The 115,343-nt window shown below is 35.6% G+C and carries 108 protein-coding genes and 2 tRNA genes (2 of these 110 running past the window's edge); 42 read left to right on the forward strand and 68 right to left on the reverse strand.

Annotated elements, in window-relative coordinates:
• A protein-coding gene (locus BLQ00_RS06810; RefSeq protein WP_093142320.1) for a SulP family inorganic anion transporter crosses the window boundary here: on the reverse strand, positions 1-892 show its 5' portion. Its footprint begins 758 nt before the window's first position; only the first 892 of its 1,650 coding nucleotides appear in the window; its start codon is at positions 890-892; the stop codon falls past the left edge of the window.
• Positions 893-926: 34 nt separating this feature from the next.
• On the reverse strand, positions 927-1,301 hold the full coding sequence (locus BLQ00_RS06815; RefSeq protein ID WP_093142322.1) for a DUF983 domain-containing protein: 375 nt from the start codon (positions 1,299-1,301) through the stop codon (positions 927-929).
• Between the two features lie 104 nt (positions 1,302-1,405).
• On the opposite strand from BLQ00_RS06815, the gene BLQ00_RS06820 reads away from it, so the two are divergent.
• Positions 1,406-2,098: a Crp/Fnr family transcriptional regulator gene (locus BLQ00_RS06820; RefSeq protein WP_093143901.1), complete on the forward strand. Its 693-nt coding sequence runs from the start codon at positions 1,406-1,408 to the stop codon at positions 2,096-2,098.
• A gap of 74 nt (positions 2,099-2,172) precedes the next feature.
• Here BLQ00_RS06820 and BLQ00_RS06825 read toward each other — a convergent pair.
• Positions 2,173-2,247 (reverse strand) — tRNA-Pro (locus BLQ00_RS06825).
• Positions 2,248-2,385: 138 nt separating this feature from the next.
• Between BLQ00_RS06825 and BLQ00_RS06830 the strand changes: the two genes are divergently transcribed.
• The 10 genes from BLQ00_RS06830 (at position 2,386) to BLQ00_RS06875 (ending at position 10,697) form a co-directional block, all read left to right on the forward strand.
• Positions 2,386-2,871 (forward strand): biotin/lipoyl-containing protein, encoded by a 486-nt coding sequence (locus tag BLQ00_RS06830; protein WP_093143903.1) that lies wholly within the window; start codon positions 2,386-2,388, stop codon positions 2,869-2,871.
• 4 nt (positions 2,872-2,875) lie between these two features.
• Positions 2,876-4,318 (forward strand): acetyl-CoA carboxylase biotin carboxylase subunit, encoded by a 1,443-nt coding sequence (accC, locus tag BLQ00_RS06835; protein WP_093143906.1) that lies wholly within the window; start codon positions 2,876-2,878, stop codon positions 4,316-4,318.
• Between the two features lie 15 nt (positions 4,319-4,333).
• Complete coding sequence (locus BLQ00_RS06840) at positions 4,334-5,875, forward strand: acyl-CoA carboxylase subunit beta (protein ID WP_093142325.1); 1,542 nt, start codon at positions 4,334-4,336, stop codon at positions 5,873-5,875.
• Positions 5,876-5,917: 42 nt separating this feature from the next.
• Positions 5,918-5,991: transfer RNA gene (locus tag BLQ00_RS06845), tRNA-Pro, on the forward strand.
• Positions 5,992-6,178: 187 nt separating this feature from the next.
• Positions 6,179-6,544 carry an arsenate reductase family protein gene (locus tag BLQ00_RS06850; RefSeq protein ID WP_093142327.1) on the forward strand — a complete coding sequence of 122 codons (366 nt, stop codon included), beginning with the start codon at positions 6,179-6,181 and terminating at the stop codon, positions 6,542-6,544.
• Positions 6,545-6,679: 135 nt separating this feature from the next.
• Positions 6,680-7,066, forward strand: coding sequence for a hypothetical protein (locus BLQ00_RS06855; protein WP_093142330.1), 387 nt, complete (start codon positions 6,680-6,682; stop codon positions 7,064-7,066).
• Positions 7,067-7,151: 85 nt separating this feature from the next.
• Positions 7,152-7,727 (forward strand): HdeD family acid-resistance protein, encoded by a 576-nt coding sequence (locus tag BLQ00_RS06860; RefSeq protein WP_093142332.1) that lies wholly within the window; start codon positions 7,152-7,154, stop codon positions 7,725-7,727.
• A 42-nt stretch (positions 7,728-7,769) separates the two neighbouring features.
• Positions 7,770-8,372, forward strand: coding sequence for a DUF2238 domain-containing protein (locus BLQ00_RS06865; RefSeq protein ID WP_093142335.1), 603 nt, complete (start codon positions 7,770-7,772; stop codon positions 8,370-8,372).
• The gene (locus tag BLQ00_RS06870) at positions 8,372-9,664 is read left to right on the forward strand and encodes an MgtC/SapB family protein (protein ID WP_093142337.1); all 1,293 of its coding nucleotides are present in this window, start codon (positions 8,372-8,374) and stop codon (positions 9,662-9,664) included. Before BLQ00_RS06865 ends, BLQ00_RS06870 begins: the two co-directional genes overlap by 1 nt.
• 136 nt (positions 9,665-9,800) lie before the next feature.
• The gene (locus BLQ00_RS06875) at positions 9,801-10,697 is read left to right on the forward strand and encodes a 3-hydroxyacyl-CoA dehydrogenase (protein ID WP_093142340.1); all 897 of its coding nucleotides are present in this window, start codon (positions 9,801-9,803) and stop codon (positions 10,695-10,697) included.
• A gap of 69 nt (positions 10,698-10,766) precedes the next feature.
• On the opposite strand, the gene BLQ00_RS06880 is transcribed toward BLQ00_RS06875, so the two are convergent.
• Entirely contained in the window at positions 10,767-11,126 is a 360-nt protein-coding gene (locus BLQ00_RS06880) for a SpoIIAA family protein (protein WP_093142342.1), read from the reverse strand.
• A 328-nt stretch (positions 11,127-11,454) separates the two neighbouring features.
• Between BLQ00_RS06880 and BLQ00_RS06885 the strand changes: the two genes are divergently transcribed.
• A complete protein-coding gene (locus BLQ00_RS06885) occupies positions 11,455-12,219 on the forward strand; it encodes an exodeoxyribonuclease III (RefSeq protein WP_093142344.1) in 765 nt (254 codons plus the stop codon).
• Between the two features lie 9 nt (positions 12,220-12,228).
• Here the strand turns inward: BLQ00_RS06885 and BLQ00_RS06890 are convergent, their stop codons facing one another.
• From BLQ00_RS06890 to BLQ00_RS06925, 8 genes are all read right to left on the reverse strand, one after another.
• The gene (locus BLQ00_RS06890; RefSeq protein ID WP_093142347.1) at positions 12,229-12,588 is read right to left on the reverse strand and encodes a hypothetical protein; all 360 of its coding nucleotides are present in this window, start codon (positions 12,586-12,588) and stop codon (positions 12,229-12,231) included.
• 78 nt (positions 12,589-12,666) lie between these two features.
• The gene (locus BLQ00_RS06895) at positions 12,667-13,590 is read right to left on the reverse strand and encodes a DnaJ C-terminal domain-containing protein (protein ID WP_093142349.1); all 924 of its coding nucleotides are present in this window, start codon (positions 13,588-13,590) and stop codon (positions 12,667-12,669) included.
• Positions 13,591-13,632: 42 nt separating this feature from the next.
• Complete coding sequence (locus BLQ00_RS06900) at positions 13,633-14,403, reverse strand: RNA polymerase sigma factor (RefSeq protein WP_093142352.1); 771 nt, start codon at positions 14,401-14,403, stop codon at positions 13,633-13,635.
• Positions 14,404-14,492: 89 nt separating this feature from the next.
• Positions 14,493-14,984, reverse strand: a complete 492-nt coding sequence (locus BLQ00_RS06905) for a hypothetical protein (protein WP_093142354.1) — start codon at positions 14,982-14,984, stop codon at positions 14,493-14,495.
• 121 nt (positions 14,985-15,105) lie between these two features.
• Positions 15,106-16,176 carry a response regulator gene (locus tag BLQ00_RS06910; RefSeq protein ID WP_093142357.1) on the reverse strand — a complete coding sequence of 357 codons (1,071 nt, stop codon included), beginning with the start codon at positions 16,174-16,176 and terminating at the stop codon, positions 15,106-15,108.
• Entirely contained in the window at positions 16,154-19,423 is a 3,270-nt protein-coding gene (locus BLQ00_RS06915) for a PAS domain S-box protein (RefSeq protein WP_093142358.1), read from the reverse strand. Before BLQ00_RS06915 ends, BLQ00_RS06910 begins: the two co-directional genes overlap by 23 nt.
• Before the next feature lie 106 nt (positions 19,424-19,529).
• A complete protein-coding gene (locus BLQ00_RS06920) occupies positions 19,530-20,309 on the reverse strand; it encodes a patatin-like phospholipase family protein (protein WP_093142361.1) in 780 nt (259 codons plus the stop codon).
• A gap of 146 nt (positions 20,310-20,455) precedes the next feature.
• The gene (locus tag BLQ00_RS06925; RefSeq protein WP_093142363.1) at positions 20,456-21,046 is read right to left on the reverse strand and encodes a DUF6134 family protein; all 591 of its coding nucleotides are present in this window, start codon (positions 21,044-21,046) and stop codon (positions 20,456-20,458) included.
• A gap of 137 nt (positions 21,047-21,183) precedes the next feature.
• Between BLQ00_RS06925 and BLQ00_RS06930 the strand changes: the two genes are divergently transcribed.
• Entirely contained in the window at positions 21,184-21,903 is a 720-nt protein-coding gene (locus BLQ00_RS06930) for a peroxiredoxin (protein ID WP_093142366.1), read from the forward strand.
• A 5-nt stretch (positions 21,904-21,908) separates the two neighbouring features.
• Positions 21,909-22,556 carry a YceI family protein gene (locus BLQ00_RS06935; RefSeq protein WP_093142369.1) on the forward strand — a complete coding sequence of 216 codons (648 nt, stop codon included), beginning with the start codon at positions 21,909-21,911 and terminating at the stop codon, positions 22,554-22,556.
• Between the two features lie 59 nt (positions 22,557-22,615).
• Here BLQ00_RS06935 and BLQ00_RS06940 read toward each other — a convergent pair whose 3' ends face one another.
• The 9 genes from BLQ00_RS06940 to BLQ00_RS06980 all read right to left on the reverse strand — a co-directional run bounded on the left by BLQ00_RS06940 (position 22,616) and on the right by BLQ00_RS06980 (position 33,603).
• Complete coding sequence (locus tag BLQ00_RS06940) at positions 22,616-23,050, reverse strand: Hsp20/alpha crystallin family protein (protein ID WP_093142371.1); 435 nt, start codon at positions 23,048-23,050, stop codon at positions 22,616-22,618.
• A 195-nt stretch (positions 23,051-23,245) separates the two neighbouring features.
• Complete coding sequence (locus BLQ00_RS06945) at positions 23,246-23,980, reverse strand: flavodoxin family protein (protein WP_093142374.1); 735 nt, start codon at positions 23,978-23,980, stop codon at positions 23,246-23,248.
• Positions 23,981-24,218: 238 nt separating this feature from the next.
• Positions 24,219-29,540, reverse strand: a complete 5,322-nt coding sequence (locus tag BLQ00_RS06950) for a CHAT domain-containing protein (RefSeq protein WP_139149367.1) — start codon at positions 29,538-29,540, stop codon at positions 24,219-24,221.
• Positions 29,541-30,006: 466 nt separating this feature from the next.
• On the reverse strand, positions 30,007-30,531 hold the full coding sequence (locus tag BLQ00_RS06955) for a peptide-methionine (S)-S-oxide reductase (RefSeq protein ID WP_093142379.1): 525 nt from the start codon (positions 30,529-30,531) through the stop codon (positions 30,007-30,009).
• A 34-nt stretch (positions 30,532-30,565) separates the two neighbouring features.
• Positions 30,566-30,847: a DUF427 domain-containing protein gene (locus BLQ00_RS06960; protein ID WP_093142382.1), complete on the reverse strand. Its 282-nt coding sequence runs from the start codon at positions 30,845-30,847 to the stop codon at positions 30,566-30,568.
• Between the two features lie 349 nt (positions 30,848-31,196).
• A complete protein-coding gene (locus BLQ00_RS06965; RefSeq protein ID WP_229792611.1) occupies positions 31,197-31,490 on the reverse strand; it encodes a CREC-EF hand family protein in 294 nt (97 codons plus the stop codon).
• Positions 31,491-31,587: 97 nt separating this feature from the next.
• Positions 31,588-32,280 (reverse strand): SCO family protein, encoded by a 693-nt coding sequence (locus BLQ00_RS06970; RefSeq protein WP_093142387.1) that lies wholly within the window; start codon positions 32,278-32,280, stop codon positions 31,588-31,590.
• On the reverse strand, positions 32,249-32,863 hold the full coding sequence (locus tag BLQ00_RS06975) for a toxin-antitoxin system YwqK family antitoxin (protein WP_093142389.1): 615 nt from the start codon (positions 32,861-32,863) through the stop codon (positions 32,249-32,251). Before BLQ00_RS06975 ends, BLQ00_RS06970 begins: the two co-directional genes overlap by 32 nt.
• 8 nt (positions 32,864-32,871) lie before the next feature.
• Positions 32,872-33,603: a YHYH protein gene (locus BLQ00_RS06980; protein ID WP_093142392.1), complete on the reverse strand. Its 732-nt coding sequence runs from the start codon at positions 33,601-33,603 to the stop codon at positions 32,872-32,874.
• 387 nt (positions 33,604-33,990) lie between these two features.
• On the opposite strand from BLQ00_RS06980, the gene BLQ00_RS06985 reads away from it, so the two are divergent.
• From BLQ00_RS06985 to BLQ00_RS06995, 3 genes are read left to right on the forward strand one after another with little or no spacing between them, the layout of a single operon-like run.
• On the forward strand, positions 33,991-34,689 hold the full coding sequence (locus tag BLQ00_RS06985) for an MbnP family protein (protein WP_139149368.1): 699 nt from the start codon (positions 33,991-33,993) through the stop codon (positions 34,687-34,689).
• Positions 34,682-35,713 (forward strand): cytochrome-c peroxidase, encoded by a 1,032-nt coding sequence (locus tag BLQ00_RS06990; protein WP_093142397.1) that lies wholly within the window; start codon positions 34,682-34,684, stop codon positions 35,711-35,713. The genes BLQ00_RS06985 and BLQ00_RS06990 overlap by 8 nt, the downstream gene beginning before the upstream one ends.
• A gap of 16 nt (positions 35,714-35,729) precedes the next feature.
• Positions 35,730-37,073, forward strand: a complete 1,344-nt coding sequence (locus BLQ00_RS06995; RefSeq protein WP_093143908.1) for a YHYH protein — start codon at positions 35,730-35,732, stop codon at positions 37,071-37,073.
• Positions 37,074-37,180: 107 nt separating this feature from the next.
• Here the strand turns inward: BLQ00_RS06995 and acs are convergent, their stop codons facing one another.
• The 8 genes from acs to BLQ00_RS07040 all read right to left on the reverse strand — a co-directional run bounded on the left by acs (position 37,181) and on the right by BLQ00_RS07040 (position 48,444).
• A complete protein-coding gene (gene acs, locus BLQ00_RS17760) occupies positions 37,181-39,088 on the reverse strand; it encodes an acetate--CoA ligase (protein ID WP_189342863.1) in 1,908 nt (635 codons plus the stop codon).
• Between the two features lie 12 nt (positions 39,089-39,100).
• Positions 39,101-40,999, reverse strand: coding sequence for an acetate--CoA ligase (locus BLQ00_RS17765; RefSeq protein WP_189342862.1), 1,899 nt, complete (start codon positions 40,997-40,999; stop codon positions 39,101-39,103).
• 271 nt (positions 41,000-41,270) lie between these two features.
• Positions 41,271-41,636, reverse strand: coding sequence for a response regulator (locus tag BLQ00_RS07010; RefSeq protein ID WP_093142402.1), 366 nt, complete (start codon positions 41,634-41,636; stop codon positions 41,271-41,273).
• A 16-nt stretch (positions 41,637-41,652) separates the two neighbouring features.
• Positions 41,653-44,343 carry an ATP-binding protein gene (locus tag BLQ00_RS07015; RefSeq protein WP_093142404.1) on the reverse strand — a complete coding sequence of 897 codons (2,691 nt, stop codon included), beginning with the start codon at positions 44,341-44,343 and terminating at the stop codon, positions 41,653-41,655.
• A gap of 271 nt (positions 44,344-44,614) precedes the next feature.
• Entirely contained in the window at positions 44,615-46,390 is a 1,776-nt protein-coding gene (locus BLQ00_RS07025; RefSeq protein WP_093142409.1) for a sodium:solute symporter family protein, read from the reverse strand.
• 30 nt (positions 46,391-46,420) lie between these two features.
• Entirely contained in the window at positions 46,421-46,678 is a 258-nt protein-coding gene (locus BLQ00_RS07030; protein ID WP_175445421.1) for a DUF4212 domain-containing protein, read from the reverse strand.
• Positions 46,679-46,690: 12 nt separating this feature from the next.
• A complete protein-coding gene (locus BLQ00_RS07035; protein WP_093142414.1) occupies positions 46,691-47,914 on the reverse strand; it encodes a hypothetical protein in 1,224 nt (407 codons plus the stop codon).
• A 110-nt stretch (positions 47,915-48,024) separates the two neighbouring features.
• Positions 48,025-48,444, reverse strand: a complete 420-nt coding sequence (locus BLQ00_RS07040; RefSeq protein ID WP_175445422.1) for an IS1/IS1595 family N-terminal zinc-binding domain-containing protein — start codon at positions 48,442-48,444, stop codon at positions 48,025-48,027.
• 311 nt (positions 48,445-48,755) lie between these two features.
• Here BLQ00_RS07040 and trxB point away from each other — a divergent pair, with 311 nt between their 5' ends.
• From trxB to BLQ00_RS07060, 4 genes are all read left to right on the forward strand, one after another.
• The gene (gene trxB, locus BLQ00_RS07045) at positions 48,756-49,718 is read left to right on the forward strand and encodes a thioredoxin-disulfide reductase (protein ID WP_093142420.1); all 963 of its coding nucleotides are present in this window, start codon (positions 48,756-48,758) and stop codon (positions 49,716-49,718) included.
• A gap of 130 nt (positions 49,719-49,848) precedes the next feature.
• Positions 49,849-51,396 carry a tetratricopeptide repeat protein gene (locus tag BLQ00_RS07050; RefSeq protein ID WP_217629425.1) on the forward strand — a complete coding sequence of 516 codons (1,548 nt, stop codon included), beginning with the start codon at positions 49,849-49,851 and terminating at the stop codon, positions 51,394-51,396.
• A 32-nt stretch (positions 51,397-51,428) separates the two neighbouring features.
• A complete protein-coding gene (locus BLQ00_RS07055; protein WP_139149369.1) occupies positions 51,429-52,586 on the forward strand; it encodes a hypothetical protein in 1,158 nt (385 codons plus the stop codon).
• 152 nt (positions 52,587-52,738) lie between these two features.
• The gene (locus BLQ00_RS07060) at positions 52,739-56,638 is read left to right on the forward strand and encodes a fibronectin type III domain-containing protein (RefSeq protein ID WP_093142426.1); all 3,900 of its coding nucleotides are present in this window, start codon (positions 52,739-52,741) and stop codon (positions 56,636-56,638) included.
• 56 nt (positions 56,639-56,694) lie between these two features.
• On the opposite strand, the gene BLQ00_RS07065 is transcribed toward BLQ00_RS07060, so the two are convergent.
• From BLQ00_RS07065 to BLQ00_RS07090, 7 genes are all read right to left on the reverse strand, one after another.
• Positions 56,695-57,147, reverse strand: coding sequence for a hypothetical protein (locus BLQ00_RS07065; protein WP_093142428.1), 453 nt, complete (start codon positions 57,145-57,147; stop codon positions 56,695-56,697).
• A 67-nt stretch (positions 57,148-57,214) separates the two neighbouring features.
• Positions 57,215-57,727, reverse strand: coding sequence for a nuclear transport factor 2 family protein (locus BLQ00_RS07070; RefSeq protein ID WP_093142430.1), 513 nt, complete (start codon positions 57,725-57,727; stop codon positions 57,215-57,217).
• 93 nt (positions 57,728-57,820) lie between these two features.
• Positions 57,821-58,543 carry a head GIN domain-containing protein gene (locus tag BLQ00_RS07075; protein ID WP_093142432.1) on the reverse strand — a complete coding sequence of 241 codons (723 nt, stop codon included), beginning with the start codon at positions 58,541-58,543 and terminating at the stop codon, positions 57,821-57,823.
• 172 nt (positions 58,544-58,715) lie between these two features.
• Complete coding sequence (locus BLQ00_RS07080; protein WP_093142434.1) at positions 58,716-60,500, reverse strand: PspC domain-containing protein; 1,785 nt, start codon at positions 60,498-60,500, stop codon at positions 58,716-58,718.
• Between the two features lie 3 nt (positions 60,501-60,503).
• The gene (locus BLQ00_RS07085) at positions 60,504-60,836 is read right to left on the reverse strand and encodes a PadR family transcriptional regulator (RefSeq protein ID WP_093142436.1); all 333 of its coding nucleotides are present in this window, start codon (positions 60,834-60,836) and stop codon (positions 60,504-60,506) included.
• A gap of 110 nt (positions 60,837-60,946) precedes the next feature.
• Positions 60,947-61,117 carry a hypothetical protein gene (locus tag BLQ00_RS17555; RefSeq protein ID WP_175445424.1) on the reverse strand — a complete coding sequence of 57 codons (171 nt, stop codon included), beginning with the start codon at positions 61,115-61,117 and terminating at the stop codon, positions 60,947-60,949.
• A gap of 12 nt (positions 61,118-61,129) precedes the next feature.
• Entirely contained in the window at positions 61,130-61,615 is a 486-nt protein-coding gene (locus BLQ00_RS07090; protein WP_093142438.1) for a DUF4870 domain-containing protein, read from the reverse strand.
• Positions 61,616-61,747: 132 nt separating this feature from the next.
• Here BLQ00_RS07090 and BLQ00_RS07095 point away from each other — a divergent pair, with 132 nt between their 5' ends.
• Positions 61,748-62,215, forward strand: a complete 468-nt coding sequence (locus tag BLQ00_RS07095) for a DUF4442 domain-containing protein (protein WP_093142440.1) — start codon at positions 61,748-61,750, stop codon at positions 62,213-62,215.
• Between the two features lie 222 nt (positions 62,216-62,437).
• Positions 62,438-62,635: a hypothetical protein gene (locus tag BLQ00_RS07100; RefSeq protein ID WP_093142442.1), complete on the forward strand. Its 198-nt coding sequence runs from the start codon at positions 62,438-62,440 to the stop codon at positions 62,633-62,635.
• Positions 62,636-62,693: 58 nt separating this feature from the next.
• Here BLQ00_RS07100 and BLQ00_RS07105 read toward each other — a convergent pair whose 3' ends face one another.
• From BLQ00_RS07105 to BLQ00_RS07140, 8 genes are all read right to left on the reverse strand, one after another.
• The gene (locus BLQ00_RS07105) at positions 62,694-63,629 is read right to left on the reverse strand and encodes a LysR family transcriptional regulator (RefSeq protein WP_093142444.1); all 936 of its coding nucleotides are present in this window, start codon (positions 63,627-63,629) and stop codon (positions 62,694-62,696) included.
• 297 nt (positions 63,630-63,926) lie between these two features.
• Positions 63,927-64,355: a DUF2141 domain-containing protein gene (locus tag BLQ00_RS07110; RefSeq protein WP_093142447.1), complete on the reverse strand. Its 429-nt coding sequence runs from the start codon at positions 64,353-64,355 to the stop codon at positions 63,927-63,929.
• A gap of 170 nt (positions 64,356-64,525) precedes the next feature.
• On the reverse strand, positions 64,526-65,860 hold the full coding sequence (locus BLQ00_RS07115; RefSeq protein WP_093142449.1) for a DUF58 domain-containing protein: 1,335 nt from the start codon (positions 65,858-65,860) through the stop codon (positions 64,526-64,528).
• The gene (locus BLQ00_RS07120; protein ID WP_093142452.1) at positions 65,860-66,852 is read right to left on the reverse strand and encodes an AAA family ATPase; all 993 of its coding nucleotides are present in this window, start codon (positions 66,850-66,852) and stop codon (positions 65,860-65,862) included. Before BLQ00_RS07120 ends, BLQ00_RS07115 begins: the two co-directional genes overlap by 1 nt.
• 3 nt (positions 66,853-66,855) lie before the next feature.
• Positions 66,856-68,043, reverse strand: coding sequence for a DUF4350 domain-containing protein (locus BLQ00_RS07125; protein WP_093142454.1), 1,188 nt, complete (start codon positions 68,041-68,043; stop codon positions 66,856-66,858).
• Positions 68,033-68,761 (reverse strand): hypothetical protein, encoded by a 729-nt coding sequence (locus BLQ00_RS07130; RefSeq protein ID WP_093142457.1) that lies wholly within the window; start codon positions 68,759-68,761, stop codon positions 68,033-68,035. Before BLQ00_RS07130 ends, BLQ00_RS07125 begins: the two co-directional genes overlap by 11 nt.
• Positions 68,754-69,677, reverse strand: a complete 924-nt coding sequence (locus BLQ00_RS07135; RefSeq protein WP_093142460.1) for a hypothetical protein — start codon at positions 69,675-69,677, stop codon at positions 68,754-68,756. The genes BLQ00_RS07130 and BLQ00_RS07135 overlap by 8 nt, the downstream gene beginning before the upstream one ends.
• Positions 69,658-70,626, reverse strand: a complete 969-nt coding sequence (locus tag BLQ00_RS07140; protein ID WP_093142463.1) for a stage II sporulation protein M — start codon at positions 70,624-70,626, stop codon at positions 69,658-69,660. The genes BLQ00_RS07135 and BLQ00_RS07140 overlap by 20 nt, the downstream gene beginning before the upstream one ends.
• Positions 70,627-70,663: 37 nt before the next feature.
• On the opposite strand from BLQ00_RS07140, the gene BLQ00_RS07145 reads away from it, so the two are divergent.
• Positions 70,664-71,389, forward strand: coding sequence for an RDD family protein (locus tag BLQ00_RS07145; protein ID WP_093142465.1), 726 nt, complete (start codon positions 70,664-70,666; stop codon positions 71,387-71,389).
• Positions 71,386-72,012: a trimeric intracellular cation channel family protein gene (locus tag BLQ00_RS07150; protein WP_093142469.1), complete on the forward strand. Its 627-nt coding sequence runs from the start codon at positions 71,386-71,388 to the stop codon at positions 72,010-72,012. Before BLQ00_RS07145 ends, BLQ00_RS07150 begins: the two co-directional genes overlap by 4 nt.
• Positions 72,013-72,015: 3 nt before the next feature.
• Here BLQ00_RS07150 and BLQ00_RS07155 read toward each other — a convergent pair whose 3' ends face one another.
• Entirely contained in the window at positions 72,016-72,756 is a 741-nt protein-coding gene (locus tag BLQ00_RS07155; protein WP_093142472.1) for a peptidylprolyl isomerase, read from the reverse strand.
• On the opposite strand from BLQ00_RS07155, the gene BLQ00_RS07160 reads away from it, so the two are divergent.
• Positions 72,750-73,391: an NUDIX hydrolase gene (locus BLQ00_RS07160; protein ID WP_093143911.1), complete on the forward strand. Its 642-nt coding sequence runs from the start codon at positions 72,750-72,752 to the stop codon at positions 73,389-73,391. The genes BLQ00_RS07155 and BLQ00_RS07160 overlap by 7 nt on opposite strands.
• 105 nt (positions 73,392-73,496) lie before the next feature.
• Positions 73,497-74,300 (forward strand): lysophospholipid acyltransferase family protein, encoded by an 804-nt coding sequence (locus BLQ00_RS07165; RefSeq protein ID WP_093142475.1) that lies wholly within the window; start codon positions 73,497-73,499, stop codon positions 74,298-74,300.
• A gap of 95 nt (positions 74,301-74,395) precedes the next feature.
• On the opposite strand, the gene BLQ00_RS07170 is transcribed toward BLQ00_RS07165, so the two are convergent.
• Together BLQ00_RS07170 and BLQ00_RS07175 are read right to left on the reverse strand one after the other, a co-directional pair.
• Complete coding sequence (locus tag BLQ00_RS07170; RefSeq protein WP_093142477.1) at positions 74,396-75,043, reverse strand: hypothetical protein; 648 nt, start codon at positions 75,041-75,043, stop codon at positions 74,396-74,398.
• A 6-nt stretch (positions 75,044-75,049) separates the two neighbouring features.
• Positions 75,050-75,544: an RNA polymerase sigma factor gene (locus tag BLQ00_RS07175; RefSeq protein ID WP_093142480.1), complete on the reverse strand. Its 495-nt coding sequence runs from the start codon at positions 75,542-75,544 to the stop codon at positions 75,050-75,052.
• Positions 75,545-75,733: 189 nt separating this feature from the next.
• On the opposite strand from BLQ00_RS07175, the gene BLQ00_RS07180 reads away from it, so the two are divergent.
• Positions 75,734-77,005 (forward strand): NAD(P)/FAD-dependent oxidoreductase, encoded by a 1,272-nt coding sequence (locus BLQ00_RS07180; protein WP_093142482.1) that lies wholly within the window; start codon positions 75,734-75,736, stop codon positions 77,003-77,005.
• Between the two features lie 26 nt (positions 77,006-77,031).
• Here BLQ00_RS07180 and BLQ00_RS07185 read toward each other — a convergent pair whose 3' ends face one another.
• The 3 genes from BLQ00_RS07185 to BLQ00_RS07195 all read right to left on the reverse strand — a co-directional run bounded on the left by BLQ00_RS07185 (position 77,032) and on the right by BLQ00_RS07195 (position 79,188).
• Positions 77,032-77,397: a hypothetical protein gene (locus BLQ00_RS07185; protein WP_093142485.1), complete on the reverse strand. Its 366-nt coding sequence runs from the start codon at positions 77,395-77,397 to the stop codon at positions 77,032-77,034.
• A gap of 78 nt (positions 77,398-77,475) precedes the next feature.
• On the reverse strand, positions 77,476-78,588 hold the full coding sequence (locus BLQ00_RS07190) for an adenylate/guanylate cyclase domain-containing protein (RefSeq protein ID WP_139149370.1): 1,113 nt from the start codon (positions 78,586-78,588) through the stop codon (positions 77,476-77,478).
• 3 nt (positions 78,589-78,591) lie between these two features.
• Positions 78,592-79,188 (reverse strand): YdeI/OmpD-associated family protein, encoded by a 597-nt coding sequence (locus BLQ00_RS07195; protein ID WP_093142490.1) that lies wholly within the window; start codon positions 79,186-79,188, stop codon positions 78,592-78,594.
• Between the two features lie 164 nt (positions 79,189-79,352).
• On the opposite strand from BLQ00_RS07195, the gene BLQ00_RS07200 reads away from it, so the two are divergent.
• The 6 genes from BLQ00_RS07200 to BLQ00_RS07225 all read left to right on the forward strand — a co-directional run bounded on the left by BLQ00_RS07200 (position 79,353) and on the right by BLQ00_RS07225 (position 85,171).
• The gene (locus BLQ00_RS07200; RefSeq protein ID WP_093142492.1) at positions 79,353-81,518 is read left to right on the forward strand and encodes a TonB-dependent receptor; all 2,166 of its coding nucleotides are present in this window, start codon (positions 79,353-79,355) and stop codon (positions 81,516-81,518) included.
• 176 nt (positions 81,519-81,694) lie between these two features.
• Positions 81,695-82,342: a hypothetical protein gene (locus BLQ00_RS07205; RefSeq protein WP_093142495.1), complete on the forward strand. Its 648-nt coding sequence runs from the start codon at positions 81,695-81,697 to the stop codon at positions 82,340-82,342.
• Positions 82,342-83,676 (forward strand): 2TM domain-containing protein, encoded by a 1,335-nt coding sequence (locus BLQ00_RS07210; protein ID WP_093142497.1) that lies wholly within the window; start codon positions 82,342-82,344, stop codon positions 83,674-83,676. The genes BLQ00_RS07205 and BLQ00_RS07210 overlap by 1 nt, the downstream gene beginning before the upstream one ends.
• Positions 83,677-83,769: 93 nt before the next feature.
• Entirely contained in the window at positions 83,770-84,078 is a 309-nt protein-coding gene (locus BLQ00_RS07215) for a 2TM domain-containing protein (protein WP_093142500.1), read from the forward strand.
• A gap of 4 nt (positions 84,079-84,082) precedes the next feature.
• A complete protein-coding gene (locus BLQ00_RS07220; protein WP_093142502.1) occupies positions 84,083-84,388 on the forward strand; it encodes a 2TM domain-containing protein in 306 nt (101 codons plus the stop codon).
• A 27-nt stretch (positions 84,389-84,415) separates the two neighbouring features.
• Complete coding sequence (locus BLQ00_RS07225) at positions 84,416-85,171, forward strand: LytR/AlgR family response regulator transcription factor (protein ID WP_093142505.1); 756 nt, start codon at positions 84,416-84,418, stop codon at positions 85,169-85,171.
• Between the two features lie 2 nt (positions 85,172-85,173).
• On the opposite strand, the gene BLQ00_RS07230 is transcribed toward BLQ00_RS07225, so the two are convergent.
• Positions 85,174-86,385: an LETM1-related biofilm-associated protein gene (locus BLQ00_RS07230; protein WP_093142507.1), complete on the reverse strand. Its 1,212-nt coding sequence runs from the start codon at positions 86,383-86,385 to the stop codon at positions 85,174-85,176.
• Between the two features lie 147 nt (positions 86,386-86,532).
• Here BLQ00_RS07230 and BLQ00_RS07235 point away from each other — a divergent pair, with 147 nt between their 5' ends.
• From BLQ00_RS07235 to BLQ00_RS07245, 3 genes are all read left to right on the forward strand, one after another.
• Positions 86,533-87,228, forward strand: a complete 696-nt coding sequence (locus BLQ00_RS07235) for a DUF4331 family protein (RefSeq protein WP_093142510.1) — start codon at positions 86,533-86,535, stop codon at positions 87,226-87,228.
• A 30-nt stretch (positions 87,229-87,258) separates the two neighbouring features.
• Entirely contained in the window at positions 87,259-87,894 is a 636-nt protein-coding gene (locus tag BLQ00_RS07240; protein ID WP_093142513.1) for a DUF4331 family protein, read from the forward strand.
• A 166-nt stretch (positions 87,895-88,060) separates the two neighbouring features.
• Positions 88,061-89,341: a tetratricopeptide repeat protein gene (locus BLQ00_RS07245; RefSeq protein WP_093142515.1), complete on the forward strand. Its 1,281-nt coding sequence runs from the start codon at positions 88,061-88,063 to the stop codon at positions 89,339-89,341.
• A gap of 273 nt (positions 89,342-89,614) precedes the next feature.
• Here BLQ00_RS07245 and BLQ00_RS07250 read toward each other — a convergent pair whose 3' ends face one another.
• Positions 89,615-90,415 (reverse strand): anti-sigma factor, encoded by an 801-nt coding sequence (locus BLQ00_RS07250; RefSeq protein WP_093142518.1) that lies wholly within the window; start codon positions 90,413-90,415, stop codon positions 89,615-89,617.
• Positions 90,416-90,425: 10 nt separating this feature from the next.
• Positions 90,426-90,959, reverse strand: coding sequence for an RNA polymerase sigma factor (locus tag BLQ00_RS07255; RefSeq protein WP_093142520.1), 534 nt, complete (start codon positions 90,957-90,959; stop codon positions 90,426-90,428).
• Positions 90,960-91,239: 280 nt separating this feature from the next.
• On the opposite strand from BLQ00_RS07255, the gene BLQ00_RS07260 reads away from it, so the two are divergent.
• From BLQ00_RS07260 to BLQ00_RS07270, 3 genes are all read left to right on the forward strand, one after another.
• Complete coding sequence (locus tag BLQ00_RS07260; protein WP_093142523.1) at positions 91,240-94,491, forward strand: M36 family metallopeptidase; 3,252 nt, start codon at positions 91,240-91,242, stop codon at positions 94,489-94,491.
• Between the two features lie 311 nt (positions 94,492-94,802).
• Positions 94,803-95,327: a TlpA family protein disulfide reductase gene (locus BLQ00_RS07265; protein ID WP_093142525.1), complete on the forward strand. Its 525-nt coding sequence runs from the start codon at positions 94,803-94,805 to the stop codon at positions 95,325-95,327.
• Positions 95,328-95,329: 2 nt separating this feature from the next.
• Positions 95,330-96,028 carry a thioredoxin family protein gene (locus BLQ00_RS07270; RefSeq protein ID WP_093142527.1) on the forward strand — a complete coding sequence of 233 codons (699 nt, stop codon included), beginning with the start codon at positions 95,330-95,332 and terminating at the stop codon, positions 96,026-96,028.
• A 101-nt stretch (positions 96,029-96,129) separates the two neighbouring features.
• On the opposite strand, the gene BLQ00_RS07275 is transcribed toward BLQ00_RS07270, so the two are convergent.
• From BLQ00_RS07275 to BLQ00_RS07290, 4 genes are all read right to left on the reverse strand, one after another.
• Positions 96,130-96,723: a superoxide dismutase family protein gene (locus tag BLQ00_RS07275; RefSeq protein WP_093142529.1), complete on the reverse strand. Its 594-nt coding sequence runs from the start codon at positions 96,721-96,723 to the stop codon at positions 96,130-96,132.
• Between the two features lie 76 nt (positions 96,724-96,799).
• Complete coding sequence (locus tag BLQ00_RS07280; RefSeq protein ID WP_093142532.1) at positions 96,800-97,543, reverse strand: LVIVD repeat-containing protein; 744 nt, start codon at positions 97,541-97,543, stop codon at positions 96,800-96,802.
• Entirely contained in the window at positions 97,543-98,070 is a 528-nt protein-coding gene (locus BLQ00_RS07285) for a hypothetical protein (RefSeq protein ID WP_139149371.1), read from the reverse strand. Before BLQ00_RS07285 ends, BLQ00_RS07280 begins: the two co-directional genes overlap by 1 nt.
• A 95-nt stretch (positions 98,071-98,165) precedes the next feature.
• Positions 98,166-101,369 (reverse strand): WD40/YVTN/BNR-like repeat-containing protein, encoded by a 3,204-nt coding sequence (locus BLQ00_RS07290; RefSeq protein WP_093142536.1) that lies wholly within the window; start codon positions 101,367-101,369, stop codon positions 98,166-98,168.
• Positions 101,370-101,497: 128 nt separating this feature from the next.
• Here BLQ00_RS07290 and BLQ00_RS07295 point away from each other — a divergent pair, with 128 nt between their 5' ends.
• On the forward strand, positions 101,498-102,637 hold the full coding sequence (locus tag BLQ00_RS07295) for a vWA domain-containing protein (protein WP_093142538.1): 1,140 nt from the start codon (positions 101,498-101,500) through the stop codon (positions 102,635-102,637).
• An 88-nt stretch (positions 102,638-102,725) separates the two neighbouring features.
• Positions 102,726-104,189 (forward strand): MoxR family ATPase, encoded by a 1,464-nt coding sequence (locus BLQ00_RS07300; RefSeq protein WP_093142541.1) that lies wholly within the window; start codon positions 102,726-102,728, stop codon positions 104,187-104,189.
• A gap of 58 nt (positions 104,190-104,247) precedes the next feature.
• Here BLQ00_RS07300 and BLQ00_RS07305 read toward each other — a convergent pair whose 3' ends face one another.
• From BLQ00_RS07305 to BLQ00_RS07355, 11 genes are all read right to left on the reverse strand, one after another.
• On the reverse strand, positions 104,248-104,625 hold the full coding sequence (locus BLQ00_RS07305; protein ID WP_093142544.1) for a LysM peptidoglycan-binding domain-containing protein: 378 nt from the start codon (positions 104,623-104,625) through the stop codon (positions 104,248-104,250).
• A gap of 143 nt (positions 104,626-104,768) precedes the next feature.
• Positions 104,769-105,440 (reverse strand): ATP-binding cassette domain-containing protein, encoded by a 672-nt coding sequence (locus tag BLQ00_RS07310; protein WP_093142546.1) that lies wholly within the window; start codon positions 105,438-105,440, stop codon positions 104,769-104,771.
• The gene (locus tag BLQ00_RS17560; RefSeq protein WP_093142549.1) at positions 105,418-105,738 is read right to left on the reverse strand and encodes a hypothetical protein; all 321 of its coding nucleotides are present in this window, start codon (positions 105,736-105,738) and stop codon (positions 105,418-105,420) included. The genes BLQ00_RS07310 and BLQ00_RS17560 overlap by 23 nt, the downstream gene beginning before the upstream one ends.
• Positions 105,731-109,027 (reverse strand): amidohydrolase family protein, encoded by a 3,297-nt coding sequence (locus BLQ00_RS07320; RefSeq protein WP_093142551.1) that lies wholly within the window; start codon positions 109,025-109,027, stop codon positions 105,731-105,733. Before BLQ00_RS07320 ends, BLQ00_RS17560 begins: the two co-directional genes overlap by 8 nt.
• A gap of 139 nt (positions 109,028-109,166) precedes the next feature.
• The gene (locus BLQ00_RS07325; RefSeq protein WP_093142553.1) at positions 109,167-109,385 is read right to left on the reverse strand and encodes a helix-turn-helix transcriptional regulator; all 219 of its coding nucleotides are present in this window, start codon (positions 109,383-109,385) and stop codon (positions 109,167-109,169) included.
• Complete coding sequence (locus BLQ00_RS07330; protein WP_093142556.1) at positions 109,382-109,828, reverse strand: hypothetical protein; 447 nt, start codon at positions 109,826-109,828, stop codon at positions 109,382-109,384. Before BLQ00_RS07330 ends, BLQ00_RS07325 begins: the two co-directional genes overlap by 4 nt.
• A 113-nt stretch (positions 109,829-109,941) precedes the next feature.
• Positions 109,942-110,520, reverse strand: coding sequence for a YdeI/OmpD-associated family protein (locus tag BLQ00_RS07335; protein ID WP_093142558.1), 579 nt, complete (start codon positions 110,518-110,520; stop codon positions 109,942-109,944).
• A gap of 26 nt (positions 110,521-110,546) precedes the next feature.
• Entirely contained in the window at positions 110,547-112,175 is a 1,629-nt protein-coding gene (locus tag BLQ00_RS07340; protein WP_093142561.1) for a M1 family metallopeptidase, read from the reverse strand.
• Between the two features lie 22 nt (positions 112,176-112,197).
• Complete coding sequence (locus BLQ00_RS07345) at positions 112,198-113,529, reverse strand: M28 family peptidase (RefSeq protein WP_093142563.1); 1,332 nt, start codon at positions 113,527-113,529, stop codon at positions 112,198-112,200.
• Between the two features lie 82 nt (positions 113,530-113,611).
• Positions 113,612-114,484, reverse strand: a complete 873-nt coding sequence (locus BLQ00_RS07350; RefSeq protein ID WP_093142567.1) for a hypothetical protein — start codon at positions 114,482-114,484, stop codon at positions 113,612-113,614.
• A 96-nt stretch (positions 114,485-114,580) separates the two neighbouring features.
• Positions 114,581-115,343: the final stretch of a bifunctional alpha,alpha-trehalose-phosphate synthase (UDP-forming)/trehalose-phosphatase gene (locus BLQ00_RS07355; RefSeq protein ID WP_093142570.1), read on the reverse strand. The gene runs 1,445 nt beyond the window's last position; the window shows 763 of its 2,208 coding nt (coding positions 1,446-2,208); its start codon lies beyond the right edge, outside the window — the gene reads right to left on this strand; the stop codon is at positions 114,581-114,583.

Genomic DNA, 115,343 nt, shown 5'->3' on the forward strand with positions numbered 1-115,343 from the left:
GCGATGACATGATGTTTGCGGCTCCTTGTGCCACTAGTTCCATATTGGAGCGGTGTTTTCCTCCTATCATAGAATCTGACACCACAGCAGATAGAAGAGATTCTATACCTCCTAAAATAGCTATGGCAAATGCAGGTTGAATAAGTGCTTGGATGGTGTCAAAATTTACATTGGGAATGTGAGGAAGTCCTAATTTATTAGGGATTGCCCCAAAATTACTTTCAATGGTATCTACCGGAATGTCAAAAAGCACAACAAGAATAGTGGAAGCAACTATGGCAACGATAGATCCAGGTATTTTTTTTACTAGTTTTTGAAAATAAAGAGTTATGAATATAGTGGCAACGGCTATTCCAACGGCATACCAATTTATGGTGTGAAAATTGGCTGCGTAGACCACCCACTTATCAATAAAATTTGCAGGAACCTTACTAATATGAAGTCCGAAAAAGTCATTAATTTGAGAAGAGAAAATAATGAGAGCGATACCGCTTGTAAAACCTACAATAAGCGAATATGGGATGTATTTTAATAGGTTTCCAAGACGCGCCAAGCCAAAGCCAATCATGATAAAACCAGCCATAAAAGTGGCGATGATTAATCCGTCGGGTCCAAATTCTTGAATGATACCGTAAACAATCACAATAAAAGCACCTGTAGGGCCGCCAATTTGAACGCGACTTCCTCCAAATGTTGAAATAATAATTCCCGCTATTATTGCTGTTATAATTCCTTTTTCAGGCGATACTCCAGAGGCAATTGCAAATGCAATAGCCAAGGGCAATGCTACAATACCTACAATTAATCCTGAAAGTACATCTTTTGTAAAAGTTTCTTTTGAAATTCCCTCTTTCAGAAGAGAGAACAATTTTGGGGTAAACTCTTTTCGCATGCCTACTGTTTTTTTGTTACAATTGAATTGATATTTATTTAGCTTGATAGTCTATATTCATATTCAATAGAATTGCCCTCGCAATACGCATTAATGGAACTTGTAACATAAAACTAAAGAGTATTATAAAAGGGTACATGAACTTGAAAAAATAATGCATACTATCTAATGAAAAGCCTAAGAGTAATAATGGAATAAAAATTAGGAGTACAATAGGGTAGCTAATCCATAATGCCGCCGTGTAAAAACCAGGTTCTAATTTAAAATCTTGCTCGCAATGCGGACACTTATCGGGCATTTTCAAGATATCTTTATACACAAATAATCCTGGACTACAGAATAAATCTCCAATTTGGCAGCGAGGACATTTTAATTTTAATATACTGTACAGTTTATTTCCTCTTTTCATGGATGATTACCCCCTTTTTAATGAAAAGCAAATGTACGATAAATGTTATTTTTAAACATAACAAATGTTATGTTTTTACTTTTGTTTTATTCTATATTTGTGCTATGAAAAGTTTTTATTCACGATTTGATTTTCAAAGCAACTTGTTATTTGAAGCGTTAACCACTGCTGAAAAAAAGACAGTGTACAATGCAATGGAGTCTTTAAGTATCAAGAAAGGAAGTCTTTTGTTTTATGAAGAAGGAATCCCTACAGGAATCTTTCAAATTAAAAAAGGGAAAGCTAAAAAGATCAAAAAGGGGTTTTCTGGATCAGAACAAATATTTTACATCTATACAACGGGCGATGTTTTAGGTTATCATGCTTTATTTGGTGAAGAACGGTATCAAGATTCTTGTGAAGCATTGGAAGACTTAGAAGTAAATTTTATAGCAAAGGATGTTTTTTTTCAACTATTAAAAAGCATTCCTAGGTTGCAACAAACATTTATAAAAAATATTGGTCACGAGTTTGGAGTATTAGCCAATATTATAGCTGTACTTGCCCAAAAAAATCTAAACGCACGATTGGCTATTAACTTACTCATTTTAAACAATCGATTTCAAAAGCAATACAAAGCGGGGAGTGGTATCGACCTAACACGAGAGGATTTAGCAAATGTGATAGGTACTTCGCCCGAAAGTTTAGGAAGATGTCTAAAATACTTTAAAGATCAAGGGAGTATCGAAGTGGATAAAAGAGTGATTTACATAAAAAATGAAGAATCCCTATTCCAACTATTGAATAGTTCTAGTTAAAAAACACTACATAATTTCTGTTTAAAACAAAAAACCTTGCAAATCATTTGATTTACAAGGTTTTGGTTTTTTCGTCGGGGTGGCAGGATTCGAACCTGCGACCTCCTGCTCCCAAAGCAGGCGCGATGACCGGGCTACGCTACACCCCGAAAAAACGTGAGTGCAAAAGTAACCAAATTTTATTGTTCTGCAAGTACAATTCATTTTATTTCAAAACTATTTTAAATCTTAAAATTCCTTCTTGTGCTATTGTGGGACAACCCTTATATTTATACAAATATTTTTTTATGGAAGCAAGGTATACTTTAGTGGTAAACGATACACATAATTTCAGTGTCACTAAAAAAGAAACAGAACAATTCGATACAGTAACTTCAGACAAATTAGTCCATACCATTTCCGACAATCATTCTTTAACAGCAACTCTTGAAAAATCAGATTTTTTAAAGCGAACTTATACCGTTAAGGTGAATGGAAATCGGTACACAGTTCGTATCGAAGACGAGTTAGATGCACTGATTGCTGATATGGGGTTATCTTTAGGAGAAGATTTAGTTGCGAACGACATTACAGCACCCATGCCAGGATTAATTATAGAAGTAGCTGTTACAGAAGGACAAGAAGTGAAGAAAGGCGACTTTTTATGCGTTTTGGAAGCCATGAAGATGGAAAATGCATTGACATCTCCTCGCGATGGGGTGATTAAATCGGTTACCATCAGTACTGGTCAAACTGTAGATAAAGGAGATATATTAATTGAATTTGAAGCCTAATATGATACAGAAAATATTAATAGCCAATAGAGGAGAAATAGCAGTACGTGTCATGAAAACAGCACGTAGTATGGGAATAAAAACGGTTGCTGTTTATTCTGAAGCCGATCGTAATGCACCGCATGTAAAGTTTGCAGATGAAGCAGTTCTTATTGGACCACCCCCTTCAAACGAATCGTATTTACGAGGCGATCATATTATTGAAGTCGCCAAGGGATTAGGAGTGGATGCCATACATCCAGGGTACGGATTCTTGAGTGAAAATGCTGATTTTGCTGAAAAAGTGGAGGAGAGCGGAATGATTTTTATAGGACCGAAATCGCACGCCATTCGGATCATGGGAAGTAAGCTTGCCGCAAAAGAAGCTGTAAAAGCATACGATATTCCGATGGTTCCTGGTATTGATGAAGCAGTGATAGATGTAGATAAAGCTTCAAAAATTGCTTCGGAAATAGGGTTTCCTATTCTTATTAAAGCCTCAGCAGGAGGTGGAGGTAAAGGGATGCGAGTGGTTGAAAACCCTTCAGAAATTAAAGAACAAATGAAGCGTGCCATTAGTGAAGCTGAAAATGCTTTTGGAGATGGTTCCGTTTTTATTGAAAAATATGTAAGCTCACCAAGACACATCGAGATTCAAGTATTGGCAGATACTCATGGTAATACAGTTCATTTATTTGAACGCGAATGCAGTGTGCAACGTCGTCACCAAAAAGTGGTAGAAGAAGCACCATCGGCAGTTTTAACGCCTGCTTTACGTCAGAAAATGGGAGAAGCTGCTGTTAAAGTGGCAAAAGCCTGCGATTATGTAGGTGCTGGAACGGTTGAATTTTTATTAGACGAGCATCTAAATTTTTATTTTTTAGAAATGAACACACGCTTGCAAGTAGAACATCCTGTTACTGAGTTTATCACAGGAATCGACCTTGTAGAGCAGCAAATAAAAGTGGCGAATGGTGAAATGCTTTCTTTTAAACAAAAAGAAATTGAGTTAAAAGGACATGCTGTAGAGTTGCGAGTGTATGCGGAAGATTCGCTACATAATTTTATGCCGAGTGTCGGGAAATTAGAAGTCTATAAAACTCCCAAAGGAGAGAATATTCGTGTAGATGATGGATTTGAAGAAGGAATGCAAGTGCCGATTCAGTACGATCCTATGTTGTCTAAATTAATTACCTACGGAAAAACAAGAGCTGCTGCCATTCAGTTAATGATTGAAGCTATTTCGAACTATGAAGTTGAAGGTATTAGCACGACCTTACCTTTCGGAAAGTTTGTGTTTGAACATGAAGCCTTCCGAAGTGGAAATTTTGACACACATTTCGTGAAGAAGTATTATTCCGAAGAAAAAATGAAATCAACGTTGGAGGCTGAAGCAGCAATCGCAGCCAAAATCGCTTTACAACAGTATTTGAAAGACGCAGAAAAATTACGTATTCCTAGTCATTAATTTTGAAATTTTAGCATGAGCAACAATATAAAAAGTTTACAAGATAAAATTGCTGAAGCCCACAAAGGTGGTGGTGATAAACGGATTGAAAAACAACACGCAAAAAAGAAATTAACGGCAAGAGAGCGAGTTCAATATCTTTTGGACGAAGGATCTTTTGAAGAAATGGGAATTCTAGTAACCCATCGTACCACCGATTTTGAGATGGATAAAGAAATCTATTACGGAGATGGTGTAGTTACAGGGTACGGAACTATTAACGGCCGATTGATATATGTTTTTGCACAAGATTTTACGGTTTTTGGTGGTGCCCTTTCTGAAACACACGCTGAAAAAATATGTAAAATAATGGATCACGCCATTCGTGTAGGAGCGCCCGTAATTGGATTAAATGATTCGGGAGGAGCTCGTATTCAGGAAGGAGTACGTTCTTTAGGTGGTTATGCAGATATTTTTTATAGAAATGTGCAAGCTTCAGGTGTAGTGCCACAAATTTCTGCGATTATGGGACCCTGTGCCGGTGGCGCTGTGTATTCGCCTGCAATGACCGACTTTACACTAATGGTTCAAGATAGTAGTTATATGTTTGTAACGGGACCAAACGTAGTAAAAACTGTTACCAATGAAACAGTTACTTCGGAAGAGTTGGGAGGTGCAAAAACACATGCTACAAAAAGTGGTGTGACGCATTTTACAGCGGCTAGCGATATTGTCTGTCTTAATCAGATTAAGCAGTTGCTAAGTTACCTTCCGCAGAATAATAAAACAGCTCCTGAAAAATTGCCGTATGAATTAGGCGATGAAATTCGTGAAGAGTTAGAAACCATTGTGCCCGATTCGGCAAACAAACCTTACGACATGCACGCAGTAATACAAGGTATTATTGATGAAAAGTCATTTTTTGAAGTACATAAAGACTATGCAGATAATATTATTGTAGGTTTTGCCCGTTTGGGAGGAAGAAGCATTGGTATTGTCGCCAATCAGCCAATGAGTTTGGCAGGAGTGCTCGATGTGGAAAGTTCTAAAAAAGCAGCTCGATTTACGCGTTTCTGCGACTGTTTTAATATTCCGTTATTAGTTTTAGTTGATGTCCCAGGATTTTTACCAGGAACCGACCAAGAGTGGAATGGGATTATTTTAAACGGTGCAAAATTGTTGTACGCATTAAGTGAAGCAACCGTACCAAGAGTGACTGTAATTACACGTAAAGCCTATGGTGGCGCTTACGATGTGATGAATAGCAAGCACATTGGTGCCGATATGAATTTTGCTTGGCCTACGGCCGAAATTGCTGTAATGGGAGCAAAGGGAGCTAGTGAAATTATCTTTAGGAGAGAAATTGCCGCTGCCGAAAATCCTGAGTTGAAGCTTTCTGAAAAAGAAGCAGAATATGCCGAGAAATTTGCGAATCCGTTTAAAGCCGCGCAACGTGGTTTTATTGATGAGGTCATTCTTCCGAAGGAAACAAGACGTAAATTACTGAAAGCTTTTGCCATGTTAGAAACCAAAGACGTGGAACGACCAAAACGAAAGCACGGAAATATTCCGTTGTAAGTTGTTCTAAAATAGATATTTATCATCATATTTTAATAGAATCGGGATGTAGCGCAGTCCGGTAGCGTACTTGGCTGGGGGTCAAGTGGTCGCAGGTTCAAATCCTGTCATCCCGACTTATAGAGCTATCTAAAGGATAGTAAGTTTAAAAAAATGATAATGATGATTTAAATCATTTATTATAGTTAGTATCTCTACTATTTTTAGGCTTTTAATAGCATACTTTGAACAATGCTTCGGAAAGCTTGAATACCTGTTATTGAGTAACTATTAAAAAAAAAACATTGAATTAAAAGAAAAACTATGGGAGAAATAACCACTTCAGACAGACAAATTACCTTGTTTTACAGTTCTAACTCTGAAAGAGCGAAACAAGCCTTAGTATATGCTAAGGCGGAGGGCTTGGCTATTCATGAAATTGATATATTAAAAACAAAACTAACGGGTACTCAAATAGTGGAGCTAGCCGATCGATTAAAAATTAATGTCGAAGATTTAGTAAATCAGGAGCATCCTTCTTATGCATCAAATTTTGAACCTCATTCCTTTTCTACAGACGATTGGATAAAAATGATTCAAAAGCATCCTGAAATAATGAAGCAACCTATTGCATTACGAGGAGATAAAACCATTTTGGTAGAAACCCCTACAGATATTGTTAAGATTTAAAAAGCAGACTGCAGTTTTATCTAAGCAATTAGATTCCCTTTCATAATCACACAATAATAGAGAGCTGACCTAGGTCATTTTACAGCTTTAGGATTTGAAATACATTTGAATTCTCATTATTAAATAAACAAGATTATGAAAAAAGAAGTTATTTACAATTCAGATTTACATTTTGAACACAACCAATGGCGTAGTGAACTTAGCTTTTGGGAAGACGAATTAAAATCGTTTAAAAATCGTTTAGAGGAATTAGTTACTCGCTGGACAGATAAAGATATGTTGGCGCAACTTGAACATTTTCAAAATTCGTTTATACGCCATGGTGAGGTTATTGATACATTACAACACGATATTAATGTGCATGAAACTAGTATGAGTGCTCACGACTCAAAAGGGGAAAATGTGCTTAATAAGACATTAGTTAAAAGCCATATCGAGTTTAGAGATAAAATGGAGACTCAAAGAAAGATTTATGCGGATCTTAAACAAGAGTTCTTTCGCTTTTTGTCTAAATATATGTAAGTTTTAAAACGGCAGGTTTATTTTTTAAAATTAACAACAAAGATTGTTCGTTTAGAAAAGGCTTACCATAACTAATATCGAAATTATGGAAACAACAATTTTAACTTCAGCTAAATCGGCTGTGAAAAACTGGTGGATATCTGTTTTATTAGGAATCATGTATATATTTGTAGGAGTCTGGGTAATTCGCACACCTCTTGCAAGTTATGTGTCATTAAGTTTCATTTTTAGTATTTTTATTTTTACCTCAGGAATACTTCAAATTATATTTTCAATTTCAAGTAGGAGTAAAATAGAAGGATGGGGATGGTATCTTGCAGGCGGTATTATAGATCTAATCATTGGTTTTCTATTGATGAGTCATCCCGTAATGACCATGGCAATTTTACCTTTTTATGTCGGATTTTGGTTACTATTTCAAAGTATGATGGCAATTGGATTTTCTTTTCAATTTAAGGCAATTAATATGCCTTATTGGGGATGGTTGCTATTTTTTGGTATCTTAACACTACTATTTTCAACATTATTAATAGCGAATCCTATTTTTGCAGGACTAAGCATTGTATACATGACTGGAATGGCGTGTATTACTGCAGGAGTTTTTAGAATATTTCTAGGGATTGATTTAAAAAGAATGAATACTATAATTAAAGACTTCTAGTACTTAAAGTTTTTAATTGTTATCTTAAGTAGTGTAATAACAATGAAGGGACATAAGCCAATTTGGTATATTTTATTATTTTCTGCCGTATGGATTAATTCATTAATAGGAACAACAGATGTAATAAATTGGCTTATAGAAAATACCTTGACTGTTATTGCATTACTTTTTTTATTTTATACGTATAAGAAATTTAAATTTAGTGGTCTTAGCTATTTTTTGATTTGTATTTTTTTATGCCTACATGTATATGGCTCAAAAAACACTTATGCTGAAAACTTATTTGGCTATTGGTTGCAAGATGTATTTCACTCCTCACGAAATCATTATGATAGAATAGTCCATTTTAGCTATGGATTTTTACTCTTTTATCCATTGCAAGAGTATTTTAATAAATGGCTTCATTACCCCAAAAAGATTGCATGGTTTGTGTCAATCTTAATCATTATTGCGACAAGTGGTCTCTATGAAATAATAGAATGGTTAGTCGCAGCTGTATTTTTTGTTGAAGAAGGGATTTCTTATTTGGGAACGCAAGGGGATGTATGGGATGCTCAAAAAGATATGTTCTTAGCTTCTTTAGGAGTGCTGTTAGCATTTGGAATTTTTTATATCTCTAAACAAACCTCAAACTTGAAAGAATAATGGAGGAGGTTTTTATTATTAATACGGACAGTTTTCAACTTACGCAGTCTGAATTTCTCATACGGATGCTCATTTCAGTTGGAATTGGGTTGGTAATCGGGTTGGAGCGAGAGTTTTCAAATTCAAGTCAGAAAGAACTATTTGCAGGTCTTCGAACACTTTCCATTGTAGCAGTTATAGGGTTTACATTTGCATTGCTCAACTTTTTAATTCACCCGTGGCTTTTTAATCTTGGATTGCTAAGTGTGTTTGTCATTGTAGCTATTTCGTATTGGATTACAGCTAGTCAAGGCGAGATAGGTAGTACCACTGAATTTGCCACTATTTTCACGTATTTACTTGGAGGATTGACACTATTAGGACATATCGAGCTTAGTTTAGCATTGACTGTGATTCTGGTCGTGATATTATCACTGAAGATGAAATTTAAAAGCATCGTAGGGCAAATTAGTCAAGAGGAACTTTCTGCTTTTATCCGCTTTGTTGTAATTGCACTATTAATTTTACCTTTTTTACCGGATAAAAACCTCGGACCATATGCCGTTGTTAATCCAAGGGATATTGGGTGGATTATTGTATTAACTTCTGGAATCGGTTTTGTAGGCTATATTTTAATGAAGTTTTTAGGAGCGAATAGAGGCATCTTATTAACAGGAATTTTTGGAGGTTTGGTGTCAAGTACTGTGGTAACCTGGACGTTTTCAAAAAAAAGTAAGGAAACCCCAGAGCTTTCAGCTAATTATGCTGTTGCCATTTTTGCTGCTGCCACAATCATGGTTTTACGAGTCGGAGTTTGGGTTTATATTTTTAATAAGCCAATGTTAAATGATCTAATACTTTCTTTATTACTCATTTTCAGCGCAGCCTTAGGGACCACTATTTATTTTTATAAAAAACAAAATGGTGAAAAACATTTTAAAGATACGTTGCCATTAGGGGCTCCTTTAAATCTGAAAGACGCTGTTTTTTTTGGATTTTTATACACAGGAATATTAATACTCGTTAGTTATGCCAGTACTGAATACGGTGCTAAAGGGATTTACCTCTCCAGCGCAATTAGTGCCTTAACAGATATAGATGCAATTGCTATTTCAGTATCAAAGTTAGGAGGGGAGACAATCAATTTTTTAACGGCTCAAAATGCTATTTTATTAGCAACCTTGGCAAATACAATTGTTAAGATTGGTATTGCTCTTTATTCTGGTAGTAATCGTATGAAAACCTACATTCTTCTGGGGTACGGTGTTATTTTTATAGCAGGTATTCTAGGGTTCCTTCTTCTAAATTTTTAATTTTTATTCACTGATTTAGATCAGTATTTATCCTATTGGGATGTACTATTATTGTAGTATGTAATGGTTGCACTAAGTTTAAAAAAGAACCTTACTGATTTAACTGAAATCTATATAATTAATTAAAACGATACTTATGAACTATAAGAATATAACCATAGCTGGGAGTGGTGTTTTAGGATACCAAATTGCGTTTCAAACAGCGTTTCATGGTTTTAATGTAACCGTTTATGATATAAATGATGCTGTATTAGAAAAATCAAAAACAAAGTTTAATACTTTAAGTGAAGCTTATAAATTAGATCTAAACGCAACACAGGAACAGCTTGATAAAACATATAAAAATTTACAGTACACTTCAAACTTAGCTGAAGCTGTTAAAGATGCAGATTTATTAATTGAAGCTGTACCAGAAAACCCAAAGATTAAAATAGAGTTTTACGAAAAATTAGCGAAAGTAGCTCCTGAAAAAACTGTTTTTGCTACAAACTCTTCCACACTTTTACCAAGTCAATTTGCAGACGTAACGGGAAGACCTTCAAAATTTATAGCCTTACATTTCGCAAATACCATTTGGATTCACAATACTGCGGAAATTATGGGGCATGCGACTACTGATCCGAAAGTTTTTGACGAGTTAGTGGCGTTTGCAAAAGCTATTGGAATGTTGGCTTTACCCTTGCATAAAGAACAACCAGGATACATTCTCAATTCATTGTTAGTGCCTTTGTTGAGTGCTGCTACTAACTTATTGGTACATGAGGTTGCCGATCCAGAAACGATAGATAAAACGTGGATGAAAGCAACAGGGGCTCCTGTGGGGCCTTTTGGGATTCTAGATGTTGTTGGTATTACTACAGCATATAATATTGATAAAATTGCTGCTGAAACTACGAATGATGCGACGAAAATTAAGACCGTAGCTTATTTGAAAGAAAATTTTATTGATAAAAATAAATTAGGCGTGTCAACTGGAGAGGGTTTTTATACATATCCTAATCCAGCGTATAAAGCCCCAAATTTTTTAAAATAAAGAGGGAGTGTATGTTTCAACAAAAAAGTCCTTATGTATACTTTCATAAGGACTTTTTTATTGTAGTATTTAGTGATTTTCGCTTATCCAATCCCAAGCTTTTTCCAGCTCATTAAGTTCAAAATATTTTTCTTTAAATTTAGTGAAGAGGTTATCGATTGCAACTACTATTTTCAAGTTTTTATGATCTGCTACGTATGCTATTTTATTTATTTTATTCCAATATTTAATTCCTAGTTGAAATTCTTTTATAAAAGAGGCTACTGTTTCTCCTTTTACATTGATAAAAACCATCATGTTAATGGGTTCTATTTCAGTAAGTTTAGCGCTAATCTCTTTATCTATTAACTGTATTTCTTCAGCAGTAATAAATCCCTCTAAGTCGAATACAAGTGTGTTGTCTTTAATTGATTCAAGTTTTCGTATCATTATGTTATGGTTTAAAAGTGAAACTAAGACTTTTTCATTTTCATAAAAAAACTAGTTTCATTTAACAAAGGTACTTTTGAAGGAAGTAACTACAAATGATTGAAGTCAGTTTGAAGAAAGTTGTAAAATTAGAATCTCTTACCAGAAGATTGTTTAAAAAAGGTAGCTTCCGAAGTTAGAAAAGAAATAAATTATTGTTTATTTTTATTGAAAAAGATACACTCGTTTGTTGTAAAGAGCTTGTTTTAATTTACTAATGTTGAAATATACTACAGAAAATTCCGCAGAGCATTTTTTACAGATGTGCTGGACTTAAAACATATGTAAGATGAATATTATTTCTTGGAATGTAAATGGAATAAGAGCCATTACTAAAAAAGACTTTTATAACGACATAAAAACGTTATCGCCCGATATTCTTTGTTTGCAAGAAACCAAAGCGCAAGATAAAGAGGTGATCAATGCACTTTCATCACTATCTGAGTATAATTTATATGTTAATTCTGCAGAAAAAAAAGGATATTCAGGAACAGCCATACTTACTAAGAGCAAGCCCATAAACGTTGTGAATGATATGGGTATTGAGGCACACGATAACGAGGGAAGATTGCAATGTGCTGAGTATTCTGATTTTTATTTGGTTAATGTATATGTTCCAAATTCGGGACAAGGACTGAAGCGGTTGTCTTATCGAGAAAACTGGGATGAAGATTTTTTGGCGTATGTAAAACAACTTGAAAAAGTTAAGCCGGTGATTGTTTGTGGAGATTTAAATGTTGCTCACCAAGCGATTGATCTTAAAAATGATGCTTCAAATTACAATAAGACTGCGGGGTATACTCAAATTGAAATTGATGGTATGACCAACATAATTCAAGCGGGTTTTGTAGATTCTTTTAGACACTTCCATCCTGATGAGGTTGCTTATACGTATTGGAGTTATCGCTTTAAAGCAAGGGAGCGAAATACAGGCTGGCGAATTGATTATTTTTTAGTGAGTACTCTTTTAGTTTCTAAAATTAATGCCGTTTCTATTCTTTCAGAATTTTATGGTTCTGATCATTGTCCCATTCAATTGAATATTGAAGTTTAACTACTGGTGTTAGAATTTATCGGCAAGGAAATTTGTGAGCATTCCTACTTGAAAATCGCCTACTACGGGTAAATTAGCATCTGCATTCATAACTACGAGACCGTACCCTAAGGAGGAAAGTTTACAGTCTTTAATTATTTCATTTTGTCTTTGACTAAAAATGGGCATAAAGTGTTTTCGGATTTCAATACCTGAAGATTTTCCCACTTTCATAGCTTTTAAAATCGCTTCTGATATTTGTTGTTGCGACAAGCCTTTCTCTAATAAATCGCTAGCAAGAAAATGCATTTGTAAACTATAGTAATAATTTACAAAAGAGTCTATTGAATTTACAGGATTGAAGGTGTCCATAAAAATTGATAGTTTCATAAGGAATCATTTTAATAGTTGTTTAAATATTTTTTAAAACACATAAGACTGATGGTTTGATATTTTTTTTATTGAGATTTAACTAGTTTTTTTTTCTCTTATAGCCTTTAATTGTTGAAAAAGTTCTTTTTCTTCTGAAGATAAATTTTTAGGCAACACTATATTTAGTTTTACCAATAAATCACCATGTTGCGTAGGGGCGTTATATTTTGGCATTCCTTTGCCTTTTAAACGTAACGTCTTCTCAAGATTGACTCCTTCAGGAATCGACATTTTTACAGCTCCCGACATGGTCGGAATTTCAATTTTGCCTCCAAGAATCGCTTCGTAAATATCTATTTTCGATTCATAGATAAGATTATCTCCTTTACGCTGAAATTTAGAATCTGGTTCTAATACTAAAACAATGTATAAATCGCCTCTTGCTCCGCCATTAATTCCAGGTTGTCCTTTTCCTTTTATTTTTAATTGTTGTCCGTCGTAAGAACCCGGTTTTATGGTGATTCGTAATTTTTCATTGTTTATTTCAAAACTGCGTTTACTTCCGTGGTATGCCTCTTGAAGCGTAATGGGTAATTCTGCTTTAATATCGCCTCCTGTAAATGTTGCTTGTTGCCTACCTCTAGAACCGCCTCTGTATGAATTTGCATTTCCTTGACCAAAGAAAGCATCAAAAAAGCTTGAGAAGTCTTCTCCTTCAGCGCTTTGTCTTTGATATTGATTGGCTCTTTTAGATTGGTTTGCATATTGCTTCCAATCATCTCCCGAATTTTTATATGCATCCCAGTTGGCACCTAAAGCGTCATATTTTTCTCTTTTCTCTTTATTACTTAAAACTTCATTTGCCTCGTTAATTTCTTTAAATTTTTCTTCGGCATCACTTTTATCTGGGTTTTTGTCAGGATGGTATTTAGCCGCTAATTTTCTATAGGCTTTTTTAATATCCTTTGGAGTAGCATCTTTGTTTACTCCTAATATTTTATAATAATCCTTATAATCCATTTTGTGTTAAAATTCTTGAATTTATAATTAAGAATACTTTTTTTATTTTATGGAATATCTGTTGAGTAGGCTAACTTGAATTGCTTTTCTAGCATTGTTTAAAAGCTTTTCTACTTCTTCGTAGCTTCTATTTTTAATTACGGCAATTTCTTTTACTGAAAACTGATGATTTGTGGCTAAAAGAAACACATCTCGCATTGCTGCAGGTACGTTTTGTAGCACCATAGCTACATGACGATTTACGGCATCATCATTTAAATCTTTATCTATTTTATCGGTTAACTTTTTTTCTTGATTAGTGATAAAAACATGATTAAGTAAATAGTCATTATGATTATAAGAAGAGTCGTCTAGCTCTTCAATCATTAATAAATCACCGTCTCCATCGGTACTGTAATTTTCGGTCATTTCGTCCCACTCGGGTTTGGAATAATCATCAATATTTTTGAAAAACAAATCATTAAACTCTTCTTCTACAATGGCATCATCAAGGAGTTCGTTGGTTTTTTTGAACAACCATAGGTAGAAATCTTTTGCTTCTTTTACTTCGTCAATAGCATCGTATATTTCAATAAATAGTTGATCTATAAAGTCATCAGCTTTGTATTTTCCTTTTGAAAAATCTCCTTTTTTAATAGCGGCAGCTAACCTTTGGTTGATGTATTTTTTTACTTCAGGGAGTATTTCTAGTAAGTTCTTATTAAAAGAAGCTTGATCTCCTTCTTTTTTTAATTTAATAAAGTCTGGAAACGTTTTTTCGATACTTAAACGAATCTCTTGTTGTCGTTGTAGATATATGCTTGTGGTTTTCATAAATTCCTATTTATTTCAATAAATGTTTAAGTAAAAATGCAATTAACTTAGGTAAAATAATATGACGTATGTCATTAAAATAAAGATTGTTACTGTAAATGAGCAAGAAGGGAAGTAGTGCTATCTATTTCTTTTTTAGGTCCTCTCAATATTATTAAAAGCTGTCCATTTTTTAATTTTTCTAGAAACTTTGTGGCTTGCTTTTCATTGACTCCTATTCCCCTAAGAATACCATGTGGGCCCGAAGACATGATAGCTAATGGTTTGCCTCCTACATCATGCAAAAAAATAGGAACCAATGCTCCTGCAATATAAACGACCCCTATTTCGGGGTTGCGAAAGCTTCCGAAGAAATTTGGCAGGCCTAGTAACTTTTTAAAATAAAGTTTTTTATTCTGAATAGCGAGTTCTAAAGAATCTTTGTGATTAGAAGTATCCTCAAGCTTTCCAAGAACTGTTACTTCTACTTCAGAAATACTTTTTGTAGTAATTATTTTTAGGACGTTTTCTACCTCTATTATATTAGAATACGCCTGTATGAAAACGTGCTTCTGTTTCGTATTAAATGCTTCTGTATTCATATCTGTGTAATTAGAAAATATGCGTTACAGGTACTAAGGTAAAACAGCTTATCTCTAATCGATATGATGTAGGTCATTCAAATGGGGCAGAAGTGTTTTTTAACTAAATTTCATAGTTCATTTAATTAAAAATAGCAATACGCTCTATCGCTTTTTTATCTTTAATAAGAATTTTTCGACCCGCGCCAATTGAAATAAGACCTTCTTCTTTGAATTCTGTCAACATACGAATGGCGGTTTCTGTTGCGGTTCCAATAATACCTGCAAAATCTTCTCTAGGAATACTAATCGAAGAATCTTCTTTATTGGTTAATATCTCTTTATTATATAAAAACAATAGTGTTTTGGCTACTTTTTGTCGTACAGAAGCAAAAGCCATACTCACTAATTGTTCCTGCATTTCAATAAAGTCGTTTGAAATCATATTTATGAATTTAGTTGAAACCACTTTATTATCATGTAGAAGTTTCATAAAATCAGCTTTAGGAATTTCATGTACTTGCGCTTCTTTCAAGGCGGTCGCAGTATCAATATAAGTACCCTTGTCGGTGATTAAGGAGAGTTGGCCAATAAAGTCTCCTGCTTTAAATAAACCTGTCACAAATTCTTTTCCAGATTCTGTAGTTCGATATGTTTTTATGGTTCCACTTTCTATAAAAAATAAGGTGTTTGCAGCAGTACCTTCTCTAAAGAGTATGTCTCTTTTTTTACATAGTTTCGTTTTAAACTCTTTAGAAAACTCTTCCATATCAAAAAACTCGGCAGCTTCTTCAATAAATTCATTGAATCCTTTGAGGTCTTTGGAGAATTCTTTCTTCAGAAAATCATTTTTTTGTATTCTACAGTGAACAGCTTCCAATAAGTCATTTTCTTCAAAGGGTTTGGTTAGGTAGTCGTCGGCACCTAAATTCATTCCTTTTCTCATATCCCTCTTTTCTGTTTTAGCGGTAAGAAAGATAAATGGGATGCTTCTTGTGCTTTTAGTGTTACTCACTATTTCTAGAACATCATATCCGTTGAGTTCTGGCATCATGATATCGCAAATAATCAGGTCAGGTGTATGTTGTTTTATTTTTTCAACTCCTACCTTTCCATTTTCAGCTGTAATGACTTCATACTTTGCTAATTCTAAAATATCAGCAGTATTTTCTCTTACATCTTCATTGTCTTCAATAATCAGTATTTTTTTCATTTTTTGCTGTATTTGCATTTATGGGTAATTTTACGTTGAAGGAACTTCCTTTGTTTACTTCGCTTTCAAAGCTGATAGTGCCTCCCATCAACTCTGTATATTGTTTAACAATATTTAATCCTAAGCCCGTGCCTTGAATATTTATAGCATTTCCTGCTCTAAAAAAGCGTTGAAATATATTTTTTTGTTCTTCTTTTATAATTCCAATGCCGCGATCTACAACGTCTAAACAAATTTCTTCTTCTTGACGCGAAATCGTGAATGTAATTTCTTTGTTTTCCGAAGAATATTTAATGGCATTGGATAATAAATTTATAAGAATATGACGTAACAACTTTGGATCTAAATTCACTTTTAGTTCTGAAGTGTTCTCAATCAATATAATTTTTTGTCCTCTTTTTTTGTTTGGATGAATGTCTTTAATAATAGATTTAAGAAAGGGGATAACACTGAAGGATTCCAATTTAGCGGTAACTTTTCCTTCTTCTAATTTGCTTAACGATAAAAAGTCATTTAAAATAACGACTAGGTTTCTAACATTAGACTTAATTCTCTCTAAATATTTTTCTATTTTTTCTTCATTTCCAAGATCTTTTTGTCTCTTAATAAGTGATGCAGAAGAAAGAATTACACTTAAAGGGGTTCTAAATTCGTGGGATGCAGTAGTAATGAAGAGCGATTTTAATTCGTTTAATTCTTTTTCTTTTCGCAATGCATTTTGAATTTCTCGTTCTATTTCTTTTTGATCAGAAATGTTATTGTGAACCAATAAAGCTTGTACTGTATTTTTGTCTTGATTAATTAATGGCGTGGTATTTACAAGGTAGGATTGATTCTTGAAATGGATTTCAAAAGAGCAATGTTGTCCAAGAAGTGTTTCTTCAATGTTCTTTTTTACTTTGTTTCGTACCCTTGCAGGAACCGCTTTGGCATCATCAATGCTTTTTATTTCTGTAGCTAAATTACTGAATCCTAGCCCTTCTAGTTCTTCTCCTTTTAAAAAGACTATTTTATAATCAGAATCGACAATAGCAACGAATCCTTTTGGAAAATTTTCAGCAATGGTAGAAAACATCAATTGACTTTCTAATGCTCTATTTTCGGCAGTTTTAGTAATGTTAATTTGATCTTCCAAACTAATATTACTCTCGACCAATTGTTGAATGGTCACTTTAAGTTCGTGCGTGCGTTCATCAACCTTGGCTTCTAATCCTTCAGCATATTTTTTAAGTTGCTTTTTATTCTCAAGTAGTGTTGTTTTAGCGTTGTTTTGTTCTATAGCAACACTGGCTAATTGAACCATGTCGGTTATTATTCCCCTTTCAAAAGTTGTTGGCTTTCGAGGTTTATCACTATATATTGCAAAAGTGCCTAATACTTTTTCAGAAGAAGAAATAATAGGAAATGACCAACATGATTTTAAACCATTTTCTAAGGCTATATCTTTATAATCATGCCAAAGCGGATCATTTTCAATTGCAGAAACAATAACCTCTTTTTTAATAAAAGCCGCAGTACCACAAGATCCCGATGTGTGTCCAACAGGGACCGTTTCAATATTTTTACTAAACGCTTTTGGTAGGTTAGGGGCTACTAGTTTGTGTAGGTTATTTGTGTTGGGATTTAACAAAAGCATTGAGGTTATGCAGGCATCGATATGGTTTTCGACAGTTTCAACTATTTTATAGCCAATGGAATCAATGGGAGAATTGTGGATAATCAATTCTAAAATATCCCTTACATCATCTTTTAGTATTTCTTCTTTTTTTTGTTTTGTTATATCTGCAATGGCGCCTAACACACGAACGGCTTCTCCCGTTTTATCACGAACAATATATCCTCGATCTTCAACATAGGCATAGGTAGTAGCATCACGTTTTAATCGGTACTCACTTGTCCAATAATTTTTGTTGCTTCTCAGTGCATGCTCAATGGTTTTTAGTACCGTTTCTTTGTCGGCAGGATGAATGTTGTCTTTCCACCAGTTTTTTCTATCGGTAGGGTTAAACAAATCTATATATCTTTGACTATACCACCCTTTATTTGTTTTTAGATTAAAATCATAAAATCCATCATGCGTAGCCAACATTGATAAACGGAAACGTTCTTCACTCTTTTTTATATGTAATTTATTTTCTTTGGCTTGCGTAATATCTCTAACGATGGTTAGGAAATTGCCATTCTCTTTTACTAAAACGCGTGCTTCAATATATTTTAAGACGTTAGTAGTAGCGTGTGAATATTCTATAATTTGAGTTTCTTGGGTATTCTTAGTTGTTGAAAAAGCTTTTGCTAATTTGTCGCAAAGCTTTTTAGGTAACACATCATACATATTTTTACCAATCAACTCTTCTTGCGGTATTGGTTGTAAAAAGGATTTTTTTGAATGTGCATCTAAAAAAAAGCCTTCTTCATTAAAAACATATAAAATATCTGGTAGTGCCTTTAAAATTGCTTTGGTTCTAGTTTCAGAATGGACTAGTTTTTCTTTGGTTTCTTTTGAATCTGTTATATCTTGAATAGTTCCAATCATTAGCACCGGACGGTCTTCTTGGTCATATTCAAACTTTCCTTTGGCATGAACAAATCGTATGGTGTTGTCTGGCCGAAGAATTCGTTTTTCAAAACTATAGGGAAGCTTTTCTTTTATTGCAGTAGCAACAGCTTTTTTTGTACGTTCTCTATCGTCAGGATGAATAAAATTAATGGCAGTTTCCGAACGTAATTGAGGATCTCCGGGTATTAGTCCGCAAATCCGGTAAAACTCATCCGACCAATTTCGCTCGTTGGTGGTTAAATTCCAAGACCAGCTTCCTATGTGTGAAAGACGCTGCGCTTCATTCATTCTTTGTGTATTTGCAATAGATGCTTGTGTAGCCTGTATTCGTTTGGTAATGTCAAAAATGAACGAAATGATGACAGGAACCCCGTCTATACTAGTTGGATTTAAACTAATTTCTGCTGGAAATTTAGAGCCATCCTTTTTTTGACCTTGAAGAACGATACCAGCTCCCATAGCTCGATGTGTGGGTTTTTTAGCAAAATTAGTACGATGTTTTTTATGTTTTTTTCTGAAATTATGTGGAACTAAGTCATCTACAGCTAATCCAATCATTTCTCCCTTCGAATAGCCGAAGATTCGATCACAAGCCGGGTTTGACTTTATAATAGTTCCTTTTGAATCAGCTACAAGGATGCCTTCTACTGAAGATTCGAAAACACTTTGAAATAACGCCTGATCCTTCATTATTAGTTATATTAATCGTATTGATACTACTTTAGTGTTCATTAATGTTAACTGTTTTTAATTAGAAACAGTGATTTAGGATATTCAATTATAGGCGTATGGAAGTTTAAGGGAGAACTAAAGGTTTATCGAACAATCTGTGTTTTTTCAATAACTCATTAGTGGTATCATATCCTAATTGGAAAATGGCATCAACACTATTCATATCAAAAGTTCCGAAGTTATTAAGTTCTTCAGGAGAGATTAAAATATCGCAGGCGGAAAATTTTTGTAATGATTCTGATGCTACTTTTATTTTATACGCTCTTTCTACCACGGTATAAGAATGTTTTAAATCTTTGGTGCTAATTTTTTTTAAAGGATTCACATACACGCCAATAATTTTATCACAATGAGCCTGTATGGGTTCTATAGGGAAATTATTAAGCGTTCCTCCATCTATATAATAAGAACCATTGATTTGTGTTGGTGTAAAAACACCTGGAAACGAAGCAGAAGCGAGTATGGGTTTAATGAGTTGCCCTTTATTGAAAATTTTTAATGTACCTTTTATAATATCTGTAGCTGTAATGTAGAGTGTTTTTTTCAAGGCTGAAAAATCATCAATTGGAATGTATTTTTTCAGGTCATCATAAAATTTATCGGTATCGATAAAACCAGGTTTATTATAAGCGTATTTGTTAGTATTGAAGAGAGTGGTATGTTTAAAAAAATCTAATATTTCATCCCAACGAGCTCCACTTGCATACAATGCACCTACAATAGCTCCAGAGCTGGTGCCAGAAATATGGGTAGCAAATATATTGTGCTCTTCTAATGCTTTTATAACACCAATATGAGCAGCTCCTCTTGCACCACCGCCAGAAAGTACCAATCCTATTTTCATTGAATATGATTTGTTGTATCCAATACAAATATATTTGATTGAAGAACATCAATTTATGACCTATGTCATTTATACAAGAAAAATAAATTTATGACCTATGTCATTTATACAAGAAAAATAAATTTATAAAATAGGAATGAGAACCTTTAATCTCTTAAAGAAATTTCAAAATCAATGAGGCCTCCCTCAATAGTCGCCTTTTTTAAAAATCCGTTTTCGTAGTAATAATAATTTTCTTTCCCTTTGGAATTGATTTTCTTGTAAGTATGATTTTTTAAAGGTATAATATCATTGAAGCTTCCATCTTGCTCCGAATAACAACGACTAATGTTTACGGGTTCTTTGAAGTATAATTGGATAGAACTATAGGTAATTGAATCTTTTACTGTTTTTAGGGCGTCATTATTTTCTATGATTTGGTAGTGCGTATCCAACCACTGAGTACTAGTTTTAGCATGTGGTTTTTTATTTACTTCAATATAGACGTTTGCATTATTTAAAAAACTATTTGAAAATGCTACATCATAGTTATAGGAAACAGATATATCTTTTATAACCCGAACTTCAATATCTGAAGCGCTTTGGTAATGTGTAACACCTTCTTTTGTGATTTGTGTAGCTTTCAATTTCCCCACAACTTTAGTATGTAAAATAATATCATAATTGAGTGTTGTTTTTGGAGTGTCTAAGAAACTTCCGTAGAAAAACAAAAAGCAACCCAAGAGTATTCGAATCATATTAATATTCTAAAAATATATAGTAGTCTTCAAAGGTCTTTCTTTAAAATGGGATTAAGACTGACGTAAGTCATTTTAACGAAGAAGCATTGGCTTTAACTTTGTTTGTACAACAAATCCTTAAAGTATCAATAAAAATGGAAAAAATAGAAATTGAAACAGAAATACGTACAATGCCAAGAATAGGCGATGAAGCTCCTAAATTTACAGCAGTAACGACACAAGGAGAAATTAATTTTCCAGACGATTATACAGGAGAATGGGTCATTTTATTTAGCCATCCTGCAGATTTTACACCCGTATGTACTAGTGAGTTTATAACGTTCGCAAGTCTTGAAGAAAAGTTTGCAAATGCAAACTGTAAACTGGTTGGTTTATCTATAGATGGACTGTATAGTCATATAGCTTGGTTGCGAACCATTAAGGAGAAAATTGAATTTAACGGTATGAAGAACGTAGAGGTTAAGTTCCCATTAATAGAAGACATAACGATGGATGTTGCCAAAAAATATGGAATGATTCAACCAGGTGAAAGTAAAACGCAAGCCGTTAGAGCTGTGTTTTTTATTGACCCAAAAGGAATCGTGAGAGCTATTATCTATTATCCATTAAGCTTGGGTAGAAATTTTGATGAAATCTATAGAGCTCTTATTGCTATGCAAACAGCCGATACCTTTAATGTAGCTACTCCTGCTGATTGGAATCCTGGTGACGATGTAATTGTTTCTCCAGCAGGTTCTTGTGGAGTAGCTGAAGAGAGAATGAAAAATACAGATGATTTAGACTGTAAAGACTGGTTTTTCTGCACCAAAAAATTGGATAAAAATGAGGTGTTTAAAAAAGTACTTAAAAAATAATTAAAATGACAAAGCAAAAGAATAGTACAATAAAATACCTGTTGTATGGATGCGTGTTTACTGCGCTTTTATCTTGCAATAATGCAGAAAAGAAGTCAGATAATACTTCTATTCCTGTAGAAAAGGTTGAAACAAGCGATACTTATAAAATAAAAGCTTCAGATACTAAAATTGATTGGACCGCTTATAAGTTTACAGAAAGGGTTGGGGTGAGCGGAACTTTTGATGATTTTTATGTAGCTCCAAAGACAACCACCGGAACTATCGGTACTATTTTATTAAACGCTAAGGTGTCTATAAACGCAATGTCGGTAAACTCAGGAAATGATATACGAGACCCAAAATTGAAAGAATCATTTTTTGAAGTATTTCATACCAACCTAATTACGGGAGAAATACTAAAAACCAATCAAGATGAAGGTGTATTGGAGCTTACAATGAATAATAAAACGAATGAAATTCCATTTAAATACACATTGAAAACAGACACCATTTTTATGGATACAACAATTGATCTAGAAAAATGGGATGGAGAGGAAGCAATAACTTCACTTAATAAAGTTTGTTATGATCTTCATAAAGGAACAGACGGAATTTCCAAATTATGGCCAGATGTTAAAGTGACTATTAAACTGCCCGTTGCAAAACAATAAACAGTAAAACAAAAAAAAAAGAAGGAGCTTTGCAACTCCTTCTTTTTTTGTTTCTGTTTTTAAGAGATCTCAACCGTTCTTGGTTTATTTAATTTCGCTTCTTCTTTTTTTAGAAGATTAAAACTTAAAATACCATCTTTATATTGTGCTTTTACATCTTCTTCCTTAACAGTGTCTGGAAGTTGTAATCTTTTTTCGAAAGAATTATAACGAAACTCTTGACGTGTATAATTGTCTTTTTCTTCTTTCGTATTATTTGAATTCTCTGCCGAAATGTTTAAGCAGCCATTGTCGATGGTTACTTCAAAATCTTTCTTAGAAAAGCCAGGAGCAGCCAATTCAACTTCAAAAGCATCTTTGGTTTCTTTAATGTTTAATGCTGGTTCGTCCAGTTTTTTGTTCCATAAACGATTGTCAAAGAAATCATCATCCTTAAATAAGTCGGATGTAATTAGATTTTCAAAAGGTCTTCTTTTAAATTTTACTAGTGACATAATTTTAATAGTTTTAGGTTAAACAATTAATCTACAGCTAAATTAATAGCAATGTGTAACACTAAAAATGACCTGAGTCAGTACTAGATTTTTTTTGTAAATTATTTGATAATTAACTTAGTAATGTGTTTCGATTTAGTGAATACATCGTCTCTTTTTAACCTACTATTAGTTGTTCACTCATGGTCTCATAAACTATCTATATTCAGGGTTTTCAAATTCCCATCGTTTCCCATCATCCCATTCTTCTCTAGAATTTCCATAGTTAGGGTAGCCATCTTGTTTTTTTAATGTCGAAGCCAAATGGAGTAAATTATACGTCATAAACGTTGTATTTCGATTGGTAAAATCGGAATCGGTGCCTAATGGTGGAGAGATTTTCTTTCCTTTCCATTCGGTATCACCGTAACTTGGTCCTGGACCTACCTCGCCAATCCAACCCGCATCGGCTTGTGGCGGAATGGAATATCCAATATGTTGTAACGAATATAAAATGCCCATGGCACAATGTTTCACACCGTCTTCGTTCCCCGTAATAATCGTACCGCCTACTTTTCCGTAGAAAAGATATTGGCCTTTATCGTTCGTCATTCCGCTCATTCCATACAAACGTTCAATAAGTTTTTGAGCGATAGACGATTTTTCACCCAACCAAATTGGAGTACCAATAATTAGAATATCTGCAGCACTAATTTTTTTGAAAATTTCAGGCCATTCATCTTTATCCCAACCGTGTTCTTTCATGTCTGGATACACTCCCGGAGGGACAGCATGATCTACCAAACGAATTTCTTCAACCGAAACGTTCTCTTTTTCCATAATAGTTTTCGCAACCTGAAATAGGCTGTCAGTATGGCTACTTTTTGGTGATTTTTTTAAGGTACAATTGATAAATATGGCCTTAAGGGTTTTAAATTCTGGACGTGTCATATTGGGTTCTTTTATTGAGTATCTAAAATTAGATGTAAGTAAATTACTAATTAAAAGATGAAGTATTGCTTCGGAATGTACGCATTAACAACACTTTAATACTCCTTTTTGATAACATTTAGAGTATACCACCAAATATCCCTAAAAAACGATTAATTGTTGCTAACTGAATGATTTCAGAAAGAATACATACATCTGTTACAACGCTTTTTTTATTCTGAAACCTCTGATTTTATAACTATTCTATCAGTAAATCGGACAATGAATTTTCAATACTTTTTAGTGCATTTAGTATGGTTACATCTTTGGTATTTAAGAGTGCCTGAATGCATTGAAGTTGCTTAATTTCAATTTTAATGTATCTCGGACTGTAAATTAATTCGAACACTTCTTGGTACTGATTCATAACACTATCCTTCAAAGCACCAATTTTAGCTTTGTTGTTTCGTGTCATCAATAATAAGGCAAGGCTTATTTCAGCTTTTCCGATGAGGATAGATAAATCTGAATCTGTTTCTTTATCTTCTTCAAGTTCAGTTACGAGATGCTCAAGAAATTCTTCAACACGCTTGTAAGGAGCAAAGACTCTATTTCTTTTCAAACATTTGTCTAAAGTTTTATCTTTATTCAGTTTAAGAATCGTTCCTAAATACACAAGATTTGAAATCGCATCGAGATACACACCACTTAGTTTTTTAGGCTCTAAAAGAATTGATTTTTCATAAGCGTCGAATGCTTTTTGTAATTTTTGAATCTGATTGTCTTCACTCACAAATTGAGCGCCAATTTTATAAGAGTTTCCAATAATATTTAAACGTGTCGCGTTGATGCCAATTAGGTTGAGGTTTTCAATTATTTGTAAATCTTCGTCTAATTCTTCTTTTTCCAAATAGAATGTAAGCAGTGTACAATATTGTTTCAAAGCTTTCATTGAAAAGTTTCCGTCGCTGTATTTAAATAGTGCTACAAACTTGTTGTATGCTAGCTCAAACTCACCAATTTCATCATAGATTAAAGCTTCCCATTCTAAAATAGCGCCATTAATAAGGTTCGCTTTTTGGGCTTTTTCCATGATGGCAGAAAGTTTCAGTTTAATGGCAGCGCTGGTTCTTTTGCCATTCCGTATGGCGACAAATAAATTGTCCAGATCGGTGCATACTTGCGATGCAATTACATATTCATACGTTTCTTCTTCACTTCTTTGACGGTCATCGAATTTGTAAAATTGATTTCCGTAACATTGATACGCTCCCCATGTATTTGTACTTGTATGTTTTTGGTAGCATTCGGTTCTTGCTAATTGTACAGAGCGACCAAAATCATACCCCGCTAACATTCGGTCGTAAAAGACATCTGAAAACGTTTCAGCAGCACGGTCGTCTAGTGCCCAACCTGCAATGACAATGGCTTTAACGCCCATTTCAATAAGTTGAATGCCTACGTTGGCAGCGAGTTTGTAGCGATCTCTAGTCAATGCATCATCTTTCGCTCTAATTTCTCCAGAGAAACAGCAGTTGATAAAAACAAATTCAGGAACGTAGCCCAATTGTTTTAGCATCGCCGGATTAATAAAAATTCCGTCACCAATCGCAATACCAACTTCTCCTTTTTCGGGAGCGTACAAGCCATGTCCAGCGAAATGTAAAATTTTATATTTTTCTGTAAAAAGTTTTAGCATTATGGACGAGGATTTCCCGTTAATCAATGCTTCTGTATTAAACTTGTTTGCGGAAAGTTTTTCTCTAATCCTTTCAGCTTCAAACTTAGCGGCTGGCAACTGCGGAAGTCGATCTTCTTCATATAGTGGATCTCCAATAATCAGGGCATTTTTATTACTAACAGCCGTTTCTATCATTGCATCTGCATTTTCAGTAACAAGTTGACGAATTAAACCAGAGCTAACCGCTGCCGGAATTTCATCAGAATTGGAATCGTAGAGCATTTCCCATGGTAATTGGGCAGCATCTTTATCTAATTTAAAGACAACATTGTTTTTATTTCGAATAATATTTTTAAACTCATTCGGAAACAGTAATTCAAAAAGTGCCTTCGATAATTGTTTGTCAAGTCTCGTCGTATTGGCTACTTGCTCAAGAAGCAATTGAATTTGATTGTACCCAACACGGACTTCTTCTTTTTCAATTCGGGCGTAACTGTTTGACGAATTAAACGCCAATCCGACCACTCTTTTTTCCAGTTTGTTGTCACCGACAAAATCTTTAATACTAACAATATCTAACGAGCTCCACCAATTGTATGTGTCTTCTTTAAAAATTCGTTTCTTTTTGGCACTTTGCTTTCGAACAACACCTGGACGAATATCGATAGAAATTCGATCGTCAGAATTTTTAATAGTATTTAAGCTCCAATAGGCTTCACTGGCGATCGATTCGTAATAGTTTACAAGTTCTATTTCTTTAATGGTTTCCAGTCCTTTGGTATCTTCAGCTAAGTATTTATTTGCTTTTGAAACTCCGAGTAATATACCTCGTATGGAGTCTTCAATTGCTAGTTTTCCGTAGCCAATTGCAATAAGAATGAATGAAATTCCGTGTGCGTATTTTTTTGCCTTCGGAAGGGTATAATTATCTCTCATAAACATCGCATACTTTAAAACAGCAGCTTCAACAGTTCTTGAAAGTAAATAAGGGGTAAGTTCGTTGGTGTTTCCTAATCCGCAAATAATGGCGCCTTTTGGCTTGGTGTTCAAATTGAAGAAAACTTCACTTTCACTTATTTTTCCAGGATAATTTCCAATTCCGTGGCGTTGCGATAAACGACCATTTAAATAACCATCTAATGCTTTTTCTGCGCTATAAAGTGCATCACGATAGAAGTGCCCTACCATTACTGGGAAGCTGGAAATATTAAGATCTCCATTAATAACACTCACTTTAATTGTTTGATCTGAAGTGATTACTGCTGGAGGTTTTATTCCGAAAATCTTATTCGTCACGGCGTTTAAATCGTGAACAGGTTCTGCGTATTCGTAAACTTCAGAAATAATTTCCCCCGCTCTAGATAAAGGTTTTTGGTTGGGTATTTTAGTGGTAACTCCCGTACTGATTAATTCTGAAATTCCATCAAAAATGGAGGCGTCGTTGGCCAAATCACCGTGCGTAATATTACTGTAATAAAGATGATTGGGGTCGAGTTGTTTCGGAATTCCTGTCGCCCAAGTAACACTTCCGTCTCCTTCATTTGTTGCCAAATAAACCAATCGCTTTTTACTAGAAAAGTGACGGTCTTTTAATTTATAATTATAAACAGTCTTGTCGTCTTGACCGCAGATATAGTAGACGTTTTTAAAATCCTCATTACTTAACTTCGTGACAAAGTTGAGTACCTTTCCGTGGAACTTTCCATACTCCTCAAGTGATTGTTTTTTCTTTTCAACTTCGGGCATGTCATTTAATCTCGCTTCTTCTTTTAAGTCTTCCCAGAATTTAACATCCGAGAAATCTGGCGATTTGTCAATTTCAACAGGTAAGAGTTCGAAAATACCAGGATATTCCCAAAAGATGGTAAGCAGGTCTTCACGATTGTTTTTAAAATCGATCATTGCGAGTTGTTTCACTCTTCCGCTATGTCCTGTAAGTACTTCCATAATTAAATAGGAGCCAAGCCAAGGCGTTCCTAATAACAGAAGTTTATTATTAGTGTTGTTTTTGAAAGTATTCCAAACAGCAGCGTGATCTATCATCACTTCGCGAGTCACCAATCCTCCCATCGAATGCGCAATAATATGAAGGTTGATTCCTTTATTTTGTAAAATATCTTCCATTCGCGATTTCAAATCAACCGCTGCTTCCGACAATGATTTCCGCCAATCAAATGGAAATGTAATCACATCATAGGTTTTTGATAAGTGGGTTGCTAATTTGTCGTAGTAATCTTTAATCACACCGCTGGCTTTTACTTTACCAGAATTGATATGAAGGTTGTCCTTAATGGCTCCTTTGTTCATTAATTTGATGTCTACCCATTGATCGGTTCCATTTTTAGCAAGGGTAGAGCCCATGATTCCAGGGATGAGAATCACTACATCTCGGTTTCCTGAGAAGGTGTCATAATTTACGCCGTCTAGTGAGAACAGGCCTAAAATAACCCCTCTTTTTCCTTCGGAAAGTAACGTATGATTAAACAATACGGCAGGTTTAGAAGGGGAAGCTTCTAGTGCTTGATAAATAGCGTTTCGAGTGTTTTGGTTTCCGAAGTAATTAAAATGATTGGTTTCGCTGTCTTTCGATAGATAGTTGTAAATACCGCTTGTTCGAAGCATTCCATGTGACATTCTATTGGTGTCAACCACCCAATCGTTTGCCGTTAAGTAAAACATATTTGCCAAAATTACTTTCAGCGAATTCATTGTAAAACCTCCAACTTCGGCATCTCCTGCAATATTGTACAAATCACTTTCTACAACATTGGTCGAGCTGTTGAGCATTTTCTGAAAATACGAGTCAGGAACCATGCTGGCAAGTCCGGGCATCACTTCAGGATCTGCTTTTTGCGCAATAAGTTCTAGAAGAAATGATTTAACAATGGCATATAAAGGATTTCTAACCCCAAGCGCTAGGCCAATTCCGTTGAGCATTAAATTGAAAAAATGATCTACGCGTCTGGAAAGAATCGTTGTTCCGCTAGAAGGAGCCGCAACACGGACTACTTTCCCTACGGTAATTTGTTTTTCTTTAGCGAGGGCATTTAATGTCAACATAAGTTTATACGACGTTGGATCATTCTTTTTAACCACGCTCAACTCATCGTTATTGAATCCTTCCGAAGCATTTCTTGAATCACATTTCGTTAAAACATCGGCTACTAAACCACCTCTTGAATGACTTAAAATATCTATTGAAATTCCTTTCGGACAACTGGTTAAAAAGTCAATTGCATTTTGAATCGGACTTACGGAAAGTGTTCGGTGTTCGAGGGCTATAACTCTTGACTGATAAAGGTTGTAAATTTGTTCCCAAAGCGGGTTTTCACCTTGCTGAAGCTTTTCGAAAGCATCTTTAGTAGTAGATAAAGTACCGTGAACCAATACCAAATAAGGAGCACTCTCCGTCAAACTAGTTGCTATGCTGTGTAAACTAAAATCTTTGTCTACCTTAAAAAGTCCTGGATTGGGTTGTGTTTTTTCATCATACACCTGCGCTAATTTTTCACCTGCTATTTTTGCTGCTTTCGATGCTGCTTTCGGTTTTAAAATGCTTAGGGTTTTAACCAGTATATTTTTAATAATACCTCTATTTTGGTCGATTGTAGCAAGGTTGGCTTCAAAAAGGTACGTATCGCCAGCAGCTCTTTTTTTAGTTGAAAGTCCGTAGATTTCTTGAACATCGCCCGGATGACCAATCCATTCTGCGCCATCATCAAACGACATCACAACAATAGAATCATCATCAAACTCGAGATCTATAAGATCACTAGCAGCTCTGGAGGTAGAAAGCTCTACCGATTTAACCGTAACAAAATCGGAATAGATTCCCGAAGAGAAGGTATTATTTTGATTCTCTAAATTTCTTTCCTTACCAAAAACCTGTGCCTTTTTCATAATAATAAGAGGTAATTTACGTCTTGAATTTTGTCTTTTTCCTGAAAAAATGACGCGTTCTAAACGAATTTCATTAAACAATGTAAATAGTAACGAAGCAACAAGGCATCGTTATTTGGGGAGAAAACTTAGAGTGTGTTTACAGCAGAAATACCTTCTGTACACTCAGAAATTATAATTTTTGGGGGATATATAAGCAATTAATAACGTAAGCTATGTTGTTGAAATTTGTTGCTTGTTGTATGAATCGTAGTGTATTGGGTACATACTTAATTACATATTCATAAAATAGTAGGTACAATTTAATACTTTATTTAAAATAAATAACAAGTTTTGATTTCAAAATTCAGGATAATGAGCATCTATTCTTCGGAATACTTAAAATAATGGCTGTGAAGTTATTATAAGTTTATATTAAAGTGAATTTAATATAAAAATATGTATCCTTTAAAGAAGTTTTCGACTCTTAGGTATTGCTTAAATGATTGAAGGTATCTTCTGTAACGTGGTCTGAAAACTGTTTCAACAGCAACTTTAGTTTGGGATTGATAAACGTTTCGCAAAAAGGTTTGTTAGGATTTTTTTGATAATAATTCTGAATGGCCTCACGGGAAGCTTTAAATTCTGAAAAAGAAAGTACTTGAGTCACCAAATTTTGAGTAAAATCCTTCTGAAGCTTTTCAATACTACTTTTAGCTTCTTTCTGTTGTGCTTCGGAAAATGTATAAATAGCAGAACGGTATTTGGTTCGCATGCTATGATTGGAGGTACTTTTGTGCGTGTATAAATGAATCTCGATGAGGGTTTGAAGCGAGATTGTTTCAGCAGAAAAAGAAACAATAACGGCTTCAGAAAAAGAGGAGTATTCTCCTGTAGCAGCGACATAACCCTGTTCTACTTTTTCAACCCCTTTTAATGATTGAAAAACAGCTTCTGTGCACCAATGGCAGCCGCCACCCAATGCAATTTGTTGTGTGTTGATTCCGATCATTTATTTCGTCTAGTTTCTAAAAAACTTCTCTGTACTACTTTTCAATAGTAACCCCTTTCCAAAAAGCGACGTGATTTTTAATGCCTTTTGCCAAGGCAGAAACTTCTGGATAATACCAAGCGGCATCTTCATTTTGTTTTCCGTCAACAGTAAGCGTATAATATGAGGCTTCGCCTTTCCAAGGACAGGTTGTGTGGGTGTTTGTAGGTTTAAAATATTCTTTGTTGATACTGTCATGAGGGAAATAATGATTGTTCTCAACAACGAGTGTTTTGTCACTTTCTGCAATGACTTTGTTGTTCCAAATGGCTTTCATAGTTTTATTTTTTACTGAAACGGCAGCCTTTTTTAAATTGCCACGTTTTTCTTGTTATGTAACATATTTATCTCCTACAGTTTTCTTTTTTGAAATAAAAGCTGCAATAGGAAAGTGTCTTTGTCGTAAGGATAGTGGTTTTATTACAGTAATCCCGCAAATACAGAATCCTATTTTTATTTTACGAAAAAAAGAGTTTGTCTTGAAATCAGTAAAAAAACTTTATGACTAGAAACGGGTGAAGGTTTATGAAGAGGAAGTCGTCAGTTCGAGCAGAGGTGAAAATTAAAAAAGCTATACATTTAGAAAGTGTCTAAACGCATAGCTTTTTATTGAAAAGTGAAAAAGATTAATTCTCTTTTTTTCCTCTTCTTTTCGGTTTTGGGGCATTGTCAAATTCTTCTTCTGAAATGAAACCATCTTCATCAGTGTCGATAGTTGAGAATTGTTCCTTCAATCGACCTTTTACTTCCTCTTCGGAAAGCATTCCGTCTTCATCAGCATCCATTTTTTCTAGAAGCTGTTCGTAGGTTGCTTTTTTTGGTTTTTTATCTCCTCTCGATTGTGCGGTTGAAGTTGTAATTCCAAAGAAAATAAAAGCAACTGCAACGATTCCTGTTTTGAAATTGATTGTATTCATCATTAAATTGTTTTAAACGTTTGCTCTTTGACTCCAAAAAAGGAGAAAGGATTTATTTGGACGCTACTTTTTTTAAAAATAGCTTATTGAAATATTTAGGTTACTCAGCTTGTAAGGTCTTTACATCGGTAATTAACTGTGCGATTGAAGCTCTATTCAACCCATTATAAATACCTCTAATGTGTTTGTTTTTATCGATCAGCAAAAAGTTTTCAGTATGTAAAAAGTCGTCAATACTTTTGGGTACTCCTAAATCATTTTCTACAAAATAATGATCTCTGCCCAGCTCGTATATTTCCATCTTATCTCCTGTAACGAGATGCCATTTGTTAGCGATTACATCGTGATTTTTAGCATATTCTTTTAAAACCGGCACCGAATCTGTTGAAGGCATTACAGAATGCGACAGTAAAAGTATGTCCGAATCATTTTTGAACTCGTCTTGTACCTTGTTCATGTTCTCTGTCATTTGCGGACAAATCCCAGGGCAAATAGTAAAGAAGAAATCGGTAATGTAAATTTTATCTTCAAAGGTTTTTTGGGTAATTGTATCCCCCAATTGATTTACCAATTTGAAATCTGGAATTTTATGAAAAGCCATTTCATCTTCAGAACCTGGTATCAACCAATTTGGGGTAAAAGATTCTTCATTGTAATAGGGTAGGTATTCAGTTCTACTTGTTTCAACCACCGTAGTATTTTCCTTTTTGATGTCATTGTTACAACTTGTAAAAACAACAAGCAACAGACCTACCAATAGGCTATATTTTTTTATCTCTAATAACTTTTTCATCTTCTAGTTTATAACATGAATTTGCTCTTCTCATTCCAAAAATCCGTCCGTTCTTGGCTTCATAATTAATATATAGGCTGCCATTTTCTAGCCATGCCTTTTGCATTCCATCTTCTTTTCCATCGAGAAGATTTCGTTGCTTAGCCAATTGACCGGTAGCATACCATTCCTTTTCAGTACCTTGTTTTATTCCGTTTACATAATTTGATTGGGCTGCTAACTGGCCATTTTCCCACCAACTTTTATAAACGCTATCCAAACGGTTGTTCTTATAATAGGATTCTATTCGTAGCACTCCATTTTCAGACCATTTTCTGGCGATACCTTCTCTTTTACCTTGATCGTACCCAATTCGTTCTGCGAGGGTGTCGTTTGGATAAAACCGTAAAGAATAGCCAGAAAACACCTCACCATTATAATACCATTTCCCTTGTATTTGGTTAAGTTCTAACTCCTTTTTTAACACTTCAGTCGTGTTGATTGTCACTGCTTTTTCAGAAGTAAGAACCGTGTCGTCTGCTGTTGCTTCTTTGCAATTAGCAAATAACATGAACGTACCGAGTATGAGGAAAAAAGTTTTCATAATTAATGTTAATATCCTTGATACGGACCTGTAAATGCAATGTATGATCCAGTATTAGAATACAATTCGTTTATAATATGGTAGTGATATTCTTCTTCACCTTCAGTGTACTGTGTGGTTGATGTATGACCACCAGATGCATCTAAATCTGTTGGATATGTTCCTGTAGCATCACATTTTCTTCCGTAAAGAAAAACACCGTCTAATAAAATCCCTACAAGATTCTCATCATCGTTAGAGAAAGCTTTAGGTTCTAAGTGATAGTGATAGACTCCAGGGCCGATGTGGGCTCCTGTCCAATCTAAACTTGCCGCTGCTTGATCTAAAGCACCATTTCCTTCTTGATCATTAAATATAGAAGCACCACTCACAGCAATACCAATCGTATTTAACTCAGTAGAAACGGTACTTCCAGATAAATTTGGCGTCGCATCCACAGTAATAGTCACTGCATTGTTGTTAGAAGACATAATAGAAGGTGTTACTTCTACATCTGGCTCATCTCTGTAAAGTGCATGACCTTCACCCCAATATACTGTCTCGTGATTTGGTAATCCAGTAGTTTCTATTACCACGTTTGCCCCATCTAAATAAATTGTGGTTGCTTCCGTATTAAAGGCTGAAAATGCCGCATGTAATTCTGTGGCTATCGGTTCGTCAGATTCATCTGTTGTGCTGTCGTCGGTACTACAAGCTGTTACAATAAGGATGCTTGTAATGAACGCAAACGATAAAAACAATCTGTTTTTTTATATCGATTTCTTCATAGTGGTTTGTTTTAAATGTTTAATTAAAATGATATTTCTTGGTAAAGCTAGGGAAGATTTAAAGTTCTTTTTTCTTAATTCTGTGAATGACGCTTTATATAAAGTCAAATGCTATTAGTTTCCGTTAAAGCGAAAAAACATGTGTAAACACAGTGGTTGAGCTTTTATAGCTACTAAGTTTTAAGTGAATCACGACTAGTTTTATGTGAGTGTTTTAAGCCATTCAGTAAATAGCCGTTTACAACCGGTGTAATCCCCCTTATTTTGAAATTCATTCCTTTTTTTTTGTTTTAATTTGCCGTTTCAGGGTCAAAGGTTTTTAGTAATAAACTGTTTTAAGACTACTGAAATGACATTTACATGAAGAAACAATTCTTTCATTTATGGTTACTGTTTTTTATGGGATTCTTGTTAATGAGTTATTCCGAAGAAAAACGATTACACATTATCATTCAGCCACAATTTTCTTCGGAAAGAGTCGCTGAAAATACATGGTATGTGACTGAAAACAATGATTCGATACAATTTTCGAAGCTGAGATTTTATCTTACAAATTTTGAAATTGAAAAGAAAGATGGAACAAGGTATAGCATCCCAGACAGCAATTTTTTAGTAGATGTTTTTTCAGAAGAAACCTTGCAGCTAAAGTTTCCTGACGTTTCGTATGCTAAAGGAGACGAACTACTATTTAATATAGGTGTTGAAAAAGAAATGAATACCGCTGGTGCATTGGCAGGTGCTTTAGATCCTTCTAACGGAATGTATTGGTCGTGGCAAAGTGGGTATATTAATTTTAAACTAGAAGGAAAAAGTCCAAGTTGCGCTTCCCGAAAAAATAAATTTCAGTTTCATATTGGAGGTTATACCGCACCTTATGAAACGACAAAACGCGTACACTTCATTTTAAACGCGCCCAATGAACCAATTACGCTTCCGCTTCAGATAGATGCTTTCTTTAAAAATATTCAGTTAAAGGATGAATATCAAATCATGATTCCTGGAGAAAAAGCCAGTGTTATTGCAGCAACTCTTCCGAAGTTATTTTCAGTAAATGAATAGAATAAAAACTTATAGCATTTGTTTCGTTGGCATTTTTATATGCTGTGGCTTTGCCGTGATACAACATAAAGAAGTTTTGTTCGACTATCCTGAATATTGGCCAAAACCCGCTTATGATTTCTCTAAACTTTCAATGACGGAAGAGGAATTTCAATTGGGAAGGCATTTGTTTTACGATCCTATCTTGTCTAGAGATAACACTATTTCGTGTGCTTCTTGTCATTTACAAGCCACAGGCTTTACACATGTAGATCACGATTTAAGTCATGGAATTGATGGGAATATTGGTACACGAAATTCTATGACACTAATGAATTTGGCTTGGAGCACTTCATTTATGTGGGATGGAGGTGTAAATCACATCGAAGTACAAGCGTTAGCACCCATTACAAGTGAAGATGAAATGGACAACTCTTTAGAAGCGATTGTAGAAAAATTAAATGCTTCAGAAAAGTATAAAACACTCTTTTATAGGGTTCATAATGATAGTGTGGTAACCGGACAAAAAACCTTGTTGGCACTTACCCAATTTGTAGTGATGTTAAATTCGTACAATTCAAAATATGATAAATACATCCGAAACGAAGCTGGTGGCGAGTTTACGGCTCAAGAAAAAAATGGGTTAGAACTTTTCAGAACTAATTGTGCGTCTTGCCATAAAGAACCTCTGTTTACAAGCCAAGATTTTAAAAACATTGGTTTGGCAGTAGATACGACTTTGAATGACTTCGGAAGAATGGGAATTACAGCAAATAAAAGTGATTCATTGAAATTTAAAGTACCTACGTTACGAAATATTCAATTTACATCGCCATACATGCATGACGGTCGATTTGAAACCTTACAAGAAGTATTGCAGCATTATACAACTGGAATTCAGCAGAGCAATACATTGGCTCCTGAACTTAAAAACGACATTCTATTAACTCCCAACGAAAGGGTCGATTTACTTGTTTTTTTACGAACACTAAGTGACACCGACTTTTTATTTAACAAGCGATTTAACTATCCTAACAATTATTAATTCAAAAACGATTACCATGAAAAAACAACTCGCGTATCTTATCACTTTTATTGCTTTTGTGGGCAGTGTTGCAGCGCAAGAAAATCCTATTATTACAGAATGGATTCAAAATCATACAGGAATTACTGGTCGTCATTATGTAGAAGGAAACTCAACTCCTATAAACGATGCTGTACTTGCAAATGTACAGTCAGTTGATTATTCAGACGATTGGGTGTATGTAACTGCTACAGGAATTCCAGCATATATTACAGGACCTTTTTTAGATGGAAATCCTTCCATTGCTCTAGATCAAGAAGCTATTTATAAATTCCCGTTGGTACCTACAGAGAACACTGGAACCCCTTCTGAAACACTTCCGGGAAATAATGGAGTTTTTATAAATGGTGTATCGTTGTTTGATTATAGAGATGGTGTTGCGTGGAATAACACTACGATGTCGCTTTGTGGCGGACCTGGAAACCCACCTTGTCCAGGAGGACCTATGGCAACGCAAGATTGGAATAGAGATGCAATTCCGGCAGAAATGGCAGGCTTCGATTGTAACAAAGCACATCCAGCGATGGGGAATTATCACCATCACCAAAATCCGAGTGCTTTTGATCTAGATGTAATTGTAGTGTCGGATATTTGTGATACCTATCCTGCTGATGGTTTGTATGTAATTGACACCAATAACCACTCTCCTTTAATTGGATTTGCCTATGACGGATTCCCAATCTATGGTGCGTATGCGTTTGCAAATGCAGATGGTACTGGAGGCATTGTTAGAATGCGATCTAGTTATGAGCTTACTGGTGCGACCACACGATTAAATGGTCCTGATGTAAATGCTACATATTTTGAAGGTTATTTTAGAGAAGATTATCAGTTTGTGTCACATACAGAAGAATTTTACTTAGACGCGCACAATGGTCGTTTTGCAATTACACCTGAATATCCAGAAGGGACGTATGCGTATTATGCTACCGTAGATGAAAACCATAATTCGGCGTATCCATATGCTGTAGGGCCTACTTTCTTCGGAAATGTTGTTGCTGAAAACGTTACTTCTATCAATGAACCAACTACAAATTATGATTCAAGTCTAAGTGTTGTTGGTTTCAATGACGATAATTATAATTTGGTGGTTTACCCAAACCCTGCACAAGATTTTATAGCGATTCAGTCCAATCTATTGGATAGAAATCTAAAATTAGAGCTGATTAATGAATTGGGACAAGTTGTTTTGAAAAGTGAAATTTTACAAGGAAGTACATTAAGCATTATGGAAACACATACTCTTTATAATGGGTTGTATTTTTTAAGAGTTTCAAGTGCTGAAACTTCAAAAAGCTATAAAGTGCTTATCAAGAAATAAGCAAGCAATCCGTTTTTGTTTACGGATGAAAACAAATAATAATGCACGCTACTTTCACACAATATTTTTCGTGTATAAGTAGCGTGCATAGTATATTCCCTTTTTCTTTAAAGAGAAGTATCCATAATTTCTTGTACACACTCTGGATTAAGTAATGTACTTGTATCTCCTAAATTATCCGTTTCCTTACTTGCTATTTTACGCAAAATACGACGCATAATTTTTCCGCTTCGTGTTTTAGGCAATCCATTTGTAAATTGGATTTTATCAAGCTTTGCAATAGGTCCAATACGATCGGAAATCAATTGATTTATCTCGATGCGAAGGTTGTCGTGATTTCTAGTTTCTCCAATGTCTTTTAGAGTTACATATCCGTACAAAGCACTTCCTTTAACATCGTGAGGGAATCCTACAATGGCACTTTCTGCAACGGCAGGATGTTCGTTAATAGCATCTTCAATAGGTGCAGTTCCTAGGTTGTGACCTGAAACAATAATCACATCATCTACACGTCCTGTAATTCGATAGTAACCAACTTCGTCACGAATGGCGCCATCTCCTGTAAAGTACATATTTTCAAAAGCTGAAAAATAGGTGTCTTTGTACCGTTGGTGATTGCCCCAAATGGTTCGTGCAATACTTGGCCATGGAAATTTTATGCACAAACGACCTTCTACTTGGTTTCCTTTTAATTCCTTTCCGTTTTCGTCCATTAAGGCGGGCTGGATCCCAATAAACGGTAAGGTTGCGTAGGTTGGTTTTGTTGGAGTAACATAGGGGATAGGAGTAATCATGATTCCACCAGTTTCTGTTTGCCACCACGAATCAATAATCGGACTTTTCTTTTTCCCAATTGTATCGTTGTACCAGTGCCAAGCTTCTTCGTTTATAGGCTCTCCAACAGACCCTAATACTTTTAAAGATGATAAATCGTATGCTTCTACCAATTCGGCTCCTTGTTTTGCGAGCGCTCTAATTGCGGTGGGTGCTGTATAAAATTGGGTTACTTTGTGTTTTTGAACGATGTCCCAAAAGCGTCCAAAATTTGGATAGCTAGGAACTCCTTCAAATAGTACGGTCGTAGCTCCATTGGCTAAGGGTCCGTACACGATATAACTGTGTCCGGTAATCCATCCAATATCTGCTGTACACCAATACACGTCATTTTCTCTATACTGAAACGCATTTTTGAAGGTGTAAGCCGTATAAACCATATACCCGCCAGTGGTATGTACCATTCCTTTTGGAAGTCCGGTAGATCCTGAAGTATATAAAATAAATAATGGATCTTCTGCGTCCATAACTTCTGCTTTTCCTTCTTTTGAAGCATTGTCTAAAAGCGGTTGTAGCCATTTGTCACGACCTTCTTTCATTGTAATTTCTGAGTTAATTCGTTTTGCAACTAACACAGTCTCAACATTTGGACAGCTTTCTAAAGCTTCATCTACAATTCCTTTTAAATCGATTGTTTTGGAACCTCGATACGAACCGTCTGAGGTAATTACTAGTTTACAATCACTGTCGTTAATTCTAGTCGATAACGCAGTTGCTGAAAACCCTGCAAATACAACAGAATGTATGGCGCCAATACGCGCACAGGCTAATACTGAAATAGCCAATTCAGGAATCATAGGGACATAAATACAGACACGATCTCCTTTTTTAACTCCTTGTTGCTTCAGTACATTGGCAAATTGATTTACTCGTTCGTATAACTGTCGATAGGTAATATGTTCGGCCCCTTCATTTGGGTCGTTAGGTTCAAAAAGAATGGCTGTTTTATCAGCTCGTGTTGCTAAATGTCTATCAATACAATTTTCAGTAATATTCAATTTAGCACCTTCAAACCATTTTACTTCAGGTTTATTAAAATCCCAATCTAATACTTTATCCCATTTTTTTCGCCATAGAAAATGTTCTTCAGCAACTTCTTCCCAAAACTTCTCAGGCTCTCTTACGGATTTTCTATATACTTGATAATATTCTTCTAAGTGTTTTATGTGGTAATTACTCATATTACTTGGTTTTTAACTAATGTGTATTCCTACTTTATTGATTTGATAGACTTTTTTTATTTCTTCTATAATTGCGATATCATCAATGGTTGATGGTACATTGTATTGATGCTCATCTGCGATATTGCGTAATAATTTCCGAAGAATTTTTCCGCTTCGTGTTTTGGGCAATCGTTCTACAATGAGAACATCTCTAAAGGATGCTACGGCTCCGATTTCTTTACGTACTTGACTGATAATTTCTGAAGCAATTTCCTGCTCTTTAAAAGTATCGCCAGATTTGAGCACTATTAATCCTAAAGGTTTTTGACCTTTTAAGTTACAGTGTATTCCAAACACAGCACATTCGGCAACAGCCTTATGAGAAGCGACAATTTCTTCCATTTCCGCAGTGGAGAGACGATGCCCTGCAACATTAATCACGTCGTCCACTCTTCCGGTAATAAATACATAGCCATCTTCATCTTTATATCCGCCGTCACCAGAAAAGTAATAGCCAGGAAAACGTTCTAAATAGCCCGCTACAAAACGTTTGGGGTTGCCCCATAAGTTCCGTAAAGTGCCTGGAGGTAAGGGAAGTTTAACGGTTACATATCCTTCCACATCATCGGCAACTTCTTGACCTTCTTCGTTGAGTATTCTTATGTCATAGCCACAAACAGGAAATCCTGAAGAACCTGGTTTTACTAGATTTAATTGAACTCCAACCATGTTTGCAATCATAGGCCAACCACTTTCTGTTTGCCACCAATGATCTATCACTGGGACATTTAATTTCTCTTCTGTCCAAGTTAATGTGGCAACATCGCAGCGTTCGCCAGCTAAGAATTGATATTTTAAACAGGAGAGGTCAAATTGCTTAAGCATGTCGCCGTTTGGGTCTTCTTTTTTTATGGCTCTAATCGCTGTAGGAGCTGTAAACATTACTTTTACTTGATGTTCACTAATGACTCTCCAAAATGTCGAGGCATCTGGAGTTCTAATAGGTTTTCCTTCAAAAAGAACAGTTGTATTTCTATTTAATAATGGACCGTAGGCAATAAAGCTATGTCCAACCACCCAACCTACATCACTAGCAGCCCAAAAAGTGTCACCTTCTTCAACGCCATAAATGTATTTCATGGAAAACTTTAAGGCAGTAGCATATCCCCCAGTATCTCTAATTATTCCTTTAGGAGTTCCTGTTGTTCCTGAAGTATATAATATATACGAAGGATGTGAAGCTGATAGAGACACAGCTTCTATTGAAGAAGATTTTTCTACGAGAGTGGTATAGTCTATATCGTAGTTTTTTTTCGGGATTTCAACGCCTAGCTTTCGATCAAAAACGATAACGTGTTCTGGTTTGTTTTTTGATTTCTGAATAGCTTCGTCTACAAATGGTTTGTATGGAATTATGCGATCAATTTCAATTCCATTGGAAGCGGTGATAATTGCTTTTGGTTTACAGTCATCAATTCGAATGGCTAATTCGTGAGGAGCAAAGCCACCAAAAACGACTGAATGTATTACGCCAATCCGTGCACATGCTAACATGGCATAGAGGGCCTGCGGTATCATAGGCATATAAATTATACAGGTATCTCCTTTTTGAAGACCAAGGTCTTGTAATCCTCCAGCTAATTTTGAAACCTCTGCATGTAACTGGTTAAATGTGATATGCTCTTTAGTCGTTGTAACGGGCGAATCGTAAATAATTGCATTTTGGTTTCCATAACCATTTGCGATATGAGTGTCTATACACAGGTAACTCAAATTGAGTTCGCCATCTTCAAACCATTGGTCGTAATCGTATTCATCTTTTGATACGCCTATCTTAGGTTGTGTGTACCAATTTAATTGTCGTGCTTGTTCTAGCCAAAATTCATCTGGATGATCAATACTTCTAGAGTAAAAGTTTTGATATTTCATTGTTAGGCTTTTTTAGTTTTAAAAAATCCAAACCAATTTGGATTGAGAACTTTTAATTTAATAAAAACCCATATTATCACAACGAAACAAGCACCCATAACTATAGACTCCATGGGACTTACCGGGTTTTCGCTCTCTAATTTAAAACGTAGAAATAAGGATATAATAGCATATACAGAGATAATAATATCTGATGCCAAGGGTGGAATTTGAAATTTCATAATAAACTATCTTAAATTAAACTTAGTTTGTTTGCACACAAAACCAATTTTTAACTGAGTAGTTCTTGAATTTCTGAAACTATCTTTTTTACTGAAAAAGGTTTGGTAATATACCTATCTGCTCCAAGCTTTAATCCTTTTTCTATGTCTGAAGCTTTATTTTTGGCTGTTAAAAAAACAACCTTCGTATGCTTTAAACGTTCACTTTTTTTAATGATTTCGAGGGTCTGGTATCCATCTACATTTGGCATCATAATATCTAGTAAAACAACATCTGGAATATTGTTCTCTAAAATATGAATTGCCTCACTACCATCTCTACCAATAAACACCTCAAAGTTCTGTTTTTTAAAGGTGTATTCCAACGTCATTACAATGTTGGGCTCGTCATCTACAATTAATATTTTCTTTCTCATAAAAGAGGACTACAAGTTAATTAATAGGCAACTTAAAAACAAATGTTACGCCGTGTTTTTTATTGTTTTTTGCCCAAATTTCTCCTCCATGTTTTTCGATAATTTGTTTGCTAATGGCTAAACCGAGACCACTCCCTTCAGGTTTAATTGTATTTTGATTTTGAGATTGATAAAATTTATCAAAAATGTACTTAAAATCTTCTTTAGGAATGCTTTTTCCATTATCGTGAACCGACACTTCCACAAACCCATTTACAGTAGAAGTGGTTACTGTAATTTCTCCTTTATCGGGTGCGCAAAATTTTAGTGCATTGGAAAGTAAGTTTGTGAGTACCTGTAAAATACGGTCTTCATCATATTTAAGTAGTTTTTCTTCAATGCTATTATTTATAATTTTTACGCTTCTTTTTAAAGCAATTTGCGAGATGCTATTAATCGCTTTATTAATCGTTAACTGAATGCTATTGGTTTGGAAGTCTAATTCTTTTCTGTTAGTAGCAAGTTTTTCGAAATATAAAATATCGTTGATAAGTCTTGATAGTCGTTCCGAATCTTGCAACATATTTTTTAAAAATTGTGCTTTAATTTCTGGAGGCATATCATCTTCATCATCTATAAGTAGTTCTGTGGCAGCTCTAATTCCTGTGAGTGGTGTTTTTAATTCGTGGGCAACGGTATCTAAAAACTCATCTTTCTGGCGGTCTTTTTCAATAAGTGCCGAGTTGGCTGTTTTTAATTGGTTTGTAAGGTTGGTTAACTCGTTCGACTTTTCGTGAAGCATTTTATTTTTTGAAAAGGCTTCTTTCGATTCTTCCAAAATTTTTAAAACTTCAACCAGGCTTATTTCTTCTTCTTTGACAGCACCTGCAATTAATATTTTAGCCGAAGCACTTCCGATACACCCTGTGAGTAGTTTTTCAGAAAAATTAATTAAACGCGCATCTGCCATTTGCGTGTCTTTTGGAAGTTTGTATTTCATAAAGAAGAGATTCAAAGCTCTTTCGGTTCTAGGCACTCCTAAAAATTTATTCAACACACTTTTTATATCAGATACATAGGCTTCTCCTCTCCAAACCAAAACATTGTCTTGAAGGGCGGCGTAATTTTTTTGATCTACAAACATTTCGGCGTAATTCCGTTCTCTGTAGTTTCCTTTTGAAATTAATGAAAAAGTTAAGTAGCAAAAGAGATTGCACAATAGACTCCAAAAGAAGGCGTGTGCTGGCGGACTTAAAAAGTCGATGCCGAATAGGGCGTGAGGTTTTAGCAGTTCTATTCCGAACAACCCATACATTTCAAAATCTTTAGTGCCAGTGTAGGCTTCTAGTGTAAAAGGAAGTATTAAAGTGTAAACCGTTATTAGAAACCCACTAATAATTCCAATGATAGCTGCTTTTGAAGAACCTCGATTCCAAAATAAACCCAAGAAAAAAGCAGGTGCCATTTGCGCTATAATCACAAAAGAAATAAGTCCAATAGAGTATAGGGACAACTGAATGGAAAAGTTTACATAAAATAAATACGCTAGAATGATGATTGAAAAAATGGAAATCCGTCGAATGTTTTTAATGTACTTGTTATTTCGTTCAGGATCTCCTTTGCTGAATTTGTCTAGAAAGCCATACGGAATTACTAAGTTGTTACTCACCATTGTTGAAAGGGCAAGTGTTGAAACGACCACCATAGAAATGACTGCGGAAAAACCACCGAGGAAAACTAATAGGGCTAAAAACACATTTCCGTTTTCTAGCGGAAGGAGCAGTGTGAAGTATTCGGCATTTACGGTATTTCCGAAGGTTAACGTTCCGCCCCAGGCAATGAAAATAACAAAAATATTAAAGAGTAATAAATACAACGGAAACAGCCAGATGGCTTTTTTTAGATGTTTTTCGCGATTGTTTTCAACCACTGAAACTTGAAATTGTCTCGGTAGTAAAAAGATGGCCATAAAAGAGAGTGATATCATGAACAACCATGTAAACCCATCTTCTATGCTATTTAATTTTGTTAAGCGATCAAAATCGGGAAGCTTTGAAACTTGCGAATAGATGTCTTGCGTACCATCAAAGAGGTAGAAGGTAATGTAAACTCCAATGATGAGAAAAAATACTAGTTTTAAAATAGACTCTAAAGCCACAGAAGCTACAATACCTCGGTGTTTTTCTGAAGCATCTGTTTTTTGTGTTCCGAAGAAGGTGGCGAAAATGGCTAATAGCACGGCGATATAAAGTGTGGAGTCGTCGTAAATACCAGAGGCGATATAGCTATTGTCATGCGACATAATTTCGAACGTTTCAGAAATAGCTTTTAACTGAAGCGAAATATAAGGCACCGTTCCGACCACACAAACAAAGGTGATTAATGCACCTAGAAAACGGTTGTTTCCGTAGCGCAACGAAATAAAGTCGGCTATGGAAGATATTTTATGCTGATTGGATATTCGAATGACTCTCCGCATAATGATAATCCAAACGGGAAGCGCGATAATAGGTCCTAAGTAGATGGGTAGAAAATTAATCCCTGAATTCGCGGCAATACCTATGCTTCCGTAGTACGTCCAAGCAGAACAATAGACAGCAAGCGACAAGGTATAAATATAAGGGTTGTTTGTCCATTTGCTTTTTGCATTTTTTTCAGCTAAAAAAGCAATATAAAACAGAAAAGCTAGGTAACATACAATGATGAAAAACAGGGTGTAATTACTCATAGAATCGTTTTAGTATAATGAAACAAACGATGATAGAGAGCAACCAGATGGTAAAAATGAAAAAATAAAGCACTGGTATTCCGAAAACGGCTCCGTTTATATTGAATATGAATATAAATGGGACATTAAAAGCAAAAAACAATGCTAGGGAAATGATTACTAATTTCTGTTCGTGTCTCTTTTTCATGAGGTTTTTCAAATAATCACTAAAATAATAAAACAGTACCACTTTAAAGCGATACTGTTTTATGAATATATGAATTAGTACTAATTAATGTGAATGGGCTTCTCCAGCATTGTTTGGAATACGAATATTTTCAACAATTTCTTGAACATTTTCTGGAGGGGCTGGTGTCAATCTAGAAACAACTAACGAAATAACAATATTTACAATCATTGCTACAGTTCCGAAACCTTCAGGAGAAGTTCCGAACCACCATTCGCTAGCAGGTCTAGCTTCCATAACACCTACTAATCCTGTTTTATACCGAATCATGTAGAATAACATTAAGCAGATTCCTACAACCATTCCGGCAACGGCACCTTCTTTGTTCATTCTTTTGTCAAAAATACCGAGTATAATGGCAGGGAAGAAGGAGGCAGCTCCCAAACCGAAGGCGAGGGCAACTACCGCGGCGACAAATCCCGGCGGATAAATTCCGAAAAGTCCAGCAATAACAATTGCAAATAAAATACTAATACGTGCAGCTAATAGTTCTCCTTTGTCAGAGATGTCTGGTTTGATTTGTTTTTTAATTAAATCATGCGAAATCGAGGTAGAAATTACCAATAATAGTCCAGCAGCCGTTGAAAGCGCAGCGGCTAATCCACCGGCAGCAACTAATGCAATTACCCAGTTTGGTAATTTTGCAATTTCTGGATTGGCTAATACCATAATGTCTCTATCTACATATAATTCATTTTCTGCGGTACTTGGATTCGAAATTAGACGTTCTCCTGAAGCTCCTCTTTCCTCCGTGAAAGTTGGTTTCTTTCCATCGATTGAGCTTCCTGCTACATATTGAATTTTTCCATCTCCGTTTTTGTCAGACCATGCAATTAAACCTGTATTTTCCCAGTTTTTAAACCATTCTGGAATTTCAGTATAAGGAGTATTACTCACTGTTTGAATTAGGTTTGTTCTTGCGAAAACAGCAACTGCCGGAGCTGTAGTGTAAAGGATAGCAATAAACAATAACGCTAAGCCGGCAGACTTACGGGCATCTTTAACATTTGGAACCGTAAAGAAACGAACAATAACGTGTGGTAATCCTGCAGTACCTGCCATTAAAGCTAAAGTAATAGCAAAGACATCCCAAGTCGATTTACTTCCGCTTGTAAATTCTTTAAAACCAAGATCTGTATGTAAACTGTCTAATTTATCGAGTAAGTAAGTACCGTCTTGAACACTTCCTCCCATACCAATTTGTGGAATAACATGTCCTGTCATTTGTATAGAGATGAAAATGGCTGGAACCATAAATGCAAAGATTAAGACACAATACTGTGCAACTTGCGTATAGGTAATTCCTTTCATACCTCCTAAGAAGGCGAAAACAAGTACTACTGCCATTCCGATAATTACACCAACGGTAATATCTACTTGTAAAAATTGAGAGAATACAATTCCCACACCTCTCATTTGTCCTGCTACATATGTAAATGAAACAATTAAGGCACAGATCACAGCTACGGTTCTAGCCGTGTTTGAGTAATAACGATCTCCAATAAAATCGGGGACCGTAAATTTTCCGAACTTCCGAAGGTAGGGAGCGAGAAGTAGTGCTAAAAGTACATATCCTCCTGTCCATCCCATGAGATACACCGAGCCGTCATATCCTGCAAAGGAAATAATTCCTGCCATTGATATAAAGGAGGCAGCACTCATCCAGTCTGCTGCAGTAGCCAATCCGTTTGCTAAGGGAGAAACTCCTCCACCAGCAACGTAAAATTCTTTTGTAGAACCCGCTCGGGCCCATATTGCAATTCCAAAATAGAGGGAAAAGGTAATCCCAACTAAAATCCATGTCCAAACTTGAACGCTCATATTTTTATATTTTTAAGATTAGTATTAGGATTACTTGTCGTAACCAAATTTTTTATCAAGCTTATTCATAAGGCGTACGTATACAAAAATTAAGATTACGAATACGTAAATAGAGCCTTGTTGCGCAAACCAGAAACCTAGTTTGAAACCGCCTAAGCGAAATTGATTTAATTCTTCTCTGAAAAGGATACCGCAACCATAGGAAACAATAAACCAAATAGAGAGCAGAATGAGTAGATACCTAAGGTTTACTTTCCAATAGGCAGTTGCTTTTTCTTTTGATGTCATAATTGAAAGGGTTTAGAGGTAAATCATTGCTTGAAGCGTTACCGTTCCATTTTTAGATTCGCCAAATTTTTGGTGTTGATACTCTAAAGTTAGTTTTGAATTATTTCCGCTTAAATAGGAGTTCACACCTATTCCGAAGATATTTCTGTTATCGTCTACTGCATCATAACTATTGGAAGCTAGTGATACATACGGTTGAAATCTGGCTTTTGTAAGATCACCAGCAAATACATACCCAACATGAGCATATACCATACTTCCTGTTCCGTAAGCGCTGTATAAATAATCTTTTCCGTAGTCATTAGATTGAAAAGTGGCATATGCAGAGATAGCACTTCCGTCTTCGCCAAGAGGAGCATCATAAAACGCATCGATGGCGAATAAAGCAATGTCTTCTCCTACTAAGTTTTCATTGGTGTCCATTCGAACTGAACCACTGGGGTGTAAAAAGAAACCAGCCCCTACATTAAATACTTTTTTAGCCCCTAAATAGGTTCCTACTTTATACGGTAAAAATGTAGATTCTTGATCTAGAAAATTATAATCGAAATAACCTGCATATGCAAAACCAGCATCTTTTGAGCCGAGAAGTCGTTTTCCTCCATATACCGCAGCACCATTTGCTTCGGGCTCTCGGGCATCTAGACCATTTGTAATTGCATCATTGATCGCGACACGGTATTGAAGTTTTCCAAACTTCCCTTTTCCGTACACACCAAGATGTCGTGCAAACTGATCTGAAAGTCCGATGGTCGACCATGACTGACGGTTGTTGTCTAGGGTAAGCATGTTTAACGTACTTTGGTTGTTGAGACGTGATATTCCGTTAAAGTAATGCAGTCCGCCTCCTACAGCGTGATCTTTAGCTACGTTGTATTGTGCCCAAACGCCATGAAAAAACAACTGTGAACCTTCTCCTTTTCCTGTCGGACTTAGAGAACCGCTATTTAAACTGTTTAAGCCGAAATGTGAGAGGATTAAAAACTTCTCATTAATTTGTGAGAACATTAAAACACGGGCTCTGCGTAAATTGAAGTTGATGTGACTTGCGTCTTCAGGGACTTCATCTGTATAGGTTGCTTGAACTTGCGCCCAAGAAATTACACGGAGGTATTTTTTGCCCTCCTCGTCAAACTTAATTTTGAGCCCTCCTGAATAATCTGGAGAACTTTGGGAGTACATGTTCTGAAAAGCAAAAAGACTAATACTTAACAGAATTACCAGTTGTTTCTTCATAGTTTTTAGTTGGATTAGTGAGTAAAATATTGGTATTGTGTGCTCCACTAAATTCTATAAAACTATGAGTTAACAAAAAGTTAATATATATAGATGCTAATTAGCTATAGTTATTCTTTAAAACGTTCCCATTTTATTAACATAAACTTATCTCCAAGCTCGGTAATTAAAACACCTGCGCCGCTTAGGTTTTGGGTGTCTTGAAAATAATTAGATAGCTCTGTAGCACTTAATATCTTATAAGTTGGATGGTAATTAGAATTGTAAGGACGTTTGATATTGTACTTTTTTACCCAGTTCATAATACTCACGTGAGAGATCCCTAAAATACGTTCAATTTCACGATACGTTAAGCCTTCTAAGTACAGTTGTAATGCTTTATTCACGTAATAATCATCTATCTTTTTGCCAAGTTTGTTTACAGTGAAATTATAGCCGCATTTTTTGCATTTATAACGTTGTCTGTTATTGATAATTCCGCTTTTAACGTAATGATCTGAGCTACAGTTTGGACAACTAGGATGTTTCATATATAGTAATTTAGCATAAATATAGTAATTTAGCAATATATACATGTGTATTTTCCTTCAAAATCTTTGGAAGCCTTTTGTTTACGGTATTCTTAAAATAATTGTTACTTCTGAAAGAATTCGTTTCTTTTTAGATGTAAAATCTTCAGTTGTGGTTGTTTTTTTCTGAAAATTCTGAGGTTCTGTTAGTTTTTCCGAAGAAAAGGATATAAATTCTTAATAAAGTTATAGAGAATCTTAATAACTTTTGATGTAAGTTTTAGCTTAAAGTTGCTACTTTTACATTCAGATAATTTTGAATAAATACTATTATGTCAGATACTATTGAAAGAATAAAATGCCTTATTATTGGTTCAGGACCCGCAGGATATACTGCTGCAATTTATGCTGCTAGAGCAGACTTAAAACCAATCATGTACACAGGAATGGAGCCTGGAGGACAATTAACAACGACAACTGAAGTTGATAATTTCCCTGGTTACCCTGAAGGAATTGATGGCCCTACCATGATGGTGCAATTACAACAACAAGCAGAACGTTTTGGTACGGAAGTTCGTATTGGGATGGTCACCGCTGTTGATTTTAGTGATGAGGTTGGTGGTATTCATAAAGTAACTGTTGATAACACGACTCAAATTGAAGCTGAAACAGTAATTATTTCGACAGGAGCTACAGCGAAATATTTAGGATTGCCTAGTGAACAAAAATTACGTGGAGGTGGTGTTTCTGCTTGTGCGGTTTGTGATGGGTTTTTCTACAAAGGTCAAGACGTTGCTATTGTAGGTGCAGGTGATACTGCTGCTGAAGAAGCTACCTATCTTGCTAACATTTGTAACAATGTAACAATGTTAGTTCGTAAAGATGAAATGAGAGCTAGTAAAGCAATGCAACACCGTGTTAATAGTACTAAAAACATTGACGTGCGTTACAACACTGAAGTGGATGAGGTATTAGGAGATATGGTTGTAGAAGGATTACGCATGGTAAACAACCAAACCAACGAAAAAGAAGAAATTGCAATTACTGGATTATTTATCGCTATTGGTCACAAGCCTAATACTGATATTTTTAAAGGTCAGTTGAGCATGGATAGCACAGGATATTTAATTACAGAAGGTAAATCTACCAAAACGAATAAGCCAGGTGTTTTTGCTAGTGGTGATGTTCAAGATAAAGAATACCGTCAAGCAGTTACTGCTGCAGGAACAGGGTGTATGGCTGCTCTAGATGCAGAAAGATACCTTGCTGCTATTGAGACAGAAGTTACAGCTTAATTGTAAATTATATAAATGTAAACATCCAAGTAGTTTAGGCTATTTGGATGTTTTTGTATGTAGGAATGTCATCAATTTGTGATTATTTCTAAAGGCAATGATTTATATTTGTCTTGATTTTTCCCTATTTATGAAACGTTCTGCGATCCTTTTTTTAATTCTACTACTTCATTCTTTAGTGAGTGTAGGACAAGATATATTTGATCGAGAGGAATTATTTCTGAAGAATTTAAATAGCTTGTATCAAGATCCAGATCAATCTATTCGAGTTGCTAATTTTTTATTATCGAATGCCAAAAACGAAATTGAAAAATCGCGTGCGCTTTATTTGTTAGCTGAAAGTGAAAAACTAAAAGGCGAACATTCACGAAGCATTAAAAATTTATATTTGGCCAAACAAGCCATTTACGGCGAATCAAACCCTTATTTGGTGTCTCTTATTTTAATTTCAATATCGGAGCGATGTCGCATATCGGGAATGGATGATATTTCGAAGAACTACCTGAAGGAGGCCGAAATCATTTCAAGAAATATAACTTCCCAACAGCAACTTTCGGTTGTCAATTGTAAGATATTACTAGAGCAGACAGAACGTTTGGTGGCTTCAAAACAATTGGAGGAAGCTTTACAAACTTCCATCAAGGCAGAAAAAGTAATAAAACCTTTTGAAGCACTACTCCCAGTAATAACAGCTACTGTTAAGAACGAAATAGGAAACATTTATTTGGAAACAGATAATATTTCTAAAGCAACAGACTATTACCAAAGGGCTCTTTCGGTTGTAAAAAAATCGGATCTAGAAAACTCTTCTGTAGCAGCAGTTTCATTATTTGGAATGGGAAAGGTGAGTAGTGCTACTAAAAACCTTCAGTTGGCAGAAGATTATTACAAACGTGCGCTCGCTATTTCAACAGTTGAAGAGGAGCAAACAGTTCAAATCACCAAAGAACTTTCCGAAGTATATAAAACAATGGACAGCCTGTCGGAATATCGAAAGTACTATTCTCAGAGTTCAGAATTGTCTTCTTCCATCTCCGCTTCCGAACGAAAGGTGCGAAACACCATATTGTCGCAAATTGAGAAAGAACAAGCACAGCAAATAGAATCTAAAAAGGGAATCTATTTTATTCTTGGAGGCGTTCTAATTGCACTTGTGTTACTGAGTGGTGTGTTGTATTACTTTTATAACAAACGACTCGATAAAGAATACGCTAGGTTTAAAGAAGTTATTTCAAAAATTGAGCGGGAAGAAAAATTACAAACTGAAGAGGCAGTAGAAAAAGAAATTGTGCCAGCCCATAAAAAGATTGTGATTCCTGAAAGTACCGAACGCGCCATATTAGAGCGTTTGGAAGATTTTGAGCAAACGACTAAGTTTATAGACGCGAATATGTCATTGCAGCTTCTAGCCAAGCAAATGAAGACCAATACCAAATATATTTCAGAAATAATTCGGAAGTACAAAAACAAGAATTTCAATACATATATCAACGAATTACGCGTAAATTACATTATCCATTTAATGAAAACAGACAAAAAGTACCTTGCTTATAAAGTGAGTTATTTGGCCGAATCTTGTGGGTTTTCTTCGCACAGTGCTTTTACGGTTGTTTTTAAGTCGATTACAGGGATAACTCCGAAGCAATTCATTACTTTTTTAAAGAAAAGCTCAAAATAAAATTTGGCATCTTTTTAGTATCTTTCGTTTCGATGAAAACGCAACAAAATACAGTTCTAAAATACCTGTTTTTCACTCTATTTACTAGCATGCTATCTTTAGGGATGTATGCTCAAAGTAGAGCAACACTGGACAGTATTAGAGCAGAAGCTACACTGCTTACCTACAGCAATCCACAATTGGCCATAAAAAAAGGATTACAGCTGTACGAAATGGCTAAAAATGATCCTTCTTCACAAACAGCTGCTTTAATTACAGTGGCGAATGCCTATGCTATTTTAAAAAATCATGAAAAAGTACTAACCTACGCTTTTAGAGCAGATTCGGTGGCAGAAAAGAGTAACAATTATGCTGATAGAGTTCGCGTTTTAGGTTTTATTGGAGGAGAATACCAGCGACTAAAGCTTGGAAATAAAGCTTTGAGTTATTTAGACAAAGCCTACGAAATTACAGTAAACCATCCATTGCCAGATTCTATAAAATTTTTGCAAGGAAACATAGTTTTTGTGAAGGGATTGATTCAAAAGGATAATTTGGGGTGCGAATATGCATTAGAATATTTAAAAGAAGCGGAGGTAATTTTTAAAAATAACACTACGAATAAAGCCATTAATTCGAGTATTGGCATCGCAAACAATAATATTGGCGATTGTAATTTCGAATTGAAAGAATACGCTGCTGCCAAAGAAAATTATGAGGAGGCTATTTTTTACGGTTCGAAAGTGAATTCTACAAAAATAGTTGCATATTCTGAATTGGGACTTTCAAAAATACTTACAGTAGAAGGGAAGAATTTGGAAGCGATTCACACACTTCAAGAAGCACTTAAATCGATAGAACATATTAATGATATTTCGATGAATTCTGAAATTTACAAAGCGCTTTCAGATAATTATTCCATTGTTGAAGACACCGAAAATTTTAATAAATATACCTCTCTTTATTTAGCTGAAGAAGCCAAATTACTTTCCGAAGAAAAAAAATCGTTGAATACAATTGTAAACGATATTTCTTTAGATAATTCTGAAAAATCGGAAGCTCAAAAAAATAAATACAACTATTTCTTCATATTTAGCATCATTGTTTTACTGCTCTTATTACTCTACATTTTAAAGAATATTCTTAAAAAAAGAAAGAAAATAGCCCAACACAAAGAAAAAATTGATTCTTCTGAAAAAAACGACAATTAATTTACAACTAGCTGTAAATCAGTATTCTAAAAACTGAATAATATTTTTAAATTTCGTGAAAATTCTTGAAAAACGAAAATACTTTCCTTTTAAGTACTACTAATTGATTGTAGGTTTACCAGTGACAATTATTAATTTCAAATACTTTAAAAATGAAAAAATTACTACTTACTGTGCTCTTTGCAGTATTCAGTTTCGGTGGCCATTTATTTGCACAATGTGAAATATCGGAAAATTTTGACTCATACAACAATAATGAAGTTCCCGTTGACTGGACAATGATTAACACCACGGGTATTACACAAGCGTATGGAAGAGTAACGAGTAACCCTGCATCACCAACTCCTCCAAAATATTTCAGGATGTACAATGCAGCTGCAGATACAGGTGAGTTAATATTTATTTCACCCATGAATGCAACTACTTCAGATGGTAACCACCGTTTGAAGTTTTATGCACAAGGAGCAATAGAATCTAACTTAATAGTGGGTACAACAGATGTTGGAGATGGTAGTGGTGTGTTTACTACGGTTGAAACAATTACTTTAAACGGTATCAACAATACAGATTGGGAAGCACATGAGGTTATCATTCCTGCAGGAACTGATCAATTCATTTTCTTTGAACACAACCTCGGATCGACCTTCGATCAGGTTAATATAGACAGTGTATGTTTAGAACCAATTCCAACTTGTTTAGAAGTTACAAATGTTGCTCTTTCAAATGCTACGCAAACTACTGTGGACTTAACATGGGCTGAAAGTGGTACCACTGAAGATAACTGGGAATATGTAGTGCAAGAAGTGGGCGGTGGAGAACCAACCACAAATGGTGTAGCACATACTTCTACAGATTCAAATATTTCAATAACTGTAACAGGCCTAGATCAAGATACGGACTATGAGGCTTATGTACGTGCCAATTGTGGTGGTGGGGATTTTGGAGCTTGGATTATGGCTGCCAATACACTTAGAACCGATTGCGGGCCAATAACAGCGAACTATTGCGAAGATTGGGCAGGAATTGAAGATGGTGCTGTACCCTTTTGCTGGAGTGTTTATGACGATCCTATTACAGGCGGTCATGCGTTTGTGGATTATGAATTCTCTGGATATAACAAAAATATGTTTGAGTTGTACTTTACAAGTAATACTGTAGTAGGGGATATTGTAGCAATTTCGCCAGACGTATCTTATGCAATGGACGGAAATCACCGTATCAAATTTTCAGCAGGTGCGTCTACAGATGCGCCAGATGTATTGGAGGTAGGTACTATCAACTCCCTAGGTGAATTTGTATATATAACTTCATTTTCACCTACTTCCAATAGAAATAAAGAATATTTGGTTGATCTACCAAATAACGATGATGTGAGTTTTGCTTTTAGACATAGTGGAGTTGTAAATAAATTTGTTTGGATCAATACTGTTTGTGTTGAGGACATTCCTTCTTGTTTAGAAGTTACTGATGTTACTGCTTCAAACGTTCAGTTTGACTCGGCAGATATTAGTTGGACAGTGAGTGGTTCTTCTGAAACTACATGGGAATATTTAGTGCAAGAAGCTGCGTTACCAGCTCCTGATGCTACAACAAATGGAACAGAGATTATGGCTACTACTGTTTCTGTAACATTGGATCAAAATACTGCTTATGTGGCATATGTAAGAGCAAAATGTGATGCTACTGATTTTGGGGCGTGGATTTCTTCGGAAGAATTTACTACAACCTGTAATAGTGTTGTTGCCGAATATAGCGATAGCTTTGAAGGATTGAATGAAGATGGTCAAGAAATTAAACCCTGTTGGTCATTTTTAGATACTACTTCGGGAGATTTTAGAACCTACGCATCACAAAACAATATTACACCTTCTGAAGGGAATTTAATGCTGCGAATGTTTATGAGTTCTAGCTCAGACCCTGAAGGCTTACTTTTAAGTACTCCTGAAACTACAGATCTAAGTAGCGATAAGCAAATTAGATTTAAAATGAACAAAAGCACTTCTACTACTGAAGGTTTTAGTGTGATTGTAGGTACAATGTCAGATCCATTAGATGCTACAACATTTGTGATTTTAGACGATACTACACTTAATGAAACAAGTATTTTTGCTGAAACTTGGACAGAATTCACCATAGACTTCTCAAACTACGATACTAGTTTAAATCATACATATATTGCTTTCAAACCACAACATTCTGGTAATGGAAGTAACTTCAAAAATATTTATATGGATGAATATAACTATGAATTTAAACCGGACCTAGGTTTTAACGATGAGGCTATCACAGCAGCAGTATTAACGGCTTCTGATGATTATATGTGTAATAATGCCATTACAGGTGATTTTGCAGGAGCAACGCGTTCACCTGAGTTTCCTTGTGCAAATCCTGCCTATGATGACTATAATGATTTATGGTATCGTTTTACTCCTGAAACATCTGGAACTTATGCTTTCAGTATAGAAGCTTTAAATGATGAGGATATGAGTATGTATATTTTTGGAGGTTCTTCTATTGATCTTATTCCTTTATCAACAGGTTGTATTTCAAGATATGCTTCACTCGAATTAGAAGCAAATGTTACTTATTTTGTCGCTGCTGCAAGTGCAGAGCCTACAGCTCAGTATTCATTATGTGTCTTTAAATTTCCTGAAGTACCAGTAAATGATGAAATTGCTAACGCAACAGTTCTATTAGAATCTGAAGATCGTGAATGTAATAACATCATGGAAGGTTATACCGCTTCAGCTACATTTTCATCTGATTCTGCTTGTTCATCTGCAACAATTGATGTATGGTATACATTTACACCTGCAGAAACTGGTGAATACACGTTTAGAAGACGCTTTTTAAACGGATCTTCTGTAACAGGGGTTAGTGTTTATTCAGGAACGCCAGGTAATTTAACAGCATTAACAGCCTGTGGATCTCAAAGAGTACTAGCAGATTTAACGCAAGGCGTACAATATTATGTAGCTGTTACAAGCACTCCTTCATCAATCCCTGTTTATTTCACCTTATGTGCTTACAAATCACCTCCAGCACCCAATAATGACGAGTGTGACGATGCAGTACTACTTACAGTAGGCGAAACTTTTGAAGAAAACGAAGTTGTGGCAACTAATATTTCAGCAACAGTAGATCTTAGTATTTCACCACTACCTATCTGTGGTAAATTAGATTTTGAAATAAATAGCCGTGATGTATGGTTTGATGTAGTGGTGCCAGAATCTGGTAGTTTTGTTGTTGAAACTCGTTTTCAAGACGATTCATTACTGAAAGACACAGCAATGGAAGCGTATACTGGAGAATGTGGAGTAGATTCTCTTGTCCCATTTGATTATGAAGTTTCACCTGGAGTGTTTACACACTGTAGCGAACAATTTGTCATTGGAGGGAATCCTTTTGCAGGAATGAGATTTACTGATAAAGAACCAGGAATTACAGTTCGTATTCGTGTTTGGGGATGGGCAATTCAATTTGGAGACTTTAAAATCTCAGCATACGACGACACAGAAGCATGTTTATATCCTAACGATGTAGCAATTTCTGATATTACTGAAACATCAGCTATCGCATCTTGGTCTGAAGTAATTCCAGCACCAACTGGAGGCTACGAATATATTGTACAATCAAGTGGATCAGGATATCCAGGAACAGCAACAGGGACTTCTACTCCAAATACATCTGTACTAATTGAAGGCTTAACTGCAAATACTGAATATGAAGTATATGTGAAGTCTATTTGTAGTGCAAATGAAAGTGCTTGGGATGGACCATTCGTATTTATAACTCAAAATTTAGGAACGGCTGACTTTAATTTAGAGAATTTCAAGTTTTATCCGAACCCAGTAACTGATGTGTTACATGTAACGTATACAGAAAATATCAATACTGTAAAAGTATATAGCATTTCAGGAAAACTATTGTTTACTGAAACTATAAACGGAACTACAGGATCGATTAAAATGTCGGGGTTGAGCTCAGGATTGTATTTATTAGAAGCGCAAACTGATGTATCTAACTTGGTATTTAAAGTATTTGTAAAATAATTGTATTTCAAATTAAGTACCAGTAAACCACCTCGAAAGAGGTGGTTTTTTAGTTTCTATATTTTTCTGAAAGTTAAGAAGTCGGCAGAACTATTTCCGTCGCTGATATCGTATAATACAATTTCAGAAGAACTAACTGCTGTAATGTGCCAATCTTCGGAAAGATCTTTTAAAAGACCATTTTGAGGAAATTGAAGATCAAGTTCTTCGTCATTTTCGATACCGTCGTCATCTGAAGTATCGTCAGAACCGTCATACGACCAAACACCACTTTCTGTAAGGATGTCGTTAATAGCGTCTACCGTTCCATTTTCGTTAAATGTAAATGTAAAGGCACTATACGATTGAGTGTCGTCCATGTCGTTTTTATAGAAATAACTCACTTCCCAATTTCCTTGCGGAAGCTCAGTTACTATATTTTCAAACGCGTTTGCGTTATTGTTTGTATCATCGTCACTATCGCAAGCAACGAATAACAATAGGGATACTGCTAAAATAAATGGTTTCATAACGTAAGGTTTTATATACTAACGTCAGGTAACAGTCCATATTTCTTAATGCATTGATAAAAAAATGCTAATTATTTCCCATGGTGTGATCGTAACTTAGGATGCGTTTTAGCTTCCATTCATTCGCAACGAGCACCCACAAGTGTGTGAATTTTGCAGTACTTCCTGGGTTTTCTTTGTTTCCTGGTACTCTTTCAAAAAAGCGATGTATTCCTTTTTGAATCGCTCCATATACAACTCCGTTATCTTTCAGTAGAAACACTTCTAAACTTTCAGGAATCAATTCTCTTCTAGATCTAAATGCATCTTTATTTCCGCAGAGTCCATCTCTGATAGCAGTAATAAAGCTACTTTTTGAAGTTGTGACGCCACTTTCATCGTGGTAAAACTCAAAATCTTCATTGATAATCTCTTCAAAAGCGGCTGTTGAACAGGTGTTAAATCCGACGTTAAAAAGAATACTGTCTTTTTCTTTTAATATTTGAAACACTTCCGAAGTGCTTTTTATTTGAGCGCTAAGGGAAGTAATTGATGCGAAAGATAGTAGTAGTGCTAGAGAGGTGATTTTTTTGAGATTCATGCTTTTGGTTTTTAAGAGAAATCCGCTTCAAGTGTGTCGATAGCGGTGACACGTTGAAACGGATTTACTCAGGTTGGTTGGGGGGTATTTGTTTTACATTTTATGTACGTTTCCAGAACGATTTTCGTCGTTAGAAACGGCTGTCGGATTTCCATAATAATTAATAGATCCTCCGCTAGTAGCTTCTGTCGTCAACTTTTCTTTCACGTGAACCGTAATATCTCCACCGCTAGAGGCATCTGCATTACAATTAAGTACAATAAGCTCTTCAGCATCTATTTCGCTTCCGCTAGAGCTACTGGCTAGTAAAGAAGTTGCTTTACCAGATATTTTTAAATCGGCACCGCTACTAGATTCGGCATTTACTTCTCTAGCAAATACTTCAACTTCCAAATCGCTACCGCTGCTTACATCTAATGTAATATATTCACTTTTAAGAATAGAGTTTACAATAACATCTGCGCCACTTGAAGCGTATACATGATCTATACTTTTATAAGTAACATATACTTTTTTTGACTCAGAGCGACCAATGCTCTCTCTAGTTCCGATAGATAGTTTGCCATCGTGAATCTCCGTTTCTATAATTTCGTGTAAATTTTCGTCGGCTTCTACTACAATTTTATTTTCAGAACCTTCGGTTAAATACACGTCCAGTCCAGCGCTTCCTTTTACTTTATGAAAGCTCTCTGTAACAGGTCTTTCTTCAGTAGTTACGTTTCCATTGCCGTCTACTTTTCCAATATTTATATCAAAATGACAAGAAGTAAGCAATACAGCTGAAAGTACTAGGGTTATTGTTTTTATTAGTTTCATAATTATTAAGTTTTAGATGGATTATAATGCATCTTACCATACGTCAACATAAAATTGATTTAGGTTTTTACAAATTTCTGATTATCAATTTGATGTCATTCTGAAATAAATTCAGAATGACGTAAAAATGGGTTTGCATTTAAATTTTAATCTCTTCAAAATAGGAGATCAGTTAGTTGTTTATGTTTATCTGTAAAGTATTCTCCTTGTCTTCATCTAAGTTAACGTCATCACCATTTTCATCGAGTATAATACGATCTTCCAGTGTTTCTTCTGAAGTTCCTTTGTTGAAGTTTCTGTTCACTTCTTCTTCCCAATCGGCTTGTTGGGTAGTGTCTCTCTCCATTGTGGTTTCTTCCGAAGAAGGACAGTCTAAACACTCTGTTTTATTATTAAGAATTTTTAAATAATGCCCTTCATCTCCATTGTCGAGAATGTCTTTGTAATAACTCTCGTTTCTATGAAATGAATACGTATTCTCATCGGCAAATAAAATGGTTCCGATAGGAAGATACACGATGATTTCTATTTCTTGGTTTCTGTAAAAATTAGAAGTTTCCGTAGTAAAAAATCCATCTAAAAGCAATCTGTTTCCAGTTAAGTCATAGCTGTAATCGATGGCTTCTGCTTTGTTTTTCGCATTGATAAAACTACTTCCTTCCGCTTTCTTTTCAACAACTATTTTACCATTGTCCTCATTGGTATGTCTTATAATAAGGCGAATGTCGTTAGAGTAGATTACTTTTTCATTATTCTCATTATGAAGAATTTTTATCCCATTACGTCTATTCACTTTATGGTTGTATTGCGTATCTGCTCGCATTGCAATTTTCAGCGTATCTCCAGATCGAACAGGCAATACATTTTCGGTAATATAATCACCGTCGTACGCTTGTTCAGTCGCTTGTCTAATTCCTAAGATTCCAAGTCCGATAACGGAAGCAATCCAAAGGATTACCAAAACTATTTTAGCGGTTGTTCCAATCGATTTTAGGTTATCCACTAATAATTTTAGTCCTAAAATAAAGAGTGCGAAAAATGGAATCCCTACGGCGAATAAGACCAATAATGAAACCAGCCAAATAGGAGTAAAGCTTGTATCTACTAGCGAGATATAGTCCATCATTTCTCCTTGTCCCCAAAAATCAACAGATCCAAAAGTGAACATTCCGATAATAAGTCCGATTAGTGTTGAAATTGAAACAAGAATAAGAAGGACTCCGATAAATTTGACAAATATTTTTAAAATAGTTAGAAGGATACGACCAAGCGTTTCGAAAAAATCTGAACTACCAGATTTAATTTTTTGCCCGTATTTGTCATAGTCGGCGTTTTTTAATTTATCGGCGACATTGTCATAACCTTCCTTGAACTTTTTTTCAATATTCGATATGTTTATTGGTTCACCCGTCATTTTCAACTTGTCTGAAGTCGTTTCCGCAGCTGGAACCAAGATCCATAATAGGATGTAAATTGGGATCGGACTTCCAAGACTGGCAAGTACTAAAATCACCCAAATTAATCGAATCCAGATCACGTCAATTCCTAGGTAATGTCCTAAACCAGACGATACTCCTGCGATAAATTTATCATCAACATCTCTAAATAATTTTTTAGAAAAAGTTGAAGAAGCGTATGAAGTACTTGATGATTTTCTTCTTGAGTGGTTTGAAGCATCTTCAAAAATTTCTTCATCTACCATATAATCTTCAGGTTGTCCCATTACGGCAATTACCTGATCTAACTCGGTTAAAGAGATAACTTGCGAACTGCTTTCAATTTTTTCAGAAAAGAGTTCAGCGATTCTTGCTTCTATATCTCGAATAATTTCGTCACTTCCTTGCGGATCAGATAACGATTTCCGTATCGCATCCAGATAGCGTGATAGTTTTCCATAAGCATCTTCATCGATGTGGAAAAACGTGCCTGCTAAGTTTACATTTACTGTCTTTTTCATTGTTTAGTTTTTTTCGCTAGTTACTCTATCTACAGCCTGTTGTAATTCGTTCCAGGTTGTATTCAATTCTTTTAAAAATAATTTTCCTGTTTCAGTAAGATCGTAATACTTACGTGGTGGTCCTCCTGTAGATTCTTCCCATCTATAGGAAAGTAATCCCGCATTTTTTAATCGCGTTAACAGCGGGTAGATGGTCCCTTCAACTACAAGTAATTTTGCGTCTTTTAGGGTGTCTAAGATATCCGAAGTGTATGCCTCACCATCCTTTAAGATGGAAAGAATACAGTACTCGAGTACCCCCTTGCGCATTTGCGCTTTTGTGTTTTCAATTTTCATGTGTTCTTCTTATTTCTTTAAATGAATCGCTTATTTCTGAAACTGAAAGGGCTTCTTTTTTCTTCGGAAGCAGCTACAACTTCATGTTAGGAAGCGATACTATTTATTCTTTATATAACAATTTTGTCTGAAGCCTTTTTGACTTGCTTTAATGAATCGTTGCACATCTGAAACTTTTCAATTTGAGTAGTGGTATGTGAAACTTCTTGGTTCTCTGGGGGAATCTCTTCGCCCAGAATGCTAAATACGGCGGCTAAAATTAAACTGACTAATGTGCTCATTTTTTGATTGATTTATTCTCGAATGGTTCGAGAGGTTGATTTGATGAATGATATGGTAAACGGGTATTTATATAATTTTCCTTTAGAAGCTTGCATCGTAGCTGTAATGACCGCATACAACTCAAAAATAAATAAGGCTATAAAAACAAGTATTATTAAGCAAAGAACGAGTACGTATCCAGACAAATTTTTAATTTCATGTAACTGAAAACTGTGTACTGAATCATCTAAAAGTTCTGCCAAGGAAACAAAATCAGCAATAAAAAAGATGAAAAGCGGGATGCATACCAATCCTAATAATAGGGTATATACAATAATGCTTAACTGAAAATTAATAGCTTGCTTTCCGTGTTCGTCAACAAAGTCTTTTTCTTTGTTCAGTGTCCATAATAGGAGTGGAGCAAAAAAGTTTGCAAACGGAAATAAAAACTTTAAAAAAGTTGATAAATGTATAAAAGCACTCACGCTTTTTTGATTTTCTGTAATTGAAGTGTCCATTGCTTATTAATTTCTTATACAAATATATGTCTTTAAGAAGGTATTATGTTACGCATAGTAGTGTAATTTAACATAAAATTAACAAATTGAAACTCAATTAAAATGAATATCTTCGCATAAAAACAGATCTATATGTCTTTAACCCCTAGTAAAATCAATACCTTCTTATTGTTCAAGTTACCTTCTGCTTATTTTACAGGCGTACGGGTAAAATCTATTACAGAAACAACTTGTGTAACCACAGCTAAGCTCAGATGGATTAATCAGAACCCGTTTAAATCTATGTTTTGGGCAGTGCAAGGGATGGCAGCCGAGTTAAGTACTGGTGCTATGGTAATGGGGTGTATAGAAGAGAGTAAACAATCCATATCGATGTTGGTTGCAACTAATAAGGCTACATTTTCTAAAAAAGCAAAAGGACGTATCTTATTTAGATGTACGGATGGTGATGCAATTAAAAAAGCCATACAAGCGGCTGTTGAAACAGGCGAGGGACAAACTTGTTGGATGAAATCTGAAGGAGTGGATGCAGCGGGTGATGTCGTGTCAATCTTTGAATTTGAATGGACTTTGAAGGTGAAGCGTAAAAAACAACCTTAAATGTGAATTATTTGTTAAAGTTCCTTTTTTAGATTTACTAAAATGTCTTTGTTTACAGGTCTTTACTAACCAATTAACGTTTCTTAACTTCCATTCATAGTTGTTTTGAAGCTGTTGGTCTAAAATCGCATCGTTTTTTTCGCTATATTTATAAAACATAATTTTAAAAAGATAAGCCTATTCATACTTCTACTTAAACTAACATGTAATCCAGTTTATATTATGGCTAGAGCAATGTTTGATTACACTAAAGCTGTACTTGCAAAAGTAAGTTTTGATGTTAATCTTTTCTGTAAAGAATTAAAGAAAGCAATGACACGATTACTCCCTTATGAAATAGAGGAGCTAAAAATTTGGGTTGATTCTTTAATAAAGCAGAAACCTCAATTAAATCAATGTTTAATTTTTTTAAACCCTTAACCAAAAAACCTCCTTTGTAGTAATACGAAGGAGGTTTTTTAGTTGTAATTGTAGGTTTTTATTTTATCGGACTAATAATTTTTACATCCTGAAAGGCGATGGCACCTCGTATTACTCCCGAAATCACATCGTATAATGCATTTATTATTTGCATTTTCAATTCACTTTTGCTGTAAATAATACTAACCTCTCTTGCTGGAGAAGGTTCTGTGAAGTAACGCAAGTGTTTTGTTTTATCTTTTGGAATATCCAGTGTATGTAAATAGGGTAACAGTGTCATTCCGAGTCCTTCGTTGGAAAGTTTTATCAGTGTTTCAAAACTACCACTCTGCAACTGAAATGCATCTCCAGGACCTAGTTTCGATGCTTTACATAAATTAATAACGCCTTCTCTAAAGCAATGTCCATCTTCTAAAAGGAGTATGTCATCAATATCTAAATCGCTACTTGTAATCTTTTTCTCTGAAGCCAATCGATGATTCTCTGGAATATAACCTACAAAAGGTTCGTAATACAAAACGCGTTCTTTAAGTTTATCGTTAACGAGCGGAGTAGCAGCAATAGCAGCATCTAAATGTCCGTCGGTAAGTTTTGCGATAATGTCTTCAGTGGTAAGCTCTTCTATTTTAAGTTGCACTTTTGGGTACTTGGTTCCAAAGGCTTTTAAAAACATAGGTAGTAAGGTAGGCATTATGGTTGGGATAATTCCTAGCTTAAACTCTCCACCAATAAATCCTTTTTCTTGATCTACAACATCTTGCATCCTGTCAGCTTCATTCACAATATGATGTGCCTGACTCACAATTTTTTTACCCACCGAAGTAAGTTCTATCGGTTTTTTACTTCTATCAAATATTTGAATCTCTAACTCATCCTCCAGTTTTTGTATTTGCATACTTAAGGTAGGTTGCGTTACAAAGGTGTGTTGTGCTGCTTTTGTGAAATTTTGATGCTCTGCTACAGCTAACACATATTTAAGTTGTGTAATGGTCATATTCCATAGAATTTAATCACAAATATAAATATTCCTATTGGTAAAAATTATTAGTTATAATTAAAATAAAGGTTTTGTTTATACTAAAAGATGCGGATCTGTTTAGGTTCCTTCCGAATTGATTTCGGAACTACATCCTACTATCAGTATAAATACATGTAATGCTAACCTGAAACAAGTTCAAGTTGATCAATTTTATTGTGTTGTATTACAGAGCATCAAATACTAAAAAACCTATTTGAAGAACACAATAGCGATGTATTCCCCAAATAGATTTTAAGATGTTTATCTGTTTTTTTAGAATCGAATCTCCAACTCTAAAGGTGCATCTGCAACAGTGAATTTTGCATCGCTCCATTGTGGCGGTCCGTAACTCATTACATTATTAGACATTCCATAATTTTCTTGTGGCATTCCTGATGCATCGAAATCCATTCGTTTGTTTTTGTTTTTATCGTGAAACAAAATTACAGCATAGTCGCCCGGAGCTACATCTGTAAAAGTTACTGTGGCTTTTCCATCTACAATTTCACCTTCCAATCCTACGGTTGGTTGCTGCATAAAATTGCCTTCTGTGTACAATCCGAAGACGACGTTTCCTTCGGTGCTTTTTACCGGAACGGTCACTGTAATTGTTGAAGTTTCAGAAACAGCTTCTACAGGAGCTTGTGCGTTGATAAATAATGTTGAGAAGGCTAGCGATAAAGTTACGAGTATTGTTTTCATGATTTTTGGTTTTAGTATTAATGATGAGTTGTTTTTTATTTCTGAAACAAAGATGCAACGAAACACACTTCAGAAATAAATAGAAATACTGAACTGTAGTATTTACTATCTGAAATGTAATTTATTATCTAATTAAGTAATTCTGAATGCTTTTTGAAGTGTAAATCAGATTACAACAACCCTCTAGCTTTAATCTCTAGGTACTTATTAATTGTATTTACAGTCAGCGCTTCAGGGGCGGTAAGAATGGTTTGTATCCCATATTTATGAAGCTCATTGACAATCAGTTTCTTTTCGTATCTAAATTTTTCCGCAATCGTTTTTTCAAAAATTTCACGTGTGTTACTCGCTTTACGATCTGTAAACTCTTTTAATTCGGTATTTTCAAAAAAGATAACCACCAATAAATGTGTTTTATTGATCGCCTGAAAATAGGGGAGCTGCCGGTGCAAAGCGTCCATTGTTTCAAAATTGGTATACAATAATAAAAGGCTACGTTGTTTTACGTGTCGTTTAATATCGACGTACAATCTGGAAAAATCACTTTCTGAAAAGTCGGTTTTTACGTTGTATAGTGACTCTAAAATTAAATTCATTTGCGAGGATCTACGCTGTGCAACCACGCGATCTTCAATTTTTCTAGAGAACGTAAACATTCCCGCTTTGTCTTGTTTCTTTAAAGCAATGTTCGAAATTACAAGCGTTGCGTTAATGGCGTAATCTAACAGACTAAGATTGTTAAAAGGCATTTTCATTACACGGCCTTTATCGATGACCGAATAAATAGGTTGCGATTTTTCATCTTGAAACTGATTTACCATCAGTTCACTTTTTTTGGCGGTCGCCTTCCAATTTATGTTTCTAATATCGTCTCCCGCAACATATTCTTTAATTTGTTCAAACTCCATCGTATTTCCAATACGTCTTATTTTTTTGAGTCCGAAAAACTTCAGTCGGTTGCTAAACGCGATAAAATCATATTTTTTTAACTGAAGAAAAGATGGGTAATTCGGCACCATCGCTTCCGCAGAAAATTGTTGCCTTCTTGAAACCAGTCCTAAAATAGAGGAAGAAAAAACATTTAAGTTTCCGAAGTGATACTCGCCACGTTCGGTGGGACGCACAGTGTAAGTGAACTTTTTTTCTTCGGAAGGTTTTACAACCGTTTCAATTTTAAAATCACGTATTTGCCATTGTATCGGTAACTCGTCAATAATTTTTAAAGCAACGGTAAACTGAAACCGATTTACTAATTTAATTTCAATCGGGTTTTCATCACCATTCGATAATTTCTCAGGGAGTAACCGACTGGCTTGAATTCCTGTTTTATTCAGGTAAAGGAGGAGACAGTCTGCGACCACTAAAAGGATAAGGATGAAAAACAAAAGTTTAATAACCCAAAAAAGGTTTCCGAAGAAATAAGAAACCACAAAGAGTATCGCGAGTAAAAATATCGCAATAAAAAAGCGTTTGGTAAAGTATAAACTTTTGAAAAACTGTTTCATTATCTAGGTACTTCTAGGGTTTCAATAATTTGTTGAACCACTTTTGAAGGTGTTAATCCTTCCATTTCTCGCTCTGGCGTTAAAATAATACGATGACTTAATACCGCAGACGCTACTTTTTTAATGTCGTCTGGCGTTACAAAATCACGACCGTTAATCGCCGCCATTGCTTTAGAAGTATTCATAATTGCCAACGATGCTCTTGGTGAGGCTCCTAAAAATAAATTCGGGTTGTTTCGCGTATTATCTACGATCGAAGCAATGTATTTTAATAAGTTGTTTTCGATAATTATTTTACGAATCGTATCCTGGTATTCTGCAATCTGAGCTGCAGTAAGTACAGGTTGTATCGTGTCTAATACATTTTTGTTCTCCCTTTTATGTTCGTTTTCTAAAATGATAAGTTCTTCTTCTACATTTGGATATGGAACATTAATTTTGAATAAAAAACGGTCTAATTGCGCCTCTGGTAACGCATAGGTTCCTTCTTGTTCTACTGGATTTTGCGTCGCAAATACTAAAAATGGCGGCGGCATTTTAAATTTTTCACCATCAATGGTGATTTGACGCTCTTCCATCACTTCAAACAAAGCGGCTTGCGTTTTTGCAGGCGCACGGTTTATCTCGTCAATAAGTACAATGTTTGAGAAAATAGGTCCTTTTTTGAACTCAAACTCACTCGTTTTTACATTAAATATCGAAGTTCCTAAAATATCACTCGGCATTAAATCGGGTGTAAATTGAATTCTACTAAAATCAACATCCATGGTTCTAGCCAATAGTTTTGCGGTAATTGTTTTGGCAACGCCAGGAACCCCTTCTATTAATGAATGTCCGTCCGAAAGAATAGAAATAATAAGCATTTCGAGCATATCGTGTTGCCCAACAATTACTTTTCCTAGTTCCGTTTTTATGTTCTGAACGGCTTCTTCAAGATTTTTTAAATCGATTCTTGAATTAAATGCTAACGGATTTTCTTGTGACTCTTCCATAGGTTATATTTTAAAATCTTCAATTTGTTTGTTTAATGCGATACTGTCTTGCTCGGTATGTACCGTTTTTTCTTTTAGCTGATTGATTAACTGTATCAACTTTTGTGTTTTTTCTACTGAATTTGTACTCTTCATCGCTAATTTCTGAATGAAATCGTGGTCTAGTGAAGCTGTATTGAGGTAGTATTTAGATCGAATAATTTCTAGAAAATACGTAATTTTCTTTGCATTGATATTTCCGAAGTCTTTGTGCTGAAAATACATGTCTCCAATGGTTTTGGTAAACTCAATTGAGGTATTCTGAAGCGGTTCTACCACTTTTATAATGCGTTGTTGTCGTTTTCCTTTTAAAACAATAAACAGCAATAAGCCTAACATGAGCACATAATACGCCCATTTTAAAGGCTGCTGATTAAATATAAAGCGCATGGGCGAATCGACTACTTTTCGTCCCGATTTTAAATAGGTATCCCAGTACAAATGATCTGCGGTAACATGCGACAACACTTGTGAAGCGTATTGCTGGTTGCCTTTCAATAAGTAATAGTTTGAAAAAGCTTCCGGAAGGGTATGGAATATAAAAGTTCCTTTTTCGTAGGGAACTGTGATAAAATTCAATTCTTCTATGCTTTCGTTTTCAGTTTCAAAATAACCCAACGCTTTGGTTTGTAGGGTATCTATGTTATTAAAAACAGTTTTGTAAACTGCTTTTTTAAACTTCGGAAGCGAATCTTGTGGAATGCTCTTATTAAAAAAGGATGCCTCTATATTTTCTTCTAAAAAGCTATAATCTTGACGCGTTGCAATTTTCAAGGAATCTTCAATATAAGTTCCGAATTCTCGCGCTGATAGAAAAACGGTGTTTCCGTTGGCAGCATACGATTTTAAAACTTCAAATTGTTGTTTGTCGAAGTTGAGATAATCGTTGATAAATAGGTAGGCAGAATTATTTGTGTAACTGCTATCCTTCAGAAACTGATACGGATCTTCTTTTATTTTTTTAATGTTTCCTTTTTTGTAAAGAAGTTGTAGTTCTTCAAACAATACATACGTTCCTAACGGAGCAGTATCGACAGATGTAAAACTTGGACGCCAATTAATAGGTTTGGGACGTACCACTTCAGAAATAATGATTGCTAAAACTGCAATCCCAAAAACGATGAGTATTTTCTTTGAACGTTTATCTAGCATTTTTCAAGTGTTGCGTTAAACGATCAAAATCTTTTTGAGCATTGGTAAAGCCAGTTTCATCTAAAGTAAACTCACCGTACCAAACATAGTCGTACAAATACGATACTTTTTTGAAACTACTTTTTACTTCAGTGTTCTCAATTTCGTTGTAATAGTCGGAGTTGGTTTTATCAAAATGCCATGTGATGATGTTCTCAAGCGAGAGCTCTTTCAACGATTTTAAGTACATATACCGAATTGCTAAGCGATAGTTTTTCTGCGCTAACGCATCAGCGATATACGCATCTAAATCGACACTTTCAATGTGTTCTTCTTTAATGGTTAAGGGAGAAATAGCAGCCGACTTACGGTTAAAAAAGCTAGAAACATCGTTTCCAAGAAACATTTTCAGAATAAAATAACCCACTAAAACGGCAAGCAATAGATAGACTAAAAACTCAAGTACATCGTACACTTCTGGACTTAATTCTACACCGAATAAATTTTCTAATTTTTTGAAAAACCACGAAAGGGCACGCGCTAAAAAGTTTTGTGTTTCACCTTCAACTTCGTCGTACTTAAAATCGGCACCATTGTACTTAGACGCTAAATCTTCAGAAAAAGACTTTTCAACAAAAGGGTCTGTATTGGTTGCGACCGTAATGGAGTCTTGAGGCAGTTCTTGCCCAGCGAATCCTTTCAGAAAAATAAAAAATACTATGAAATTAAATTTATTCACCCGCTCCAATTTGATCGATTCGGTTGCGCATATTCTCGTTGTAGGTTTCTTCGTAAAGTGAAAAATAAAGGATTCCGTTTACAAATTGTGCCAACGATTGGTTAAATGAATACAGCACTAACACTAAGGTTAATGTAAGTGTCCAAATCACTTTTGCAACAGGCGATTCGGCTAAATCAATTCCATTTTCGATGGAGTGGAAAGCGTAAATTCCAATAAGAACTCCAGGAATCATAAGTACTACAAGGAGAAGAATTCCTAGTAACATTCCCACCACTAAGTTAACAAGCACGCTTTTCCAGTAGTATAATTTGATGAGTTTGAATCCTTCGGAAAGTGCATCGGACACGCTTAATTTTTGAGATAGCATTGCCATAAACGATACGCCCATCCAAGCTGTGAATGAAAGCATTAATAAATAGTACGCTAACGATCCGATAAGTGGAATGATGGAAAGCACCATACCGGCTATAAAAACACCCACATAAATAACAATGAGTAGTAAAATGAACAAAATAATATTTCCTAAATTATCGGAAACCAATTTCCAAACTTGCTTTTTTTCAATGGTAGGAGTTTCATTTTTTTCGTAGTGAATCATATACGAAGCGGCAAGACTGTAATTGAGAACAGCGGTAGCTAAAAACAAAATAAAGAAAGCGATACCTCCAATTCCTAAGTACAATGCACTGTCAATTTCTGTCGATGCATTTCCGTAAGTACTTGAATCGTACATGCCAACAAAGCCTGTAACTAACAAATAACTAACGCCTAAAAAGCCTAAAATAAAAAGCCCGTTGTAACTGATAAAAATATTTAAAAAAGAGGTTAAGTTCTTTTTGAAAAATTCAAAATAGATTGAAATCGTATCTCCAAGGTCTCTTCGTTGTTTAAGTTCAATGTGATCTTGCTGCATATCTTTTTGTAAGGATAATTGGATATATAATATAATAGTAAATAATGAGTGCTAAGGAACCAAAAATTATGGTCATAGCCAACCAAACGGGCATATTGCTGTAGCGAGTAATAAAACCTTCAATAAAGCCCGCAATGATAAAGAATGGGATTGTGCTTACCACAATTTTTAATCCGTCTTTAGCACCTTTCAGAAAAGAAACCCTCCTAGAGTATGTTTTTGGAAATAAAAGGCTGTTTCCCATCACCAAACCTGCACAACCAGCAATGACAATCACAGAGATTTCGATGGTTCCGTGAAGCCAAATAGATTTTGAAGCTTCAAAAAGTAAATCTTTAGTGTAAAAGAAGGTGAAAAAAGCACCTAACATTACTCCATTTCTAAAGAGCACCCAAGCGGTTCCAATAGAGGTTATCACGCCAAATGCGTAGGCTAAAAAGGCCACTCGAATATTATTGATGGTAATTCCTAAGAAAGTTCCAATTTCACTTCCACTTTTATAAATAGCCGTAGGATCTCCCTTTTCAATATTATTAAGTGTTTCGTTTACGTATGCATCGCCCAAAATTAGCCGAACAAAACTATCGTCGTTCAAGGTGGATATAATTCCGATGCAAGTGGAAACTAAAAAGAGTAAAAAGGTGTAAAAAAGTGTCGCATGGTATTGTTTAAAGAAAAGTGGAAACTCATATTTCCAGAAACTAATCACTCTGTTTTTACTTTCTTTTTTGTTGCTATAGATTTTTTGATGCGCTTGCGACGCTAATGAATTTAGATACTGAAGCGTTTTACTTTCTGGATAATAGGTCTGTGCATACGCCAAGTCGTTGGTTAGCTGGATGTAGTAATCAGCTAGACTATCTGGATTAATTTTTGAATTAAGCGTGATTGCTTTTTCAAATGCTATCCATTTTTCCTTATTTTGCTTAACGAATGCTGCTTCCCGCATTTAAAATTTTTACTAAAGATAAACACTTACTTTTTACATGGCAAACTTAGCAATCAATACCACACAAAACGTAAATTTAGACTATAAAATTGTAAGTGTGGGTGAGCGCATATTGGCTTTCCTAATTGATTTTCTGATTTTCACAGTTTATCTGTATGCAGTTGAATTGGTTACAAGTTTTATGGGAGCTGCCATTAGCGACCGATGGACTGTTTTTGGCTTGCAACAATTGCTATTATTGCCAGTTATGTTTTATTCGTTGTACATGCACATTCTTTTTAATGGGCGTACGGTAGGGAAAATGATTTTAAAAACTAGAGTCGTAAAAATTGATGGAAGCCCTGCACATTGGTCTAATTATATGATTCTTTGGATGCTTCGTTTGGTCGATATTTGGATTTTCTTAGGGTCTATCGGACTCTTAACCATTCTTTTTTCTGATCGAAGACAACGCGTTGGAGACTTTGCTGCAGGTACTGTAGTGATAAGTACCAAAAATAAGGTGAAAATTACGCACACCATATTAGAAGAAATTGAAGAAGAATACGAACCTCAATTTCCAACCATCATGCGATTAACCGACAAAGATGTTCGTGTGATAAAAGAAACTTATTTAATTGCGATAAAAGGAAACGATTACAAGACACTAAATGCACTTCGGAAAAAAATAGAAAGCATTTTAGAAGTATCTTCAAAATATTACGACCGACAGTTTATCGAAACTGTTTTAAAAGATTATAACTACTATACCCAGAACATGTGAGTTTATTTTTAATCATAGATATTTTAGGAACCATAGCGTTCTCAATCTCGGGAGTGCTTACAGCTTTAAAAAAGCGTATGGATCCCTTCGGAATCTTAATTATTGCCTTTGTTACTGCCGTTGGAGGAGGAACATTGCGTGATGTTTTAATAGACGCCGATATTACATGGATGCGCAACCTAACGTTTGTGTATGTAATTTTTATCACCTTCATTGTTGCCGTTATATTCAGAAAAAAACTAGGGTATGTTCGTAAGTCTTTATTTTTATTTGATACCATCGGAATTGCCTTATACACCATCGTAGGGGTTGAAAAAGGAATTGCGGCTGGTTTTCCGCCCATAATTTGTGTGGCACTAGGAACAATGACTGCTTGTTTTGGAGGGGTAATTCGTGACATTCTATGTAATGAAATCCCGATTATTTTTAGAAAAGAAATTTATGCAACCGCTTGTATTCTAGGAGGTACAGCCTATTTTTTATTGATGAAAACAACGCTTACCGAAGATTGGGTTGTGGTAATTTCAGGTTCGTTGGTGATTTTAGTGCGTTTGCTAGCGGTAATCTTTAAATTATCGCTACCAAATATTTATAAGGATCAAATAGTAATTGACAAGGAGTAAGGCTTACTCTAGCACTTTGGCTTTAAGATAAATATTTTCTAACGGCCAGTCGCCTTCATCTCGTTTCACGCTTGCAATTTTCTCCAATACATCCATTCCTTGAATTACTTGTCCGAAAATCGTGTAGTTGCCATTAAGATGTCCGGTGGACGTTTGCGTTTCGGGACCTATAAATATAAAAAATTCAAAAGGAGCTGTTTGTTTGTCTGGATTTTCGCGGTATTCTTTCGCACCAGAAATGGTTCCATATCTGTGTTTTCGACCCGACTGTAGTTCGGCAGGAAGCAAGTAGTCTTTTCCTATAGCAGCTCTTTTTTTAGGAGTACTTCTCAAATCACTATTTCCTCCTTGAATAATAAAATTTGGAACCACACGATGAAAAAACGTCTCGTTAAAATATTCCTGTTTTACCAAATAAATAAAATTAGCGCGGTGTAATGGAGTATCTTCAAATAATTGAAAGGTCATATCCCCAAAGCGTGTGCTAAGCAATACTTTAGTTTCAGGATTGTCTTTTCCGTATTGGGTAAGAAATTCGACAACATTTTTTTGAGTAATTTCTGGATAGGTATTTTTCTTAGTTTCAATGTTTTCTTCGGAAGCTTCCGTAGGAATGACACTGTCTTTTAGTTGTTCTTTAACTGTTTCTTTATTCGCTTCGGAAACCTTTTTCTTATCTTCACAACTTGCAAAAAGTAGAACGGAAGCAATAACAACAAATAGAAAAGAGTTTTTAAATGACATTTGAAGAGTTTGAAAAACGAGTGGCAAAAATAGCAAAAATGAAACTTCCTGGGGAAGCCATTCAATTAAAAATGGCGCCCATCGAACGGATTTTAGAATTGAAAGCCCAAGCGCGAGAAGCCAAAACAGCCAAACAAGCTGGAGTATTGGCATTGTTTTATCCTGCTACCACCAATGAAACACATTTGGTATTAATTCTTCGGAAGACTTATAAAGGGGTACATTCTGCTCAAATATCCTTTCCAGGAGGCAAAAGAGAAGCCGAGGACGCTTCCTTGTTAGAGACCGCATTACGTGAAACGGAAGAAGAAGTAGGTGTAGACCGTACGTCAGTTTCCGTAGTAAAAGAACTCACCGAAATTTACATTCCGCCAAGCAACTTTTTTGTACAAGGCTATGTCGGAATTACAACCAAAACACCACATTTTATTCCGCAAGAAAACGAAGTAGAGGAGATTCTTGAAATCCCGTTGTCACATTTCATGGACGATTCAATTCTTGTAACTAAAACATTATCAACTTCGTATGCTACCAACATCGAAGTTCCTGCTTTTTTGCTAAATGGTCATGTGGTTTGGGGAGCCACAGCGATGATATTAAGTGAAGTACGTGAAATGCTAAAAGCAGTATTGTAAAGCTGTAATTTCGTATCTTTGCCCAATACTTAGTAGTGCTTAAAATACTACTTTGTATATTTTTGATCAAGGTCAAAATTTAATTCAATAAATAGAAATTACTACATGGGGCTTTTTAAAAGAAATCCATTTGGACATATATTATTCATTAAGCTTTGGCTTATTCGTATTCTAGGATCTTTAACACACCGAAGATTCAAAGGGTTTAACGAGTTACAGATTGAAGGAAGTGAAATAATTAAAAACTTACCAGACACCAATGTATTGTTTGTGTCTAACCACCAAACGTATTTTGCAGATGTCGTGGCAATGTTTCACGTTTTTAACGCAAGTTTGAGCGGCAGACAAGACAGTATCAAAAACATAGGCTATTTGTGGCGCCCGAAGTTAAATCTTTATTTTGTTGCGGCTAAAGAAACCATGCAAGATGGATTGTTGCCTAAAATATTGGCGTATGCTGGTTCTGTTAGTATTGAGCGCACATGGCGTGCCGAAGGTAAAAATGTAAACCGTCAGGTAAAAATGAGTGATGTAAGTAACATCACAAAAGCATTGGACGATGGTTGGGTAATTACTTTTCCGCAGGGAACCACAAAGCCTTGGAAACCTATTAGAAGAGGTACAGCGCATCTTATTAAAAAGAATAAGCCTATTGTAGTGCCTATTGTTATTGATGGTTTTAGACGTTCTTTCGATAAAAAAGGACTTCGTACCAAGAAAAAAGGAATTTTACAGTCTATGGAAATTAAAGCTCCGCTTGAAATAGATTACGAAAATGAATCGGTTGAATCAATTGTAGAGAAACTGGAATATGCTATCGAGCAGCATCCATCGTTCTTAAAAGTGGTTCCTTCCGAAGAAATTAAAACACAAGAAGAACTGAATAAAGAACGCGAATGGCGTTATTAATTTTCTAAACAGCTTCTATCAAAAAGCCTCTAAAATATCAATGGATACTTTAGAGGCTTTTTTTTAGTTGTTGGAGTTCGGATTGTAATTACATACTAAACTTCAATCTTCTCCAACTCACAGTAATTGCGTTTTAAACGTTTTAAAAGGATTCCGTAGATAACACGGTAAAAAAGAATGATGAGTCCAACAAAAACAACGCTAATCACTAACTGACTTATGAAAAATACTGAAGTGAAACTTTCTTGCGGAATTGCGCCATAGCCTTCATAATTCTGAACCATTAATTTGTATAGTTGGTCTTTCTTTGTGAAGTAAAACATGTTCACAGCTAGCATTAATAAGATAGATGCTCCTACGTTGTAAAAAACAAAGTACTTTACGGTTTTACGCGTATTTAAAATACTTCGCATTAATTCTTTAATCGTGTCTGTAACTTTTATGGAGTGATAATTTTTATAAAAAAGATAAATAAACCCTGCGAATATGATGTAATGCACAATATTCACCACCATGAAGGTCGTTTTTAAACCAATACTATCGTTAATTGCTTTGCTCGATTCTGGCACAAAAAAGGCTAGAATGGTCCAGAATAATAATTCACCAATGCTTATCAAGAAAATCCACTTCACAATAGAAGACGACTTTTTAAGCAACATCTTATGAATATCTGTATACGACAACTTAGGGAGCTCTTGCTCTCTAGATTGCCATTGTTTTTTTAAAAGTTCTAAGTTATCCATCGGGGGTTACGGATTTAGTATGGTTCTTAATTTCTCTTTGATTCTGTTCATCTTCACGCGTGCGTTAACTTCAGAAATTCCTAATGTTTCAGAAATTTCTCGGTATGATTTGTCTTCTAAATATAAAAACACCAATGCTTTGTCTATATCGTTTAGGCTTTTTACACCACTGTACATTAATTTTAACTGCTCTTCAACCGTATCATCGTAGGCTTCCGCAGAAATTTTAAAACTAACACCTTCAAAATCTTGTGTTTTTACGGTGCGTTTTGATTTTCGATATAAAGTAATGGCTGTATTTAAAGCCACTCGATACATCCAAGTGCTAAACTTTGAGTCCCCTCGAAATTTAGGAAATGCCTTCCATAATTGGATGGTAATCTCCTGGAACAAATCATTATGTGCATCGCTATTATTGGTGTATAATCTGCATATTTTATGCACGATGTTCTGATTTGCTTCGAGCTGCGTTACAAAGCTATGTTCAAGTTCTTTGTTCAATGAATGGTTGTTGGTTACACCATTAGTATCTAACTCCTAATGTTTGTTACAAAAGTCATAAAAATAAGCCGTTTTTATTACTTTACCACTTACAAATAGTACCTTTGTGAAAGCCTAAATGTCTAAAACTATAGGTACTCTAAAACGCTTGTAGGCTCAGTCATTTTACAAATAAAATTACGATGTCCTATGAATATTCCTGAAACAAAAAATCCTCGTATTGTTGTTATTGGTGGCGGATTTGGAGGTATTTCTTTTCTAAATCAATTGCGATCTATAGAAGCTCAAATTGTTCTTTTTGACCGTCATAATTACCACACCTTTCAGCCGTTGTTGTATCAGGTTTCTACTGCAGGACTAGAACCCGATTCTATTGCATATCCACTTCGGAAAGTGTTTCGGAAAAACAGAGATTTTCATTTTCGAATGGCAGAAGTAAATAACATTGATACCGCTTCAAAAACCATTGAGACCTCTATCGGAAATCTATCGTTTGATTATTTAGTGATTGCTACGGGGACGCGGACAAATTTCTTCGGAAATAAAAACATTGAAGCGAATAGTATGCCAATGAAAACGGTTCCGCAGGCATTAGACATTCGGAGTTTGATTCTTCAAAACATAGAAAAAGCAGATCGCATTACTTCTGAAGCTGAACGGAGACGTTTACTAAATTTTGTAATCGCAGGAGCAGGCCCAACGGGCGTAGAATTAGCAGGTGCTTTGGCGGAGTTCCGAAAAGGAATTTTAAAAAATGATTACCCAGAGCTTGACGAAAACGAAATGCAAGTCCACCTTATTGAAGGTTCCGATCGCGTATTGGCGCCAATGAGTCCGCAAGCCTCTAAAAAATCATTACAGTTTTTACTCAACCTTGGAGTTAAAGTTCACTTAAACACCTTAGTAAAAGATTACGACGGAACAACAGTCATTACTGAATCTGAAAATTTTGACACCGCAACTTTTATTTGGGCGGCAGGAGTAACAGGAGCTCCAGTTTCGGGGCTTGATGGGGATGCTTTATTGCCTAGAGCCAATCGCTATAAAGTGAATGAGTTTAACGAGATTGAAGGGTTTAAAGGCTATTATGCACTTGGGGATATTGCGTTAATGGAAACGAAAGACTATCCTAAAGGACACCCTCAAGTGGCGCAACCTGCGATTCAACAAGGGAGACGATTGGGGAAAAATATGAAACGATTGTTAGCAGGGAAATCAATGGAACCCTTTTCCTATTTCGATAAAGGAACCATGGCGACCATTGGACGTAACAAAGCCGTTTGTGATGTTAAAAAGATGCACTTTGCAGGTGCCTTTGCTTGGTTTTTATGGATGTTTGTACACCTTTGGTTTTTGGTAGGCTTCCGAAATCGAGTGGTTACTTTCTTTAATTGGACCTATAATTATATCAATTACGACCGTGCGGCACGCTTAATTATTCGTCCGTTTAAAGGGAAGTAGTTGTTGTTGTTTTTCTTCGGAAAGGTTTACAGCGCTGTTTTAACGTTTATGGGGCCGCCAGACGACACATAACCACCGCCAATCTCATCGATGTTTACATCAAGCTCGTCGGACGTATCAATACTGTTGATATTCACTTTTAGCTCATCGTAGGTATCTATATTTTTAAGGTTCACATTTAGTTCGTCGTAAGTGTTGATATCTACAATGCGAACGTCCATCGTGTTAAACTCGTTGACAGGAACCAATCGGTATTCTGTTGTTTTTTTGGCAACAGGAATTCCTTCTGAAGCATAAGCCGACGGAATGATGTCTATTTCTTTCACGACGTTTATAGTAAGGCAAACGGCAATAATAGTAAGGACGATTTTGGTGTAACGATCTGTTTTCATACGTATATATTTAAGTGAAACATTATTTTTAATTCTATTGCTTTTATAGATCCTAGAAGGAATAGCAATTGAATGCTATCAAATAGTGTTCCTTCTATACGTTACGAGTTCCATTTCTTCAGCTTTTCCTCGTAATTTTTCTTTCCCAATATCATGACGACTTACTCTTTTTGGCAGTTTGTAAGCGATGTCTGCAAAATCTTTAGAAGCCAATATATCTAAACCAAATTCACTACAAAGTCCTTGAATTCTGGAGGTGGTATTGAGTACATCTCCAGAAAAAGCAATATCTCTTTTAATCTGTCCAATTTCACCCACCATTACCGAACCATAGTGATAGCCAGTTCTAAATTCGGGTACAAAGCCATACTTCTTTTTGTATAGTTTCGACTTACGATTAATAATTTTCAACATGCTATAATAACACTGTAAGGCATTGGCGTTTTTAAGTCCGGACTTCATCTTCCAAGTGACTACAATTTCGTCGCCTACATATTGATAGACTTCGCCACGAGTTTGTACAATGGCAGGAGCAATGTCTCTAAAAAAATCTTTCAGAAAATTGAAGTAACGTTCTTCTCCCAAGGTTTCAGCAATTCCCGTTGCATTTTTTAAATCGGCAAACATGAAAATACGACGTTCCTTTTTCGGCATAAAATAACGGCCCATCAAATAATCTGGAAAAACGCCAGGCCCGTATTTATCGTTTACCATGAGTATGATAAGTGTTGAAAAAACGATGAATAACCACAGAATAAAGTTTTTAACAAACATCCAAGTTCCAAAGAAAAAATACGTTTCTTCAATCACTTCAGGATGAAATAAGGGGAGGTTTAAATCTTCCGATTTTATGTACAAAGCTCCCGTCATACTTACAAAAAAGGCTGCAATGCAGTATGCGATAAAAATATAGATTAAGGCCTTCCAAAAAGCGTATTTCCGAAGCCAAAGTTCCATGAGATTTACTGTAAAAATACCTCCAATTAATCCCGATGAAATGGCAACAATAACAATGGCGGTAAGTGCCGATTGAAAATCGTACGAAGAGGTTAAAACGCCTTCATTTTCAAGGGTTTTGTATTCGTATAGAAATAATAATATGGAAATGGTCGTCCAAGAGACCAAAATCCAAAAGGCCCTACGGGTGTAAAACCACAATTCTCTCGAAGTAAATGTTGTAAGTCTTATCAACGATTAGCAGTTTTTATATTTGTCGTGTAATCCTTGTCCGTTCCGTATCATAGGAATAATTTTTTCTAATCGTTTTTGTTTGGTTTCTTCTCGTTTTGCAGCTTCGATATATGCTGCGTATTCCCGTTGTTTTCCCGCAGTTAATTTTTTAAAAGCTTCTTTAACTTTCACATCTGTAGCAAAGGCTTCTTTTAGTAAAGAGGGAAGGACAACACCTTGTTTCCGTTGTACTTTCACAACCTTTCCTGCAATAGAGTTCGCAATTGCTTCAATAATATATTCTTTTACGATTGCTGTTTCAATAGGGTCGTTTTCTGTAAAACGCCATTGTCGTAGTGCTTTAGTGGTTCCTTCTTGAGCATTTACTAATTTTTTAGCGGGGTCTTTCAGAAACACTCCTTGATGAAACCAAATGGCATAATGATGTTTAAACGCTGCAATCCCTGCAACTATTTTTCCGTCGAAAGTGTAGGAAGGTGCGCCCCATTTTACTTCTTCTTGGAGGTCAGTTTCGTTAAAAATGGCTCGTAATTCAGTTAGTTTTTCGGACCATTTTGAATGTTTTTCAATATACGCTGTAACTTTCTGAGCGTCTGTCATAGGTGCTTTTATTTGAGTCGAAGATACCAATTTATAGGTAGCTACTTCGAAATAATTACAATTGAGTTGCGATATTTTACAATTCAGTATTTTTATTTCTGAAAGGTTTTCGTCTTAATAGATATTTGAGGTATCTAAACAAACAACCTTAAACTAAAGTTTACATGAAACAATATACACAAATTAGTCTTGTATTTATTTTCATTCTTTTTGCTTCCTTTTCAGGAGTGAGTCAAAACACAATTTCAGGAACAGTTACACAACCAAATGGAACGCCTATTGTTGGTGCAAATGTATATTTGGAAGGAACCTACGATGGCGTTTCGACCAATGAAGCCGGACAGTTTTCTTTTGAAACTCAAGAGGAAGGAATTCAAACCTTGTTTATTTCATATGTTTCGTACGAACCTTTTTTACTAGCGGCTTCAGTAACGCAAATGAAGGATTTAAAAATAACGCTCCGAGAAGATGTAAATTCGTTAGATACGGTTGTTATCTCTGCAGGTTCGTTTGAAGCAAGCGATAATAGTAAAGTATCAGTTTTAAAACCCTTAGACGTGGTTACGACCGCAAGTGCCTTGGGCGATTTTGTAGGCGCTTTGCAAACCTTGCCCGGAACCACAACAGTTGCCGAAGATGGACGTCTGTTTGTGCGCGGAGGAAGTGCAGAAGAAACTCAGATTTTTATTGACGGCATTCGTGTGTTTACGCCGTATACGCCAACAACTAATAATGTACCCACTCGCGGACGGTACAGTCCGTTTTTGTTTGACGGAATTACCTTTTCTACAGGAGGATATTCTGCAGAATACGGACAAGCTTTATCATCAGTCTTATTATTGAATACGATAGACGAACCCGATCAAGAAAAGACAGACATTTCATTAATGACAGTAGGAGCGGGGATTGGAAACACTCAAAAATGGACAACTAGTTCGCTTAGTGTGAATGCTTCGTATATTAATTTAGAACCATATACTGCATTACTTCCAGACCGAAATGAATGGCAAAAGCCTTTTGAAGCAATTTCAGGAGAAACGGTCTTTCGTCAAAAGTTTGAGGAAGGTCTTCTGAAAGTGTACGCTGCTTTTGATACGACTAATTTTCAGTTGGATGTGGAAGATATCAATGTACCTGAAGGCATCAATTTTGCTTTAAAAAACAATAACTTTTATACCAATGTGAGTTATAGGGAACGTTTGGGGTCTAATTGGAAGTTGTTTGCTGGAGGGAGTTATACGTTTTCAAAAAACAAAACAACTATTGAATCGGCAGCAATTAACACCACCGAAAATTCAGCACATTTGAAGCTTAAGTTTCGTAAAAAATTCAACAATCGATTTAAATTAAGTGTAGGTTCAGAGCAGTTCAGCTCAAAAATAGATGAAGATTTTAATGACCCAAACTTCAGTAAAACCTATGGATACAGTTCTTCTATTAGCAGTCTTTTTTCCGAAGCAGATATTATATTTTCTAAAAAGTTTGCCTTAAAATTAGGAGTGCGTGGCGAATACAGTGAGGCGTTTAATGAGTTTACAGTTTCGCCAAGAGCTTCAGTAGCCTATAAAACAGGACGAAACAGTCAGTTGTCATTGGCGTATGGCGATTTTTACCAGCAAGCATCCAGCGAGGTCTTAAAGTTTACTACAGCTGTGGAATCACAAAAAACGCAACACTTTATCGCCAATTACCAATACGCGGCGAACCATAGAATTTTTAGAGCAGAATTGTATCGCAAACAATATAGTAACTTGATTACGTATCCATCTTCGACACCTGAGTTTGATAGTAACTACGGAAACGATGGCGACGGATACGCACAGGGAATTGATCTTTTTTGGAGAGATGATGAAAGCATTAAAAATGTAGATTATTGGGTGAGTTATTCTTTGTTAGATACCCAACGTAAGTATCAAAATTATCCAACAGAAGCAACACCAAGTTTTGCAAATACGCATAACCTGTCTGTAGTTGCCAAGTATTGGATAAACGATTGGAAGAGTCAGGTCGGATTTAGTTACCAATTTGGAAGCGGACGTTCCTATACCGATGTTAATAAACCAGGGTTTTTGCAGGACAAACTGAAAGATTATCACAGTATCAGTCTGAATTGGGCGTACTTACTTTCGCAACAAAAGATTTTGTATTTCTCTGTCAATAATCCCTTCGGATTTAAAAACGTAAATGGGTATCAATATGCCGATACGCCAAATACAAACGGAGTTTTTAATCGCAGAACGTTGTTGCCTGCAGCAGATCAATTCTTTTTTGTCGGCTTCTTTTGGACGATTAGTGATGATAAAAGTGACAACCAATTGGATAATTTATAATGCTTCGGAACGTGAGAAGTTGGGAAGAAATACAGTTCATCCAATAAAACCAACAGTTGAGTCAGGAGCCTTTTTAATAAAGCTTCTTCTGAAGGATATTTGAATAACAAATAACAGAAACACATAAAAATAGGAATCATTAAAAGGTTTAATTACCTTGAACAAACAAACGAAATATGAAAAAACTAGCCATTATTTTAATTGTATTACTTTCAGCAAAAGGAATAAGTCAATCTACAGAACGTGTAGAAAAAACAAAGTATCAGCAAGGAATGACAAAAGCTTTCGGATTATGGGAAGACAATAAGCCTTGGGAAGCAGCCAACTTGTTTGAACGCATCGCTTCTGCAGAGCCTGATAATTGGTTGCCTTTTTTTTATGTAGCGCAAATCAATATCTTATATAGTTTTTCAGAAAAGGACAAAACCAAACTTAAAGCACAGTTGGCAAAAGCAAAAGACTTTCTGAATGACGCCAAAGCCATCTCAAAGAACAATCCAGAAATCATGGTGTTGGAAGCACAATGGTACACCGCATGGATTGTGTTTGACGGACAACAATACGGAATGACTTATTCGGGAAAGGTAGCGGCACTGTATCAAGCGGCACAACAAATAGCTCCGGAGAACCCAAGAGTCGCACTAGGGAAGACAGAATGGGATTTAGGAACTGCTCAGTTTTTTGGACAACCAACCGATAAGTTTTGTCCCGAATTAGAAAGAGCCGTAGCATTGTTTGATACATTTGTTCCTGAAGGAGAGTTTTACCCACAAGGTGGTAAAGAGTATGCAATGGGAGTTGTCGCAAAAACATGTAAAAAATAATGAAAAGAATTGTACAAGAGTTTATCAAGGCTTCTGTAATTGGAGTAATTGTATTTATCGTATTCGGAATTATTCGATACTTTAATGGATCTTCTTTTTTAGGGAGTCGCCCCTTAGTAGAAACCTTACTTTATAATGAAATTTATTCGGTAGTTCTCTATGGAGGGAATGCAGTTTTGATATACTACTTGAAAAAAAAGTATAAGAACGAACTTTACAAAGGAAAGCATCTTTTAAAAGGAATTTTTGGAGGAGTTTTAATAACAATCACGTCCATTTTTATACTCCGATTTGTGAATTCGGTCTTTGTTTATGGAAAAAGCGCAGAGGCATTTATAAAAGATGAAAACCTGAGTTATTATTACGGATCGTTTATAGTTTCTATGATAATTATTGCAGTGTTTTATTCCATTTTCTATTACAAACACAAGCAAGAAACAAAGGTTAAAGAACAAAAAATCATTGCAGGAACTGCTTCCGCTAAATTTGATGCGTTAAAAAACCAGTTAGATCCACATTTCTTGTTCAATAGTTTAAATGTACTAACTAGTTTAATTGAAGAGAATCCTTCCGCAGCAACAAAGTTCACCACCGCATTATCGAAAGTATATCGCTATGTGCTAGAACAGAAAAACAAAGATCTGGTTACGGTGGCTGAAGAGTTGAAATTCGCCCGACTGTATATGTCACTTATCGAAATGCGCTTTGAAGACAGTATTGTGTTTACTCTACCCGAAAAAATTAGCAATCCGGAAGCCAAAGTAGTACCACTATCCCTTCAGTTGTTGTTAGAAAATGCTGTAAAACACAACCAGGTAATGCCTTCAAAAAAGCTATATATCTCTATTGAAGAACACGAGGGTACCTTGGTAATCGTAAACAATATTCAGACAAAACAAGTACTACGAGAAAGTACAGGCGTAGGACTTAAAAACATTCGAGAACGATACGAATTATTGACTAACAGACCTGTACAAATTACAAACGATTCAAAACAATTTAGTGTTGCCATACCAATGCTAACTAAAGAAACAATGACGATGAACACACAGGATACATTTATTTCAGAAAAAAAATATTCACTTGCCAAAGAACAAGTAGAAAAGTTGAAAGGATTTTACATACATTTTGGTATATACCTATTGTTTGTACCCGTATTTATATGGTTAAACTACATTTCGAACGCGGGATTCCCTTGGGCAATATTCCCAATAGGAGGATGGGGCTTCGGAGTATTATCTCATGCCGCCGAAACGTTCGACTTTAATCCGTTCTTCGGAAAGAATTGGGAGGAGCGAAAAATTAAAGAATTGATGGAAAAAGACAAGGAATAACAATTGGTCCTTCAAATTTTACAGTTGAGTCCATTAGTTTCGCACAGCCGCTACATCTACTGTATTTTTGACCTATAACTTAAAATAAATAACATGGAACCATCAAACAACGACAACAAGTATTACAAAGCAAAGAAACAAGTAAGAGAAATTAAAAAGTTCTACACCACCTTAATGATGTATTTGATTTTTATTTCAGGACTTGCAATGTTGAATTATTACACCAACGAATTTCGTTATCCTTGGTTTTTATGGGCTGCTTTTGGATGGGGAATAGGATTGTTTTTTCAAGGAGTAAAAGCGTTTCAATGGAATCCTTTCTACGGAAAAGATTGGGAAGAGCGCAAAATAAAAGAATTTATGGACAAAGATTCTGACGACGAAAACACCATTAAATTTTAATACTATGGACACTAAAAAAAGCTTAAAATACCTTCGCGCAAAGAAAAAAGTTGAAGCCCTAAAAGGATTGTACGGTCATATCACAGTGTACGTAATTTTAAACACAATCATGATCCTAATTAATGCAAACGTGTTTAACTCAAGTCCGATCGATTTTTCTGGCTTCGGAATGTACTTTACAGCCATTATGTGGGGAATCGGTCTCTTTTTTCATATGGTGTATGTTTTAATTATTTATAACTTTAATTCTAATTTTATTAGAAACTGGGAAGACAAAAAGATTGAAGAATTCCTAAACAAGAACGACTAACAAATATACCACCAACGAACCAAAACTATGAATGTACTTATTATTGAAGACGAAAAACCATCAGCAAGACGCTTACAACGAATGCTAGAACGATTAGACCTTTCGGTAGCCACTATGTTGCACACTGTAGAAGAGTCTATTGCTTGGTTTGGGGCGAATGAACATCCCGATCTTATTTTTTTAGACATTCAATTAAGTGATGGATTATCGTTCGAGATTTTTGATTCGGTAGAGGTGAAGAGCTCCATTATATTTACCACAGCTTTTGACGAATATGCTTTACAAGCCTTTAAATTAAATAGTATTGACTATTTGCTGAAGCCCATTGATGAAGAGGAACTGGAGGCTGCTGTTTTAAAATACCAATCGTTGCAACCGAAAGCACAGAACCTTCAGCTGAACTTTGATGATATTAAAAAACTACTTACCAATCCTGTAGAACGCGAATACAAAAAGCGCTTCACGACTAAAATCGGACAGCATATTAAAATGATTTCCGTAGAAGAAATTGAATGCTTTTATTCAGAAAATAAAGGAACCTACGCGCATACTACAGACGGGAGAGATTATTTGTTGGATACGACCTTAGAACAATTGGAAGAAGAATTAGAACCGAAAACGTTTTTCAGAATTAGCCGTAAGTTTTACATCAACATCAATGCGATAAAAGACATTATTTCGTACACAAATTCACGTCTTCAACTGAAGCTAAACACCTTTAAAGAACAGGAGGTAATTGTGGCTCGTGAGCGTGTAAAGGACTTTAAATTGTGGTTAGAATAGGGTTACTTTTTCTTATCAATTCGATTGTCTTGAAAGGACGACGGCAATAGTTTTGGGATAAACTTCACCAATAACGGAAGCAATATGGTTCCGCCAGGTAACAAGAAAATAGTTAACGAAGGCACCGTTTTACAGATGTCTAATAATTGTTCTTTTACCTTTTTTTTCTCTTCGGAAGTCAACTCACGAACGGCTGAGTTTCCTAATAAGATAACAAGCTCTCCACTTTCTTCCAACTCCTTTGTCAATCGATCTTTATTTCGAAGAATCAGATTTTTTACGGTTTTAGAAGACTGTTTGTAAAATTGATTTACAGGATTTGAATACTCAAAAAGCTTAATTTTAGTTTTATGATTTTCAGAAAAAAGGCGCAAACTTTCGATGGATTTCTGAAGGTCTTCTTCTTTAAAATCAAGTAAGATACTTAGTTGTTGTAAAAATTGATATTCAGAAGCATCAATACTATGGTCGTCATGTATGGCGAGAATACATAAATCTAAGATGTATTTTTTTTCTAAAATGTCCTTTTCGGTTAAGTATTGAACGCCTTCAAATGTGAAAATTTGGTTGGTGTTTAATCTTCCTAACAAATAATCGGACGACGATTTAAACAATTCTAAGAGCTGCTTGTCATATTTGTTTTTTTTATGTTTTGACCGTAATGCCAAGAAACAGCAGCTAACAATCGTACTCTCTAATTCGTCTAAATACGGTTTTAGTTTTTTGGGCGTTTTTAAAAATTCTCGATACGCCAATACATCTGCATATAACAGGGCAAAGGTTACTAGCGAGGCCGTATTCTTTTTTAAAACAGTGTTTGCTTCCTGCAATCGAGCGGCAAGTATTTGTTCTAAATTGCTAGTTGGGCTACTTGATAATGTTAACTTTTGAAAAAATCCAGGTTTCCCTTTTTCAATATTTTTATAAAAATCGACAGTGCTTTGTATTGCATCATTATAACTTGCTTCTGGATATTGCTGAAAGAAGGTAAACAATAACGTGTGAAAAAGATTTACTTTTGTTAATTCTTCTTTTGTGAGCCTTAAATGACTAATAGGTTTGCTCTGAAGGGTAAGCACAGACACACCATAGATAAAGCCAACGGACTTTAATTGTAAGTAAAAAGAAATTTCATCCGTAAAGTTGGACGTAAGCGTTTGCTTATCAAATCCATCTAAAAACTTTGGAATCCAGTCTGCTGCGGAAGGGTTCATAGGTTAAATTAACTATTTTTACAGTTCTTGAAATTGGAATAATTTTGGATTAACAAAAGATTAACGCCCATAAAAAAAACCAAGAGTGTAAATTCGTCGTAAATATAGCCAACAAGTAAAAATAAGTATTAAATAACAACTTAAATTATGAAAAAAACAAAATTTTTAGCAGCTATCGGAGGTTTGGGATTAGCCGCTCTTTCGGTATTTTTAATTGCTGCCGACCACATTGATGCTCCAGCAGTAGCAGGAACATCTACAGACATTACAGACTTCTATGCGTTTCAAGGAGAGAATCCAGACAACTTAGTGTTTGTAGCAAACGTTCAAGGGCTTTTAGCTCCAGGACAACCAACCGAACAAGCTATATTTGACGAAAATGTATTGGTAGAATTCAATATCGATAAAACAAACGACCTTGTAGAGGATGAATTAATTCAAGCAATAAAAAGAAATGACTCTATGTATTTCTTTATGCCCACTACAAATTCGCAAACAGGTTTAACAAGTACGATTAATGCAGCAACTCAAATTGGTGTTGTAAAAATATCTACAACGACAGATGTTCAAACGTCGACAAATGACGACGGATTTAAATTTTTCGCGGGTCCAAGAGAGGATCCTTTCTTTTTCGACTTTGTTCAATACGGAGAGATTTTAGCGGGTAATGCACCTGGAGGATTTAACAATCCAGGGTCAGACACATTCGCTGGTACTAACGTATTATCAATTGTTGTTGAGGTTCCTAAAAGTAAATTAGGAAGTCCAACTCCAGGAGCAAATCCATTAAATCCAAGTGCTCGTTTGTACAATGCTTGGGTAGAAGCAAAAAGAAAACAATAATAATTAGTAGTAATAAGAAAACATTTAAATATGAAAACATATAAATATATAACGATAATAGTTGTGATTTTTACGTCGCTTTTGTTCGTACAATGTTCAGACGATGACGATAACGGAAACGTGTTAGGAGAAGTTACCTGTGATGACGGAATTAAAAATGGTGATGAAACAGGAATTGATTGTGGTGGTTCTGCTTGTGAACCTTGTGCTGTAGAAGCATTAGACTTTTCTGGAAACTTCCAACAAGAAGACCAAATGGGACGTCCAGGAATTAATACCGTATTTGGTACTACTGGAATGAAAGATGCGTTTAACGTAACAATTCCTTCAGAAATGGGAGCTGCTTTCCAATCGAGTTTTGAAAGTAACTTAATGGCGCTAAATCCAGATTACACAACAAACCTTTTAGGATTAGATGCGACTGTTTTTACAACGGTACTTGCAAGTGATGCTTTATGGGTTGCTGAAACAGGGGTAACAACTTATTACAACGGAACAGAAGTATTAACAGGAAGAAACTTAACTGACGATGTTATTGATGTTTCTTTAATCTTAATCTTTGGTGGTCCTGACGGAAGCGAGAAACCAACATTAACTAGTGATTTCGTTTCCTCTAACGATGCGACATTTTCAACTAGTTTCCCATATGTTGCGAGTCCATTTTAAGAAATTTAGAACATAATTAAAAGGTTGCTTAGAAAGTAATAATTATCTATTTGTTTGGTCGAGCACAGTCGAGACCTCATTGAGCGTCTAAGATTTTAAATTTTGACGATACTCGAACAAACAGGATGATTTACTTTTTAATCAACCTTTTTTAATACAAAAAACGATGAAAAACATACTAATACTTGCAGTAATATTCCTAATCGCTGGGTGTAATTATGAAAAAGAAAAGAAAACAACTGCAATGGTAGACTACAATCCGTATTTAGCTACGCAGCAAACTCCTACAAAAGATGCTACATTGGCTGAAATGGAATTTTGGCAAAAAAGGTTGGAAGCAAATCCAAATAGTGTGGTCGATTTATCAAAAGTAGCAGGTTTGAAGAATGCTCTTTTTTCTGAAACTGGCGATGTAACCAACTTGCACCAATCGGAAAAGATGTTGCAAAAATGTTATGAACTTTCGGCACGAAATAAAGACACCTATCTTCGATCTTTAGCACATAATTATATTTCACAACACCGTTTTAAAGAAGCAAAAGTGTTATTGGATAGTGCTTATGCATTTCCAGATAACAAACACGCTACCGAATTAATGCTTTTTGATGTTTCTATGGAATTAGGCGATTACCAAAGAGCCGACACCCTTCTTGGAAAGGTTAAAAACAACGCCGATTTTAATTACTTAATTCGGTTGTCGAAATGGAGTGATTACAAAGGCGACTTAGATTCGGCGATCCGTTATATGGAACAGGCAAAAGCTGTTGCAGAATCTGGCGGAATCAATTCGATGAAAATTTGGACGTATACGAATATAGCCGATTATTATGGGCATGCAGGGAGAATAGATGATGCCTATAAACATTATTTAATGACACTAAAGCTTCAGCCAGATAATGCGTATGCTAAAAAAGGAATCGCGTATATTTTATATGCTTCGGAAAAGAATCCTTCAGAAGCAAACCGAATTTTAGACTCCATTATGGTTACGCACAAGGTTCCCGATTATTATTTGCAAAAAGCAGAATTGGCTGACTACAACGGAAACCTTTCCGAAGTAAAAAAACAAGAACAAAACTTTATTGAAGCTGTAACAGCTGCTAATTACGGCGGAATGTACAACACGTATTTAATCGAATTGTACGCAGAAAGTGCTCCTGAAAAGGCATTGGCTTTGGCTGAAAAAGAAGTTGAAAATCGCGCTACACCTGAAACCTATCAATTGTTAGCCTATGCACAATTGAAAGCTGGAAAAAAGGAAGAAGCGCTCAAAACGATTGAAACATACGTTGAAGGAAAAACGTTTGAGCCTAAAGCAGCATTTCACTCGGCTTTAGTATACAAAGCAAACGGAATGACCGATAAAGTTACACCTATTAAAGAAGAATTAAACGAAGCTGCCTTTGAATTAGGTCCCGTATTAATGCGGAAAGTGGAGAAATTATAAGTATTTAAAAACCAAAGCATCGGTTTTTTCGTAAGTAGTGTTGAAAGGGTTGGTAGTCTATAGTTAAGGTAGACAGAGACCAACCTAGACGGTTTTTTTAGTAGTTTTTGTTAGTTGAGCGCCCTCTTTTAGAGTGGGCGCTCTTTTTGTTTGTACTCTGAAAAGGATAAAAGAGTGCAATACTATAAAGAGAGTATAAATAACCTTTGTGAATAGGCAAAAAAAAACCGCTACAAAATGCAGCGGTTTTGGTTTTAAAAATAGTTGCTAATATTATGGAGCAGCGGTAACCATTCCTAACGTATAAAGTTGAGAAAGGGTAGGGGTTGTGCTTCCTCCCGCTGGTTCTAAGGTAATTCCAAAGGCTTCAGGGGTCGGTATGTTCTCAAATTTATGAACTCCCTTATCTGCGTCTGTAACTGCTTCTAGCAATCCCATACTTGTTGGAGTTAGAGGGTCTAGTGTAAGCGACCATACTTGATAAACTTTTCCGCTTGGCGGTGTAGGCAAGCCATTGGCGTCTATATATGCAATGTTTTCAGCTTTGTTATAGTACACTTTAGCATAGGCATCTGGAGCGACTGCTTGATTTCCAGGAAGCGTTATGGTGTTGAAATCTTTAGAGCGAATTACAGACAATAAGTTGTTTTGTTTTGTAAGTTCTCCTTCTGTAAGATTCACTTTTTCTTTTAATTGTGTATTTTGAATGTTGGTGATTTGAATACTTTTATTCAAATCATTGTTTTGTTTCAACATCCAGAATATTCCAGCAAAGCATAAAATGGCTGCTGCCCAACCAGACATTGCTGCCCAATTCGTTTTATTTGAGGCTGTACCGTCAATGTTTCTTATTTTTTTAATAGAATTTAATACGTACGTCCATACCATGGCAGGAAGTGGTGGCGCTACTGATTCGGCTAAATTAATTAAGGCTGCTTCAATAGTTTCAACTTCTTCCCTCACTTCAGGGTACGTTGCAATTGCATCTTCTATTTCTGAAATTTCTTCAGATGGAAGAGAACCCGTAATATAGAGTTCAAGTTTTCCGGATGCTATAATTTCTTCTGCTGTCATATTTACAATGTTATCCTAGAACTTTAATTCTTAAATCTTGTATACAATTTCTATTTCTCGTTTTCAGTGTCCCCAACGGAATTTTAAGCGCTTCAGCGGCATCAACTTGGGTGTATCCCTTAAAAAAGAGGAGGTCAATAATTTTAACACAAGCTGGTTTTAGTGCGTCAACAAACTTTTTAATTCCAATTGCGTTTGTTTTCTGATTTAAGGTATCACTTCCAGATAGTATATCTACGAAATTAGAGGTACTTAGGTTTTTTTTAGAGTTCTTATAAGCTTTAGACCGAACACTATCAATGGAAGCGTTTCGTGCAATATTGAGAACCCAAGTAAAAAAACGTCCTTTTTCTATGTTGTAAGATTTTGAGTTGTTCCAAACTTTTACAAAAACATCTTGCAAAACTTCTTCAGCTACATCTTGGTCTTGAACAATAGTATAAATTACTCCTAGAATTGCTTCAGAATAGAGAGAGTAAATTTTTGAGAATGCTTTTTCACTTCCATTTTGCATTTCCAGTAGTAATGAATTGGGTTGTTCCATGTGGTGTTCAATTTTATGCTAATATACTTATAATATTGATGTCAATATAAAAGTCTGATTAAAGTTTGCCCAAGATTCTTGAACAATATTATGGCGTATATGGCAGAGTATAGTTGTTTTCTTTTAAAAAAAAGGCATGTTGTATAATTACCATATAGGATAACTAGATTATTAATTACTTATCGAATTATTAGTATTTTAAACAATATATCGCTGTTTATTCCTTATTTTTGAGGATAGTACTATATAAAAACACTTTTTTTAATTTAACAACTTAACTATGAAAAAAATTACATGGGGTTTACTCTTGGGTCTTCTCACGGTATTCTCGACTCAAGTCACCGCACAGGACTTGTCGCAATCAATTAATCAGGAATTATCACAACTTTTACAAAAAAGTGAGTTATTGCCACAAGATACTCAGTGGGAAATGACGAGCCAAACAAAAAGTAGTGCAACAAATGTACAACATGCCTACTACCGTCAGACTATAAATGGTATTCAAATATTTGGTACTGAGTCGGGTCTTCACTTACTAGCTAACGGAAACGTTTTAGCTTCAGACAACAATTTTATTAATAAAACGGCAGATAAAGCAATAGGATCTTCTGCGCCAAGTTTAAGTGCTGTTGAGGCAGTTCAAGCTGTAGCAAATCAATTACACTATGCGATTACAGAACCAATTTCTGTAGTTCAGCCTGCTACAGGTGCTAGCATGGAAACGAAACTTAGTGAAGGTGGAATTTCTTTAAGTCCAATTCCAGCTAAATTACTTTACTATCTAAATGACGCCAACAAGTTAGAGTTAGTATGGGAACTTTCTATTCAGGAAGTAAGCCAACAAAACTGGTGGAATGTACGTGTAAGTGCAACTACAGGTGATATTTTAGATAAGAATAATTATATGGTTAGCTGTGCGATGAGCCATGATCATAGTGAAGATGTTGCTGAATTAAATTATAACAAAAATTTATTTGACATTCCTAATTACAAAGAGATTTCTTCGGAAAGCGCTATGGGATGTACTGAGTGTTATGAGGTAATTGCTATCCCAGCTGAAAGTCCTTATTACGGACCAAGAACAATTGAAACAAACCCAGCACACCCAACATACTCTCCATTTGGATGGCATGATACTGATGGTGTAGCAGGAGCTGAGTTTACGGTTACTCGTGGTAACAATGTTAATGCTTATGAAGACGGAAACAATCCAGGATTTCAACCAGATGGTGGAGCAACTTTAAATTTTACTGGTTTTCCTTTTGATCAAGTATATACCAATGCAAATCAATACGAATCAGCAGCAATTAGTAACCTTTTCTACTGGAATAATATCTTTCATGATATTTTAGCTATTTATGGGTTCGACGAAGAAAACGGAAACTTCCAAGAAATGAATTACTCAGGACTTGGGGCAGGAAGTGATTCTGTAAACGCAGAAGCGCAAGATGGTTCAGGAACTTGTAATGCAAACTTTGGAACACCACCAGATGGAAGCAACCCACAAATGCAAATGTATATTTGTGGTGATAAAGATGGAGATTTTGACAATTTAGTTATTACACACGAATATGGACATGGTGTTTCAAATAGATTAACAGGAGGACCAAGTAATACAAGTTGTTTAGGTAACTCTGAGCAAATGGGTGAAGGTTGGAGTGATTTCTACGGAATCTTATTAACTATCGAAGCAGGTGATTCTGGTGCAGACTCTAGAGGAGTAGGAACTTACCTTTTAGGTGAAGGTGCTGGTGGTCCAGGAATTAGAGATTATCCTTATAGTACAGATTTTACAATCGATCCTCAAACATACGATTATATTAAAACAGCTGCTGTTCCTCATGGAGTAGGTTCTGTTTGGGCAACGACTTTATGGGAAATGACTTGGGCTCTTATCGATGAGCACGGATTAGGTTCTGATATTTATGACTTTACAGGAGATGCTACTCAAGATGGCGGAAATGTAATGGCCTTTGCTTTAGTTACTGAAGGTTTAAAATTACAACCTTGTAGCCCTGGATTTATTGATGGTAGAGATGCAATTATCGCTGCAGATCAAGCTATTTACGGAGGTGTAAACGAATGTCTTCTTTGGGAAGCATTTGCAAGAAGAGGGTTAGGTTATAGCGCAACACAAGGTTCTTCTGGAAGTAGAAGTGACGGTGTTGAGGCTTTTGATATGCCAGCTACTAATATTGATACAGCCGAAGAAGTTTGTGTTGGTCAAGGATTACAAACTTTAGGTGGTGGTACTCCATCTGGAGGGATTTATTCAGGTACAGGTGTAACTGACGACGGAAACGGTCTTACTTATACTTTTGATCCTGCAGCAGCAGGTATTGGAGTTCATACTATTAGTTATGATGCTACAAGTTTATGTGGTACTTCTATCGCAACTGACGAAATTGAAGTTACAGACGATGTACCAGAAATTTTATGTCAAGATGTTACGTTAGAGTTAGATGCTAACGGAGAAGCTGTTCTTGAAATGGGAGATGTAGTAACTAACCTAGAGCCAGGAGCTTTAGTAGTAGATCAAACGGGTACGTTTGCACCCATTGATATCTCTTCAGGGACGGTAGTAACTTTAGGAGATGATGCAGTATCAAATGCATTAGCAGTAGGATTTGATTTTAATTTCTACGGAATTAATTACTCTACTTTTTACATCTCATCTAATGGATTCTTAACATTTAGTGGTTCTAATGGAAGTGGATGTTGTACAGGTGGAATTTTACCAGATGCTAGTGATGAAAATAATTTAATCGCTTTTGCGTGGGAAGATTTAAACCCATCTGCATCTCCAGGGAGTGCTATTAAATACCAAACAGTTGGTACTGCTCCAGATCGTAAATTAATTGTTGAGTTTAATGGGGTTGTATTTTATGGAACATCAAATGCGATAAACACACAAGTTCATTTATTTGAAGGTTCTAACCGTATTGAAATTCACAGTACTTCAATTCCTGCTGATGGAAGTGTAACACAAGGAATCGAAAATATTGATGGTTCTATGGCACTTGCCGTTCCAGGAAGAAACTCTCAAACTTGGAGTGTTACAAATGATTATGTAGCATTTTATTACTCTCCAGGTGGGCCATCAGACAACTGTGGTTCTGAAACAACTATTGATATAAGTCAAACACTATTTACTTGTGATGACTTTGGAGCAAATACAGTTACAGTTACTATTACAGATGCGAATGGTAATACTGCTTCTTGTACTCCAACAGTTACCATTACAGATCCTTTAGAAGTTTGTGATTTAGGTGTAAACGATAATGCGTTTAATCAAAACTTAAGTTTATTCCCTAATCCAACAAACGGACAAATTACATTAGCAAATAGAAGTAATTTCGATATTACCTCTGTTACTATTACTGATGTAAATGGAAGAATTGTTAAGGTCTTAGATGTAGACAATGCAACAAACGAGACTACGTTCTCTGTTTCTAGTTTAGCACAAGGAATGTACTTTGTACAAATTGAAGCTGAAAATGCTAGTGTTGTAAAAAGAATTGTAAAAGAATAATATATATTCTAATTATCGTTTTTTAAATACTAAACCCCGCCTTTGTAAAAAGGCGGGGTTTTTAATGAATACTATTTTTGGTATTGTATTTGTATAACTTATAATATCAAAATGAAACATAAAGTAAATTTCGAATAACCCCTTGATTTCCCTAAAAAGAAACATTTTGATTTTGTTCAAATAAAAAACCCTCTAAGGAAACTTAGAGGGTTTTTTAGTATTAGATAGAAATATTAAAACAATATAGATCTTAATTAAACCTTTGGAGAATCGTGTAGTCAAAGTAAATTATAAAAACATAAGCTTTAAAAATGCGAATAGGTCTCTCTCTAATAATTTTCTTTTTTACAATAAATTATGGACTAGTAATTAAAAACTATGATATAGTGCCAGAATCTAATCTCTCAGTTAATGAAGAGATCCCAATCTATGATTTTAGTTCTTTAGAGCCTCTTTTGCATACAGAATCGGAAAATATTCATATAGTTAACTTTTGGGCTATGTGGTGCGCTCCATGTGTTAAAGAGCTTCCTATAATTCAAGAATATGAAAAGAACCATCCAAATGTAGAAGTACTATTAGTGAGCCTTGATTTTCCTAAAGATATTGAAACAAAGTTAAAACCCTTTTTAAAGAAAAAAGGAATCACTTCAAAAGTAGTATTACTAGACGACCCAGATGCAAATAGTTGGATTGACAAAATTGACCCTAACTGGTCTGGAGCAATACCTTTTACAATCGTATTTAATAATGAAAAACGTTCGTTTCATGAACGTGCATTTAAAGATATTCAAGATTTAGAACGTGAAATTAATAGAACAATTAATAACAAATAACAATGAAAAAAAGCAGTGTATTATTAACAACCATTCTTCTAGTAAGCAGTTTCTTTATAACTGTAAATGCAAATGCTCAAGAGCGAAAAGGGCCACCTTCAAATGGCGTACATAAAGGACCTCCTAAAGGTGGGCATAATCCTGAACAAACAAAAACTTTAGAGGAAATAGGCGGGTATAAAATTGGAGATGTAGCCACAGATTTTAAGCTTCAAAATGTAGATGGCAACCTTTTCTCATTGTCCGATATTGAAGGAGCAAAAGGATTTATTGTAGTCTTTACTTGTAACGAATGTCCTTTCGCTAAAATGTATGAAGATCGATTAATTACACTTCATAATGAATATGCGCCTAAAGGATATTCAGTAGTGGCCATCAACCCAAATGTTAGTGAAAATAATGAAAAAGAAAGTTTTGAGGCAATGCAAAATAGGGCTAAAGAAAAGCAATTTACATTTCCTTATTTAGCCGATATAGATCATGACATATTCCCGAAATATGGAGCCGTACGAACGCCACATGTATTTTTATTAGACAAAGAATTAAAAGTTCAATACATAGGTACTATCGATGATAATGCAAGATCTTCTGAAGATGTAAAAGTCAAATATGTTGAAAATGCTATCCAGTCCTTAGAAAATGGAGAAAAACCAAATCCAAATTTCACCAAGGCTATTGGTTGTCCAGTAAAAGCTATTTAATTGCTTAGAGTGTAAGTTCCATTAAATATAAGTGTAGAAAAATTAAAAGCCCTACTTCAAAGTAATTTGAAGTAGGGCTTTTACGTAGTAAAAGAGAGTTGCTATTGAATAATTCCTCCACAACTTACTCTTCCACCAGCATCACCTGTAGGTTGAGTTACAAAGTCATCTACACCTTGATGTACAATGATAGCTTTTCCAAGTACATCTTTTTTCTCATCTCCGCAACCTATACACCATTCATCAGTTTGCATAGAGATGCTACCTTCGCCATTTTCATCAGCATTAAAGTTACCGATATCTCCTTTGTGATATCCTTGCGACGATCCCCACTTTCCATGTTGTTCATGGGTTGGATTCCAGTGTCCTCCAGTCGATTTTCCATCTGGAGAAGAGCAATCAGCTTTTTCATGAATGTGGATTGCATGTGTCCCTGGTGTAAGTCCCGATAGTTTTACTTCAAATTTTACAACACCATCAACTTCTCTAAATTCTCCTTTTCCTGAAGCAGTACTTCCACTTTTAGATTCTAATGCAAATGATACAATTTTAGCTTCAGTTTTTTCAACTTTAACATCCTCCTTCATCATTTCCTGAGTCGTTTCTTTGTCCATTTCAGCATCTGCTTTCTTTCCTTTACAACTAGAAAGGGCTACTAAAGCAATTACTGCTATTGATAATCCTATTTTTTTCATGTTTTTGGTTTTTGTGTTATTAAATTAAATACAAGGTACGATAGTTTATGATGGACATAAAAATATTAAGAAATATTTATAGTTCAATGGCACTTAATTCGACCGTGTTTTCAATGTTGTTAGGGTCTAATTGGTATTGATATATACCTTCCGAACCAACTGCTATTAATAGATTTTCTCGTATAATAACATCGAATGCCAAACGATTGATGTTATGTACAAGTACAGAATTTTCCGGATCTGAAATATCAAAAACTTTGATTTCATCATCACAAACAAATAAATAATTGCCATAAAAGCCCAATCCTTTTGGAAATACAAGTTCCCGAACACTAATAAGCGATGGATTTAAAACATCACTTATATCATAGATTTCCAGTTGATTTACAGAAGTTCCACAACCTAAATCCGACCATAACGTAACAAATGCGTGTGTTTCATTCGCCACAACAGGATCACACGAGGTAAAATGTTGCACATCTGAAAGGTATTCAGGAAACTCTGGATTTTCAATACTGTAAATAAACATACCATTTTGAGACCCAATGTAGAGATAGTCCCCAAAACCAAATAAGGTTTCAATATTGAATCCAATGGGTACTGAATTTACCTGAACAGGATCGGCAGCTGTTGAAATATTAAATACGGTAAGATCATTTTCGTCAACGGTATACAAATAATCTCCATAAATGGCGAAAATGGCAAGTGAGCCTCCTTGTCCGTCCATGGAGTTACTATCCATGGCACTTTCATTAGTTCCGTCGTTCGTACAACTGTATCCTAATAATGCGATTCCTAGTATGTAAAGTATCTTTTTCATTAGGGTTGTGGAGTTAAAATCCAATGAACAACAATCTCTTCTTCATTCGTAAAATGGTAGAAACCGTCAGGTGATCGTAGGGTTGGAAAAACATTTCGAATGCGCTTAGAAACTGTAAAACCAGAACTTTCGTTGTCATAGCTTATCGCAATTAAATCTACTGCCTGATTAATATAATACACACCATCACGAACCGAAATATCTGTCGCTCCAGGCGATTTTATAAAATTAAGAGGAATCGGATTTGAAGGGTCACTATTCAAAATCACATGGAAACCTTCATGCTTTTCATTCACAAAAAGTAAAGTTCCGAAAGCATAAATTTTCCCTGTATTTACAATAGGTCGAGCGGGGAGGAGCGCTACACTTTCCTCAAATTCGGTTCTATTCATAACAACAGGAGTATATTCCGTTTCAATGAAAAGAGGGTCTCCAATGTCGTCATCATTACAGTCGCCCAAATAACAACACCCTTGAAGGCTAGCAAACGTTACTAGTAGAATAAGGAGTATTTGTATGCGTTTCATTGTGGTTTATATTTACATCGAAAGTATAAAATAATCTTCAATCAAATGTATGATCATTATAAAGTTATGAGCAATGCCATATCTTCAGAAAACAATTAAAAAGTCTTCGTATTTTTAAAAGGTGAAAGTTCAATTTTTTCTAGCGTTAATCTATACTGCGTCCATTCCGAAGCAAAAAAATCATTTGTTTTTACAATGGCTTCATTAAAAGCATCTTCAGCTTGTTTTTGTAAAATAGTTTCCGTTTGCGTAAGTCCATTGGGACGACTCGTACTGTATTGTCCTGCCGTTCGTAAGCGTTGTAAAACTGTTACTTCAGCATTTCGAGTAATCCCTTGCCGTTTGTCTTCTTTTCCTATATAAAGTGCGATGACACCATCGATGTTTTTAATGATCTCTTTGCCCAATTTAAGTTCTTCTTTATATTTTATCTTATCCTCTTTTGTTAATTTTTTATTGAATTCCTCCACCGTGTTTTTACTTTCTACCAATTGCGCAACAGCATCTGCAACCGTCTGTGCCATTTTTTCTAGCTTTTTGGATGCGTTATAGCTGTCATCAATTGCTTTTTTCGATACCTGTAGTCTAGGATCGCTCTTAACTTCTATTTTATTTTTAGAAACAACCCCATTGTGTTCAATACTAACTTGATAGGTTCCTGGTTTTACAGGAGTTCCTCTAGGTTCATTTTTACGCTCTCTAATTTTCCGTGAAGGTCTGTCGACACCTGCTTCCTCCATGTTCCATCGCCATTTGTAAATTCCTGTGCTATCTGGAGCCTTCTTTTTTAAGGTTCTAATCAGTCGAGTTCCGTCATAAATTTTTAAGTAGATAGAATCTTTACTTGCTGTATCTTTTTCTTCGGAAACATCCGTGTCGTCTTCACTTTCTGGCTCCGTTTCATCTTCAGAATTCGTTTTAGGGGTCGCTTTTTTCTGAAAGTAATACGAAAGCGCTGCACCATAGCCTCTGTTTTCTCCATTGAAAATTGCATCGGCACCAAATCGACTTCCTGTGGGTTGCTGGTAAGCCGCTTGATAGGCCGTTGGAGGATCGAACAATTGCATGTCTGAAGCCAATACACTTTTATTCTTAGCAATGGCTCTTAGAGGTCTAATATCGTCCAAAACCCATGCTGCACGCCCAAACGTACCGATGACCAAATCATGTTCTCTCGGGTGTATCACCAAATCTTTTACCGAAACTGTTGGGAAGCCATGCGTCCATTTTTTCCAAGAAGTCCCTGCATTTATAGAGACATACAATCCATCATCAGTCCCTAAAAAAAGCAAGTTTTTTTCAATAGGATCTTCTACGATACACAAGGCGAAACTTAAGGCATCTCCTTCCTTAACAATTCGAGTCCAAGTTTTTCCATAGTTCGTTGTTCGATAGGCGTAGGGTGTATAATTAAATCGTCGGTAATCATTGGCAACGAGTAAAGCTTCTCCTTTGTTTTTGTTCGAAGCTTTTATTTGTACTATCCAACTTCCGCTAGGCAACCCTTTTAAATTATTTGAAACATCTATCCATGTTGTCCCTCCATTTTGAGTATAATGTACCTTCCCATCATCAGTTCCAGCCCAAAGCATATTTTGCTCTACAGGAGATGGTTCTAACACTAAAATAGTGGTATGATTTTCAGCTCCCGTAGCATCTAATGTCAAACCACCACTCTCACTTTGTTTTTGTTTTTCAGGATCATTTGTGGTTAAGTCGGGAGAGATAACTTTCCATGTGAGCCCTTTATCTAAACTTTTGTGCACGTATTGACTTCCGAAGTAAATCGTATGACTACTAAAAGGATCAATATTTATCGCAGCGTTCCAATTAAAACGCAATTTTACGTTGGGATCGGGGTGCGTAGGTCGTACGGTATAATTATTCCCTGTGAGGTAATCAAACCTGCTTACATAGCCTTGCTGACTCATACTCCAGCCATATCGACTGTCGTCAGGGTCTGAAATAACATCAAATCCATCTCCAAACGAGATTTCTTGCCAGTAATCATTCCGAATTCCTTGACTTTTCCAAACATATGCTGGGCCACGCCAGCTTCCGTTGTCTTGCATGCCTCCATAAACGTTGTATGGAAAGTCATTATCTACATTGATATGGTAAAATTGCGCTACAGGAAGGTTTCCTATAAAACGCCAAGAAGCGCCACCATCGTGCGTAATATTTAAACCACCGTCATTTCCATCCATCATAAAACTTCCGTCGGTTGGATGTATCCACCACGCGTGATGATCGGGATGTACACCGTTGTCAACACCATACGCAGGCATTAGTTGGGTGAATTTTTTTCCACCATCTTCAGAAACATTCACATAGGTAAACACAGAATACACTCTATTTTCGTTTTCTGGATCTACATAAATTTCAGAATAATAAAACGGACGATTTCCAATATCATCGTTATCATTTACCTTTTTGAAGGTAAAACCACCGTCTTCAGATTTGTAAAGCGCATTCTTTTTGGCTTCTACCAACGCATACACAATATTGGGTTTACTCGCTGCAATGGCAATTCCGATACGTCCTAGTTCGCCTTTTGGCAATCCATCTGTATCAGTTCTTTGTTCCCAAGTTTCACCTCCATCATGGGTCACGAACAATCCAGAACCCTCACCACCCGATTTAAAAAACCAGGGATCGCGTTTGTGTTCCCACATTGCAACCAATAATTTGTTCGGATTTGTAGGATCCATAACCATATCGGCTACCCCAGACTTGTTGTTGGTGAATAATATTTTAGTCCACGTTTTTCCGCCGTCAATTGTTTTGAAAACCCCGCGTTCAGGATGTTCTCCCCATGGAGAGCCAATGGCTCCTGCGTATATGATGTTTGGGTTTGTAGGATCGATAATAATACGATGAATGTGTCGTGTTTTTTCAAGTCCCATCAACTCCCAGTTTTTCCCACCGTCTAACGATTTATAAATTCCATATCCGCCGTTTAAACTATTTCGTGGGTTGCCTTCTCCAGTCCCTGCCCAAATTACGGAAGGATTTGATTGCTGAATCGCCACAGCTCCAATGGATGATGTTGCTTCATTATCAAAAATAGGTCTCCATTTAATTCCGCCACTTTCCGACTTCCACAAACCTCCAGAAGCAGTTCCAACGTATATAATCTTTGGGTCTTTCGTCACGACATCAATGGCAGTAACTCGGCCAGACATTCCGCCAGGCCCTATGTTTCTCGGTTTTAAATCTTTTAAAAGATCCATTGAAATATCTTGAGAAAATAGCGTAGAAGAGATGCAGAGAAGCATCAGAAGGAGTCGTTTTTTCATGGTTTCAAAATGGAATTAATTAAAAATTAGTTGTGAATTTTTAAAGTTACTAAAATGTTTCAGAAGGCAATTCATAAATGGATGTTAACTACTCTAGAAATACATTTAAAATGTAGTAATTTTAGAGTATGAAGAAGAAAACTGGACGTACGGGCTTTGTTTTTACAAAACACACCCCAAAAGAGCAATCTCCTTTCGAGAAACTTTTCGAAATATTTCAAGAATTGATTACACATACTTCTGGCGATTTTGATGAAGCGATCGATTGGTTACGTGAGTTGGATAAGGAATACAAACTCACTACTCCCGAATATACCATTGACGATTTTATAGAAGAACTTAAACAGAAAGGATTTATTCGTGAAGAATTTCGTCCCGACGGAAAAGGACATGGGGATGGAAAAGGTAAAAGTAGCATCACTGAAAAATTAGAAAGATCCCTTCGGAAGCGTGCTTTAGAGCAGATTTTTGGAAAGCTCAAACGTAGCGGTGCTGGAAATCACAGAACCAAACAAACGGGGCGCGGTGATGAAAAATCGGGTGAGTTTCGAGACTATCAATTTGGAGATTCCCTGTCGCATATTTCAATGACGGAAAGCCTAAAAAACGCACAAGTCAATCACGGAATCGACGGATTTTCATTAACCGAAAATGATTTGGTGGTAGAAGAAACGACCTTCAAAGCACAAATGAGTACGGTGCTTATGATCGATATTAGTCATAGTATGATTTTGTACGGAGAAGATCGCATTACGCCTGCAAAAAAAGTGGCGATGGCACTTTCCGAATTAATAACAACACGCTATCCTAAGGATACTTTAGATATTTTGGTATTTGGGAATGATGCGTGGCCTATTAAAATTAAAGATTTACCGTATTTAAATGTCGGTCCGTACCATACCAATACGGTTGCAGGATTGCAATTGGCAATGGATATGTTGCGTAGAAAGCGAAATACCAACAAACAAATATTTATGATTACCGACGGAAAACCAAGTTGCTTGCGACTTCCCGACGGCCAATACTATAAAAATAGCAACGGACTAGATCCCTATATCGTAAATAAATGCTACGATATGGCATCACAAGCTAGAAAGTTACACATTCCTATCACCACGTTTATGATTGCAAGCGATCCTTATTTACAACAATTTGTAGATAACTTTACGGAAGCAAATCAAGGAAAAGCGTTTTACACAGGTTTGCAAGGATTAGGAGAAATGATTTTTACCGACTATGAAACCAATCGGAAGAAAAGGCTTCGGTAAGCAATAAAAGAAGTATAAAATAGAGAGTATGTGACGACAATTAGCCATTGTCTTATTTATTCTGAATGAGTTCTGAAAAGAAAAACATATGAAAATTGAAAACATTAATACGTTTGGCGAATTAAAAGCCGCCGGATTTGAATACAAATCAGTTAAAGAAGAATTACGTAGAAATCTGCTTCAAAAATTGATGAAGAAGGAAACTACTTTTGAAGGAATTCACGGCTACGAATTTACAGTGATTCCTGAATTAGAACGCGCTATTCTTTCAAAACACAATATCAATTTGTTGGGATTACGCGGACAAGCAAAAACACGTTTGGCACGGCAAATGCTTCGACTTTTAGACGAATATATACCTTTAGTAGAAGGCAGTGAAATTAACGATGATCCTTTTAAACCAATTTCTAGATTTGCAAAAAATCTACTTTCAGAAAAAGGAGACGATACGCCCATTACGTGGTTGCATCGGGACGACCGTTTTTCAGAAAAATTAGCGACACCCGATGTAACAGTAGCCGATTTAATTGGAGATGTAGATCCTATAAAAGCTGCTAATTTAAAATTGACGTATGCCGACGATCGTGTGATTCACTTCGGAATGATTCCGCGAGCGAATCGATGTATTTTCGTAATTAATGAATTACCCGATTTACAAGCAAGAATTCAAGTTGCCTTGTTTAATATTTTACAAGAAGGCGATGTTCAAATTCGTGGATTTAGCATGCGATTACCGTTGGATATTCAATTTGTATTTACTGCAAATCCTGAAGACTACACGAATCGTGGAAGTATTGTAACACCATTAAAAGATCGTATTGGGTCTCAAATTTTAACGCATTATCCTGAAAATTTAGAAATTGCCCGTACCATTACGCAGCAAGAAACAATGGAAGCTGCTTCAGAAAAAAAGCATGTCTATGTTCCAGAGTTGGCAAAAGATATTATAGAACAAATTAGTTTTGAAGCACGTGAGAGTGAGTTTATCGATGCTAAAAGTGGGGTAAGTGCACGTTTAAGTATTACTGCTTTTCAGAATTTATTAAGCACAGCAGAACGTCGTGCGTTACAAAATGGTAATGAAAAGACGACCGTTCGTTTGGGTGATTTTATCGGGATTATTCCAGCGATTACAGGGAAAGTTGAATTGGTGTACGAAGGCGAGCAGGAGGGAGCATCTCAAGTAGCGCAGCAGTTAATTGCTGATGCAGTAAAGGTTCAGTTTTTGGAATACTTTCCGAAGATTGAAAAATTGCAAAAAGAGAATGAACCAGATCCATATACCGACCTAGTGGCTTGGTTTTTTGAAGAAAGTGGTTTTGAATTGTTAGATTCATTAACCGATACAGAATACAAAGCCGCATTGGATAGAATAGAACCCTTGGAGCGATTGTTAAAATTGTACCAACCAGATTTGGAAGCTGAAGATCGTTATTTCTATAAAGAATTTATTCTATGGGCATTGGTCGAGTTCCGAAAATTGAGCAAGTATAACTTAGGGGACGGCTTGCACTTTAAAGATGTTTACGGAAGCTACATCCAAGATTTATAAAAAAGGAAACGGTCTAAAAAGCAGTAATTTTTTAGACCGTTTTTATACTTAAAGTGTATTATAGATTTGGAATCACCAACTCTTGTCCTGGATGAATTACATCAGGATTGCTTAAAATATTTTTATTTGCTTCAAAAATCGCTTTATACTTCATAGGATCTTTGTAGTAATGTTTTGCTATTTTACTTAAAGATTCACCTCCAGCTACAGTGTGACGATGAAAAACAGACTCATCAGCCACTTTAATGTCTGCCATAATATCTGTTGGGTTTTCACCACCAACTTTTTTAATTTCGTCCCAAAGTAAGTTCTTTTCGTACGGAGTATTTGCAGTTCCCCATACTTTTAACTGTCCGCCTTCTTCTTTTACATCTCCGTTCTGAATGTTTAAATTTTCTCCTAAATCTAATACAGACTGATATTTTGCTTTAATCATTTTAATTCGTTTTATTGTTATTGAACTTAAAGATACAAAATATGTGCCTTCCTTTTTCTTCCGAGGTATTAATTAAATGTCAATATTTGTATTTTCGATGTTTAGCTTGTTATAAGCGGTGTGTGGTCGGTTTTCAGCATCTTCTAAAGATGGTTTTGAGAGAGATATCGATGTGTAATTAATTCTTCTTTTGAATGTATCTCAATGCTTTTTCCTTCAGAAATAACGATGTTTTTTGTGGTAGTTTGCAATACATCATCAAAATAATGATCGGTAAGAATAATACCTTTAGTGGGTTTTAGCCTTTCTAAAAATAGTTTAATCTCTTCTTTGTGCAATGGTTCAATCATTGAGAAAGGTTCGTCCAATAACAAAAAGGGATGGTCTAAATTTCCAATGAGGATAACTTCAAAGTATCGTAATTCTCCTAACGATAAATCACCCACTCGTTTTGCGGCTATTTTGGCGATACTCGGATTGTAAAACACAGCGTCTTGTTTTTCTTGTGTGTAAAAATACATCGGGATTACATCGCGCACTCTTACATGCTTCGGAATAAAGGAACTTTGTGGGAGATAGGCTATTTGCTGTTTTAAAATGATTTCTTCGGAAGAAACCGAAACTCCATTGATGCTTAACTCTAAGCGATCCGCTTTCAGTGTTCCAAAAATAAGCTTGAGAAGTGTTGACTTTCCGCAGCCATTCTTTCCGAAAACACCTAAAATATCGCCCGTTTTACAGCTAAAAGAGACTTCTTTTAAAATCTCCTTAGATCCAAACGATTTGGTCGCATTATATAAGTCTAAGATCGCCAAAAATGAAATTTATAAGAATGAGAAGAATCACTACGATAGGAATTCCGATAAAAGTATTAAATACAAAAGCGGATTTGAATAACTTCCATTTCGTATATCCTAGATTGTAATAAAAATAGAATTCTTGTTTTTTTACGATGTTGAATACTACTAACCCAACTGGAATTCCTGCGATTATAAATAGAGCAAAAGCTATAAAAGGCCCAAAAATAATAGCACAAAGCACTGTAAACACTAGTACAAACGGAAGTATCCCTTTGTAAAAATGCCACAGTGCTCTGTAAGGTGTTTTAGTCATGACTTACATGACATCCACAACCTCCGTACATAAAGCTATTGGTTTCTTCGTGCCAAGGAAATGCTTCATTCGATTTTTCTGTTTCCCAATAAAATGTAGCACGTTCCTTAGGATAGTAGCCCATTTCATTCATTGTTTTAGCGTCGTAGATACGTCCGTTGCTAATTACTTTTTCAATGTATTGGGTGTTTTCGATGTCTTCTAAAGGATTTTCAGAAAGAATTAATAAATCGGCAAGTTTTCCAACTTCTATCGATCCAATATCGCTTCCTGCACCAATGTAGTTAGCAGCATTGATGGTGGCAGCTTTTAGAGCTTCGTGAGGAGTCATTCCTCCTTGTACTAACATCCAAGTTTCCCAATGTGCTCCGAGTCCTTGTAGTTGTCCGTGAGCTCCCATATTCACTTTTACGCCTGCATCGCTAAGTTTTTTGGTGGTATTTGACACTAAAATGTGACCATTTTCATATTCTTTTTGTGGCGCTTTGTTTCTATGTCTTGTTCTGCTGTCAATAATACCTCTTGGAGTGAAGTTTAATAGTTTTTCATTTTCCCAAACATTGTCACGTTCGTAGTAAAAATACTCTCCATTTAATCCACCATAATTAACAATAAGAGTAGGAGTGTAGCCTACATTACTATGGCTCCATAATTCTAAAACATCTTTGTAAACAGGAGCTACCGGAATGTTATGTTCTACGCCTGTATGCCCGTCAATAACCATAGTGAGATTGTGGAAAAATGTAGAGCCACCTTCAGGAACAACATTTATATTTAATTCGCGCGCAGCTTGCAATACCTGTTGGCGCTGATCACGGCGCGGTTGATTGTAGCTTTTTACACTCTTAGCTCCAAATGCTTTGGTTCGTCTAATGTTACTTCTCGCATCGTCAAGACTATTAATTACAGCTTTAAAATCTCCATCGGCACCATATAGAATAAAACCGGTTGAGTATAACCTTGGACCAATTAATCCACCAGCTTTTTGTAATTCTGATAAGGAAAATACAGTTTCTGTGTTGGCTGAAGGATCATGCGATGTCGTCACTCCAAAGGCTAGGTTCGTCATGAACTGCCAGTTGTTTTGAACGGTAAGTCCAGAACGAAACGCCCCAATATGTGCATGCGCATCTACCATTCCTGGCATTACTGTTTTACCCGCGGCTAGATATATTTTTGCGGTATGAGGAATAGGCATTTCTGATGCTTTTCCAATTTTGATAATGACATTGTCTTTAATTAGAATATTTCCATCTTCAATGACTTCGTCACCATTCATTGTAATAATTCGGGCGTTAGCAATGGCTACAAGTCCGGAAGGCTTATCTACAGGAGCAGTAAGTCCAATTTTAATTCCTTGTTTTGTTAGCTCCGGAATGGTTTCAGGAGAACCAGCTAAAAATGTAAATCGATTCTTGATATCGTTACTGAAGTATTCATCGCCTAAGGTCCACATTATTTTGTCACTGTTTGGTGACCAATGTAAGTTGATACCGGCATCTTCGGCTATTTTAGAAACAGGAACTGATTTTGAGTTGTTGTCGAGATCTATGGTTTTTCCGTTAAGAACCAAGGGAGCTATATATACTTTATGAAGATTTGAAAAAGCGATCCATTTATTGTCAGGACTTGGCACCAAACGATTTCCGTATTTAGACGTAAGGTGTGTTCTTTCGTCGTTTCCTTGTAGATTTATACTAATTAAGCTTTTTGTGTTTTCTCCGAAATATGTTCCTCCCAATTGCAAGAAAATTCGGTTTCCATCGGCAGTATAGGTTGGGTATTCACCTTTGTCGGTTAGTTTTGTTTCTTTTCCTGAAGAAAGATGCATTGTATAAATACCAGGGTTTTTAGTAAAAGTGAACCCTTGATCTGTATTTCCTTTTTCTTTTCTGAACACAATTGATTGTCCGTTAGGAGCGTAAGAAGGTGTTCTGTAAATTGCTTTTGAAGTTGTAATTTTTGTAGGTATTCCTCCAGCTGAAGGAATCGTATAAATAGCACCTTTTTCAAGATCGTTCCAAGTTACATATACAATTTCATTTCCGTTTGGAGAAAATTGAGGTTCAAATTCAAAATCGGTCTCTGATGTTAATCGTTGTGGTGTTCCGTTTGGCAATTCTTTTTTCCATAAATATCCTAAGGCTTGGAAGAGTATTGTATTTCCGTCGGGAGAAGTAACGGCATGCCGAATCATTTTTGGTGTAAAAGTTTCTCTTTCAATAGGAGTATTAAAGTGAACTGTTTCCGCAATATCGATGGCAACATTTACTGTAAAAGGAATTTCAGTAACAGCAAGTGTACTTGTGTTTAATTTTTGAATTTTACCACCACTCCAAAAAACGATTTCAATATTATTAGGCATCCAGTTAAAATTTGGATACACGCCAAAAATAGCCCAAGCTTCTTGTTGATCTTTACTTAATTGATCGTAAACAGGCCATTCTTCACCCGTTTCCAAATCATGAATATAAAGTACTGTTTTCTCACGAACACGTTTAACAAACGCTAACTTTTTACCGTCTCGAGATACTGTTGGTCTTGCAGCACCTCCTGGACCTCCAGTGATCGTTTCTGTTTCACCAGTTTCAAAGTCATAACGTTTTACAACATAAATCTGCTTGTTAGGATCTTTGTTGTATTGAAAATAACCGCCTGGATACATGTCTTCACTGTAGTAAAGGTATTTTCCGTCGGGAGAAACAAAAGGTTCATTTACATCTTGTTGATCATTTTTACGTTCGGTAAGTTGTAAGCCACTTCCACCAGTAATATGGTATTGCCACATCTCTCCAGCACCTAAGCTACGTCCAGAAGAAAAGTGCTTCCGAGCGATAAGTCCGTTTCCGTCAGGTGTCCAAGCAGCATTGTTTAGCAATCTGAAATCTTCTTTAGTGATTTGTTTTGCATTGCTTCCGTTAGCATCCATCACCCAAATGTTATCTCCACCACCTGCGTCACTTGTAAATGAAATTTTAGAACCATCCGGACTAAAACGTGGTTGTATTTCGAAGGGAATCCCTTTCCGAAGTATTGTTGCTTTACCTCCTGTGATTGGCATGCTATAAATGTCGCCTAACATATCAAACACAATGGTTTGTCCGTTCGGACTTACATCTAGGTTCATCCAAGTACCTTCGTTTGTAGTAAAACTATGTTTTTTGTAGTTGAAATCTTTTCCAGGATTGGCAACTTCCCAAGAAGTGTTTTCTTCTTTTTTATCTTTCTTTTTTTGCGCGTAAGTTGCGGTTGAAAAAGTGATGAAAAGTAAAGCAAGTAGTATTCGCATAGCAGTCAGTTTTATTGAAAGCTAAAGATACTAAAATCGTTTTGTCCATTTAGTGTTTGTAAAAGATTAGTAAGAGATTTTAATTCCTTTTGCAAAGCTTTTATTCAAATGAAACGATTCAATACAACTGATTTACATCTTATTTTTTTACTTCGGAAATTTCAGTATCATCCAATTCAAAAAACTCATTTACAGGTTTTTGAAATAATATTGATAGTTTTAGCGATAGAACCGTAGAAGGGACATACCTGTTTTTTTCAATTGAACTTATGGTTTGTCTTGAGACTCCAATTTTATGTGCAAGTTCTTCTTGCGTTAAGTTCAATATAGCCCGTTCAATTTTTAGTCTATTTCTCATTTATTGAATCGCTTTAATAGCTCAAAATAAAAAACTTGAATGCTCAGTAAAATCCATAATATTTGCCAATCTCCCATTCCATTAAAATGTTCTAATTGTTTATCAAAAAGAGAACTTGCTATATAAGAGAATAGGGGATTTGTTAATGTGATTAGTACTCCGGCGATAAAGGCCAAGGCATAGGATTGCATTCTTAAATTCGTAATTAATTCATCTTCAATTTTTTCTTTTGAAATAGAAATAACCAACAAGCCTAAAAGCACGCCATACATTGCTGCTTTTTTTAAGTTGGGCGTATCAATTGATAGTTTGATTCCGATGATAGAAACAACAGAAATTAAAATTATACCAACTCCAACCTTTTTGAAAGAATTGGGTAATTGGTATCTTTTTAATTTCTCAAGACTTTTCCGTTCGCATTCTAAAATTGATTTTAAATCCATGACTCTCATTTAATGTTAAACAATAAGTAAACACCCCTAAAAAGAAAGTTTACTTTACTATATGACAAATATACTTTACATTTTGAAATAAAAAAATAGTTTGCAATTATTTATTACCGTGATTGTTCTCTAGATTTCATATTAGCAGCACATAGTTTAATGATTTCTGCAATTCTTTTTTGTTGCGTTTCTTCGCGCTTTGCTTGGTACAACCATGTTAAATAGTTTTTCCTGTAGCTTGGAGCAAATTTTTGATAATTGTCGTAGGCAGCTGGATTATTACGAAATGCTTTTTCTAAATTTTCAGGAACAATTAAATTTTCCACATCGTCCATGGCGGTCCAAGTTCCTGTTTTTTTAGCTAAGTGAATTGTTTTCCAGCCACTTTCATGAATTAAATGTTCTTGCTCTAATTCTTTTATATAGGATTTGTTAAGCGCACTCCATGTGCTTTTCGGGTTTCTAGGACAAAAAAATTGACGTCGCTTTCCATTTCCTAAACTCTTTACCGTACTATCTATCCAACCATAACATAATGCTTCTTTTACAGCTTCTTCCCAGCGCATTGTGGGAATATTTAGTTCCACTTTGTAGAATATTAGATGTATTCCTTTGGGATGATTGTTATGATGTGTATGAAGCCATTCGCGCCATTCAATAGCTTTAGGAAAGTATAATTCTGGTTTTTCCATTTACAAAGGCTAACGCATGATTGTTTTTATTTTGAAACTTCTTCAGTTTCAACGTAAAAGTCTTCTTTAAAAGAAACTGTTTTAATCGAATTCGGAAACTCCTTTGTATTCCATTCCGAAGAAGGAGTAATCCAAACTTCTTTACCATTTACAATAGCAATCACAGGCATTGTAAAGTCCTCAATAACGTCCTCGTATTTAAACTTCAACGTATTTCCTTCAACCGTGTACACTACTTTTGGGATTAAAATAGTACGTAAGTATTGATCCCAAAATACCGAAAGATCAATTCCACTTTGTTCCGAGATATAGTTTTCAACCTGTTCTGTAGTAACAGTTTGATGGTAAAATTCTTTGTTTAAACCTTTCAGAATAGCTCTCCATTTTGAGTCATCATGAATTAGTTGTCGTACTGTGTGTAATATGTTTGCCCCTTTGTAGTACATATCGCCACTTCCTTCTCGGTTTGCATTATACGTGCCAATTATAGGTCGGTCGTTAGAAACTAATTTACGGGTTCCTAAAACATATTCAGAAGCTGCTTCATCACTAAAATGATAGTTCAAATATAGATTTTCAGAATACGCTGTAAATCCTTCATGAATCCACATATCGGCTACATCTTTATTGGTGATATTATTGGCAAACCATTCATGTCCTGACTCGTGAATTATAATAAAATCGAATTGCAATCCCCATCCAGATTCTGATAAATCTCGTCCTAGATATCCATTTTCATAATGATTTCCGTAGGTAACACTACTTTGATGTTCCATTCCTAAATAGGGAGCTTCTACCAATTTGTAACTGTCTTCGTAAAAAGGGTAGGGACCAAACCAATATTCGAATGCACGCATCATTAATGGCGCTTGTAAAAATTGTTCTTTCGCTTTTTCTTCATTTTCACGAAGTACATAATAATCCATGTCTAAGTTTCCGTTTAGACCTTCATACACTTCCCCGAAATGAACATAATCGCCCACGTTAATATTAACACTGTAATTATTTATAGGGTTTACAACATTCCAAACCCACGTTTTGGTATCGCCATTGTCTTTTGTTTCTACCAATCTTCCGTTAGAGACATCCATTAAATCTTTTGGAGTAGTCACCGAAATAGTCACTCCGTTGTCTGGCTCATCTGCGGGGTGGTCCTTGTTTGGCCACCAAATACTGGATCCAATACCTTGATTAGAGTTGGCAATGAAATGTTTTCCGTTGCTGTCTTTTTTCCAAGTAAATCCGCCATCCCATGGTGGATTTTTAGCTTCTACAGGCTTTCCAGAAAAAAAGACAGTGAGTTTGTTTTCGTCTCCAGGTTTTTGTTTTTCTTTTAGCTTGATGAAATGAGAAATACCTTCTGTTTTATAGGATAATTTCTCACCGTTTTGTTCAACTCTATCGATTCGCATGGGGGGTTGCAATTCTATTTGCATCACCTTATCTCTATCTAATACTTTATAGGTAATTGTATTACTACCTTTTAAAGCCTTTTTATTTGGAAGTACTTCAACCTTCAAATCATAATGGACTAAATCCCACCAAGCTCTTTCCGACGTAATACTTCCTCGTAATTCCTCTTCTTCTGTAATTTTTTGAGCGAAACAACTCGCTGAAATAATAAGCGCTAGGAGAGAAGTTGTTATTTTTTTCATATATACTAAGTGTATTTGTAAACTATCTAATTATTTTATTTGGAAAAACGACCACACTTTCATGTCCATTTTTTCCTACGGAAGCGACCCCAAAGAAATAATTGTCTATTACGATTCCTTCCAATGTTGCTTCTGAAACATCTCCTACAAATCTACTATAATCCCAAGTAGAAGAAGTCGTGTCACGCCAATAAATTTTATATCCTGTAGCGCCAGCAACTTTGTTCCATTTTAATTTTGCTGAAGGTTCAACAATTCCGCCAATGGCAACTTCGGTGGGTGCGGGGGGTGCCCAAGCTAAACTTGCCAAATTGATCGCATTTACGGCCGTTAAGCGTTTTGCGTAGTCAAAATTTACAAAGTTAAGTTTGTCTCCATACTCAATTCCATTCTCTGTTCTAAGGTCTTGATGTTGCTGGGTGTAATTTTCGTGTGCTTCCATAATACGAATCCCAGGAAAGCCAGCATCATTAAAAGGTCGGTGATGTCCGCCTCTTCCAAAACGATCCAATCTATAAATCAACATTGGATTCATTTCGGGCATATAGGTTTGTGTTGTTTTATGAATATAACGGGCTAATTGTCTAGAAATTCCGTCTACTTCGCCTCCGTAAAAACGTCTTGCATTTCGTTCTTTTTCAGTTTCGGTAGGAGGAACGGGTTCACTAAAAATACGGAAGTCAGTATTACTTGTAATACCATCAACTCCTGTAATATTACCAATCATATCATTGTTAATAACACCAATTAGATCCCAACCGTTGGTTTTGGCAAACTCTGCAAATCCCTTACCGCCATACAAACCTTGTTCTTCACCACTAAGACCTATATATACAACGCTATTTTCAAAACTATACTTGGAAAGGACTCTAGCTGCTTCAAGAGTTCCTGCCATTCCGCTGGCATTATCGTTGGCGCCAGGCGCATCCGAAGTAAAATCATTTGGATCTGTAACACGCGAATCGATATCGCCACTCATAATTATATACCGATTTGGGTATTTCGTTCCTTTTTGTACAGCAACGACATTTACCACCCAAACATCTTTTGTGATTCGATTGTTATCCCCTTTTTTAATAAGATTTTTTTGATAGTAAACGTTTAAACATTGCGAACAACCTTCAGAAATGCCTTCAAACTCTTTTTTAATCCATCGTCTGGCAGCACCGATTCCTCGTGTATCCGATACCATATCACTTAAAGTGTGTCGCGTTCCGAAGTTAGCCAAAGTCGTAATATCTTTTTCAATACGTTCCGAAGAAACACTTGAAATAATATCATACATACGCACATCTGTTTGCGCGATTGTAACAACCGTAACTAATAAATTAAAAACTAAAAGGTAAAATCTCATTGTTGTTCTTTCGAATAAAAGTAGCGAAAAGAAAGTTTTTTTGCATTTATTCTGAAAAGTTTATCATTTTTAAGCAAAATAATTAGTCGTTTGGTTCGGCAACAATGGCAATGTAATTTTGATTCGGACTCACAGCAAGGCGTGTGATGTTTGTGATATTGTCTTCGGAAAGATCTGCAACTTCACTCCATTCTTCGTTTAAAAAAGTATCATACAAGTATATTTTACTGTTGCTACCTATCAGAATCTGAGAGTCATTTAACCAAGCGTAATCTTGAATACCCACTGGCAGTTGGCACACAAAAAAACTTTCATAAGTTTCCATATTTAGTAAAAAGAGTTCTTGATTCTTGTCTTTGTTGGCAAGCGTGTAGCTTATGGTGTTAGAATTTGGAACTTTACTAATGGAACGTCCCACATTGGTTACTAAGGTATCTGTTTTTTGGGACTTTAATTTTGAAACAACCAAGTCTAGCTCGTCATCACGAAGTACGGAAGCAACTAATGTATTGTCATCGTAATAATCGTAATAGGCGACTTGGAGTCCTTTAATTGCTTCGGAAGGGTTTTTAAAACCTTTTTCGTAAAAATACAAGCGTTGCAAACCATCGGGGTCTAGTCGTACAGCGGAAACAACATTGGTTTTGTTAGGGACCATTTTTGGAGAATATTCACCTCCTGGCGTACTTTTGTAAAAATTATTTTTGGTTTTAGTAGCAATAGAATAAGTGGTGATATCTGTCTGATTTGTATTATTCCCAGCAAAAAGCACTTCTGAATTACCCACGAATGATGGCTGATTGTCGTAACCAGCATCGTTTGAAATGTTTTGAAAATTATAAATAGCCAATCCGCCATATTCAGATTTCACATTTCCCAAATAGACTTCTGGGTTTGTTTGTGCAAAAAGAGAGCAGGAAGTACCTAATAGGATCGTAGCAATTATTTTATTCATCAGTAGCTTTTAGTTTTTTAATATAGCAAAGTTCGAACCAAAGTTATAAAATATAAAAAAGCTCCCTTCATATAAAAACGATTTTATGCATTGATTTTAATTGATAAAATGGTTTAAGAGTTTTCGCACTTCTTTAGTACCATCGACATAATATTTAGCGGCTGTTTTTTGTAATCCAACTTTTATAGTAATGGCAGTTTCGGGTAATTCTTGAAACATAAATTCGTCTGTCCAATCATCACCAATTGCAAAAACAAAATCGTAAGTATCATCATTGAAAACACGCATAGCAGCACGTCCTTTGTTTACATTACTACTTTTTATTTCCACTACTTTGTTACCATTTAGTACGCTTAAATCATCGTTGGCAATTAAACTGGTTAATACAGTATTTAGTTCTGTAGCTCTTTTTTGACCAAAATCTGGGTCCGTTTTTCTGTAATGCCACGCCATTGAATAGTTTTTTTCTTCAATAAAACTTCCTGGCGTTCGGTCTACAAAAGATTCTAATACTGGATATATTTTTTCCATCCAGTCTCTTTTCACATTTTCTAACATTCTAAATTCTTCGCCAGCTTTTGAAATCCAAACTCCGTGTTCTACAATCATATTGTATTTTTTATGTAAAAACCACTTCGTAAAGGTTTCTTTATCTCGACCGCTTATTAAATACATATGGGTATTTGGTTGCGAAGAAATTTCATCTAATAAGGTATATAACTCTTGATCAGGTTTGGCTTTTTGAGGGTCGTTTTTAAACGCAGCCAAGGTGCCGTCGTAATCTATAAATAACAATCGTTTTTTAGCATTGGTATAGTTGTTTTGTACTGAATCTAAGAGTTTGGTAGATAATTTTCTT

Source organism: Ulvibacter litoralis (assembly GCF_900102055.1).
Classification (GTDB): Bacteria; Bacteroidota; Bacteroidia; order Flavobacteriales; family Flavobacteriaceae; genus Ulvibacter; species Ulvibacter litoralis.

Excerpts from the sequence above, each read along its gene's own strand:
- BLQ00_RS06950 (WP_139149367.1), bottom strand. The coding sequence starts at position 29,540 with ATGAAAAAGGCACAGGTTTTTGGTAAGGAAAGAAATTTAGAGAATCAA.
- BLQ00_RS07090 (WP_093142438.1), bottom strand. The coding sequence starts at position 61,615 with ATGGACACTTCAATTACAGAAAATCAAAAAAGCGTGAGTGCTTTTATA.
- BLQ00_RS07110 (WP_093142447.1), bottom strand. The coding sequence starts at position 64,355 with ATGAAAACAATACTCGTAACTTTATCGCTAGCCTTCTCAACATTATTT.
- BLQ00_RS07155 (WP_093142472.1), bottom strand. The coding sequence starts at position 72,756 with ATGTCATTTAAAAACTCTTTTCTATTTGTTGTTATTGCTTCCGTTCTA.
- BLQ00_RS06965 (WP_229792611.1), bottom strand. The coding sequence starts at position 31,490 with ATGATGAATACAATCAATTTCAAAACAGGAATCGTTGCAGTTGCTTTT.
- BLQ00_RS06995 (WP_093143908.1), top strand. The coding sequence starts at position 35,730 with ATGAAAAAACAACTCGCGTATCTTATCACTTTTATTGCTTTTGTGGGC.
- BLQ00_RS07165 (WP_093142475.1), top strand. The coding sequence starts at position 73,497 with ATGGGGCTTTTTAAAAGAAATCCATTTGGACATATATTATTCATTAAG.
- BLQ00_RS06940 (WP_093142371.1), bottom strand. The coding sequence starts at position 23,050 with ATGTCACTAGTAAAATTTAAAAGAAGACCTTTTGAAAATCTAATTACA.
- BLQ00_RS06875 (WP_093142340.1), top strand. The coding sequence starts at position 9,801 with ATGAACTATAAGAATATAACCATAGCTGGGAGTGGTGTTTTAGGATAC.
- BLQ00_RS06900 (WP_093142352.1), bottom strand. The coding sequence starts at position 14,403 with ATGAAAACCACAAGCATATATCTACAACGACAACAAGAGATTCGTTTA.
- BLQ00_RS07205 (WP_093142495.1), top strand. The coding sequence starts at position 81,695 with ATGAAAAAACTAGCCATTATTTTAATTGTATTACTTTCAGCAAAAGGA.
- BLQ00_RS07345 (WP_093142563.1), bottom strand. The coding sequence starts at position 113,529 with ATGAGATTTTACCTTTTAGTTTTTAATTTATTAGTTACGGTTGTTACA.
- BLQ00_RS07195 (WP_093142490.1), bottom strand. The coding sequence starts at position 79,188 with ATGACAGACGCTCAGAAAGTTACAGCGTATATTGAAAAACATTCAAAA.
- BLQ00_RS06850 (WP_093142327.1), top strand. The coding sequence starts at position 6,179 with ATGGGAGAAATAACCACTTCAGACAGACAAATTACCTTGTTTTACAGT.
- BLQ00_RS07245 (WP_093142515.1), top strand. The coding sequence starts at position 88,061 with ATGAAAAACATACTAATACTTGCAGTAATATTCCTAATCGCTGGGTGT.
- acs (WP_189342863.1), bottom strand. The coding sequence starts at position 39,088 with ATGAGTAATTACCACATAAAACACTTAGAAGAATATTATCAAGTATAT.
- BLQ00_RS06865 (WP_093142335.1), top strand. The coding sequence starts at position 7,770 with ATGAAGGGACATAAGCCAATTTGGTATATTTTATTATTTTCTGCCGTA.
- BLQ00_RS07070 (WP_093142430.1), bottom strand. The coding sequence starts at position 57,727 with ATGAATCTCAAAAAAATCACCTCTCTAGCACTACTACTATCTTTCGCA.
- BLQ00_RS07120 (WP_093142452.1), bottom strand. The coding sequence starts at position 66,852 with ATGGAAGAGTCACAAGAAAATCCGTTAGCATTTAATTCAAGAATCGAT.
- BLQ00_RS06870 (WP_093142337.1), top strand. The coding sequence starts at position 8,372 with ATGGAGGAGGTTTTTATTATTAATACGGACAGTTTTCAACTTACGCAG.
- BLQ00_RS07260 (WP_093142523.1), top strand. The coding sequence starts at position 91,240 with ATGAAAAAAATTACATGGGGTTTACTCTTGGGTCTTCTCACGGTATTC.
- BLQ00_RS07295 (WP_093142538.1), top strand. The coding sequence starts at position 101,498 with ATGAAGAAGAAAACTGGACGTACGGGCTTTGTTTTTACAAAACACACC.
- BLQ00_RS06815 (WP_093142322.1), bottom strand. The coding sequence starts at position 1,301 with ATGAAAAGAGGAAATAAACTGTACAGTATATTAAAATTAAAATGTCCT.
- BLQ00_RS07035 (WP_093142414.1), bottom strand. The coding sequence starts at position 47,914 with ATGAAGAAACAACTGGTAATTCTGTTAAGTATTAGTCTTTTTGCTTTT.
- BLQ00_RS06970 (WP_093142387.1), bottom strand. The coding sequence starts at position 32,280 with ATGAAAAAGTTATTAGAGATAAAAAAATATAGCCTATTGGTAGGTCTG.
- BLQ00_RS06860 (WP_093142332.1), top strand. The coding sequence starts at position 7,152 with ATGGAAACAACAATTTTAACTTCAGCTAAATCGGCTGTGAAAAACTGG.
- BLQ00_RS07350 (WP_093142567.1), bottom strand. The coding sequence starts at position 114,484 with ATGAATAAAATAATTGCTACGATCCTATTAGGTACTTCCTGCTCTCTT.
- BLQ00_RS07330 (WP_093142556.1), bottom strand. The coding sequence starts at position 109,828 with ATGGATTTAAAATCAATTTTAGAATGCGAACGGAAAAGTCTTGAGAAA.
- BLQ00_RS07275 (WP_093142529.1), bottom strand. The coding sequence starts at position 96,723 with ATGAAAAAAATAGGATTATCAATAGCAGTAATTGCTTTAGTAGCCCTT.
- BLQ00_RS06985 (WP_139149368.1), top strand. The coding sequence starts at position 33,991 with ATGAAGAAACAATTCTTTCATTTATGGTTACTGTTTTTTATGGGATTC.
- BLQ00_RS07060 (WP_093142426.1), top strand. The coding sequence starts at position 52,739 with ATGAAAAAATTACTACTTACTGTGCTCTTTGCAGTATTCAGTTTCGGT.
- BLQ00_RS07170 (WP_093142477.1), bottom strand. The coding sequence starts at position 75,043 with ATGGATAACTTAGAACTTTTAAAAAAACAATGGCAATCTAGAGAGCAA.
- BLQ00_RS07075 (WP_093142432.1), bottom strand. The coding sequence starts at position 58,543 with ATGAAACTAATAAAAACAATAACCCTAGTACTTTCAGCTGTATTGCTT.
- BLQ00_RS07325 (WP_093142553.1), bottom strand. The coding sequence starts at position 109,385 with ATGAGAAATAGACTAAAAATTGAACGGGCTATATTGAACTTAACGCAA.
- BLQ00_RS07320 (WP_093142551.1), bottom strand. The coding sequence starts at position 109,027 with ATGCGAATACTACTTGCTTTACTTTTCATCACTTTTTCAACCGCAACT.
- BLQ00_RS07015 (WP_093142404.1), bottom strand. The coding sequence starts at position 44,343 with ATGAGTAATTACACCCTGTTTTTCATCATTGTATGTTACCTAGCTTTT.
- BLQ00_RS06915 (WP_093142358.1), bottom strand. The coding sequence starts at position 19,423 with ATGAAGGATCAGGCGTTATTTCAAAGTGTTTTCGAATCTTCAGTAGAA.
- BLQ00_RS06930 (WP_093142366.1), top strand. The coding sequence starts at position 21,184 with ATGGAAAAAATAGAAATTGAAACAGAAATACGTACAATGCCAAGAATA.
- BLQ00_RS07125 (WP_093142454.1), bottom strand. The coding sequence starts at position 68,043 with ATGCTAGATAAACGTTCAAAGAAAATACTCATCGTTTTTGGGATTGCA.
- BLQ00_RS07080 (WP_093142434.1), bottom strand. The coding sequence starts at position 60,500 with ATGAAAAAGACAGTAAATGTAAACTTAGCAGGCACGTTTTTCCACATC.
- BLQ00_RS07180 (WP_093142482.1), top strand. The coding sequence starts at position 75,734 with ATGAATATTCCTGAAACAAAAAATCCTCGTATTGTTGTTATTGGTGGC.
- BLQ00_RS07290 (WP_093142536.1), bottom strand. The coding sequence starts at position 101,369 with ATGAAAAAACGACTCCTTCTGATGCTTCTCTGCATCTCTTCTACGCTA.
- BLQ00_RS07240 (WP_093142513.1), top strand. The coding sequence starts at position 87,259 with ATGAAAACATATAAATATATAACGATAATAGTTGTGATTTTTACGTCG.
- BLQ00_RS07160 (WP_093143911.1), top strand. The coding sequence starts at position 72,750 with ATGACATTTGAAGAGTTTGAAAAACGAGTGGCAAAAATAGCAAAAATG.
- trxB (WP_093142420.1), top strand. The coding sequence starts at position 48,756 with ATGTCAGATACTATTGAAAGAATAAAATGCCTTATTATTGGTTCAGGA.
- BLQ00_RS06820 (WP_093143901.1), top strand. The coding sequence starts at position 1,406 with ATGAAAAGTTTTTATTCACGATTTGATTTTCAAAGCAACTTGTTATTT.
- BLQ00_RS07210 (WP_093142497.1), top strand. The coding sequence starts at position 82,342 with ATGAAAAGAATTGTACAAGAGTTTATCAAGGCTTCTGTAATTGGAGTA.
- BLQ00_RS17765 (WP_189342862.1), bottom strand. The coding sequence starts at position 40,999 with ATGAAATATCAAAACTTTTACTCTAGAAGTATTGATCATCCAGATGAA.
- BLQ00_RS06830 (WP_093143903.1), top strand. The coding sequence starts at position 2,386 with ATGGAAGCAAGGTATACTTTAGTGGTAAACGATACACATAATTTCAGT.
- BLQ00_RS06880 (WP_093142342.1), bottom strand. The coding sequence starts at position 11,126 with ATGATACGAAAACTTGAATCAATTAAAGACAACACACTTGTATTCGAC.
- BLQ00_RS06990 (WP_093142397.1), top strand. The coding sequence starts at position 34,682 with ATGAATAGAATAAAAACTTATAGCATTTGTTTCGTTGGCATTTTTATA.
- BLQ00_RS07230 (WP_093142507.1), bottom strand. The coding sequence starts at position 86,385 with ATGAACCCTTCCGCAGCAGACTGGATTCCAAAGTTTTTAGATGGATTT.
- BLQ00_RS07220 (WP_093142502.1), top strand. The coding sequence starts at position 84,083 with ATGGACACTAAAAAAAGCTTAAAATACCTTCGCGCAAAGAAAAAAGTT.
- BLQ00_RS07200 (WP_093142492.1), top strand. The coding sequence starts at position 79,353 with ATGAAACAATATACACAAATTAGTCTTGTATTTATTTTCATTCTTTTT.
- BLQ00_RS07140 (WP_093142463.1), bottom strand. The coding sequence starts at position 70,626 with ATGCGGGAAGCAGCATTCGTTAAGCAAAATAAGGAAAAATGGATAGCA.
- BLQ00_RS07335 (WP_093142558.1), bottom strand. The coding sequence starts at position 110,520 with ATGGAAAAACCAGAATTATACTTTCCTAAAGCTATTGAATGGCGCGAA.
- BLQ00_RS07225 (WP_093142505.1), top strand. The coding sequence starts at position 84,416 with ATGAATGTACTTATTATTGAAGACGAAAAACCATCAGCAAGACGCTTA.
- BLQ00_RS07265 (WP_093142525.1), top strand. The coding sequence starts at position 94,803 with ATGCGAATAGGTCTCTCTCTAATAATTTTCTTTTTTACAATAAATTAT.
- BLQ00_RS07340 (WP_093142561.1), bottom strand. The coding sequence starts at position 112,175 with ATGAAAAAAATAACAACTTCTCTCCTAGCGCTTATTATTTCAGCGAGT.
- BLQ00_RS07065 (WP_093142428.1), bottom strand. The coding sequence starts at position 57,147 with ATGAAACCATTTATTTTAGCAGTATCCCTATTGTTATTCGTTGCTTGC.
- BLQ00_RS07055 (WP_139149369.1), top strand. The coding sequence starts at position 51,429 with ATGAAAACGCAACAAAATACAGTTCTAAAATACCTGTTTTTCACTCTA.
- BLQ00_RS06890 (WP_093142347.1), bottom strand. The coding sequence starts at position 12,588 with ATGAAACTATCAATTTTTATGGACACCTTCAATCCTGTAAATTCAATA.
- BLQ00_RS06920 (WP_093142361.1), bottom strand. The coding sequence starts at position 20,309 with ATGAAAATAGGATTGGTACTTTCTGGCGGTGGTGCAAGAGGAGCTGCT.
- BLQ00_RS07145 (WP_093142465.1), top strand. The coding sequence starts at position 70,664 with ATGGCAAACTTAGCAATCAATACCACACAAAACGTAAATTTAGACTAT.
- BLQ00_RS06840 (WP_093142325.1), top strand. The coding sequence starts at position 4,334 with ATGAGCAACAATATAAAAAGTTTACAAGATAAAATTGCTGAAGCCCAC.
- BLQ00_RS17560 (WP_093142549.1), bottom strand. The coding sequence starts at position 105,738 with ATGACTAAAACACCTTACAGAGCACTGTGGCATTTTTACAAAGGGATA.
- BLQ00_RS07135 (WP_093142460.1), bottom strand. The coding sequence starts at position 69,677 with ATGCAGCAAGATCACATTGAACTTAAACAACGAAGAGACCTTGGAGAT.
- BLQ00_RS07215 (WP_093142500.1), top strand. The coding sequence starts at position 83,770 with ATGGAACCATCAAACAACGACAACAAGTATTACAAAGCAAAGAAACAA.
- BLQ00_RS06955 (WP_093142379.1), bottom strand. The coding sequence starts at position 30,531 with ATGATCGGAATCAACACACAACAAATTGCATTGGGTGGCGGCTGCCAT.
- BLQ00_RS06960 (WP_093142382.1), bottom strand. The coding sequence starts at position 30,847 with ATGAAAGCCATTTGGAACAACAAAGTCATTGCAGAAAGTGACAAAACA.
- BLQ00_RS06885 (WP_093142344.1), top strand. The coding sequence starts at position 11,455 with ATGAATATTATTTCTTGGAATGTAAATGGAATAAGAGCCATTACTAAA.
- BLQ00_RS06855 (WP_093142330.1), top strand. The coding sequence starts at position 6,680 with ATGAAAAAAGAAGTTATTTACAATTCAGATTTACATTTTGAACACAAC.
- BLQ00_RS07235 (WP_093142510.1), top strand. The coding sequence starts at position 86,533 with ATGAAAAAAACAAAATTTTTAGCAGCTATCGGAGGTTTGGGATTAGCC.
- BLQ00_RS07105 (WP_093142444.1), bottom strand. The coding sequence starts at position 63,629 with ATGACCATTACACAACTTAAATATGTGTTAGCTGTAGCAGAGCATCAA.
- BLQ00_RS07280 (WP_093142532.1), bottom strand. The coding sequence starts at position 97,543 with ATGAAAAAGATACTTTACATACTAGGAATCGCATTATTAGGATACAGT.
- BLQ00_RS07050 (WP_217629425.1), top strand. The coding sequence starts at position 49,849 with ATGAAACGTTCTGCGATCCTTTTTTTAATTCTACTACTTCATTCTTTA.
- BLQ00_RS07100 (WP_093142442.1), top strand. The coding sequence starts at position 62,438 with ATGGCTAGAGCAATGTTTGATTACACTAAAGCTGTACTTGCAAAAGTA.
- BLQ00_RS07095 (WP_093142440.1), top strand. The coding sequence starts at position 61,748 with ATGTCTTTAACCCCTAGTAAAATCAATACCTTCTTATTGTTCAAGTTA.
- BLQ00_RS07300 (WP_093142541.1), top strand. The coding sequence starts at position 102,726 with ATGAAAATTGAAAACATTAATACGTTTGGCGAATTAAAAGCCGCCGGA.
- BLQ00_RS06895 (WP_093142349.1), bottom strand. The coding sequence starts at position 13,590 with ATGGATTATAAGGATTATTATAAAATATTAGGAGTAAACAAAGATGCT.
- BLQ00_RS07185 (WP_093142485.1), bottom strand. The coding sequence starts at position 77,397 with ATGAAAACAGATCGTTACACCAAAATCGTCCTTACTATTATTGCCGTT.
- BLQ00_RS07040 (WP_175445422.1), bottom strand. The coding sequence starts at position 48,444 with ATGAAACATCCTAGTTGTCCAAACTGTAGCTCAGATCATTACGTTAAA.
- BLQ00_RS07030 (WP_175445421.1), bottom strand. The coding sequence starts at position 46,678 with ATGACATCAAAAGAAAAAGCAACTGCCTATTGGAAAGTAAACCTTAGG.
- BLQ00_RS07285 (WP_139149371.1), bottom strand. The coding sequence starts at position 98,070 with ATGAAACGCATACAAATACTCCTTATTCTACTAGTAACGTTTGCTAGC.
- BLQ00_RS07115 (WP_093142449.1), bottom strand. The coding sequence starts at position 65,860 with ATGAAACAGTTTTTCAAAAGTTTATACTTTACCAAACGCTTTTTTATT.
- BLQ00_RS07025 (WP_093142409.1), bottom strand. The coding sequence starts at position 46,390 with ATGAGCGTTCAAGTTTGGACATGGATTTTAGTTGGGATTACCTTTTCC.
- BLQ00_RS07010 (WP_093142402.1), bottom strand. The coding sequence starts at position 41,636 with ATGAGAAAGAAAATATTAATTGTAGATGACGAGCCCAACATTGTAATG.
- BLQ00_RS06945 (WP_093142374.1), bottom strand. The coding sequence starts at position 23,980 with ATGACACGTCCAGAATTTAAAACCCTTAAGGCCATATTTATCAATTGT.
- BLQ00_RS06935 (WP_093142369.1), top strand. The coding sequence starts at position 21,909 with ATGACAAAGCAAAAGAATAGTACAATAAAATACCTGTTGTATGGATGC.
- BLQ00_RS17555 (WP_175445424.1), bottom strand. The coding sequence starts at position 61,117 with ATGAGCACATTAGTCAGTTTAATTTTAGCCGCCGTATTTAGCATTCTG.
- BLQ00_RS06925 (WP_093142363.1), bottom strand. The coding sequence starts at position 21,046 with ATGATTCGAATACTCTTGGGTTGCTTTTTGTTTTTCTACGGAAGTTTC.
- BLQ00_RS07305 (WP_093142544.1), bottom strand. The coding sequence starts at position 104,625 with ATGATTAAAGCAAAATATCAGTCTGTATTAGATTTAGGAGAAAATTTA.
- BLQ00_RS06905 (WP_093142354.1), bottom strand. The coding sequence starts at position 14,984 with ATGAATACAGAAGCATTTAATACGAAACAGAAGCACGTTTTCATACAG.
- BLQ00_RS07270 (WP_093142527.1), top strand. The coding sequence starts at position 95,330 with ATGAAAAAAAGCAGTGTATTATTAACAACCATTCTTCTAGTAAGCAGT.
- BLQ00_RS07250 (WP_093142518.1), bottom strand. The coding sequence starts at position 90,415 with ATGACAGCAGAAGAAATTATAGCATCCGGAAAACTTGAACTCTATATT.
- BLQ00_RS06975 (WP_093142389.1), bottom strand. The coding sequence starts at position 32,863 with ATGAAAACTTTTTTCCTCATACTCGGTACGTTCATGTTATTTGCTAAT.
- BLQ00_RS07085 (WP_093142436.1), bottom strand. The coding sequence starts at position 60,836 with ATGAAAATTGAAAACACAAAAGCGCAAATGCGCAAGGGGGTACTCGAG.
- BLQ00_RS06910 (WP_093142357.1), bottom strand. The coding sequence starts at position 16,176 with ATGAAAAAAATACTGATTATTGAAGACAATGAAGATGTAAGAGAAAAT.
- BLQ00_RS07255 (WP_093142520.1), bottom strand. The coding sequence starts at position 90,959 with ATGGAACAACCCAATTCATTACTACTGGAAATGCAAAATGGAAGTGAA.